80 protein-coding genes, 6 tRNA genes, 1 pseudogene and 1 riboswitch are annotated in these 92,657 nt (G+C 71.4%); of the genes and pseudogenes, 30 read left to right on the plus strand and 57 right to left on the minus strand.

The genetic code is table 11. The features are described from left to right. Window positions 1–370: 370 nt before the first annotated feature. Window positions 371–922 (minus strand): MarR family winged helix-turn-helix transcriptional regulator, encoded by a 552-nt coding sequence (locus tag ACZ5XS_RS36105; RefSeq protein ID WP_468658607.1) that lies wholly within the window; start codon window positions 920–922, stop codon window positions 371–373. Between the two features lie 153 nt (window positions 923–1,075). Here ACZ5XS_RS36105 and ACZ5XS_RS36110 point away from each other — a divergent pair, with 153 nt between their 5' ends. Then, on the plus strand, window positions 1,076–2,347 hold the full coding sequence (locus ACZ5XS_RS36110) for an MFS transporter (protein ID WP_468658748.1): 1,272 nt from the start codon (window positions 1,076–1,078) through the stop codon (window positions 2,345–2,347). Between the two features lie 16 nt (window positions 2,348–2,363). On the opposite strand, the gene ACZ5XS_RS36115 is transcribed toward ACZ5XS_RS36110, so the two are convergent. Both ACZ5XS_RS36115 and ACZ5XS_RS36120 read right to left on the minus strand, forming a co-directional pair. Beyond that, a complete protein-coding gene (locus tag ACZ5XS_RS36115) occupies window positions 2,364–4,019 on the minus strand; it encodes an ATP-binding SpoIIE family protein phosphatase (RefSeq protein WP_468658609.1) in 1,656 nt (551 codons plus the stop codon). A gap of 222 nt (window positions 4,020–4,241) precedes the next feature. Further along, window positions 4,242–5,621, minus strand: coding sequence for an NAD(P)/FAD-dependent oxidoreductase (locus ACZ5XS_RS36120; protein ID WP_468658611.1), 1,380 nt, complete (start codon window positions 5,619–5,621; stop codon window positions 4,242–4,244). Between the two features lie 376 nt (window positions 5,622–5,997). Here ACZ5XS_RS36120 and ACZ5XS_RS36125 point away from each other — a divergent pair, with 376 nt between their 5' ends. Beyond that, window positions 5,998–6,789: a TetR/AcrR family transcriptional regulator gene (locus ACZ5XS_RS36125; RefSeq protein WP_468658613.1), complete on the plus strand. Its 792-nt coding sequence runs from the start codon at window positions 5,998–6,000 to the stop codon at window positions 6,787–6,789. Between the two features lie 296 nt (window positions 6,790–7,085). Continuing rightward, complete coding sequence (locus ACZ5XS_RS36130; RefSeq protein ID WP_468658615.1) at window positions 7,086–9,026, plus strand: sigma-70 family RNA polymerase sigma factor; 1,941 nt, start codon at window positions 7,086–7,088, stop codon at window positions 9,024–9,026. An 83-nt stretch (window positions 9,027–9,109) separates the two neighbouring features. On the opposite strand, the gene ACZ5XS_RS36135 is transcribed toward ACZ5XS_RS36130, so the two are convergent. Then, a complete protein-coding gene (locus ACZ5XS_RS36135) occupies window positions 9,110–11,215 on the minus strand; it encodes an asparagine synthase-related protein (RefSeq protein ID WP_468658617.1) in 2,106 nt (701 codons plus the stop codon). Between the two features lie 727 nt (window positions 11,216–11,942). On the opposite strand from ACZ5XS_RS36135, the gene ACZ5XS_RS36140 reads away from it, so the two are divergent. The 4 genes from ACZ5XS_RS36140 to ACZ5XS_RS36155 all read left to right on the plus strand — a co-directional run bounded on the left by ACZ5XS_RS36140 (window position 11,943) and on the right by ACZ5XS_RS36155 (window position 17,069). Next, window positions 11,943–13,367 carry an MFS transporter gene (locus tag ACZ5XS_RS36140; RefSeq protein WP_468658619.1) on the plus strand — a complete coding sequence of 475 codons (1,425 nt, stop codon included), beginning with the start codon at window positions 11,943–11,945 and terminating at the stop codon, window positions 13,365–13,367. A gap of 76 nt (window positions 13,368–13,443) precedes the next feature. Next, entirely contained in the window at window positions 13,444–14,670 is a 1,227-nt protein-coding gene (gene lhgO, locus ACZ5XS_RS36145) for an L-2-hydroxyglutarate oxidase (protein WP_468658750.1), read from the plus strand. A 175-nt stretch (window positions 14,671–14,845) separates the two neighbouring features. Continuing rightward, window positions 14,846–15,697, plus strand: a complete 852-nt coding sequence (gene trmB, locus ACZ5XS_RS36150; protein WP_468658621.1) for a tRNA (guanosine(46)-N7)-methyltransferase TrmB — start codon at window positions 14,846–14,848, stop codon at window positions 15,695–15,697. A gap of 52 nt (window positions 15,698–15,749) precedes the next feature. Further along, window positions 15,750–17,069: a PrsW family intramembrane metalloprotease gene (locus tag ACZ5XS_RS36155; protein WP_468658623.1), complete on the plus strand. Its 1,320-nt coding sequence runs from the start codon at window positions 15,750–15,752 to the stop codon at window positions 17,067–17,069. Window positions 17,070–17,103: 34 nt separating this feature from the next. Here the strand turns inward: ACZ5XS_RS36155 and ACZ5XS_RS36160 are convergent, their stop codons facing one another. The 4 genes from ACZ5XS_RS36160 to ACZ5XS_RS36175 form a co-directional block, all read right to left on the minus strand. Continuing rightward, complete coding sequence (locus ACZ5XS_RS36160; protein ID WP_468658625.1) at window positions 17,104–18,063, minus strand: aldo/keto reductase; 960 nt, start codon at window positions 18,061–18,063, stop codon at window positions 17,104–17,106. A gap of 133 nt (window positions 18,064–18,196) precedes the next feature. After that, window positions 18,197–19,228 (minus strand): M23 family metallopeptidase, encoded by a 1,032-nt coding sequence (locus ACZ5XS_RS36165; protein WP_468658627.1) that lies wholly within the window; start codon window positions 19,226–19,228, stop codon window positions 18,197–18,199. An 11-nt stretch (window positions 19,229–19,239) separates the two neighbouring features. After that, a riboswitch (cyclic di-AMP (ydaO/yuaA leader) is annotated at window positions 19,240–19,396 on the minus strand. 303 nt (window positions 19,397–19,699) lie between these two features. Continuing rightward, window positions 19,700–19,773: transfer RNA gene (locus tag ACZ5XS_RS36170), tRNA-Met, on the minus strand. Between the two features lie 277 nt (window positions 19,774–20,050). After that, the gene (locus ACZ5XS_RS36175; protein ID WP_468658629.1) at window positions 20,051–21,178 is read right to left on the minus strand and encodes a dihydrofolate reductase family protein; all 1,128 of its coding nucleotides are present in this window, start codon (window positions 21,176–21,178) and stop codon (window positions 20,051–20,053) included. A 72-nt stretch (window positions 21,179–21,250) separates the two neighbouring features. On the opposite strand from ACZ5XS_RS36175, the gene ACZ5XS_RS36180 reads away from it, so the two are divergent. Then, a complete protein-coding gene (locus ACZ5XS_RS36180; protein ID WP_468658631.1) occupies window positions 21,251–21,766 on the plus strand; it encodes a MarR family winged helix-turn-helix transcriptional regulator in 516 nt (171 codons plus the stop codon). Between the two features lie 119 nt (window positions 21,767–21,885). Next, entirely contained in the window at window positions 21,886–22,578 is a 693-nt protein-coding gene (locus tag ACZ5XS_RS36185; protein ID WP_468658633.1) for a GTP cyclohydrolase II, read from the plus strand. A gap of 52 nt (window positions 22,579–22,630) precedes the next feature. Here ACZ5XS_RS36185 and ACZ5XS_RS36190 read toward each other — a convergent pair whose 3' ends face one another. Further along, on the minus strand, window positions 22,631–23,782 hold the full coding sequence (locus ACZ5XS_RS36190; protein ID WP_468658635.1) for a sensor histidine kinase: 1,152 nt from the start codon (window positions 23,780–23,782) through the stop codon (window positions 22,631–22,633). 128 nt (window positions 23,783–23,910) lie between these two features. On the opposite strand from ACZ5XS_RS36190, the gene ACZ5XS_RS36195 reads away from it, so the two are divergent. From ACZ5XS_RS36195 to ACZ5XS_RS36215, 5 genes are all read left to right on the plus strand, one after another. Beyond that, window positions 23,911–24,360 carry a hypothetical protein gene (locus tag ACZ5XS_RS36195; protein ID WP_468658637.1) on the plus strand — a complete coding sequence of 150 codons (450 nt, stop codon included), beginning with the start codon at window positions 23,911–23,913 and terminating at the stop codon, window positions 24,358–24,360. A gap of 75 nt (window positions 24,361–24,435) precedes the next feature. Then, on the plus strand, window positions 24,436–24,930 hold the full coding sequence (locus ACZ5XS_RS36200) for a MarR family winged helix-turn-helix transcriptional regulator (RefSeq protein ID WP_468658638.1): 495 nt from the start codon (window positions 24,436–24,438) through the stop codon (window positions 24,928–24,930). Between the two features lie 168 nt (window positions 24,931–25,098). Then, entirely contained in the window at window positions 25,099–25,722 is a 624-nt protein-coding gene (locus tag ACZ5XS_RS36205) for a DsbA family protein (protein WP_468658640.1), read from the plus strand. Between the two features lie 80 nt (window positions 25,723–25,802). Next, window positions 25,803–26,609, plus strand: a complete 807-nt coding sequence (locus tag ACZ5XS_RS36210) for an MBL fold metallo-hydrolase (RefSeq protein WP_468658642.1) — start codon at window positions 25,803–25,805, stop codon at window positions 26,607–26,609. Window positions 26,610–26,614: 5 nt separating this feature from the next. After that, on the plus strand, window positions 26,615–27,052 hold the full coding sequence (locus tag ACZ5XS_RS36215; RefSeq protein WP_468658644.1) for a nuclear transport factor 2 family protein: 438 nt from the start codon (window positions 26,615–26,617) through the stop codon (window positions 27,050–27,052). Window positions 27,053–27,145: 93 nt separating this feature from the next. Here the strand turns inward: ACZ5XS_RS36215 and ACZ5XS_RS36220 are convergent, their stop codons facing one another. From ACZ5XS_RS36220 to ACZ5XS_RS36230, 3 genes are all read right to left on the minus strand, one after another. Further along, window positions 27,146–27,394, minus strand: a complete 249-nt coding sequence (locus ACZ5XS_RS36220) for a hypothetical protein (RefSeq protein WP_468658646.1) — start codon at window positions 27,392–27,394, stop codon at window positions 27,146–27,148. Between the two features lie 464 nt (window positions 27,395–27,858). Next, on the minus strand, window positions 27,859–28,239 hold the full coding sequence (locus ACZ5XS_RS36225) for a hypothetical protein (RefSeq protein ID WP_468658648.1): 381 nt from the start codon (window positions 28,237–28,239) through the stop codon (window positions 27,859–27,861). Next, on the minus strand, window positions 28,239–28,583 hold the full coding sequence (locus tag ACZ5XS_RS36230) for a hypothetical protein (protein WP_468658650.1): 345 nt from the start codon (window positions 28,581–28,583) through the stop codon (window positions 28,239–28,241). Before ACZ5XS_RS36230 ends, ACZ5XS_RS36225 begins: the two co-directional genes overlap by 1 nt. 181 nt (window positions 28,584–28,764) lie before the next feature. Here ACZ5XS_RS36230 and ACZ5XS_RS36235 point away from each other — a divergent pair, with 181 nt between their 5' ends. Next, complete coding sequence (locus ACZ5XS_RS36235; RefSeq protein WP_468658652.1) at window positions 28,765–29,034, plus strand: GntR family transcriptional regulator; 270 nt, start codon at window positions 28,765–28,767, stop codon at window positions 29,032–29,034. A 66-nt stretch (window positions 29,035–29,100) separates the two neighbouring features. Beyond that, window positions 29,101–29,427: a divalent-cation tolerance protein CutA gene (gene cutA / locus ACZ5XS_RS36240; RefSeq protein ID WP_468658654.1), complete on the plus strand. Its 327-nt coding sequence runs from the start codon at window positions 29,101–29,103 to the stop codon at window positions 29,425–29,427. Between the two features lie 3 nt (window positions 29,428–29,430). Here cutA and ACZ5XS_RS36245 read toward each other — a convergent pair whose 3' ends face one another. Next, entirely contained in the window at window positions 29,431–30,195 is a 765-nt protein-coding gene (locus ACZ5XS_RS36245; RefSeq protein ID WP_468658656.1) for an XRE family transcriptional regulator, read from the minus strand. A gap of 805 nt (window positions 30,196–31,000) precedes the next feature. Between ACZ5XS_RS36245 and ACZ5XS_RS36250 the strand changes: the two genes are divergently transcribed. The 3 genes from ACZ5XS_RS36250 (at window position 31,001) to ACZ5XS_RS36260 (ending at window position 32,594) form a co-directional block, all read left to right on the plus strand. Next, window positions 31,001–31,465 (plus strand): glycine-rich domain-containing protein, encoded by a 465-nt coding sequence (locus ACZ5XS_RS36250; RefSeq protein ID WP_468658658.1) that lies wholly within the window; start codon window positions 31,001–31,003, stop codon window positions 31,463–31,465. 78 nt (window positions 31,466–31,543) lie between these two features. After that, window positions 31,544–32,209: a class I SAM-dependent methyltransferase gene (locus ACZ5XS_RS36255; RefSeq protein WP_468658660.1), complete on the plus strand. Its 666-nt coding sequence runs from the start codon at window positions 31,544–31,546 to the stop codon at window positions 32,207–32,209. Window positions 32,210–32,318: 109 nt separating this feature from the next. Continuing rightward, a complete protein-coding gene (locus ACZ5XS_RS36260) occupies window positions 32,319–32,594 on the plus strand; it encodes a hypothetical protein (RefSeq protein ID WP_468658662.1) in 276 nt (91 codons plus the stop codon). Window positions 32,595–32,818: 224 nt separating this feature from the next. Here the strand turns inward: ACZ5XS_RS36260 and ACZ5XS_RS36265 are convergent. From ACZ5XS_RS36265 to ACZ5XS_RS36290, 6 genes are all read right to left on the minus strand, one after another. Beyond that, window positions 32,819–32,891, minus strand: a tRNA-Lys gene (locus tag ACZ5XS_RS36265). A gap of 109 nt (window positions 32,892–33,000) precedes the next feature. Further along, window positions 33,001–34,545, minus strand: coding sequence for an amino acid permease (locus ACZ5XS_RS36270; RefSeq protein ID WP_468658664.1), 1,545 nt, complete (start codon window positions 34,543–34,545; stop codon window positions 33,001–33,003). 48 nt (window positions 34,546–34,593) lie between these two features. Beyond that, on the minus strand, window positions 34,594–37,626 hold the full coding sequence (locus tag ACZ5XS_RS36275) for an FG-GAP repeat domain-containing protein (protein WP_468658666.1): 3,033 nt from the start codon (window positions 37,624–37,626) through the stop codon (window positions 34,594–34,596). Window positions 37,627–37,928: 302 nt separating this feature from the next. Then, window positions 37,929–40,076, minus strand: a complete 2,148-nt coding sequence (locus tag ACZ5XS_RS36280; RefSeq protein ID WP_468658668.1) for a DEAD/DEAH box helicase — start codon at window positions 40,074–40,076, stop codon at window positions 37,929–37,931. 219 nt (window positions 40,077–40,295) lie between these two features. After that, window positions 40,296–40,844 carry a hypothetical protein gene (locus tag ACZ5XS_RS36285; RefSeq protein WP_468658670.1) on the minus strand — a complete coding sequence of 183 codons (549 nt, stop codon included), beginning with the start codon at window positions 40,842–40,844 and terminating at the stop codon, window positions 40,296–40,298. A gap of 88 nt (window positions 40,845–40,932) precedes the next feature. Next, window positions 40,933–41,283, minus strand: coding sequence for a metallopeptidase family protein (locus tag ACZ5XS_RS36290; protein WP_217235999.1), 351 nt, complete (start codon window positions 41,281–41,283; stop codon window positions 40,933–40,935). Between the two features lie 84 nt (window positions 41,284–41,367). On the opposite strand from ACZ5XS_RS36290, the gene ACZ5XS_RS36295 reads away from it, so the two are divergent. Together ACZ5XS_RS36295 and ACZ5XS_RS36300 are read left to right on the plus strand one after the other, a co-directional pair. Beyond that, window positions 41,368–42,966, plus strand: a complete 1,599-nt coding sequence (locus ACZ5XS_RS36295; RefSeq protein WP_468658672.1) for a metallophosphoesterase family protein — start codon at window positions 41,368–41,370, stop codon at window positions 42,964–42,966. Window positions 42,967–43,046: 80 nt separating this feature from the next. Beyond that, a tRNA-Glu gene (locus tag ACZ5XS_RS36300) sits at window positions 43,047–43,119 on the plus strand. Window positions 43,120–43,121: 2 nt separating this feature from the next. Here ACZ5XS_RS36300 and ACZ5XS_RS36305 read toward each other — a convergent pair. The 17 genes and pseudogenes from ACZ5XS_RS36305 to ACZ5XS_RS36385 form a co-directional block, all read right to left on the minus strand. Then, complete coding sequence (locus tag ACZ5XS_RS36305) at window positions 43,122–44,642, minus strand: peptide MFS transporter (RefSeq protein WP_468658674.1); 1,521 nt, start codon at window positions 44,640–44,642, stop codon at window positions 43,122–43,124. A gap of 6 nt (window positions 44,643–44,648) precedes the next feature. Continuing rightward, window positions 44,649–45,467, minus strand: coding sequence for an SAM-dependent methyltransferase (locus ACZ5XS_RS36310; RefSeq protein WP_468658676.1), 819 nt, complete (start codon window positions 45,465–45,467; stop codon window positions 44,649–44,651). A gap of 53 nt (window positions 45,468–45,520) precedes the next feature. After that, the gene (locus tag ACZ5XS_RS36315) at window positions 45,521–46,768 is read right to left on the minus strand and encodes a cytochrome P450 family protein (RefSeq protein ID WP_468658678.1); all 1,248 of its coding nucleotides are present in this window, start codon (window positions 46,766–46,768) and stop codon (window positions 45,521–45,523) included. A 2-nt stretch (window positions 46,769–46,770) separates the two neighbouring features. Next, window positions 46,771–47,136 carry an antibiotic biosynthesis monooxygenase family protein gene (locus tag ACZ5XS_RS36320; RefSeq protein ID WP_468658680.1) on the minus strand — a complete coding sequence of 122 codons (366 nt, stop codon included), beginning with the start codon at window positions 47,134–47,136 and terminating at the stop codon, window positions 46,771–46,773. After that, complete coding sequence (locus tag ACZ5XS_RS36325) at window positions 47,133–47,468, minus strand: antibiotic biosynthesis monooxygenase family protein (RefSeq protein WP_468658682.1); 336 nt, start codon at window positions 47,466–47,468, stop codon at window positions 47,133–47,135. The genes ACZ5XS_RS36320 and ACZ5XS_RS36325 overlap by 4 nt, the downstream gene beginning before the upstream one ends. Before the next feature lies 1 nt (window position 47,469). Further along, a complete protein-coding gene (locus ACZ5XS_RS36330) occupies window positions 47,470–48,219 on the minus strand; it encodes an SDR family NAD(P)-dependent oxidoreductase (protein WP_217235993.1) in 750 nt (249 codons plus the stop codon). Window positions 48,220–48,248: 29 nt separating this feature from the next. Then, window positions 48,249–49,016 carry an SDR family NAD(P)-dependent oxidoreductase gene (locus tag ACZ5XS_RS36335; protein WP_468658752.1) on the minus strand — a complete coding sequence of 256 codons (768 nt, stop codon included), beginning with the start codon at window positions 49,014–49,016 and terminating at the stop codon, window positions 48,249–48,251. Beyond that, window positions 48,996–49,445, minus strand: a pseudogene (locus ACZ5XS_RS36340) (SRPBCC family protein); the annotation flags it as partial. The gene ACZ5XS_RS36335 and the pseudogene ACZ5XS_RS36340, both read right to left, overlap by 21 nt. Then, window positions 49,445–49,708: an acyl carrier protein gene (locus tag ACZ5XS_RS36345; protein ID WP_217235992.1), complete on the minus strand. Its 264-nt coding sequence runs from the start codon at window positions 49,706–49,708 to the stop codon at window positions 49,445–49,447. The gene ACZ5XS_RS36345 and the pseudogene ACZ5XS_RS36340, both read right to left, overlap by 1 nt. 712 nt (window positions 49,709–50,420) lie before the next feature. Beyond that, a complete protein-coding gene (locus ACZ5XS_RS36350) occupies window positions 50,421–51,689 on the minus strand; it encodes a ketosynthase chain-length factor (RefSeq protein WP_468658685.1) in 1,269 nt (422 codons plus the stop codon). Then, the gene (locus ACZ5XS_RS36355) at window positions 51,686–52,996 is read right to left on the minus strand and encodes a beta-ketoacyl-[acyl-carrier-protein] synthase family protein (RefSeq protein ID WP_468658687.1); all 1,311 of its coding nucleotides are present in this window, start codon (window positions 52,994–52,996) and stop codon (window positions 51,686–51,688) included. Before ACZ5XS_RS36355 ends, ACZ5XS_RS36350 begins: the two co-directional genes overlap by 4 nt. Continuing rightward, window positions 52,993–53,424: a cupin domain-containing protein gene (locus tag ACZ5XS_RS36360; protein ID WP_468658689.1), complete on the minus strand. Its 432-nt coding sequence runs from the start codon at window positions 53,422–53,424 to the stop codon at window positions 52,993–52,995. The genes ACZ5XS_RS36355 and ACZ5XS_RS36360 overlap by 4 nt, the downstream gene beginning before the upstream one ends. Further along, the gene (locus ACZ5XS_RS36365; RefSeq protein WP_388349522.1) at window positions 53,421–53,792 is read right to left on the minus strand and encodes a TcmI family type II polyketide cyclase; all 372 of its coding nucleotides are present in this window, start codon (window positions 53,790–53,792) and stop codon (window positions 53,421–53,423) included. Before ACZ5XS_RS36365 ends, ACZ5XS_RS36360 begins: the two co-directional genes overlap by 4 nt. A 370-nt stretch (window positions 53,793–54,162) precedes the next feature. Continuing rightward, entirely contained in the window at window positions 54,163–56,082 is a 1,920-nt protein-coding gene (locus tag ACZ5XS_RS36370) for an AfsR/SARP family transcriptional regulator (protein WP_468658691.1), read from the minus strand. 365 nt (window positions 56,083–56,447) lie between these two features. Beyond that, the gene (gene asnB / locus ACZ5XS_RS36375; protein ID WP_468658693.1) at window positions 56,448–58,319 is read right to left on the minus strand and encodes an asparagine synthase (glutamine-hydrolyzing); all 1,872 of its coding nucleotides are present in this window, start codon (window positions 58,317–58,319) and stop codon (window positions 56,448–56,450) included. After that, entirely contained in the window at window positions 58,316–58,885 is a 570-nt protein-coding gene (locus ACZ5XS_RS36380; protein WP_468658695.1) for a PNPOx family protein, read from the minus strand. Before ACZ5XS_RS36380 ends, asnB begins: the two co-directional genes overlap by 4 nt. Further along, window positions 58,882–59,331 (minus strand): anthrone oxygenase family protein, encoded by a 450-nt coding sequence (locus ACZ5XS_RS36385; protein ID WP_468658696.1) that lies wholly within the window; start codon window positions 59,329–59,331, stop codon window positions 58,882–58,884. Before ACZ5XS_RS36385 ends, ACZ5XS_RS36380 begins: the two co-directional genes overlap by 4 nt. A gap of 211 nt (window positions 59,332–59,542) precedes the next feature. On the opposite strand from ACZ5XS_RS36385, the gene ACZ5XS_RS36390 reads away from it, so the two are divergent. Beyond that, window positions 59,543–61,126 (plus strand): FAD-dependent monooxygenase, encoded by a 1,584-nt coding sequence (locus ACZ5XS_RS36390; protein ID WP_468658697.1) that lies wholly within the window; start codon window positions 59,543–59,545, stop codon window positions 61,124–61,126. A 163-nt stretch (window positions 61,127–61,289) separates the two neighbouring features. Here ACZ5XS_RS36390 and ACZ5XS_RS36395 read toward each other — a convergent pair whose 3' ends face one another. The 7 genes from ACZ5XS_RS36395 to ACZ5XS_RS36425 form a co-directional block, all read right to left on the minus strand. Further along, entirely contained in the window at window positions 61,290–62,897 is a 1,608-nt protein-coding gene (locus ACZ5XS_RS36395) for an FAD-dependent monooxygenase (protein ID WP_468658699.1), read from the minus strand. Beyond that, window positions 62,894–63,937 (minus strand): methyltransferase, encoded by a 1,044-nt coding sequence (locus tag ACZ5XS_RS36400; protein WP_468658701.1) that lies wholly within the window; start codon window positions 63,935–63,937, stop codon window positions 62,894–62,896. Before ACZ5XS_RS36400 ends, ACZ5XS_RS36395 begins: the two co-directional genes overlap by 4 nt. A 203-nt stretch (window positions 63,938–64,140) precedes the next feature. Further along, on the minus strand, window positions 64,141–65,703 hold the full coding sequence (locus ACZ5XS_RS36405; RefSeq protein ID WP_468658703.1) for an MDR family MFS transporter: 1,563 nt from the start codon (window positions 65,701–65,703) through the stop codon (window positions 64,141–64,143). A 229-nt stretch (window positions 65,704–65,932) separates the two neighbouring features. Next, complete coding sequence (locus ACZ5XS_RS36410; RefSeq protein WP_468658705.1) at window positions 65,933–66,910, minus strand: quinone oxidoreductase family protein; 978 nt, start codon at window positions 66,908–66,910, stop codon at window positions 65,933–65,935. A gap of 206 nt (window positions 66,911–67,116) precedes the next feature. Further along, window positions 67,117–68,094, minus strand: a complete 978-nt coding sequence (locus ACZ5XS_RS36415) for a quinone oxidoreductase family protein (protein WP_468658707.1) — start codon at window positions 68,092–68,094, stop codon at window positions 67,117–67,119. Window positions 68,095–68,176: 82 nt separating this feature from the next. Continuing rightward, the gene (locus ACZ5XS_RS36420; protein ID WP_468658709.1) at window positions 68,177–69,214 is read right to left on the minus strand and encodes a methyltransferase; all 1,038 of its coding nucleotides are present in this window, start codon (window positions 69,212–69,214) and stop codon (window positions 68,177–68,179) included. A gap of 69 nt (window positions 69,215–69,283) precedes the next feature. After that, window positions 69,284–70,828 (minus strand): FAD-dependent monooxygenase, encoded by a 1,545-nt coding sequence (locus tag ACZ5XS_RS36425; protein ID WP_468658711.1) that lies wholly within the window; start codon window positions 70,826–70,828, stop codon window positions 69,284–69,286. Between the two features lie 116 nt (window positions 70,829–70,944). On the opposite strand from ACZ5XS_RS36425, the gene ACZ5XS_RS36430 reads away from it, so the two are divergent. Beyond that, complete coding sequence (locus tag ACZ5XS_RS36430; protein WP_468658713.1) at window positions 70,945–71,433, plus strand: MarR family winged helix-turn-helix transcriptional regulator; 489 nt, start codon at window positions 70,945–70,947, stop codon at window positions 71,431–71,433. A gap of 56 nt (window positions 71,434–71,489) precedes the next feature. Here the strand turns inward: ACZ5XS_RS36430 and ACZ5XS_RS36435 are convergent, their stop codons facing one another. From ACZ5XS_RS36435 to ACZ5XS_RS36470, 8 genes are all read right to left on the minus strand, one after another. After that, on the minus strand, window positions 71,490–73,133 hold the full coding sequence (locus ACZ5XS_RS36435; protein WP_468658715.1) for an FAD-dependent oxidoreductase: 1,644 nt from the start codon (window positions 73,131–73,133) through the stop codon (window positions 71,490–71,492). A gap of 88 nt (window positions 73,134–73,221) precedes the next feature. Continuing rightward, window positions 73,222–74,061, minus strand: coding sequence for an ester cyclase (locus ACZ5XS_RS36440; protein WP_468658717.1), 840 nt, complete (start codon window positions 74,059–74,061; stop codon window positions 73,222–73,224). Window positions 74,062–74,158: 97 nt separating this feature from the next. After that, window positions 74,159–75,121 carry a GNAT family N-acetyltransferase gene (locus ACZ5XS_RS36445; RefSeq protein ID WP_468658719.1) on the minus strand — a complete coding sequence of 321 codons (963 nt, stop codon included), beginning with the start codon at window positions 75,119–75,121 and terminating at the stop codon, window positions 74,159–74,161. A gap of 159 nt (window positions 75,122–75,280) precedes the next feature. Continuing rightward, window positions 75,281–76,054 carry an SDR family NAD(P)-dependent oxidoreductase gene (locus ACZ5XS_RS36450; RefSeq protein ID WP_468658721.1) on the minus strand — a complete coding sequence of 258 codons (774 nt, stop codon included), beginning with the start codon at window positions 76,052–76,054 and terminating at the stop codon, window positions 75,281–75,283. Then, window positions 76,051–77,502: an FAD-binding oxidoreductase gene (locus tag ACZ5XS_RS36455; protein WP_468658723.1), complete on the minus strand. Its 1,452-nt coding sequence runs from the start codon at window positions 77,500–77,502 to the stop codon at window positions 76,051–76,053. Before ACZ5XS_RS36455 ends, ACZ5XS_RS36450 begins: the two co-directional genes overlap by 4 nt. Then, window positions 77,502–77,870: a hypothetical protein gene (locus ACZ5XS_RS36460; protein ID WP_468658725.1), complete on the minus strand. Its 369-nt coding sequence runs from the start codon at window positions 77,868–77,870 to the stop codon at window positions 77,502–77,504. The genes ACZ5XS_RS36455 and ACZ5XS_RS36460 overlap by 1 nt, the downstream gene beginning before the upstream one ends. Then, window positions 77,870–78,166, minus strand: a complete 297-nt coding sequence (locus ACZ5XS_RS36465; RefSeq protein ID WP_468658727.1) for a hypothetical protein — start codon at window positions 78,164–78,166, stop codon at window positions 77,870–77,872. Before ACZ5XS_RS36465 ends, ACZ5XS_RS36460 begins: the two co-directional genes overlap by 1 nt. 52 nt (window positions 78,167–78,218) lie before the next feature. Next, window positions 78,219–78,746 carry an O-methyltransferase gene (locus ACZ5XS_RS36470; protein ID WP_468658729.1) on the minus strand — a complete coding sequence of 176 codons (528 nt, stop codon included), beginning with the start codon at window positions 78,744–78,746 and terminating at the stop codon, window positions 78,219–78,221. A 317-nt stretch (window positions 78,747–79,063) separates the two neighbouring features. Between ACZ5XS_RS36470 and ACZ5XS_RS36475 the strand changes: the two genes are divergently transcribed. The 5 genes from ACZ5XS_RS36475 (at window position 79,064) to ACZ5XS_RS36495 (ending at window position 83,840) form a co-directional block, all read left to right on the plus strand. Then, a tRNA-Asp gene (locus ACZ5XS_RS36475) sits at window positions 79,064–79,138 on the plus strand. A 24-nt stretch (window positions 79,139–79,162) separates the two neighbouring features. Continuing rightward, window positions 79,163–79,236, plus strand: a tRNA-Phe gene (locus ACZ5XS_RS36480). A gap of 104 nt (window positions 79,237–79,340) precedes the next feature. After that, on the plus strand, window positions 79,341–83,318 hold the full coding sequence (hrpA, locus tag ACZ5XS_RS36485; protein WP_468658730.1) for an ATP-dependent RNA helicase HrpA: 3,978 nt from the start codon (window positions 79,341–79,343) through the stop codon (window positions 83,316–83,318). A gap of 94 nt (window positions 83,319–83,412) precedes the next feature. Further along, window positions 83,413–83,487 (plus strand) — tRNA-Asp (locus tag ACZ5XS_RS36490). Between the two features lie 161 nt (window positions 83,488–83,648). Beyond that, the gene (locus ACZ5XS_RS36495) at window positions 83,649–83,840 is read left to right on the plus strand and encodes a DUF6274 family protein (RefSeq protein ID WP_468658732.1); all 192 of its coding nucleotides are present in this window, start codon (window positions 83,649–83,651) and stop codon (window positions 83,838–83,840) included. Window positions 83,841–84,309: 469 nt separating this feature from the next. On the opposite strand, the gene bldC is transcribed toward ACZ5XS_RS36495, so the two are convergent. After that, complete coding sequence (gene bldC, locus ACZ5XS_RS36500; RefSeq protein ID WP_003949541.1) at window positions 84,310–84,516, minus strand: developmental transcriptional regulator BldC; 207 nt, start codon at window positions 84,514–84,516, stop codon at window positions 84,310–84,312. A 556-nt stretch (window positions 84,517–85,072) separates the two neighbouring features. Next, window positions 85,073–85,915, minus strand: coding sequence for a DUF8083 family protein (locus ACZ5XS_RS36505; RefSeq protein WP_468658734.1), 843 nt, complete (start codon window positions 85,913–85,915; stop codon window positions 85,073–85,075). A gap of 223 nt (window positions 85,916–86,138) precedes the next feature. Between ACZ5XS_RS36505 and ACZ5XS_RS36510 the strand changes: the two genes are divergently transcribed. Both ACZ5XS_RS36510 and ACZ5XS_RS36515 read left to right on the plus strand, forming a co-directional pair. Next, window positions 86,139–87,245 (plus strand): Leu/Phe/Val dehydrogenase, encoded by a 1,107-nt coding sequence (locus ACZ5XS_RS36510; RefSeq protein WP_468658736.1) that lies wholly within the window; start codon window positions 86,139–86,141, stop codon window positions 87,243–87,245. Between the two features lie 305 nt (window positions 87,246–87,550). Then, window positions 87,551–87,805: a DUF3073 domain-containing protein gene (locus ACZ5XS_RS36515; protein ID WP_468658738.1), complete on the plus strand. Its 255-nt coding sequence runs from the start codon at window positions 87,551–87,553 to the stop codon at window positions 87,803–87,805. 97 nt (window positions 87,806–87,902) lie between these two features. On the opposite strand, the gene purM is transcribed toward ACZ5XS_RS36515, so the two are convergent. From purM to ACZ5XS_RS36535, 4 genes are all read right to left on the minus strand, one after another. Next, a complete protein-coding gene (gene purM / locus ACZ5XS_RS36520) occupies window positions 87,903–88,970 on the minus strand; it encodes a phosphoribosylformylglycinamidine cyclo-ligase (protein ID WP_468658740.1) in 1,068 nt (355 codons plus the stop codon). A gap of 88 nt (window positions 88,971–89,058) precedes the next feature. After that, a complete protein-coding gene (gene purF, locus ACZ5XS_RS36525) occupies window positions 89,059–90,588 on the minus strand; it encodes an amidophosphoribosyltransferase (protein WP_468658742.1) in 1,530 nt (509 codons plus the stop codon). Window positions 90,589–90,660: 72 nt separating this feature from the next. Next, complete coding sequence (locus ACZ5XS_RS36530) at window positions 90,661–91,494, minus strand: META domain-containing protein (protein WP_468658744.1); 834 nt, start codon at window positions 91,492–91,494, stop codon at window positions 90,661–90,663. A gap of 69 nt (window positions 91,495–91,563) precedes the next feature. Then, the gene (locus tag ACZ5XS_RS36535) at window positions 91,564–92,361 is read right to left on the minus strand and encodes a maleylpyruvate isomerase family mycothiol-dependent enzyme (RefSeq protein WP_468658746.1); all 798 of its coding nucleotides are present in this window, start codon (window positions 92,359–92,361) and stop codon (window positions 91,564–91,566) included. Window positions 92,362–92,657 lie beyond the last annotated feature (296 nt).

Here is a 92,657-nt window from a genome sequence, read left to right on the forward strand (position 1 = left end):
ATTTCCTCGGTGCTTTCCAGGTTCCCGCTCTCGCGTTTCCCTTTCCGGCGGTTCCGACTCTATCAGATCCTTTCGGGCCTGACTCCCAGTCAGAGAGGGTTGTCCTCGCGGCCACTCGGGCCGTTCCGACGTCTCAAACCTTAGCGGATCCTCCCGGTCAGCTCCTAATCGAGCTGCCGGACCCATATCGAAATTAATTCGGGCACGCCGAATTCAATCCCGCTGGGAGATCTTGCTAGTGGTTTGTGGTGCCGCTGATGCGGCGGAGGTGTCGTCGAAGAACCGTTACGGCTCCGCGGCAACCCGAAGAACTCTACGCAGCGGACAGAGGGCTGTCAAGCGTCGCCTGTCAAGATCTTTTGTGGCGGCATCAGTCCAGGTCGCTGAGGCGTCCGCCGGCGTCCGGCTGGGCGTCCTCCACCCTGCGCAGGAGGCGGGTGAGGACGTCGCCGAGGGCGGTGCGGTCCTTCTGTGACAGGTCCTGGAGCAGGTCCTCCTCGAAGACCGTGGCGAGACGCATCGCCTCCAGCCACTTCTCCCGGCCCTCCCCGGTGAGCTCGACGATCACGCGGACGCGGTTGGACTCGTCGCGCTCCCGGGTGACCAGTCCTTCGGTGACCATGCGGTCGATCCGGTGGGTCATCGCGGCCGGCGTCAGGCCGAGGCGCTTGGCGAGGTCGCTGGGGCCCAGGCGGTAGGGAGCACCGGAGAGGACGAGGGCCTTGAGGACCTCCCACTCGGCGTTGCTGATGCCGAGGGCGGCGGTCTGGCGGCCGTAGGCGACGTTCATACGGCGGTTCAGGCGGGACAGCGCCGAGACGATCTGCTCGACCTGGGGGTCGAGGTCCTGGAACTCGCGCTGGTAGGCGGCGATCTGCTCTTCGAGGGTCGGCTCGCCGGGGCTGCCTGGGGTGTCGCCCATAGGGCGAAGTATGGCATGGACCTGCTTGGCGTTGAAGTCCTTCGGTGTGTACTCTTTAGATTCTAACTTTAGCTTCGAAGTCTTCAGGCCTAACTACTGAGGGCATTCGACTACTTGAGAGAGGTGAACGTGACCAGGGCGAAGGGCGCTGCGATGCGCCGGATCCATGTGGGCAACGCACTCAGCGCGTTCGGGCTCGGCTTCACCGTCCCCTATCTGTACGTCTATGTGGCGCAGGTGCGGGGGCTGGGTGCCATGACGGCGGGGCTCGTCCTCGCCGTCTTCGCCGTGGCGGCGCTGATCGTGCTTCCGTTCTCCGGGCGGGCCATCGTCCGGCGAGGTCCGCTGCCGGTGCTGCTCGCCGCTCTGGTCACCGCCGCGCTGGGGGCGCTGAGCCTGGGGCTCGCGAGCAACGCGACGACCGTTTTGCTCTCGGCGGGCGCGCTCGGGGCCGGGCAGGCCGTGATGCAGCCGGCGCTGGCGACGATGATCGTGGACTGCTCGACCGCCGCCACGCGCTCGCGCGCCTTCGCCACGCAGTTCTTCCTGCAGAACCTGGGCCTCGGCGTCGGCGGGCTCATCGGTGGTCACCTCGTCGACACCACACACGTCTCGTCCTTCACGCTGCTGTTCGCGATCGAGGCGGCGATGTTCCTGCTGCTGGTCGTGGTGATGGCGAGCGTGCGGATGCCGCACTCGCCGCGGTTCGAGGACGCGCCTGGGCAGTCGCGCTCGGGCAGGGGCAGCTGGAAGCAGCTGCTGGGCAACCGGGCCATGGTGCAGCTGTGTGTGCTGGGTTTCGTGCTGTTCTTCGCCTGTTACGGGCAGTTCGAGTCGGGGCTGAGCGCGTACGGCGTGGAGGCCGCCGGGATCTCGACGTCCGCCCTCGGTACGGCGCTGGCCGCGAACACCGCGATGATCGTGGTCGCGCAGTTCGCGGTCCTGAGGTTCGTGGAGCGGCGGAGGCGGTCGCGGGTGATCGCGGCCGTGGGGCTGATCTGGGCCGTGGCGTGGGTCATGGCCGGGTACGCGGGGCTCGGGCACGGCAGCAAGGAGATGGCCACGGCCGCGTTCGTGTCGACGTATGCGCTGTTCGGGCTGGGTGAGGCGATGCTGTCGCCGACGGTCGCTCCGCTGGTCGCGGATCTTGCGCCGGAGGGGATGGCGGGGCAGTACAACTCCGCGTTCGCGCTGGTGAAGCAGCTCGCGTTGGCCGTGGGGCCGGCGGTGGGCGGGCCCATGGGGGCGTCGCTGCACGCGCCGTACGTCGTGACGTTCCTGCTGTTCTCGCTGGGGATCTCGGTGCTGGCGGTGCGGCTGGGGCGTCAGCTGACAGCCGCGCAGGATCAGCCGTGGTCGGCGAGGAGCCGGGTGGTGGCTCAGGGCGGCCCGACTCCGGCGGACCAGGCCCGCACGCGCGCCTGAGCCGGTCAGGCCCGGTTCACTTCGCGATCCTGGGCAGCGCGAACTCGCACCACACCGCCTTTCCGCCGCCCGGTGTCCGGCGGGATCCCCACGCCGAGGCGATCGTCGCCACGATGGCGATGCCCCGGCCGGACTCGTCGCCGGGTTCGGCGCGGCGGCGGCGAGGGAGGTGGTCGTCTCCGTCGGTGACCTCGACGATCAGGCGGCGGTCGGTGCGGCGCAGGCGCAGGCGCATCGGTGGCGTCCCGTGCTGCAGGGAGTTCGCGACCAGTTCGCTCACGGCCAGGACGCCCAGGTCGTGCAGTTCCACCGGGAACCGCCAGCTGGTCAGGACACCGGAGGCGAACGCACGCGCGCGTGGGGCCGCTTCCACGCCGCCGAGGAGTTCCAGGGCGGCGTTGCGGAAGAGCTCGCTGTCGGGGCCGGTGCGGGCGGGGTGCTGAAGGACCAGGACGGCCACGTCGTCGTCGTGGTCCGCCGTCACTCCGGCTGAGCGGACCAGGCGGTCGCACACCACCTGGGGGGTGCCCGTCGCGCCGGACAGGGCGCGCTCCAGGGCGGCGATGCCCTCGTCCAGGTCCTCGTTCCGGCGTTCCACCAGACCGTCCGTGTAGAGGACGGCCGTGGAGCCGGGGCTCAGGGCGATCGAGCCCGAGGTGTGCATCCAGCCGCCGGTACCGAGGGGCGGTCCGGTCGGTTCGTCGGCGCGCTGGACCACGCCGCTCTCGTCGCGGACCAGGATGGGCAGGTGGCCGGCCGAGGCGTACACGAGCCGGCCCTCGTTCGGGTCGTGGATGGCGTACACGCAGGTGGCGATCTGGTTGGCGTCGATCTCCATGGCGAGGCCGTCCAGGAGCTGGAGGACCTCGTGCGGGGGGAGGTCGAGGCGGGCGTAGGCCCGAACCGCCGTGCGGAGCTGGCCCATGATCGCCGCCGCGCGCACTCCTCGGCCCATCACGTCGCCGATCACGAGGGCGGTGCGGCCGCCGCCGAGGGTGATCACGTCGTACCAGTCGCCGCCGACCGCGGCTTCCGTGCCTCCTGGGTGGTAGGTGGCGGCGACGCGGAGGTCGTCCGGTTCTTCGAGTTCCTGCGGGAGCAGGGAGCGCTGGAGGGTGACGGCGGTCTCGCGCTGGCGGCGTTCGCTGGCTCTGAGGCGTTCGGCTGCCTCGGCGTGGTCGGTGACGTCCGTGGCGAACACGAGGACGGCTGCGCCGCCGTCTCCCGCGGTGACCGGGGTGCAGGCGAAGGTGTACGAGCGGCCGTCGGGGGCCTTGCGGGACTTGACCGTGCGGGGCTTGCCGCTGCGCAGGACCTGGTCCAGGAGCGGGAACAGGCCGAGTACGTCGAGTTCCGGCAGGGCCTCGCGGGCCGGGGCGCCGGTGGAGCGGGGGCCGAAGGCGGCGACGTAGGCGTCGTTGACGTAGGCGAGGCGGTGGTCGGGGCCGTGGACGAGGGCGACGAGGGCGGGGACGCGGTCGAGGACCTCGCGCACCGGGAGGTCGTCGACGGCGGGCACGGGCGGTGCGTCGTCGGTGAGTTGTTCGGCGCGGGCCGCGGGTACCGAGCCCGCGCCGTCCGGCCGCAGGTCCGCGGTGACCGGGTGGTCGGTCCGCGCTGCGGCGCGGCGCTGCGTTCCGGGGAGCCGGGCGCTCCAGCGCGTGAAGTTCACGAATCCTTGCCTCGTGTCGTCGTCTGCGGCGTTCTCGGCCGGCTCCGGACCCGGTCGGGGATCTGAGGGGTGGCACCCCGGGGTGGCAGCACTGTGGGGAAAGCCTCGCGGTGTCGGAGGGCGGGGTTGTGTCCGTCCAGGGTCGGGACCAGTCTGGCAGGGCGGCCGCCCGGGTCGGCATCCGTCAGACGCCTACCCCGCGGCTGGAGTTCCTCGGTCCGGTCAGGACGACCCCTTCGGGTCGTTCGTCGGGTCCTGAGGATGCTTTCCACCGGCCGCGAGTTCGAACTCCGCTCGGGGATGTTCGAGAGATCCGAGGGAGACGATCTCCCTCTTGAAGAGCCCGGACAGGGTCCATTCCGCGAGGACGCGGGCCTTTCGGTTGAAGGTGGGCACCCTGCTGAGGTGGTAGACGCGGTGCATGAACCAGGCAGGGTAGCCCTTCAGCTTGCGTCCGTAGACGTACGCGACACCCTTGTGCAGCCCCAGGGAGGCGACCGAGCCGACGTACTTGTGGGAGTACGTCTCCAGGGGCTCGCCCCGCAGACCGTGCGTGATGTTGTCGCCGAGGACCTTCGCCTGGCGGAGCGCGTGCTGGGCGTTGGGGGCGGTCTCCTTGCCGGGTTCCTCGGCCGTGACGTCGGGGACGGCGGCGGCGTCTCCGGCCGCCCACGCGTGCGTGGTGCCCTCGATCGTCAGCTCGGGGGTGCATGTCAGCCGACCGCGGTCGTTGCGGGGGAGGTCGGTGGCGGCGAGGAGCGGGTGGGGTTTGACGCCGGCCGTCCAGACGACCGTACGCGTGGGGAAGCGGGCGCCGTCGCTGAGGACGGCGACGCGGTCCGCGCAGGATTCGAGGCGGGTGTTCAGGCGTACGTCGATGTTGCGGCGGCGCAGTTCGGTGACCGTGTAGCGGCCCATCTCCTCGCCGACCTCGGGCAGGATGCGGCCCGAGGCCTCGACGAGGATCCACTTCATGTCGTCGGGCTGGACGTTGTGGTAGTAGCGGGCGGTGTAGCGGGCCATGTCCTCCAGCTCGCCGAGCGCCTCGACGCCGGCGTAGCCGCCGCCCACGAAGACGAAGGTCAGGGCAGCGTCGCGGACGGCCGGGTCGCGGGTGGAGGAGGCGATGTCCATCTGTTCGATGACGTGGTTGCGCAGGCCGATGGCCTCCTCGACGGTCTTGAAGCCGATGCCGTGTTCGGCGAGACCGGGGACGGGCAGGGTGCGCGAGATCGAGCCGGGGGCGAGGACCAGTTCGTCGTAGGTCAGCTGCTGTGCGCCGGTGCCCTCCTCCTCGGTGGCGAGTGTGGAGAGGGCGGCGGTGCGTTTGGCGTGGTCGATCGCGGTGATCTCGCCGACGACGACGTGGCAGCGGTCGAGGACGCGGCGCAGCGGTACGACGACGTGGCGGGGTGAGATGGAGCCTGCGGCCGCCTCGGGGAGGAACGGCTGGTAGGTCATGTACGGGTCGGGTGTGACCACGGTGATCTGCACGTCGCCCCGCGCGAGTTCTCGTTTCAGCTTTCGCTGGAGACGCAGGGCCGTGTACATCCCGACGTAGCCACCGCCGACAACGAGAATGCGCGCACGTTCCTTCACCATCCCATGACGCACCGGGCACCGGCGTTTGTCCACAGGCTCGACAATTTGTGTGACCGTGAGCCAGGGGTGCGCGGGGTTGGCCGAATCGCTGGAGCGCGGGGAAGGGCCGCAGGTCAGCTGGGGTGCACCGGGTGTCCGGAGGGGGCGCAATCGGGACGTATGCGACCCGTACTCCGATCGGGGGGCGCCCCGTGCGGAACGTGCCCCTTCTGAATTGACCCCCACTCAACTATGTTCGTGTGACGACGGGGTGTTGGGGGATGCGCCTTCGGGTCCGCTCCGAGCGGGTCCGTGAACCGGGTTTGTTCCGTTCGCTCCGGCTTTTCGATGACGGGGAGTGTCTCCGGGGGGAGACGTCATTACCGGGGGATCGCTTATGCATGTTCAGGACTCTCATTGGTCGTCCGCGTCCGCCGTCGCACCCGGTGGCGGGGCGATGGGCGGAGTGATGGGCTCAGCGATGGGCTCAGCGATGAGCGCGGCGGGCAACGGACGCGCGGGCAGTGCGCGGACCACGCCGCTGCGTGTGGATGCACAGCGCAATCTGGAGCACGTCCTGCGCGCGGCGCGCGAGGTGTTCGGCGAGCTGGGTTACGGCGCGCCGATGGAGGACGTGGCGCGGCGCGCGCGAGTCGGCGTCGGCACGGTGTACCGGCGCTTTCCGAGCAAGGACGTCCTGGTGCGGCGGATAGCCGAGGAGGAGACCTCCCGGCTGACCGACCAGGCGCGGACGGCGCTCGGTCAGGAGGACGAGCCGTGGTCGGCGCTGTCGCGCTTCCTGCGGACGTCGGTGGCCTCGGGTGCCGGGCGGCTGCTGCCGCCGCAGGTGCTGCGGGTCGGTGTGGCGGACGAGGGTTCACCGGACGGGGCGCGGGTGCCGCAGCAGCGGACGCAGCCGGGTGCCGGGGAGCTGCGGCTGGTTCCGGGGGACTCCCCGGTGCTCTCCACGGACGACGACCCGGGTGCCGCGGCGCTGCTCGAGGTGGTGGGTCAGCTCGTGGACCGGGCGCGTGCGGCGGGTGAGTTGCGGCCCGACGTGTCGGTGGCGGACGTACTGCTGGTGATCGCCACGGCGGCGCCTTCGCTGCCGGATGCCGCACAGCAGGCGGCGGCCTCGGCACGGTTGTTGGACATCCTGCTGGAGGGGTTGCGGTCGCGGCCGGTGTGAGGACGTCATCCTGCGCTGACCGGTGACTCGAAAAGGTGACGGTGAGGCGTGGGCGCTGCGTCGCCCCGCCTCGATCACCGCCCGGTACCGTGCCGGGCCTGTGGGTCGGGCTTCTCAACTCCCGCTCCGTGAGCGCTTGTTGAGCCTTGCCCGTGCGGGCGAGGGCTGGTGCTGCGGTGCGGTGGGCCCGCAGGGACGAGTGGACGGTCCGTACTCCGGGGTCCTGACCAAAACCCAATATGGCACTCTGACCCGGTGTTCGGGACTGGCAGGACCGGCGGCGGGGGCTTTCCGCGATGAGCTTTGACGGGCGGGACGAGTCACTCGGTGACGACGACGCGGAGTCCGGCGGCGCGGCCTCGCCGCATGTGCCCCTTCAGGGAGGACGGGCCGTCATCCCGGCGCAGGGCGGCGAGCCCGTCGAGGGCAGCGTGCCGGCGCAGCGCGACCGACGCGAGGACGGCGGCGTCCTGCCGCCGTCCAGGGAGCCCGCGCCGTCCGACGCCGGCCTGATCGAGCGGATGCGCTCGGGCGACGACACCGCCTACGAGGCGCTCTACCTGCGCCACGCGGGCGCGGTGCGCCGGTACGCGCGCACCTGCTGCCGCGACGGCCACACCGCCGACGACCTGACGGCCGAGGTCTTCGCCCGCATGCTCCAGGCGGTGCGCGGCGGCTCCGGCCCCGAGCACGCGGTGCGGGCGTACCTGCTCACCACCGTCCGACGGGTCGCCGCGAGCTGGACGAAGTCCGCGAAGCGGGAGCAACTGGTCGACGACTTCGCGGCGTTCGCGGCGCAGTCCGCTCGCGCGTCCGAGGTGTCCGACGACGACACCCTCGACCTGGGCGCCGATGTGCGGGCGATGCACGAGGCCGAGCAGTCGATGGCCATGCAGGCCTTCCGGTCGCTGCCCGAGCGGTGGCAGGCCGTGCTGTGGCACACCGAGGTGGAGGACGAGTCCCCGAGCGAGGTCGCCACCCTCTTCGGGCTCGACGCCAACGGCACCCGTGTGCTGGCCAGCCGGGCCCGCGAGGGCCTCAAGCAGGCCTACCTCCAGGCCCACGTCAGCGCCACGCTCGTCAGTGACGAGGAGTGCGCCCGCCATGCCGACCGGCTCGGCGCGTACGCCCGGGGCGGACTGCGCACCCGGGCCGAGCGGGGTCTGCGCAAGCACCTGGAGGAGTGCGCCAAGTGCCGGCTGGCGGCGGGCCAGATCAAGGAAGTCGCCGGCGGTATCCCCGCCGTCGTGCCGGTCGCGGTCATCGGCTGGTTCGGGGCCGCCGGGTATGCCAAGGCGGTCGGGTTCATCGCCGGCGGGGCCGGGGCGGGCGCGGCCGCCGCCGGGGCCGCGGCGGCGAGCGGCGGCTCGTCCGGCGGGGCGGGCGCCGGAGGCGGCGCGGCAGCCTCCGAAGGGCTGGGCGCGCCGGTGAAGGCCGCCATCGCGGCCGGTGCGGCGACCGTGGCGGCCGCCGCGATCGCGCTGGCGCTGATCGGCGACGACAGTCCGGCCAGGAAGCCGGATGCCAAGCCGCCCGCGTCCACGCCGGTGATCGAGCCCGCGAGGAACACGCCCGCGCCGCCGGAGAAGGAACCTCGGCCGGTGCCCCCGGTGCGCGCGGCGGCGCCCCTGGCTACTTCCTCTCCCACTCCGACGCCGGCGCCCACCGCCACGCCCGACCCCACGCCGACGCCCGCGCCGACGCCCGCCTCGACTCGGGCCCCGATCCCGACACGTGAGCCGACCCGTGCTCCGGAGCCGGCGCCCACCCCGACGCCCACGCCCCCACCGCCGCCGCCCACCCCGGTCGTCTACCGGTGGAGCGAGCTGTCGTACGACATCACCGGCGACGGCACCGGGCCCGAGATGCGGTTCGGCGAGAGCAGCTGGGTGTGGCAGCGGTACGGCGTCTCGATCGCCGGCAGGCAGTACGCGCACGACGTCACCGTGCACGGCCGCTCCTCCGTCACCGTCGACCTCAACCGCGAGTGCTCCGCCTACGACGCGCTGGTCGGCGTCGACGACATGACGGCCGGGCTGGGCAAGGTCTACTTCTCGGTCCACGCCGACGGTGTGCAGTTGTGGAAGTCCGGGATGGTCAGGGGCGGGGACGCGGCCGTGCCGGTCCATGTGAACCTCGCCGGACGCAGGACCGTACGGCTGGTGGTCGAGCCGTACAGCCACCTCGACAACGTGGCGCTCGCGGACTGGGCGGAATCGAAGTTCACCTGCGCGTAGAGGCTCGGCGGCCTTACCCGGCCCACTCGGCGAGGTGTCTGTGCAGCGCCTCGTGGAGGTGTGAGTCGGAAGTGCGGGTGTTCTCAGGCCAGCGCCGCGCCGCCCGAGGCGCCCGCTCCCAGTGCCCCCCTCTGGGGCGTGATTCCGGCCGGTACGGCACGCGTGCGTGCCGGGGTGCCTGTCCAGCAGGTGCCCCGGCGGGCGAGGAGGCGGCGGAGCCAGAGCTCCAGGGAGACCAGGTCGGCCAGGCCGTCCAGGGGCAGCGGCTCGCCGTCCGCCGCCGCGCGCAGCGCCTTGCGGACGACTCGGGCCTCCACCAGGCCCGCCTGGGCCAGCAGCGGGGTGCCGAACAGGGCCATCAGGGAGTCCGCGGAGACCCGCAGGCCGGTGCGGGCGGCTGCCGCCGAGGAGGCGTGGGACGGGGCGCCCCAGCCGGGCGGCAGGTCGGCCACGCCGGCGCCCTCCAGGACCGTACGGAGGATCGCGGCCCGCGCGCCCGGCTGGACCCGCAGGGACTCGGGGAGGGCGCGGCAGGCGCGGACGACCTGGTTGTCGAGGAAGGGGGCGTGCAGGCGCTGGAAGCGGATCTCGGCGGCCTGTTCCAGGATGCGGAGGTCCGCCGCGGTGCGGGCGAGGGCGCCGCGCGCGCGGAAGTCGCCGGGGCGCTGGCCGGGGCCGACCCCGGAGCGGTGGGTCGCGCCTTGCAGGCGAACCGATACTTCTGCCAGCGCCTCGCCGGTGAGCCAGCGCGCCGCCGGGCCCGGTCTGGCCCAGGCGAGTGCGGACAGGGACGCCCCGACGGCACCTCCGGGTTCGTCGAAGCGGCGCTGCATGAGGCGGTCGGCGAGGACCTCGAGGCCGGTGCGGTACGGCGTGCGGGCGAGGCGGCGTGCCGCACCGTACACGCGCGCGGGGACCAGTACCGAACCGTCGGCCCTGGCGAGCGCGGCGACGGGGCGTACGAGGTGGCGGCGTTTGCGGTCCATCAGGAGGTCCGCGAGGCGTGCCGGGTGGGCGTCCAGGACCTGGCGGGCGCCGTAGCCGGTGAAGTGGTCCGCGCTGCCGGCGGCGAGGCGGGCGCGGTGGCGGGCCGCCGTCACCAGGGACGGGCCGGGTTCGTCGGTGAGGGGGCCGTCCAGCTCCGCGTACGGCAACGTCTCCTCGCCGCCGGTCACCACCACGTGGTGCAGGCGCGGGTTGGCCGCGAGTGTGCCCGCCCGCTCCAGCTCGGACTCGCGGCCGCCGACGGCCAGGTCGTTGAAGGTGACGGCCAGCAGCCGCTCCCCCGCGCCCGTGCCGTGCCCCAGCACCGTGCCCGGCATGCCCGGCAGGCCGGCGGCGAGCAGGGCCAGGGTTCCCGAGGCGGGTCCCCCGGACAGGTCGGCCCCGATGCCCGGAACGGGCATCCCGCGCGCGGCACGCCGTTCCGCGGGGCCCATACCGGGGACCGGACCGGGGTCGATGTCGGCGCCGGGGACGTGGCGAGGAGCCGACAGACGCACGCGTACCGCCTCGACCAGCGCGTCGCGTACGGCGTCCACCGCCCTGTCCGGGTCGGCGATGGGGGCCGCCACCGCGAGGGAGGCGACCTGCTCGTAGCCGGCGATCTCGCGCGCCCCGGCGCGCAGGATCAGCGCATGCCCCGGCGGAATGCGCCGTACGCCGTCGTACGGGGTGGAGTCGTGCAGGGCGGCCGGCACGTCGGGGGCGGCGAGCAGCGCGGCGAGATGGCCGTAGTCGAGGTTGGCCTCGATGAGGTCGGCGAGCGGCAGCGCGGCCGTCGCGTAGGCCGTGCCGCCGGCCCAGGGGGTGTGGAACACGGGCCGGGCGCCCGCCAGGTCGCCGCAGACGGTGATCCGGCGGCCCACCTGGACGACGGCCGTGTAACTGCCCGGCCAGGCCGTCAGATGCCGAAGTGCGCCTCCGCGCGCGGCGAACAGTCCGACCCGCAGTTGCTCGTCCGTCGCTCCGCAGATGCCGAGGACCGCGATCCGGGTCTGATCGTCGGCCTTCACGACCCGCACCTCGTCCGGGCGCCAGTCGCCGACCGCCCACAGCGGATCGGGGTCGCCCCACAACAGGTGGGAGCCCACCGGATGCAAGGTCTCGCCGTCGTGTCCGACCGCCCCCGCGGAGCCTGCCTCGACGGCCCTCGCGGCGGTGCTGCTCCATCCCACCAACCACCGCATCGACGCCTCCACAGGCTGTGGACAACCAGTGCACCGTACGAACTCGGCACCATGCTGCCATGAAGGAGGCGCACCGGAGAGGCGGTGGGGCCGCTTGTGCTCCCCGCAATGCGCCCCGGCGGATACTCGCGCATCGCGTCGAACGCCCGGCCGAGGCAGGGGGATCGAGGGGCGGCGGCACGGTGATCGAGAACGTACGACAGACTGACTGCGACGCGAATGCGCCCCCGATACGCTCCCCCAGAACGCCCTGCGCGCCCTCAATTTCCGTGGTGGGAGGGCTGATGACCCGCACAGGCAAGGGTCGATTTTCGGCCAATTCGGTGTCAACGGAACGGCGTTGCCCACGCTCCGTACATGCTTCGCCCACCGTCCGGCGAACGCGCAGCCCGGGAGACGGAGTTCGCCCCCCGGGCCGTCCCGCCACCCGCGGGGATGTAGGCGGCGGTGTCCCCCAGCCCACTGGATCCAGTACAGCGGGCCGACCCACGCACGGCCCATGGAACCGCTCCCGCGATGGCCGGAGAAGAGCGCACGTACAGGCGCACGGCCACACAGCGGGAGCACACTGCAACCGTCCGTCGCGGACCCGCACTTCAGTACGGACCACAATCCCGCCAACCGGAACAATGCCCCTTAACGCTTGGGATGCGGCGAACTACGCTGGGTTTACGAATGCCGCGTGGTTATGCCAGCGCGGCAGCCGTCTGTGTCGAGGGGTGGCGCAATGTCCAGGGAGCAACGCGGGCCGAACGAAAAACTCGGCGCCGTTCTCGCCCTCGCGGGAATCAGCAACGCAGGACTCGCGCGTCGTGTCAACGACCTTGGCGCTCAACGCGGGTTGACTCTTCGCTACGACAAGACCTCGGTGGCGCGCTGGGTGTCGAAGGGCATGGTGCCGCAGGGCGCTGCGCCGCACCTCATCGCCGCCGCCATAGGGCAGAAGCTCGGCCGCCCGGTGCCGCTCCACGAGATCGGCCTGGCGGACGCGGATCCCGCACCCGAGGTGGGCCTCGCCTTCCCCAGGGACGTCGGACAGGCGGTGCGCTCGGCGACGGATCTGTACCGGCTCGACCTCGCAGGACGCCGGGCCGGCTCCGGCGGCATCTGGCAGTCGCTGGCCGGATCGTTCGCAGTAAGCGCGTACGCAACGCCTGCCTCACGATGGCTGATAACCCCGGCCGACAGCTCGGTGGCGCGCGAGGTGAACCCTGCCGAGGCCTCGGGCGCACCGCTCAAAGTCGGCCACAGCGATGTGCAGAAGCTGCGGGAGGCCGCGGAGGACGCCAGGCGCTGGGACTCCAAGTACGGAGGCGGCGACTGGCGTTCGTCGATGGTGCCCGAATGCCTGCGCGTGGAGGCGGCACCGCTGCTGCTCGGCTCGTACTCCGACGAGGTCGGACGGGCCCTCTTCGGCGCCTCCGCCGAGCTCACCCGCCTCGCCGGCTGGATGGCCTTCGACACGGGCCAGCAGGAGGCCGCGCAGCGCTACTACATCCAGGCGCTGCGCCTGGCTCGCGCCGCGGCCGACGTCCCCCTCGGGGGGTACGTGCTGGCCTCGATGTCGTTGCAGGCGACCTACCGAGGCTTCGGCGACGAGGGCGTCGACCTCGCCCAGGCCGCCCTGGAACGCAACCGGGGCCTGGCGACCGCCCGCACCATGAGCTTCTTCCGGCTCGTCGAGGCACGCGCCCACGCGCGCGCGGGTGACGCCCAGGCGGCCGGCGCCGCCCTGCGCGCCGCCGAGGGCTGGCTGGAGCGGGCCCGGGACGGCGACAGCGATCCGTCCTGGCTGGGCTTCTACTCGTACGACCGGTTCGCCGCGGACGCCGCCGAGTGCTACCGCGACCTGAAGGCACCGCGCCAGGTCCGCCGCTTCACCGAGCAGGCACTGTCGCAGCCGACGGAGGAGTTCGTACGCTCGCACGGCCTGCGTCTGGTGGTCTCGGCGGTCGCCGAGCTCGAGTCCGGCAATCTCGACGCGGCATGCGAGCAGGGCGTGCGGGCGGTGGAGGTCGCGGGGCGCATCTCATCCGCCCGCACCACCGAGTACGTGAAAGACCTCCTGCACCGGTTGGAGCCTTACGGTGACGAGCCGCGCGTGGTCGAGCTGCGGGAGCGGGCACGGCCGCTCCTCATGACGCCGGCCTGAGCCCTGACTGCTCCGTCCGCCTCCCGGGTTTGAGCGCATTGTCAGTGGCGCAGTGCACTATCGAAGCCGGGAGGTGGTGCAGGTGACGCGGCAGGTGCGGGAGCTCGCGTACGACTGTGACGTGCTGGTGATCGGCGGCGGGATCGTCGGCCTGTCGACGGCGTATGCGATCACGCATGCCGCACCGGGCACGCGGGTGACGGTGCTGGAGAAGGAGGCCGGCCCGGCCCGCCACCAGACGGGGCGCAACAGCGGGGTGATCCACAGCGGGATCTACTACCGGCCCGGCACGCTCAAGGCACGGTATGCCGTGCGGGGCGCCGCCGAGATGATCAAGTTCTGCGCGGAGTACGACATCCCGCACGCCGTCACCGGAAAGCTGATCGTCGCGACCGACCGGGCCGAGCTGCCGCGGCTGCACGCGCTCGTGCAGCGCGGCCGGGAGAACGGCATTCCGGTGCGGGAACTGGGCGCCGCCCAGATCGCGGAGTACGAACCGGAGGTGCGCGGACTCGCCGCGATACACGTCGGGACGACGGGCGTGTGCGACTTCGCCGGGGTCGCGCGGCAGCTGGGTGAGGCGTCCGGGGCGGAGATCCGGTACGGGGCGCGGGTCGTACGGGTGGACCGGCGGCCGGAGCTGGGGGTGGCCGTCCGGACCGCGGGCGGGGACGTCGTGCGGGGCCGGGTGCTGGTGAACTGTGCCGGGCTGTACTGCGACGACATCGCGCGGATGACCGGGGACGAGCCGGGGATGCGGATCGTGCCGTTCCGGGGGGAGTACTACTCGCTGGCGCGGCCCTCGCTGGTGCGGGGGCTGGTGTATCCGGTGCCGGATCCGGCGTTTCCGTTCCTCGGGGTGCATCTCACGCGCGGGATCGACGGGGGCGTGCACATCGGGCCCAACGCGGTGCCGGCGCTGGCTCGGGAGGGCTACGGCTGGGGTGTGGTGCGGCCGCGGGAGGTGGCCGGGACGCTCGGGTGGCCCGGCGTGTGGCGGATGGCTCGGCGGCACTGGCGGTACGGGGCGGGGGAACTGCGGCGGTCGGTGTCGAAGCGGGCGTTCGTCGAGGCGGTGCGGCGGTTGGTGCCGGGGGTCGAGGAGGAGGACCTGGTGCCCGCGGCTGCGGGGGTGCGGGCACAGGCGGTGCTTCGGGACGGTGTTCTGGCGGACGACTTCCTGATCCGGGAGGGGGCGCGGGCGGTGCACGTGCTGAACGCGCCTTCGCCTGCGGCGACGGCTTCCCTGCCGGTGGGCCGGGAGGTGGCTCGGCGGGCGTTGGCGGCGCTGGCGTCCGCGTGACGGGTGCCCGGCGATGGGCCGGCCGCCGGGCTGTTTTCTCGCCCCCGCCGCCCCTACCCGTCCCGTCCCTGGGGGCTGCGCCCCCAGACCCCCGCTTCGGCCCGAAGGGCCTCGTCCTCAAACGCCGGACGGGCTGAAAGATCCGGCTCGGACGGGACGTAAAATTGGTCGCACTGTGTCTGAGTCCCTCGATGTTTCCGAAGCCCGCCGGCCCGCCGACCACACGCCCGGTGTGGCCGTCCGGCATGTTCGCGCCAAGGGGGAGCCACGGTTTCCCGATGGGCCGAGCGCTGATCCGGCGGGGTCGCACTTCGAGCGGCGGATCCGGAGTTTCCAGCCTCGGCGGAGCCGGGTGACGGCGGGGCAGGCGGACGCGTTGCAGCGGCTGTGGCCCACGTGGGGCCTCGACATCGACGGACAGCGCGTCCTCGATCTCACCGAGATGTTCGGGAACGGCAATCCCGTCGTCCTGGAGATCGGGTTCGGAATGGGCGAGGCCACGGCACAGATGGCCGGCGCCGACCCGGACACCAACATCCTCGCCGTCGACGTACACACTCCGGGGCAGGGAAACCTGCTCAATCTCGCCGATCAGCAGGGTCTGTCCAACGTTCGCGTCGGCAACGGCGACGCGATCATCCTGCTGCGCGAGATGCTCGCCCCCGACTCCCTCGCCGGCCTGCGCGTGTACTTCCCCGACCCGTGGCCCAAAAAGCGGCACCACAAGCGGCGGCTGATCCAGCCCGAGTTCCTCGACCTGGCCGCGACCCGGCTCGGACCGGGGGCGATCGTGCACTGTGCGACGGACTGGGAGCCGTACGCCGAGCAGATGCTCGAGGTGCTCACGGCGCACCCCGCTTTCGAGAACACGCAGCCAGAGGGCGGTTTTGCGCCGCGTCCCGAGTTCCGGCCGCTGACTCGTTTCGAGGGCCAGGGACTGGAGAAGGGTCATGTCGTGAACGACCTGCTCTTCCGGCGCGTAGAGCACGTCATAGCGCACATGGACCAACCCCCCACCGGCGCCTGAACCCCCCTCGCCTTCCTGCGGGCGGCGCCTCTGCCTCGTTAGGGTCAATGCCGTGGCCACCGTTCCTCCGTACCCGACGCACCCCAGTGATCCGACCGGCGGAGCACTGCGGCACGCGCACTGGTGGCAGAAGAAGTGGGTGCGTTACGGCGCACTGAGCACACTGCTCGCGCTCTCCGGGCTCGTCATCCTCGCCCTGGTCCGCGAACAGACCGGCACGGAAGGGTTCCTGGTCGGCCTCGGGCTCGCCGTTCTGCCCGTCCCGCTCCTCATAGCCGCCTTCCGGTGGCTCGACCGGGTCGAGCCGGGCCCCTGGCGAAACCTGCTGTTCTGCTTCGCCTGGGGGGCCTGCGCGGCGGCGCTGATAGCGATCATCGCCAACAGTTTCGCGACCAGATGGATAGCGACGGCCACCGCGGATCCGTCCAGCGCGGACACTCTCGGCGCGACCGTCATAGCGCCCGTGGTGGAGGAATCGGCCAAAGCGGCGGCCGTCCTCCTCGTCTTCCTCTTCCGGCGACGCGACTTCACCGGGATCGTCGACGGGGTGGTGATCGCCGGAGTCACCGCCACCGGGTTCGCCTTCACCGAGAACATCCTCTACCTCGGCACGGCCTTCGGCACCGACCAGCTCACCGGTGACACCGGCATCGCCTCCGTCACCGCGGCGACCTTCTTCGTACGCGTCATCATGTCGCCGTTCGCCCACCCCCTCTTCACGGTCCTCACCGGCATCGGCTTCGGCATCTCCGCCCTCTCGGCGGAACGCCACCACCTGCGGCGCGTCCTGCTGCCACTGTCCGGGCTGCTGCTCGCGATGGGCATGCACGCGATCTGGAACGGCTCCTCGACGTTCGGCGAGTACGGCTTCTTCGCGGTCTACGCGGCGTTCATGGTGCCCGCGTTCGGGCTGCTGACCTGGCTCGTCATCTGGACCAGGCAACGTGAGCTGAAGACCGTAAGGGAAGAGCTGCCGGCGTACACCGTGGCGGGCTGGCTGACGCCGGCCGAGCCGTACGCGCTCGGCTCGATGCGGGCACGGCGGCTGGCCCGCGAGTACGCCCGCCGGCACTTCGGGCGGCCCGCGGCCCGAGCGGTGGCGGAGTACGAGGCGTACGCGACCTCGCTGGCGTTCCTCCGGCATCGGGGACGCCGCGGGCGGGCGGAGGCCGACTTCGCGGCCCGTGAGCGGGAGTTGCTGGCCGAGCTGTGGTGGCGCCGGGACGTGGCACGTCCCGCGCTGGACCACGCGGCGCGGACGACGGCACCGCCGGTGGCGGTGACAGCGCCGCCGTGGCCGGTGTACGGGGTGTACGGGTACCCGGCGGCTCCATATCCCGCCTACAACTCCTACAACCCGTACCGGACGTAGCCGAAGAGGAAGCAGCAGCCACCCGAAGAAGGCATCAGACCGCCGCCGCCTCCGTCAGCCGCGCGACCTCCTGCCCCGTCAGGTCGAGCTCCGCCACGCCCACCAGCGCCGGCAACTGCTCGACCGTACGCGCGGACGCGATCGGCGCCGCCACCGTCGGCTGGGCGGCCAGCCAGGCGAGGGCGACCGTGGCGACCGGGACGTCGTGGGACTGGGCGATCTCGTCGAGGGCGGTGAGGACCTTCTGACCGCGCTCGGTGTCGAGGTGCTGGGCGGCGCCGCCTGCTCGCGGGCTGTCGACCGTCGTGCCGGGCCGGTACTTGCCGGTGAGGAAGCCGGAGGCGAGGGCGGAGTACGGAACGGTGGCGAGGCCGAAGCGCTCGGCCAGCTCCTGGACTTCGCCCTCGTACGTGTCGCGCGAGACGAGGTTGTACTGGGGCTGGAGGGCCACATAGTGCGCCAGGCCCTCCCTCTCGGAGAAGTCGAGGGACGCCTCGAGCCGCTCCGCGGAGATGTTGGAGGCGGCGATGTGCCGCACCTTGCCCGCCTTCACCAGCTCGTCGAGCGCGCCGATGATCTCCTCCACCGGCACTTCCGGCTTGTCGAAGTGGGTGTAGTAGAGGTCGATGTAGTCGGTGCCGAGGCGACGCAGGGACGCGTCGGCGGCGGCCTTGATGTTGGCGGCGCCCAGACCCGGGTACTCGTGGTGCTGGCTCACCTTGGTGGCGATCACCATGTCGGCACGGTTGCCGCGCGCCTTGGCCCACCTGCCGATGATGGTCTCGGACTCGCCGCCCCGGTGGCCCTCGGCCCACTGCGAGTAGGAGTCGGCGGTGTCGACGAAGTTGCCGCCCGCGGCGGTGTACGCGTCGAGGACGGCGAAGGAGGCCGCCTCGTCGGCGGTCCAGCCGAAGACGTTGCCGCCGAGGCAGAGCGGGAAGACGTCGAGGTCGGAGGAGCCGAGCCGGCGAAGCGAAGGAGAGGAAGGGGTCATGCTCCGTGTCAACGAGCCTGCTGGAGCCCGCCATTCCAGAACACCGGCAAAGACCCCGCAAACACCGGACCGGCAGCCCTGACGCCGGGAAGGAGCGCCGTCAGGACCACCGGGATTCAGTGCAGGACGGACCTCAGGGGTTGAGGCCCTTGCTCCGCAGCCAGGCCATCGGGTCGATGCCGCTGCCGGCACCGCCGGAGTGGACCTCGAGGTGCAGGTGCGCCCCGGTCACGTTCCCCGTCGCGCCGACGCGCCCGATGACGTCACCGGTGTTGACCTTCTGGCCCACGCTGACGCTGATCGACGACTGGTGGGCGTACCAGACCTCGGTGCCGTCATCGAGGGTGAGCACGGTCTTGTAGCCGTACGACCCGTCCCAGCCGGCCTGCGTGATCGTGCCGGTGTGGACGGCCTTGATGAGGGTGCCCGTGGGCGCGGCGAAGTCGAGGCCGGTGTGGTAGCCGGACGACCAGAGCGAGCCGGCCTGACCGAAGGTGGAGGTGACGGTGTACGAGGAGGTCGGCAGCGCGTACTGCTTGGCCAGCTCGGCCAGTCGCTCGGCCTCGGCCTTCCTCTCGGCCTCTTCCTCCGCCTTCTGCTTGGCGGCGGCGGCCTTGGCCTTGGCCTCCTTCTCCGCCTCGGCGGCCGCGTCGGCGGCAGCCTTCTCGGCGGCGGCCACCGCGTCGGCGGCGGCCTTGCTCTCGATCTGGTCCTGCTGCTGCTCGGCCTGGGCCAGGATCCGGGCGCGCAGCGACTCGCCGGCGTCGGCGGTGCCCTGCTCGGTGTCGGCCGAGGCCACGGCGACGCTGCTGAGCGGGGTGGCGGAGCCCTCGGCGGCGTCCGAGTCGTCGGAGATGAGGGAGCCCACGTTGGGCAGGTCGGGCATGGAGATCGACACCGGCGGCTTGCCGGTCTGTGCGCTGGCCATGCCGCCCGCGCCGACAGCGGCTATGACGCCGACGCCGAGGACGGTGGAGCTGCGGGCGAGTCCGCCGCGCTGCTTGGCGACACGATGCCGGCCACGTACGGATCGGATGGACTCCTCGGTGGGATTCCACTCCGTCCAGGGACCCTCGTCGCTGCGGTACTCGCCGTAGCCGAAGGTCTCGCTGTCACGCTGGCTCGGCACGAACGGGGCCTCTGGAGCAGGCCGGTTTGACGCCACGTGGGCGTACTCCTTTCCTTCCTTCTCGCCTACCGGGTTAGCTGACGGGTTCGGAGCAGGAAGGTCTCCTACGCGCGTATACCGCCCGTGAGTTCACGGTGGCATCCGCGCGATTCACCCCAAGTGGTGGTTCCCCGGTTCCCTTGCGGAATTCGGCGCGTGCGCACGGAGCCGACTCTTGTGACGGCTGGGACGACCGCGCTGCGTTATCGAACGTTAATAGACCCGGGGCCTGGATTCCAAGCTGTTCCTCTTGATCATTAACCTTTCCGCCCAGGACTTACGTCCCATGACCGGCGAAAATCGGGCGAGTTGACCAGGACTCAGCAACCCCACAGCTATTGACGGTATGTCAGCTGTAATGCGGAGGGCGGTCGCCCGGTCACCGCTCGCAACAACGAAACTCCCACGCAACCCACGCAAACACCGAGGGCCGGAACCCATTTCTGGATTCCGGCCCTCGGCCTTCAGTAGCGGGGACAGGATTTGAACCTGCGACCTCTGGGTTATGAGCCCAGCGAGCTACCGAGCTGCTCCACCCCGCGTCGTTGTGTCTCCACTGTACGCCATCCGGAGGGCAGAAGTCGCATCGGGCTCCAGCCACCCCGCCCCGCCCACCTGCGGGAGGACGCTCCCGCAGCCGCGTACGGCGGCAAGGGGCCGTGTCTGGGGGTGTCCGCCCGCAGCGGTTGGCGCGTCAACACCGGCACCTCGATGGCCAACCGATTCCGCGCCGTTCCGAGGACGGACACCCCCCGACACGGCCCCGACCCCCCTGACCACAAGGCGCACAGCGCACCTGCAGCCCTCCTGGTCGCGGCATCAGCCGAGCAGATGCAGATTCGGCGCCTGGGCCCGCCCCTCGAACTCGGGAAGCACCACCACCTCCACACCCTCGGCCGCCAGCACCCCGCTCCCGTCGGCCTCCGCGACAAACGTGTCCGGCTCCCGCCAAGCGGTCACCACCCGCCGCACCCCCGCCTCGAGGATCAACCGCGCACACGGCGCCGGCCGCGACGCCCGCCGCGCACACGGCTCCAGGCTGCTGTACACCGTCGCGGCCGTCAGCCGGGGATCACCCGGCGCGATCTTCGCCAGCGCCGCCTCCTCCGCGTGGACGACAGGGTCGTCCCCCTCCCGGGAGTGGCCGCGCGCCAGCTCGGTCCCGTCGGCCGCCACCACCACCGCCCCCACGCTGAACGCCGTACGCGAGGGCGGACACGCGGCCGCCAGTTCGCAGGCGAGAGCCAGCCAGTGATGGTCGGCGGCGGAGGGGAACCGCCCACCCGGTGCCGTCGGCTCGTAGCGCATCAGCACCACGTCGCCCACCGGCCGGGTCTCGACCAGCCGGAGGCGTCCGCCCTGGTAGGGGCCGGGCCCGAACAGACGAGGCGCGTCCGGATCACCCACGAACAGGGGGGCCAGCACGAGCTGGAGTTCGTCGGCGAGCCCCTGCCGCAGCAGCTGGGTGTGGATCTGCCCGCCACCCTCGACCATGAGACGCCGCACGCCACGCACCTCGTAGAGGTGCTCGAGCAACCGCGGCCAGTCGAGTTCGGCACCGAGCGGCACGACATCCGCCGCCGGCCCCACCGCACGGGCCCGTGCGGCGCCCTTCTCCGTCGTGTAGACGATCTTCTCGCCGCCCGTGTGCCAGAAGTTCGCGGCCGGATCAAGGTCCCCCGACCCGCTGACCGTGACCTTCAGCGGATACTCCGGCTTGCCCGCGGCGACCCGCGCGGCCCGCCGCTCCGCCGAGTTGACCAGCAGCCGCGGATTGTCGGCTCGGATGGTCCCCGCCCCGACCAGGATCGCGTCGACGGACGCGCGCACCTCGTCGACCCGGTCGAAGTCGGCCGGGCCGGAGAGCAGCAGGCGGTCGGGGCCGGTGTCGTCCAGGTAGCCGTCGAGGGAGACGGCGGCGGAGAGGAGGACGTACGGGTGGGGCATCGGCGCGGTCCCTCTCGAAGGCGGCGGCACGGCACTCTTGGTTCAAGTTTGAAGCAAACCTACACTGGGGGCATGACGACTCGCTGGCTCACGCCGAAGGAGCAGCGCGCCTGGCGCGCGTACATCGCCGCGACGCAACTCCTGGAGGACGCGATCGACCGGCAGCTCCAGCAGGAGGCCGGCATGCCGCACCTCTACTACACCATCCTGGCGTACCTCTCCGAGGTGCCCGAGCGCCGGCTGCGCATGACCGATCTCGCCGAGCGGCTGAAGATCACCCGCAGCCGGCTGACGTACGCGGTGACCCGCCTGGAGAAGGACGGGCTGCTGCGGCGCGAGGACTGCCGCTGGGACAAGCGCGGAAGCGTGGCGGTCCTGACCGACGAGGGCATGGCGGTGCTGGAGCAGACCGCGCCGGGTCACGTCGAGACGGTCCGCGCCTCCCTCTTCGACCGGCTCACCGAGGAGCAGGTGGACCAGCTCGAGGAGATCTGCACCGGGATCGCGCAGGGTTTGCAGGACGACGGTTCCAGGTCCGCGCCGGACGACGTCCCGTGGCGCCGGCGCTCCTCGCCCTCCTGTTCGTGAGCCGCACCACAAACTGATTGCTTCAAATTTAAAGCATGCTGTAGGGTCCGTGATCGTGGATCTGATTCAAATCTGAAGCAGATGCTGCGCCTCTGATCCCCGGACCCGGGAGAACCCGCATGCCCGACTTCCCCGCCGCCACCCTCCGCTCCCGCGTCCGCGTACCGCTGCGCTTCCACGACGGCTACGGCGTCGACGCCGAACTGGTCACCTTCCACGGCCTGGTGGACGGCCAGGAGCACGTGGCGATCATCCTCGGCGACCCGGCAACGGCGACCACCCCCGGCACCACCTCTGCCCCCCTCACCACCGCCCCCCTCACCCCCGCCACCCCCCTCGTCCGCCTGCACTCCGAGTGCCTGACCGGCGACGTCTTCGGCTCGGCCCGCTGCGACTGCGGACCGCAACTGCGCGAGGCGGTCGAGCGCATCGCCGACCGCGGCGGCGTCCTGCTCTACCTCCGCCAGGAGGGCCGCGGCATCGGCCTCTACAACAAGCTCGACGCGTACGCCCTCCAGGACCAGGGCCTCGACACGTACGCCGCCAACACCGCGCTGGGTCTGCCCGAGGACGCCCGCGACTACACGGCGGCGGCCCAGATGCTCCAGGCCCTCGGGATCAGCGGCCTCGACCTGCTCTCCAACAACCCGGACAAGGCAGGGCAGTTGCGCGAGCTCGGTATCGACGTCCGCGACCGCGTTCCGACCGGCGTCTTCCAGACCGCGCACAACGTCCGGTACCTGCGCGCGAAGGTGCTCCAGACGCAGCACACGCTGCCGCTGGGAGAGCTGACGGGACTGCACGCGGGCTGACGGTGTGGCGGGCTGCACCGCTTCGGACGGAGCGCACGCTCGCCCTGGGCGGTCACCACACGCACGGCAGCTCCACCTCGATCGCAGTCGGTCCTCCGACGGGGCTGGTGACCTCGAACGTCCCGTCGAGCGCCGCGACCCGCCGGCGCATGCCGAGCAGCCCCGAGCCGGCGAACTCGTCGGCGCCGCCCGGGCCCTCGTCGCGTACGCGCACGGTCAGACCGCGCCGGGTACGGGCGAGACGGACCTCGGCCCGGGGCGAGCCGCTGTACTTGGCGGCGTTGGTCAGCGACTCGGCGACGACGAAGTAGGCGGCGGCCTCCACGGCCGCGGGCGCGCGCACGCCCTCCTCCAGGCCGCCGTCGTCCACGGACACGGCCAGAGGGCTGCTCGCGGCCAGCGCCCGCACGGCGCCGACCAGGCCGCGGTCGGTGAGGATCGGCGGGTGGATGCCGCGTACGACGTGCCGCAGCTCGGCGAGTGCCGCTTCGGCCTGGCCCTGGGCGTCGTCCAGCAGTTTGCGGGCGGCGTCGGGATCACGGTCGTAGGCCCGCTTGGCGAGCCCGATCCGCATCGACAGGGCGACGAGCCGCGCCTGCGTGCCGTCGTGCAGGTCCCGCTCGATGCGGCGCAGTTCGGCGCCGTGCGCGGCGATCGCGTCGGCCCGGGTCTCCTTCAGCTCCTCCACGCGCGCGGCGAGCTGCGCCTTCGGGGACGGCATGAGCACGACGGCCGACAGGCCGGCCTCGGTGTCCGCGAGCCGGACGATCAACGGCAGCACGACCGCAGGCCGCCGCAGCAGTCCGCACCACACGCCGTCGACGACGAGTCCGACGGGCCACAGCGGCAGCGCGAGGAAGACGAGGGCGCCGTAGAAGTAGTAGGCGGTCATCCAGCGCAGGTCGGTGTGCGTACCGGGGTCGCGTACGGCGATCCGCAGCCGCTCGCGCAGCGTCCCGGTCATGCTCTGGTACGCCTCGGGGATCCGCTGCCCCGTCCAGGCGGTGGTCAGTCCCCGCTTGGCGCCGGCGATCCGCCGGATCAGCAGCACCGTCTCGGGCAGCATCCAGGCGCCGACCACCGCGAGCGTGCCGACGGCGGTGATCAGCAGCACGGTGATGAAGATCCACACGCCGAACGCCATCGCCGCGGCCACGACCAGATGCAGGGTGGCCCACGCGGCCCGCTGGACCGTTTTCCCCATGCGGTCACGCTAGATGACCGGGCCGGGACGGGGCGGGCGAGCAGGCACCCGGACCGGGGTGGAGCGGGCCACACCACGGGCCCGCGGAAGGCATGATGACCCCCGGCACATCACGGCCCTGGGGGACCATGAACACCCGCATCACCGCCGCCGCACTCCGCGCGGTCGGCGCCACCGCGCTGCTCGCGCTCACCGCGTGCACGTCAGCCGACAACGACGACAAGGCGACGAACCCGGCACCGAACACACCGAACACACGTAACACGGCAACCAAAGCGACCACGCCGAAGCCGACGAGCCCCGCGACCACTGATGCGGCCGGCATCCCGCCCGAGCCGATCGGGGCGGCCCGTGTCCGGTTGCTCAGGGCGCTCGCCGCGGCCAACCCTCGGATCGTGAAGTACGAGGACAAGGCCGTGGACGCCGCCCGCGACCAGTGCGGCGCGGTCAACGCAGGCGCCCGGCGACTCGACCGGTCGGCCTCGCAGCGCTTCACGTACGAGGACGTCACGACCACCGAGACCCAGGGCAGGCAGATCAACGACGCCCTCAAGGGCCTCGGCTTCTGCGAGGTCTGACCGTGCCACCGCGTCCGCGGCCACGGCATGATCGGGGCATGGCCTGCCGGGGACGACGTGAGGGGTGCTGGGACCGTGAGTGAACACGCGGGGATTTCGACGGCGAAGGAGGCCGCGCAGCACGAGCTGGTCCTGGCTTTCGGACGGTTGCAGGGGGCGGCCAACCGGCTGGAGTACATCCTGGGGCGCGCCCTTGAGGTGGAGTGCGGGATCAGCCATCTGGTGTACGAGGTGCTGCTGATCCTGGGGCGGGCGGCCGAGCCGGGTCTGTCGATGCGGGCCATCGCCCAGGAGCAGGTGCTGACCACGGGCGGGGCCACGCGGCTGGTGGACCGTATGGAGGCGGCGGGGCTGGTGGAACGGGTCGAGGATCCCGGCGACCGGCGCGGGCGGCTGGTGCGGCTGACCGTCCTGGGGGAGGAGACCGTGGTGGGGGCCTCCCAGGTGCACGTGGAGAACATCAAGCGGTACTTCCTGGAGCCGCTGCCCGAGGCGGACCGGGAGCGGTTCGCGGAGGATCTGCGCATCCTGAGCCACTCGGCGCGGGACATGCTGCCCCGGCTGCCCTGAGCTGCGGCCGGGCGCGACGCCTGATCCAATGACACCGGCGCCACGGCTGTGGCACCCGTCACACACCATGGCCTCCGCCTTCGGAAATATCTGACACAGCAGATATTGTTTTGTCAGATGAATCGCTCGCGTTGGGCGGGCGCCACACCCTGTCTGTCGAGGTCTCCGATGCAGCTCGTCTACGTTTTCGACGCCTATTGCGGCTGGTCGCACGGTTTCTCGGACACCCTGCGCGAGACCGTCTCCCGTCACCCGGAGCTGCCGGTCGAGGTGGTCTCGGGCGGCCTCTTCACCGGGGAGCGCCGGGTCCCGATGAGCGCGTTCGGCTACGTGCGGGGCGCGAACGACCAGATCGCCGAGCTGACCGGGGCCGAGTTCGGTGCGGGCTACCAGCGCCTGCTGGCCGAAGGGTCCTTCGTGATGGACTCCGAGGCCGCCGCACGCGGCGTCGCCGCCCTGCGCGAAGCCGCCCCCGACCAGGCGGTGGAACTGGCCACGGCCCTGCAGCGTGCCTTCTACGTCGACGGGCGCAGCCTGTCGTACCCGGCCACCTACCGACAGCTGGCCGAGGCGTCCGGGCTCGACGCCGACGCCGTGGTCGCCGCGTTCGAGGCACCCGAGACGCGGGCCGCGGCCAGGGCGGACTTCCGCCGCGCCGCCGCGCTCGGCGTCACCGGCTTCCCCACCCTCCTCGCCGTCGACGGCGACCGCGTCACCGTCCTGGCCCGCGGCCACGCCACCGCGGACGAGATCGACCGGCGCCTGACGCCCCTGCGCACAGACGCCCCCTGACGCTCTCCCCCACCCCCCGTCCCCGTCCCCTGTCCTCCTCCACCCGTCCCCCACATCCCCCGCGAAACACGGAGCGCCCCATGAGCACGCTCGAATTCACCGTCCTCGACCTCGACTTCCCCGCCGGCAGCAAGAACAAGACCGCCACCCTCGTCACCGGCGAGCGCGAGGCACTGCTGGTCGACGCCGGCTTCACCCGGGCCGACGGCCATCGCCTGGCCGCCGCCGTCCTGGACTCCGGCAAGCAGCTGACCACCGTCTTCCTCAGCCACGGCGACCCGGACTACTACTTCGGCGCGGAAGTCCTCGCCGACGCCTTCCCCGACGCCGCCTTCGTCGCCACCCCGCAGGTCATCGAGCACATCCAGCACTCCTACGAGGGCAAGCTCAAGGCCTGGGAGGCCCTCGGGCCGAACCTGCCCACGCGTCTGGTCGACATCACCCCGCTGACCGGTGACCTCACCCTGGAGGGCCACCGCTTCGAGCTGAAGGGCGGCCCGGCCGCGCTGCCCGACCGCCACTACCTGTGGCAGGCCGAGCAGCGCGCGATCCTCGGCGGCGTGCTGCTGTTCCAGAAGGAGCACGTCTGGGTCGCCGACACGGCCGCCCCCGAGGACCGTTCCGCCTGGATCCAGCTGCTGGACGAGATGTCCGCCCTCGACCCGCGACTGGTCGTCCCCGGCCACCGCCTGCCCGGCACGGCCGCCGACGCCTCCGCCATCACCGCCACCCGCGACTACCTGCTCGCCTTCGAAGAGGAGTTCGCGACCGCGGAGGACGGCTCGGCGCTGACCGCCGCCCTCGTCAAGCGCTACCCCGACAACGGCATGCTGATCGCCGCCCAGATCGGCGCCAAGGTCGCCAAGGGCGAAATGAAGTGGGGCTGACGGCCATGACACCCACCGACAGGAACGCCACCGACTTCGCGACCTCCGCCGCCCCGGCCGACGTGGTCCGCCGCCAGTACCTCGCCTCGGCCGCCGGCGACCTCGAAGCCCTCCGCGCCACCCTCGCCCCCGACGTGGAGTGGACCGAGATGGCGGGCTTCCCCCTCGCCGGCACCTACCGCACCCCCGACGGCGTCACCGCCAACGTGATGGAACAGCTCGCCAAGGCGTGGGACAACTGGACCGCCCATGACGACACCTACGTCGTCGACGGCGAGAACGTCGTCGTCCTGGCCCGCTACACCGCCACCAACAAGTCCACCGGCAAGAACATCAACGTCCGCGTGGCCCACCACTTCGTCGTACGCGGCGGCCGCATCGTCCGCTTCGAACAGTTCGTCGACACGGCCCTGGTACGCGAGGCGATGACCGACGTCGGCTGATCGCCCCCCTCACAAACCCCGCGGCGCCCGACCCGACCGACGTCGGCTCGGGCGCCGCAGTGTTGGGTGCCAACTCAATGGCCGCCCGCAACATCACCCGTCGGTAGCACCGTGGTCGCGTACCCAGTTCTTGTGGGCATTGGACCCTTCGCGGCCAGGCGAGATCTTCAGGACAGCCTCGCCGTCGATCTGTTCAAGACTGGTGATCACGTAGGGAGAGCCGGTCTTCACCGCCAGTCGGATGCTGCCGTTGCTGAACTCCGTCACGCGAAGGGTTCGGCCACCGGAAAGAGGGACGTCCCTCTTGTCGATCTCCACGGGTTTTTCGTCTGCTGTCGCCACGACCGCCTCCTCATTGCCAGAAGACTTCTATCACCACGATCTGCGGATCCTCGGGGCGCCGCGGTCGGCGAGGGCACGAGTCGCCAGTCCATCTGCCAAGGCGGCCCCATGAGCTCATCGGTCACTGGCCGGGCGCCAACTCCCGCGCGCTGTGCCGAATCCTCGACACCTCGTCGAGAAGTGCCTTGGCCTCGGCGTAATCGGTGGCCTCTGCCGCGCGGTGTTGGAGATCGGTCACATGAGCATCGAGCTCAGGGTCGCGGGCGATCGCATACTCGCCCCACCAGCGGGCCAGGAACGCGGGCAGCGGGCTGATGTCGTAGGTGTCGGCGATGGCCCGTTTCCAGTGCTCGTCGAAGTCGGGCAGGAGTGGGGGGCGTACCGAGCGATCGCTTCACGCAGCGCCTTCGGTGTCCGCTCGGGCATGGGGGGAACGACCGGTGTCGGTTCGGCTGCGTGGACGGTCATGACCATAGCCCGGCCCTCCGACTCCGCACGGGCCGATCATGCACGGGTTCCTCGACGTCCGGTACTGGTAGGCGCAGCCCCCGGGACTCGGCGACGCGCAGGGCGTCGGTCAGGCACTCGGCGAGGCGAAGGCCGGTGTAGCGGACCTCGCTGTACGGCGACATGGGGTCGTCCAGAACGTGGCGGGCGAGGCCGAGACCATCGGCGCCCATGGCCAGTTGCGTGTCCTCCAGGTCGTCCGCGAGGCGGGACAGGTATCCGCCGCCGCTGTCCGTCACCAGATAGCAGGGCTTGCCGTCAGGGGACGGCCAGGGCAGCAGACGGGGGGACGGCGAGGTCGTCGGGTGGTCGGTGGAGTGCTCGGTGAGGTCTTCCATCAGGCGGCCACCTCCTGCGCACCGATCAGGTGCTGATCGAGGTCGATCCCGAAGTCGGCGGCGAGGACGAGGGCGAGGCGGCGGTGTTGCTGGAGGACGGCTTCCCGTTCGTGGGCGGTGAGGTAGGGGCGTACGAGGGCGGAGTCGGACCCGTCGAGGGGCGTGACGAGGCCGTACGGGGAGCGGTGGCGGGGCAACTGCGTGGGATGGGGGGAGGAGGGGCGCCGTACGACGGTGAGATGGAGGCGGGGGTAGGAGTGGCGGTGAGGGCGCCGCCGTTTCCCTGTCCCCGGGGCGAAGAGGAGGCGCAGCCATTCAAGAGTGCGGCGGATAAGGTCGTGCATGTCGACGCTCCTGGTAAGCGTTGGCCGTGCCCCGGGAGGTCTAGCCACCTCGCCGGGGTCTGTCATTTCGACCATACCGGCAACTGCGTCCCCCTGCACCCCTTTGCGTCTCTCCGCGTCCCAACGCGGTGGAACGCGTTCTGCCCCTGCGATGTGCGCTGGGCTGCGGCACCGTGGAAGGATGAGTAAGCTTCCGCGCTACGAGTACGTGAAACTCGCCGACGCCATCGCGGCGGAGATCGGGTCCGGCAAGTTGCCACAGGGGGCCGCGCTGCCGGGCGAGCGAGCCATGACAGAGCTGCACCGCGTGAGCATCGGCACCGTGCGTCGGGCCATCGTCGAGCTCCGGAAGCGAGGGCTCGTCGCCACGCTGCCCGCGAAGGGGACGTACGTCATCGGAATGCCGCAGCCGACCGGCGACGCACCCGGCGACAGCGAGCCGAACACCTGAAGCCCGGCGAGCCGCCCCGGCCAGAGGGCGTTTCGTCATGCCCATGGTCCGGATACGCTCGCCCGCATGACTACCTTCGTGCAGGTTTCTACGGCGACTGAGACGCGAGAACAGGCACTGGAACTAGCGCGATCGGTAGTGAGCGGGCGGCTCGCGGCTGGGGCCCAAATCGTGGGTCCGGTGATTTCCGCCTTCTGGCACAACGGCGAGTTCGGTACCGGCGAGGAGTGGCAGGTGCTGCTGAAGACCAGCCGGGCACGGTACGCCGCGTTGGAAGCACACCTGCTCAGGCATCATCCGTGGCAGAGTCCGGAGATCGCCGCGGTACCGATCCTGGAGGGGTCGGAGGCGTGCCTGCGGTGGATCGCCGCGAACACGGAACCCTCCGAGTAGAGGTCAGTCCATGGCCTTCTCCAGGGCCTCCGCGACCTGCGGCAGCGAGCGGTGCTCGGCGAGCATCCGCAGGACAGGGGCGAAACGCTCGCGTGGCCGCACCGAGGCGACACCGGCGGACAGGTCGAGCGCACGCCCCGTGGTTGCGGAGGCCTGCTCGACTTCGCCAGCGTGGAGGTATGAGGTGGCCAGCCAGGACAGGTACAGGCTCTTGTCGCGCGCGTGAGCGTCGTCGTACTGGGCAAGCGCCGCCTCCAGGACGGGCACCGCGCGCAGCGGGCGACGCAGCTCCGTCCAGCACCGCCCCGTCATGATCTGTAGCTCGTTGCGGTCTACCCAGGCCACCCAATCAGGCTGCGGAGAGCCGTTGACCTCAGCAAGGGCGGCCTCGGCGGCCGCCAGGGCCCGCTCCGTCTCGGCGGCCATCCCGGCAACGGCACACGCCCACGCCAGCCGCTCGTTCAGCAGCGCACGCACACCCGGCGGCGCGTCCGGACCCGCTTCGGAGACAGAGCGTGCGGCGATCTCCAACCCGGCGTGCCGGTCGCCGCTGACAGTCTGGTAGGCGAGGAAGGCGAGTGCGTTGCCCGCAAGCGCTGGATCCCCCGCGTCCACAGCCGCCCGGTGACTGTCCTCATACAGGGCGGCGGCGTCTGCATGCCTCCCCGCGTCGAACGCTGCCCAACCGGCTTGCTGTGCCTGTTCGGCGAGCACGGACAACAGGCCGCGGCCGGTCTCCTCGGTGTACCTGGCGTCGCGGATAAGCACCTTGGTGGCCTGGTACTCACTGACGTAGACGCGGTACGTGTCGCCGCCGCCAAGGATGTCGTCCAGGTGGCGCAGCCGCGCAGTGCGTTCCCGCAGACACTTGGGGAAGTCTCTTCCGATTCGGCTGCTCGGGTGAGGTCGGGCAGGCTCGCGGCCAGCCCTGCCCCGGCGGACGCCTTGAAGAACTCCCTGCGCTGCAACTCGTCTCCCTCCTCATCCGGCGCCTCCCAGGTACGCGGGGCGAGGCCCAGCATGTGCCCGGGGATGCGCAGAGCGTCGGCGATCCGCGTGATCTTTTCGAAGGTCGTGATATTGCCCTGTCCGCGTGCCAGGGCACCCACCCGCTCCGGTTTGATGTCGCACTCGGCTGCAATCTTGGAGTAGCTGATGCCCGCCTCACTGCGGGCCAGCGCGAAGACGGTGCCGAAGTCGTGGGCGGCGATAGCCGCTGTCATGTCCGTGCGCTTGAGAAGGGCGCGCGGAAGTGCCGTCAGAGGTTCGTATCCGGTCATCAGGTTCCCCACCTGCGGATGGCAACCGTGTCGCACGGGCTCACCAACGAGCCTACCCATCATGGGGATACCCACGGGCGGGAAGCGGTCTGTCCTGCGGCGCCGCACCGTTGACGCGTTGAAGACCCCGGAGAGGTGGTGGCCTCCCGGGGCGTAGCCGACAACCACCACGAGAACTCGGCGGCGAGCCGCCGGCCATGACCCCCGCCGCCCCCCTGCACCCCGTGAGCCAGTGGGGGCGGCGGGTTCCAACGCCCCGACTTGGGGGCGTCCGTCCACAACAGGAGGTAGACGTGACCATCGCATTGGAACGTCCCGTGGGCACCACCGACCCGGCCACCCTGGTCCACCCCGAGCTGATGAGCCGGCTCGTCCATCGTGTCACCGGAGACCACCCGGAGATCAACGAGGAGACCGCCCGCCGCATCGTCGGCCAGGCCGCCGCGTTCATCGCCGCGTCCGGCCGGCAGCCCGGCCACTCCCTCGTCCCCAGCGAGCTGGTCGACTACGGCTGGCACGCGTTCATCCTGCACACCGTCGACTACGCCGCCTTCTGCCAGAAGGTCCTCGGCCGGTTCGTCCACCACGTCCCCGCCGACGAGGACGAGCAGATGCCGGGCGGCGCGGCGGCGGCCCGTGAGCGGACCATGAGCGCGATCCAGGACGCCGGGTACACGGTCGACGCCGAACTCTGGTACTCGGCCGCCGACTGCAACCAGTGCCACGCTGGATGCCACGACAGTCCCAAGAGCGGCTGACACACCGGCACCCCATGTAAGACACTCCAGCCGTCCGGTGTCACAGCCGGGCGGTTGGCCCTACGAGCGGAGCAGGCAGTGACAGACACGGCGATCGCCTGGGACACCTACGCGCGTCAGCGGCCCGAGCGGAAGCCGACGAACGCCCGCGGTGAGACGACCTGGTTCAACTGGACTCAGTACCCCGACCACGGCCCCGGGGCGGAACTCCTCGGCCTGCCGGCCGGTGGCCGCGTGCTGGATCTCGGCTGCGGCAAGGGCGGAAACGCCGCGCACCTGGCGCGGCTCGGCATGGAGGCGGTCGGCATCGACGTGTCGGCGGCGCAACTGCGTGCGGCCGAGGAGCGGTGGGGCGGTATGCCAGGGCTCGACCTGGTGCGCGGGGACGCCGTCTCCTACTTGCACGGCGCCGCTCACTTCGACGCGGTGTGCTCGGTGTACGGGGCGGTGTGGTTCACGGATCCGGCCGTCTTGCTGCCGGCCGTGCGTGAGCGCCTGCGACCGGGCGGCACGCTGGTGTTCTCGCAAGGGCCGCCCGTAGAGGGCTGCTACGGCTGCCAGGCCTCATACATTCCGCGCGGCACCGACGAGGACCCGCTCGTCGTGAAGCGCTGGGACTACGAGCCGAAGGTGTGGGAGCAGCTGCTAAGCCAATACGGCTACACGGATGTACGCACGCAGGTCCTGGCCGCGCCGCCCGGCCCGCGCACAGTCGGCACGCTGATCGTCCAGGCCCGCGCCTGACGGCCCTCCAACCGCCCTGGTGGGTGCCCCCCCTCGCCGGCCGGGGCCGCTCCATGTCGTGGCGCGTAAACGCCGCCGTGCACGGGAAGAGCTGTCCCTGGGGGTATCAATGGCTCGTTATGAGTTCGGCTGGTTCAAGAAGAAGATCTACTTCACCAAGCAAGAGACCGAAGACGCGGCAGACGTCGCGTCAGCTGCTGCCATCATTGCGGCCGCGATTCCGGAACCGACGGTCAGTAAAGCCCTCGCAGCGTATGCAGGGCTGGTCGCGCTCTTGGCCAAGCGGGCCCTGAAGAAGGATCAGGCCCTGGGGTTGATGTGGGTCGGGCCTGGCGGGGCTCCTATCCCGTTCCTTCATGACGATGTCAAGCAACCTCACCACTGATGTAACGCTCTGTGACCGTTGGCAGTGGCGTCACAGGCGCATGTTGGGGTTGCCGGACACAGGTCGGTCCCATCCACGCCGGCTTCCCAGGACGGGGCGGGCACCGGGGCTACTCGCCATGATCGTCTGCACTTCGGGCGAGCATCGGGCGAGCCAACGATGTCCAAGCCCCCGAAACACACCGAAGCCCCAGATCAGATGCGCTCTGAACTGGGGCTTCCTCGTAGGCCCTGTGGGACTCGAACCCACAACCAATGGATTAAAAGTCCACTGCTCTGCCAATTGAGCTAAGGGCCCAGGCGATGTTGCCACCCCGAGCATAGCCGGAGGTGGCCGTGTCGCCGATCAGGTATCGGGGACACGGCCGTGCCGGATGGGAACGACGGGCCGGGGCGGGTCCGGAGTGTCAGGGATCGACCGGTTCGGGGGCGTTCGCGCGAGCCGCCTCACGGGCGCGGGTCCGCTCGTGTGCGGGGTTGAGGAACCAGTGCCGGGCCGAGGCCAGCCACCACGTCGAGGCGAAGCCGAGGACGGCCAGGACGGCGAGGGGGGCGTAGTTGAAGGTCTCCCAGGTGACGGGGGAGACCTGGGGCAGCATGAACAGGACCGTGATCACGCCGACCCACACCACCGACACCACGCCCACGATCCGCGACCAGCGGCCCAGATGCCACGGCCCGCGTTCGAAGGCCTCCCCCTTCCGCAGCCGCAGCAGGGTCGGGATGACGTACGCGATGTACAGGCCGATCACGGCGATCGACGTCACCGCCGCGTACGCGGTCACGTTGATCAGGTACGGAAGGCCCAGGACCAGCGCGCTGCCCGCCGCCAGCCAGACCGCCGCCACGGGCGTGCGCGTGCGCGGGTTGACCGTGTGCCACACGCGCGAGTACGGCAGGGCGCCGTCGCGCGAAAAGGCGTAGATCATGCGGCTGTTGGCCGTCACCGACGCCATCCCGCAGAACAACTGCGCCCCGATCACGACCAGCAGGAGCATCTTGCCGGCCGTCGCGCCCAGCGCGTCCAGCAGGATCTGGGCCGGCGGCGCGCCCGTCGCCGACCCGAGGGCACCGTCGTACGACTGGATCGCGAAGGTGAAGCCGAGCAGCAGGACGAAACCCGCTATCCACGACGTCCAGATCGAGCGGACGATCCCCTTGGGGCCCGCCGTCGACGCGTCCCGGGTCTCCTCCGTCATGTGGGCCGAGGCGTCGTAGCCGGTGAAGGTGTACTGGGCCATCAGCAGGCCCAGGAGGACGACGTACACCCCGCTGCCCCAGCCCGTGTTGTTGACGAACTCGCCGAACACGAAGGACGCGGACTGGTGCTGGTCGGGCACGAAGGTCAGCGCGCCGACGATCACCGCCACGCCCAGCACGTGCCACCAGACGCTGACGCTGTTCAGCAGACCGACGATCCGGACGCCGAAGGTGTTCAGCAGGCCGTGCAGCACCAGGATGCCCGCGAAGAGCAGGACCGTGCGGCCCGCTGTCACCTCGAAGTCGAACTGGAGGTTCAGGTAGGCGCCGAGGAAGGACGCCGCCCCGAAGTCGATGCCCGCGGTGACCGCGACCTGGCCGAGCACGTTGAACCAGCCCGTGAACCAGGCCCAGGCGGCCGCGGTGCGGGACGGGGCCAGGCGGTGCGCCCAGAAGTAGAGGCCTGCCGACGTGGGGTACGCCGAACAGATCTCGGCCATCGACAGGCCGACGAAGAGGGTCATCAGGCCTACGGCCACCCAGCCCCACATGATCACGGCCGGGCCGCCCGTGTTCATGCCGAACAGATACAGCGTCAGGCAGCCCGAGAGGACCGAGATGATGGTGAAGGAGACCGCGTAGTTGGAGAACGCCGACATGCGGCGGGCGAGAACCTGCGTGTAACCGAGCTGGGCCAGCCGTTCCTCGTCCGTGAGATCCGTATGCCCGCTCGCTCTGGCGTCATCTGTCATGCCCCCAGCAATTCCCCTGCCGGGGGCGTGACACACGTCACAACTTGGCTAGAAAAGGCCCTTGTAGCCCTGCCAGCCGCTCGTGATCTTCACCCGGGCCCCGAACGACCCCTTGCCGTCACCCGCGTTGCGGTACAGATTGCCCGCCGAGTCCCGCACCACCAGGTCGCTCCTGCCGTCCCCGGTGATGTCCCCGACGCCGACGACCGCGTTGTAGGTACCACCCCAGTTGGAGAACACCTTCACGCGGGCGCCGAACGTGCCGTTGACCTTCCCGAGGTACCGGTACAGGTTGTTCGCCTTGTCCTGGGCGAGCAGGTCACCCACCCCGTCACCGTTCAGGTCACCGGCCCCGACGACCTTCTTGTACGTCTTCCAGTTGTCGTAGAGCTTCACCCGCGCCGACAGCTTGCCCGCGCTCGTGCCCTTGTACAGGTACACCGTGCCGGTCGACGCGTTGCGCGCGACCAGGTCCGGACGGCCGTCGCCGCTCACGTCACCGGGCGCGGTGAGCAGGTCGTACTGGTTCCAGCCGCCGGCCGAGAGGGTCGTGTACGACGTCGTCGGCTTCAGCGCGGCACCGCAGCCCGGCTTGTACAGCCGCAGGGCGCCACTGCTCAGCCGTACGAGCACGTCGTTGCAGCGGTCCCCGCTCAGGTCCCCGAAGGGCACCGGCCTCACCGAGGTCGCCCAGCCGCCGCCGCTCACCTTCCCGGAGAACGTGCCCTTGCCCGTGCCCTGCTGGAAGGTCAGCGCGCCGGAGGAGTTGAGGGTGAGGAGCTCGCCGAAGCCGTCGTCGCCCACGTGGTCGCGACGGACCGCCTCGCCCTTCACCAGCCGGACCGTACCGGTCACCGTCAGCGGGGCGCCGACGCCGTCCGCCGGGGTGACGGTGACGGTCCAGTCGTAGGAGCCGTTCGGCAGGTACGCGTCCCCGGTCCCCTGGGGGTCGAGACCGCTCCAGCCGACGTTCAGCTCACCCCGCGCGGCCGTGCCGTCCACGCGGTCGCCGTAGACCTTGCCGGTCGCACGGTTGCGCACCCTGACGTCCCAGCCGGAGGACGGCTTCGACAGCAGCAGGGTGGTCAGGGTGTCCGGCGTGGTGTCGAACGCGCGCGCCTTGACGGACGACGCGTTCACGGCCGGCGCGAGCAGCCGCAGCGGCTGCTGCTGCACCCCGGACGGTACGAGATGCACGCGCCCTTGGCCGTCGACGTAGGCCGCGTTCGCGCCCGCCTCGTCGACCGTCCAGCGCACGTCACGCTGCGAGACGCCCGTGTCCGGCAGATCGCCGATCACGCGGTTCGCGGGCGTGCCGTCCGCGACCGTCGTCAGCGTCAGCTTCCCGTCCTGCTTGTCGTGCGTGACGACGTACCCGTCGCCGAGCTTGGCCTCACCGGTCGGCACGGGCACGGACTTCTTCGCCGTACGGTCGAAGACGCCGGCCTTGCCGTCGCAGGCCCAGTACAGATAGCGGCCCAGCGCCTGGAGTTCGGCGGGCGTGCACCCCGCGTCGGTGGTGAGGGTCTCGGTGGTCCTCTTGGCGGTGAGGCTGTACGCGGTGACGCTGCCGGCGGTCGTGCCCGTCGTCCACAAGACGTCGCCGGACAGGGCGGCGGCGCCCGGGGTGCGGGTGACGGACGGGGTGCCGTAGTCGCCGACCTTGTAGACGTACTGCTTGTCGGTGTCCGTGTAGAGGACGTACCGCCCGGACACGTCGGTGATACGACCGCCGGCCGGCACGGCCCGTTCCCAGAGCCGCGCCTCGGTCGGCCCGTTGACCCGGATCAGGTCCTCTGTGTCGGAGTTGGTGTGCTCCAGCCAGGCGATACGGCCGTCCGCGGTGCCGAAGACCTGGGAGCAGGCGACGTCGTTCGCCGGGCAGGTGCCGACCACCACGTCGGAGACGAGCCGGGGCGTGAACTCGGAGCGCTCGCCGAACTCGGGCGTGCCGGTGGCGGCGACGGTCCGCACGTAGTCGTTGCGCTGGGTGCTGCCGCTGGTGTCGGTGACGACCAGACGGCCCTGCTCCAGGGAGAGGCCCTGGATCGGGGCCGGCGGCTTCGGCAGGGCCTTGACCTGCGTGACGACCGGCTTGCCGGCCGGATCGGCGTGGATGCGCTGGATGCCCCAGTCGTCGGCGGCGGTACGGCCGACGGCGAGGGCGGTGCCGTTCGACACGGTGGACAGGCCGAGGCGTGTCGAGGTGAGCAGGGTCACCGCGGGGCCGCCCGCGAGGGGCTGCGCCGTCACCTGGTCGTTGCTGAGGCGCTGGACCAGCCAGTCGCCCACCAGCGCCAGGTAGTTGGCGGTGCTGCTTCCCGTCGGGGTCACCTCGACGGGGGCGGCCGACAGGTCGGAGCGGGGCACCACCAGCACCTTGGTGCCGCGCGTCCGGCTGTAGACGGCGACGTGGTCGGGCGAGAGCTCGACGTAGGCGTAGGTGTTGGCGGGCAGCGGCCGGGTCCAGCTCACGACCTGGGCGGTCGTACGGTCCAGGGCCACCATGCGCGGCGTGCCGTCCAGCATCGCGTTGAAGAACAGGCCCGAGGCGTCCGCGCCGCGTGGATGCGAGAGCGTCATACCCGCGGGCAGCCCGCCGACCTCCTTGTCGACGACGGACCCGTCCGCGCCGACGGTCAGCAGGTGGACGACCCGCTTGGTCGTCCCGTCCGCGCCGGTGACGGCCTGGTGGGTGACGACCGTCGTGCCGTACACGGCCAGCAGACCCTGGCCGGCGGGCAGTTGGACGGTACGGGTCGTACCGTCCACGGCGTTCCACAGGTCGATACGGCCGCCGGAGTGGCGGTACGCGAGGACGTCGCTGCCCGTGCCGGAGACGGCCACCGAGCTCGTCGCCACCGGCGCTTCGAAGGCCTTGCCGTCGGCGTACCGCGTCCACAGGTAGCGGGAGCTGTCCTCCTGCCGGTAGAAGACGCCCTCGGTGCCCGCCCCGTCCGTACCTGCGAGGTTGTCCGCGGCGTGGAGCGAGGCCACCAGATTCGTGCTCCGCAGCGCGGCCGGCACCACCGTCTCCTGCGGCACCTCCGCCGCCGACGCCGACGGCAGCAGCGGACTCAAACCGGCCGCGAGTGCGGCAGACGCGGCTGCGGCGACGGCCGCGCGTCTCGCTTTCGACCGGCGCACTAAGACATGACGAGCCAAGGTGGTCCTCCCCGGAAAGCAAAACGAGAGGGAGCGCGTTGCATCAGATGCCCCCCGGCCCCCGGCCGTCGCATCCCTCTCAGAAGTCGGCTGATCTTACAGTCTCTTCACAGCTGGGCGGAGAGCGTTTTCTGCCGACCGCCCTCGACGCACGAAAACGCCGTGGCGCCCGGAATTCCGGGCGCCACGGCGCTACTGCTCACTGCTCAGGGGCGGACTCAGCCGTTGCGCTTCCAGCGCGGCTTGTCGTCACGGCGACCGAAGGTGCCGGTGCCCGTGCCGGTGCCGGTGGTGCCGGGTCCGCTGCCGCGGTGGTCGTCACGACGGCCGGAGGGGCGGTCGTGGCCGGAGGAGCGAAAGCCGGGGCGGTCACCCTGGCGGTCACGGTTGAACGGACGGTCGCTGCCCCGGTGCCCACCGCGCTCGTCACGACGCTCGAAGGGACGGGCCGGACGGTCGTCGCGGCGGAAGCCGCCACGGTCGTTGTCACGGCGCTCGAAGGAACCGCCGCCGCCACGGTTGTCGTCACGACGCTCGAAGGAACGACCGCCACCACGGTTGTCATCGCGACGCTCGAAGGAACGGCCACCGCCACGGTTGTCGTCACGACGCTCGAAGGAACGACCACCGCCACGGTTGTCGTCACGACGCTCGAAGGAACGACCACCGCCACGGTTGTCGTCACGACGCTCGAAGGAACGACCGCCACCACGGTTGTCATCGCGACGCTCGAAGGAACGACCGCCACCACGGTTGTCGTCACGACGCTCGAAGGAACGACCGCCACCACGGTTGTCGTCACGACGGAAGCCGCCACGGTCGTTGTCGCGACGCTCGTACGAGCGGCCGCCACGGTCGTCCCGGTCCGCCTTGTCGACGTCCTGCGCCGCGGGCTGCTCGGGAACGGAGACCTCGGCCGCCGCGGCCTGCGCCTGGGCAACCGCCGCCTCGGGGTCCTCGCCCTGCTCGCGGGCGACCCGGGCCACCAGACGGTCGGCCTCCTCGCGCAGCTCCGTCGCGCGGCGCTGCGCCCGCTCCAGCTCCTTGGTGAGCTGGGCGACCTCACGCTCGGCCTGCTGCGCGGCGTTGCCCGCCGACTCGGCCTGGACCTCGGTCATCGAACGGGCGCCGGTGATCTCGGCGACCTCGGGCTCGAAGGCCGTACCGGAGTTGATGATGTGACGGCCGGCGTCGACGCCCGCGTCCTCCATCAGCCGGAAGATCTGGCGGCGCTGGTGCGGCAGGGACAGCGAGACCACGGTGCCGGTGCGGCCGGCGCGGGCCGTGCGGCCGGCGCGGTGCAGGTAGTCCTTGTGGTCGCCGGCCGGGTCCACGTTCAGGACCAGGTCGATGCCGTCGACGTGGATGCCGCGGGCGGCGACGTCGGTGGCGACGAGGGCGTTGACGTAGCCCTTCTTGAAGTCCTCGAGCACCCGGGTACGGGCGCCCTGCGTCATACCGCCGTGCAGCGCGTCGGCCTTCACGCCGGAGTCGCAGAGCTGCTCGGCGATGCGGTCGGCGCCCAGCTGGGTGCGGACGAAGATGATCGTGCGGCCCTTGCGGGAGGCGATCGCGGCGGTGACCGGCGCCTTGTCCTTGGGCTTCACGATGAGGATGTGGTGCGACATGGTCGTGACGTTGCCCTGGGCGCTGTCGACCTCGTGCGTCACCGGGTTGGTCAGGTAGCGCTTGACCAGCGTGGAGATCTCGTTCTCCATCGTGGCCGAGAACAGCATGCGCTGGCCGCCGCCCGGGATCTGGTCGAGCAGCTCGGTGACCTCGGGCAGGAAGCCCAGGTCGGACATCTGGTCGGCCTCGTCGAGGACGGCGACCTGGACGTTCTCCAGCGAGCAGGCGCCGCGGCTGATGATGTCGCGCAGACGGCCCGGGGTGGCGACGAGGACGTCGACGCCGCGCTCCAGGGCGTAGATCTGGTTGCTCATCGACGTACCGCCGCAGACGACCTTCATCTTCAGGCCGAGGACGTCGCCGTACGGCTGGAGCGCGTCCGCGACCTGCATCGCGAGCTCGCGGGTCGGCGTGAGGATGATGCCGCGGGGCTTCTTCTTCTCGGTGTGACCGCCGGACAGCGTCGCGAGCATCGGCAGACCGAAGGAGAGGGTCTTGCCGGAGCCGGTGCGGCCACGGCCGAGGATGTCCTTGCCGGCCAGGGCGTCCGGGATGGTCGCGGCCTGGATCGGGAAGGGGGAGGTCACGCCGTTCTGGGCGAGCTTGCGCACGACGCCCTCGGGGAGACCGAGGCTCGCGAAGGTGACCTCGGGTGCGTCCTCGGTGCCCACGGTCTCGGGCACGACAGTGCCCTCGTTCTCGGGCACGACGACGTGATCAGTACTGGAAATGGACATGCGTATGCGAAACCTTCCGGAGTCTCGTCGGCACGCGCCCGTCAACTCCGTGTTTCGCTATACGACCGCCTCTATGCGGTCCGCCACGGCAAGGGAGAGAGTACGCGCCACACGGCGCGCTCTGTGTCGGCGCCGGGCAATGGGGTCAAACGATCTATTACCATACGCACCGACCCCCCTTGAAGGCAAACCGAGCCCATCACCGCAGGTCAGACGGGTCTAAGCCGGAGTCCCCGCTTCCGGTGCCGGCTCCCGCTCGCCCAGTTGCGGCCCCGGGGGCTCGTGCGCCGAGGACGACGGCTCGGCGGCCGTCGGCGAGGGCGGCGGAGACGGGGGCGGCGGGGACGGCGACGGCTGCGGCTGCGGCTCGACCGTGCGCGTGGGTGTCGGCTCGGCCACGGTCGGCTCCGGCACGCCCGGCTTGTCCGGCTTGCCCTTCCCCGGCTTGCCCTTCCCCGGTTTGGCGCCCGCCGAGGCATTCGCGCTCGCCTCCGCCGACGCCGACGCGGACGGCGAAGCCGACTTCCCCTTGCCCTTCTTCCCCTTGCCGCGTCCGTGCTTGCCGTCCTCGGCCGCCGCGCCGATCCCGGCGGCGCCGCCCGACACCGCCGCCCCGCCGTCGGGTTCCTCACCACCCCGCTGGCCGGCGGAGTGCGAGGGCTTGGCGCTCCCCCCGCCGCCGTCGTCGCCGACGCTCAGGCAGCCGGCGGCAGCGGCGACGGCCATGACCGTGGCGGCCAGACGGACGGGTACGTACAAGGGGCGCACGGGCAGCCACCTCCGGGGGAGGGTGAAGGAGTCAACCTGCCCAACTCCCGCCGCCCACAAGAGGACACGCGACCCGCGCCGGCGGCCCTCACCCGTACCCGAGCGCGTGCAGCCGGGCGTCGTCGATCCCGAAGTGGTGAGCGATCTCATGCACCACCGTCACCTCGGTCTCCTCGACGACCTCCTCCCGCGACCCGCACATCCGCAGCGTCGGCCCCCGGTAGATGGTGATCCGGTCGGGCAGCACTCCCGCGTACCACTCGCCCCGGTCGGTCAGCGGAGTCCCCTCGTACAGTCCGAGCAGCTCGGGATCGTCCTTCGGCGGCTCGTCCTCGACGAACACCGCGACGTTGTCCATCAGCCGCGTCAACTCCGGCGGAATCCGGTCCAGCGCCTCGGCGACCAGTTCCTCGAACTCCTCGCGCGTCATCTCCAGCACAGGCCCATTGTCCGGTACGCGGCAGCCGTATGAGAGTCGTGGGCACATCGCATATCCACGTGATCAGGTGGGCATACGGGACCAATGGCCCGCGTCCCCGTCGCCGTCCGGAACATCGTGAACCCCCTACGCAGGACCCCGCGTGCCCTCGCCCGCCACTACCGCACCCGCCGGCCCCACCCGTCCTTCGAACTCGTCCGCCAGCCGCACCCCTGGGTCCGCGCCCTCGGCCTCGTCGCCGTGGTGGTCCTCGGCGCCTGGCTCGGGCTGCTGATCGTCGGCAACGTACGGACCCCGGTCGGGCCCATGAACACGACGATGACCCTGCGCCCGTCGCTCACCGGCGGCACGAAGATCAACGTCTCGCCGCTCGGCGCCCTGGAACTCGACAGCCATCACGCGCCCGTCCGGCTGGACGTCAACGTCGACCAGCTGGACCCGGTCCGCTCCCAGGCCCTGGTCGACCACCCCGAACGCCTCTCCGGCCTCCAGGACGAGGTCACCAAGGACGTCGAACACGGCACCCGCGACCTGGCTCTGCGCTCCTGCGTGGCCGTCGTGTCGGGCGCCACCGCCCTCGGCCTCGCGGTCTACCGCCGCCCCCGCCGGGCCCTCGCGTCAGGCGGCCTCGCCCTCACCCTCCTGGCCGCGTCCGGAGGAACCGCCTACGCCACCTGGAACCCGGAATCCGTCCTGGAACCGAAGTTCTCCGGACTGCTCTCCTCGGCCCCGTCCCTGGTCGGCAACGCGCGCAACATCGTCACCGAGTTCGACGTCTACCAGAAGGAGTTGGCGCGCCTGGTGACGAACGTGACCAAGCTGTACGACGCCACCTCCACGCTCCCCGCCTACGCGCCCGACCCGACCACCCTCCGGGTCCTGCACGTCTCGGACATCCACCTGAACCCGGCGAGCTGGCCGATCATCTCCTCGCTGGTGGAGCAGTACAAGGTCGACGTGATCGTCGACTCCGGCGACACGATGGACCACGGCTCGGCCGCCGAGAACGGCTTCCTGGACCCGATCGAGGACCTCGGCGCCCCGTACGTCTGGGTGCGTGGCAACCACGACTCCCGGACCACCCAGCGCTACCTGGAAGGCCTGAAGAACGTGCACGTCCTGGACGACGGCCGGGCCGTGACGATCGACGGCCTGCGCTTCGCGGGCATCGGCGACCCCCAGTTCACCCCCGACCGCTCGGAGAAGCCCGGCGCCGAGGAGTCCCAGGAGCAGGCGGGCGCCCGCCTGGCCGCCGCCCTGCGCGCCCAGACCGCCAAGGGCACGCCCGTCGACGTCGCCGTCGCCCATGAGCCGTCGGCGGCCCGCGGGGTGGACGGCACGGTCCCGCTGGTGCTGGCCGGTCACCTCCACCACAACGAGATGGAGGTCCTGAAGAACGGCACCCGCCTGCGGATCGAAGGCTCGACGGGCGGCAGCGGCCTGCGCGCGATCGAGGGCAAGTACCCCGACCCCATCGAGGCGTCGATCCTCTACATGGACCGTGACACCCGCCGCCTCCAGGCCTGGGACGAGATCAAACTGGGCGGCCTGGGTCTGACGACGGCCGAGGTCAGCCGCCATCTGGTGGAGGAGAACCAGCCGGGGGCGACCCACTCCCCCTCGCCGTCCCCCTCGCCGTCCCCCTCACCCGTCTCCTCCGCCCCGACGCCCACCGCCCCGTAATCCGTTTTGGCGATCCCTCCCGCCATCCCATATGCTTCTCACGTCCCCGACGCGCCGCGAGGCGCACAGGCGGCCCGATAGCCCTCATCGTCTAGCGGCCTAGGACGCCGCCCTTTCAAGGCGGTAGCACGGGTTCGAATCCCGTTGGGGGTACTTCACCGCATTGCGCCGAGCAGTCGGCGCAACCGCACGGTACCGAGCGCGACCGCCGTACCGACTGCGAGCACGAAGCACCCGAGCAGCAGGAAGTACGCCGCGAGGGGCAGCACCGCCGTCAGTCGGAACAACTGGCCTCCCACCACCACCCCCACGGCGCCGAACAGCCCGTTCACCGCGAGCAGTCGGCTGGTACTGCCGGGCGGGGCGACCGCGGCGGCCAGCGCCAGGCCGGCCGGTGCGAGCGCGATCTCGCCGCAGGAGTAGAGCAGGTAGACCAGCAGCAGCCAGTACGGGCCGACCGGGCCGTGCTCGGCGAGCCGGGCCGCGACCGCCATCAGCACGAAGCTCAGCCCGGCCGCGATCAGCGCCCCCGCGAACTTGACGGGCACGTCGACCCGCGGCCCCGCGCGCAGCCACAGCCGTGCGACGAACGGGGCGGCCAGCAGGACGAAGAGCGGGTGCACGGACTGGAACCAGCTGGCGGGAATCTCGAAGCCGAACAGGTCCCGGTCGGTGTGGCGCTCGGCGAAGAGACTGAGCACCGAACCGCTCTGCGCGAAGATCATCCAGAACGCGGCCGAGGCCGCCATCAGAGCGGTGAACCCGGCCAGCCGACGGCGCTGCCCCAGTCCCGCACCCGGCCCCGGCTCCGGCCCCGGCGCGCTGGTCCGGCGCAGTGAACGCAGGTACCAGAACGGCAGGGTGACCGTGGTCAGGCCGAGGACGGCGAGCACCGCGGGCAGCGGCAGCAGGCCGAGGGACGCCGGTGCCACCAGCAGCGCGCCCACCGCCGCCGTGGCCACCGCGGCACGTCTGAGCATCGCGGCGGCCTCGGCGGACGGCACCGGGCGGGACGGACGCGCGCCCACGTCCCCGTACCGGCGCCGGCCGAGGGCGAACTGGACCAGCCCCGCCGTCATGCCCACGGCGGCCGCGGCGAAGCCCAGGTGCCAGGCGACGCGCTCCGCCAGCAGCCCGGTGACCACGGGAGCGACGAGCGCGCTGACCTGGATGCACATGTAGAAGAGCGAGAAGGCCGCCTCGCGGCGGCCCTCCCCGTCTCCGCTGACCCCCGCGACCATCGCCGCCATGGCCGGCTTGACGAGGCCGGTGCCCGCCACGACCAGCAGCAGCCCCGCGTAGAGCGTGCCCGGCACCGGCACCGCGAGGACCACGTGGCCGCAGGTGATGAGCACCCCGCCGAGCAGGACGGCCCGGCGCGCGCCCAGCACCCGGTCGGCGAGCCAGCCGCCGGGCAGCCCGGCCATGAAGCTGAGCGACATGTACGCCGCGAAGACCGCGGTGGCCGTCTGCGGGGCCATGCCCAGGCCGCCGCGGGCCTCGGAGGCGGTCAGGTAGAGCACCAGGATCGCCGCCATGCCGAAGAAGCTGAACCGCTCCCACAGGTCGACCGCGAGCAGAGTGCCGAACCCGGGCCTACGGCCGCCCGCTGCCCCTGCCGGTGCGGCCGGGGAGGCGGCCGGTGAGGACTCCGGCGTGGTGAGGGAGGCGTCCACCTCCCCTCACCGGGCCGGTTTGAGTGCCACTCCGGACAGCATCGCGAGGTCCGGGTCGGGGGTGTCCGTCGGTTCAGGGCGCCACAGGGGGGCGCGGACCACTCCGGGGTCCAGCAGCTCGAAGTCCTCGAACAGGGCGGCGAGTTCCCGGTTGTCGCGCCAGATGACCTCGCTCACCGCGCCCCGGTACTGCTCGGCGGCCTCCGGCGCGGCCCGCGGGACCTCCTCCGCGCCGGCGTGCGAGATCACCAGGGCGCTGCCGGGCACGAGTCCTTCGGTGTACTGCCTCACCAGCGCGAGCGGGTCGTCGCCGTCCGGCACGAAGTGCAGTACGGCAGCGAGGATCAGCGCGACCGGCTGCCCGAAGTCGATCAGCCGGCGGGTGTCGTCCGCGTCCAGGATCTCCCGGGACTTGTACAGGTCGCCCTGGAAGACGGCCGCCCTGGGCTGGCCGGCCAGCAGGGCCCGGCCGTGCGCGACGGCCACCGGGTCGATGTCGACGTAGACGACCTTGCTGTCCGGGTGGGCGGCGAGGGCCACGTCGTGCACGTTGCCCTCCGCCGGGATGCCGGAGCCGATGTCCAGGAACTGGCGTATGCCGAGGTCCGACAGCTGCCGTACCGCTCGGCGCAGGAAGGCGCGGTTGGCCTTCAGGGTGGCGGGCAGGTCCGGGTTGCCGGCCGCGACCTTGCGCGCGAGTTCCCGGTCCGCCGGGAAGTTGTGGGTGCCGCCGATCCAGTAGTCGTACACCCGGGCGATGCTCGGGGTGTCGATGTCGACTTCCGGCGGTGCCCAGGCGGGGCGCTCGGTGCCGTGACGTTCCACGTTGTGTCTCCTCCAGTCGATGCGGGGCGGGCGGAGCGGGGCGGGACCGGGTGTCAGGCCGTGAACACCGGAAGTTCCTCGAGGCCGCGCATCATCAGGCTGCTGCGCCAGCGCAGTTCGCCCGCGTCCACGGCGAGCCGCAGTCCGGGGAAGCGCGCGAAGAGGCGGCTGATGACGACGTGTCCCTCGAGCCGGGCGAGCGGGGCGCCCAGGCAGTGGTGGATACCGTGGCCGAAGGCGACCGAGGCGCTGTGGGCCCGGGTGATGTCCAGCCGGTCCGGGTCGGCGTAGCGGACCGGGTCCCGGCCCGCGGCGCCGATCGAGATGGTCACGAACTCGCCCTCGGGGATGACCACGGAACCGACCTCGACGGGTTCGGTGGTGAACCGCCAGGTGGCGTTGGTGACCGGACCGTCGTACCGGAGGAACTCCTCGACGGCCGCGGGCCACAGCGAGGCGTCCGCCGCGAGCTGCTCGCGCACCTCGGGGTGGGTGAGCAGGGCGAGGGCACCGTTGCCGATGAGGTTCACCGTGGTCTCGTGGCCGGCCACCAGCAGCAGGAACGCCATGGAGATCAGTTCGTCGGAGGACAGCTCGTCGCCGGCGTCCTGGGCGTGGACCAGGTCGGTGAGCATGTCGTCGGCCGGTTTCGCCCGCTTGGAGTCGATCAGCGCCGTCAGGTAGGCGATCATCGACGCGCCGGCCTCGCGGACCTCGTCGGTGCCCGCGCCGGAGACGAGCAGGTTGGACCAGCGGCGGAACACGGCCCGGTCGTCCGCGGGGACGCCGAGCAGCCAGCAGATGACCGTGAACGGCACCGGGAAGGCCAGGGCCTCCATCAGGTCCACCTTGCCCTGCCGGGCCACGGTGTCCAGGAGTTCGTCGGTGAGGTCGGTGATGCGCGGCCTCAGGGACTCGACCCGGCGGGCGGTGAAGGCCCGGCCGACGAGCCGGCGCAGCCGGGTGTGGTCCGGCGGGTCACTGTCGAGCATGTGCACGCTGAGGACGTGCGGGAACTGGCTGCGCTCCCCCGACTCCGCGAGGAACTCCCTTTGTTTGTCGGGGTCGGCGAAGTTGCGTGGGATGAGGTCCCTGCCGACCCGCATGTCCTTGCTCAGCCGGGGGTCGGCGAGCAGCGCCCTGGCGTGCTCGTACCCGGTGACCAGCCAGGTGCGCAGTCCGTTCGGCGTCATCACGGGCACCGCGGGCGCGGTGTGCCGCAGTGCGGCCAGTGCCTCGTGCGGGTTCTGGTGGAAGGCGGGCGTGAACAGGTCGGTCGGCGGGGCGTTGGTGCCGGACATTCTCAGGCTCCTTCCATGACGTCGGCCGCACCGGTCACGGCGCGGTCACTCCCGTAGTGGGCGAGCTCCCGGTAGATCTCGAAGGGGCGGTCCCGGCCGGTGTCGCGGAACGGCCTGAGCGGGGCGGTCTGTTCCTTGTGGGCGGGGCCGCCCTCCCAGGCGGTGAACGCCTCCCAGTCCGACCACCGGCTCACCACGACGTAGGCGCGCGGGTCACCGAGGGCGTGCAGCAGCTTGTTGCCGAGCAGCCCGGCGGTGCCCGCCATCCGGCGGCTGGCCTCGTGGTACGCGTCCAGCACCCGGTCCGGGTCGTCGCTCAGGTGGTGGAGCACCACCTCGACCGCGCCGGAGACCGCTTCGGAGGTCACGGGGTGCCACCCGCGGCGCCGGGGAGGGCGGCGACGACGTGCATGGTCGTCATGGAGCCGCCGCTGCGGTACGGGTGCAGTTTCTGACGGTGCTCCAGATGCCGGTCGCTGGTCTCGAACTCGCGGAACAGCGGCTCGTTCACCCAGTCGCTGACGATGTAGTAGATGCCGTTCTCCTCGGCACTGCGCGACAGCCACTGGCCCAGGTTGGCGGGGTGCGTGGTGACCGAGTCGCCCACCTCCAGCCACATCTTCTCGAACTCCTGTCCCATCTCCGGCTTGATCTGCATCCGCAGCATGACCCGGAACACCTGGTCGGACGGCTCGGCCATGTCAGATGCCTCCGTCGACGTTGATGGTCTCGCCGGTGATGTAGGCGGAGGCGTCGCTGAGCAGGAACAGCACCGGTCCGGCCAGTTCCTCGACGGTGCCGAGGCGGGCGAGGGCCGTCTTGCGGGAGTAGGTGGCCCGCAGTGCGTCGGCGCGCTCGGCGGGCATGGTGGCGAAGGCCTCGGTCTCGATCACGCCGGGGGCGACGACGTTGACCCGGATGCCCTGCGGGCCGAGTTCCTTGGCGAGCGAGCGGGTCAGTCCGATCATGGCGGCCTTGGCCGCGGTGTAGTGGGCGCGCAGCGGGATGCCCGCCGCGGCGCCGCGCGAGCCGATGTTGACGACCGAGGAGCCGGCGCCGAGCAGGGGCAGCGCCTGCTGGATGATCCGGTAGGCGGCCGTCAGGTTGGTGTCGAGGATCCGCGACCACTCCTCGGCGGGCAGCTCGGCGAACGGGATGTGGCTGATCAGACCCGCGTTGTTGACGATGCCGTCGAGCCGCCCGAAGCGGTCCTTGGTCTCGCCGACGAGCCGGTCGACCTCGGCGGTGTCGCCGACGTCCGCACGCAGGACGTGGTGGTCGCCGGCGGTCTCCTTCAGCGCGGCGGTCAGGGTGTCGACGGCCTCGCTCTCCTGCCGGTAGCAGGTGACGACGTCGGCGCCGGACCGGGCCGCGGCGAGGACGAGGCCCCGCCCTATGCCCCGGGTGCCGCCGGTGATGAGCAGTTTCCTGCCGTGCAGTGCGAGTTCCACTGGGATTCCCTCCATGGCTGGGCCGCGGCTCACACGCAGCCGTCGACGTGGATGTTCTGGCCGGTGACGTAGGTGGCGTGGTCGCTGACGAGGAACAGCACGGCTTGGGCGATGTCGTCGACGGTGCCGAGCCGGCCGAGCGCGGTGAAGGAGGCGAAGGTGGCGCGCTGCTGTTCGGCTTCCCCGGCGGGCAGTTCGTCGAGTGCCTCGGTGGCGATACGGCCCGGTGAGACCGTGTTGACGCGGATGCCTCGCGGTCCGAGTTCCCGGGCCAGGGAGCGGGTCATGCCGACCAGAGCGGCCTTCACGGCGGTGTAGTGGACGCCGCCTGCCATGCCGATGAAGGCGACCGTGGAGCCGAGGTTGACGATCGAGGAGCCGGCGCCGAGCAGAGGCAGCGTGCGCCGGGTGACCAGGTGGGTGGCGGTCAGGTTGCCCTGGAGGGTGGCGGCCCACTCGGCGGAGCCGAGGTCGGCGTACGGCTGGGGGCGGAACGTACCGGCGTTGTTGACGACGGCGTCCAGCCCGCCGAGGCTCGCCTCGCACTCGGCGGCCAGCCGGTCCACGTCGGCCTCGTCGGCCGCGTCGGCCCGCAGCACCTGGTGCTTGCCCGGGGTGCCGGCGAGTTCCTCCTCGAGGGTGGCGACGGCCTCGCCGGGGGTGCGGTAGCAGGTGACGACGTCGGCGCCGGCGCGGGCCGCGGCGAGCACGATGCCCCGGCCGATGCCGCGGCTGCCGCCGGTCACCAGGATGCGGGTGCCGTCCAGTTGCCGGCCGGCCCGGGCCGCGGTCTCCACCTTGGCCTTGATCAGCCGCATCTGGACGGCGGTGTTGCGGTTGAGCCGGGCGGTCATCCCGGCGTCGTCGACCGGGGCCTCGGGCTTCATCGCGAAGTCCTGGATCCAGCGCATCCGTACGCCGCCGGGCACCTCCTCGTACTCCCAGCGGATGTTCATGTACGCGAAGGGGCCCGTCTCCACCCGGCGGGCGACGACGGTGCGGGTGACCGGGTCGGGGGTGCGCTCGGAGACCCAGCTCCAGACCGTGCCGGTCTCGTCGGGGTGCAGGGCGAGCCGGAAGGTGACGGTGTCGCCGTCCTGGCCGAGGATCTCGGCCGAGGAGTACTCGCTGAACAGCCGCGGCCAGGAGGCCACGTCGTTGGTCATCGTCCACACCAGGTCCATCGGTGCCTCGACGACGATCGCGTTGTCGGTGTGTCCTGCCATCAGACGCGGGCCTCCGTGAGCCGGGCGTGCACGTAGGCGAGGGCCTCTCGCGGGGTCTGGGTGTGCGCCAGGTCGCCGTCGGGGATCTGGATGCCGTACTCGCGCTCGATGCGGTTGACGAGCTCCAGCAGCGCGAGGGAGTCGTAGCCGAGGTCGGAGAACGTGGTGCCGGCGAAGTGCTCGCCGTCCAGGTCGGTCTGCTCGTCGACTCCGGCACTCGCACGCAGGATCCGCCGGAGGTCGTCGAGGGTGAACTCCGCCATGGGAGCCGCCTTTCGTGGGTCGGGGGTCGGTCGTGGGTCGGGGGTCGGTCGTGGGTCGGGCGTCGGTCGTGGGTCGGGTGCGGGTGGGTGGGGGCTGGTCGCGCAGTTCCCCGCGCCCCTGAGCGGGCTGCGCCCGCGAGTGGTCGGCTGCGGGTGGGGCGGGCGTGGGCCATGGGCCCGGTTGTCGGTCGAGTGCGGGTCGGTGAGGGCTGGTCGCGCAGTTCCCCGCGCCCCTGAGCGGGCTGCGCCCGCGAGTGGTCGGCTGCGGGTGGGGCGGGCGTGGGCCATGGGCCCGGTTGTCGGTCGAGTGCGGGTCGGTGGGGGCTGGTCGCGCAGTTCCCCGCGCCCCTGAGCGGGCTGCGCCCGCGAGTGGTCGGCTGCGGGTGGGGCGGGCGTGGGCATGGGGCCGGTTGTCGGTCGGGTGCGGGTGGGGCGGGCGTGGGCCATGGGGCCGGTTGTCGGTCGGCTGCGGGTGGGTGGGGGCTGGTCGCGCAGTTCCCCGCGCCCCTGAGCGGGCTGCGCCCGCGAGTGGTCGGCTGCGGGTGGGGCGGGCGTGGGCCATGGGCCCGGTCGTGGGTCGGGTGCGGGTCGGTGGGGGCTGGTCGCGCAGTTCCCCGCGCCCCTGAGCGGGCTGCGCCCGCAAGGGTCGGGCGGGCGTGGGCCGTGGGGCCGGTGCGGGCTGCGTCCGCAAGGGTCGGCGGTTGTCTGTCCGTCACCTCTTGGGGGTGTCTCGGTCGCCCGCGCCGACCACCAGCGCGGAGGTGAACCCGCCGTGCCCGCGGGCCAGCACCAGGGCCGTGCGCGGGTCGGTCTGCCGCGGGCGGTCGAGGACGAGGTCGATCTCGCAGCCGGGGGCGGGCCGGCCGAGCCCCGCGGTGTGCGGGACGACACCGGCGTTCAGGGCGAGCAGCGCGGTCGCCACGTCCAGCGCGGCACCGCCCGCGTACAGGCGCCCGGTGAGCGTCTTGGGCGCGGTCACCGGCACCCCGCCGGGCCCGAAGACCTCGGTGATCGCACGGGCCTCGGCCAGGTCCTCGGCGGGGATGCCGGAGGCGTCGGCGAAGACCATGCCGATGTCCTGCGGGGTGAGCCCGGCGTCGGTGAGCGCGCGCCGGACGACGGACACCAGTACGGAGTGCCGTCCGGCGACGCGGTCCGCGGTGGGGTCGAACCCGGCCGCGTAGCCGAGGAGTTCGCCGTACGACGGGACGTCGCGGGCCTGGGCCGCTTCGGCGTTCTCGACGACGAGGATGGCGCCGCCCTCGCCCGGGACGAAGCCGGAGGCGGCCGCGTCGAAGGGCAGGTAGGCGCGGGCGGGGTCGTCCTCGGTGGACAGGTTGCCGGTGGACAGCTGGGCCACCAGCCCGTACGGGCACAGGGAGGCGTCGGTGCCGCCGCTGAGGACGAGCCGGGAGCCGGTGTCCAGCAGCCGGCGGGACTGGCCGAGGGCGTCCAGGCCGCCGGCCTGCTCGCCGCAGATGACCCCGCAGGGGCCGCGCATGCCGTGCCGGATGGAGACCTGGCCGGTGGTGGCCGCGTAGAACCAGGCGATCGACTGGTAGGCGCCGACCCAGGAGGAGCCCTTCTGGTAGAGGTTCTCCATCTCGTGCTGGCCGAACTCGGTGCCGCCCGAGGAGGCGGCCGTGACCACCGCCATCTCGTACTCCGGCAGGGTCGCCGGATCGGCGGCCGCGTCCGCGAGGGCGTCCTCGGCGGCGGCCAGGGCGAAGTGCGTGAAGCGGTCGGTCTGCGGGACGAGCCGTCCCGGGACCTGTCCGCCGGCCTGGAAGCCGGGGACCTCACCGGCGACCCGGACGGGGTAGCCGGTCGGGTCGAACCGGGTGATCCGGCCGAGGCCGCTCTTGCCCGCGAGCACCGACTCCCAGTGCCGGGCGGCGCCGAGCCCGGTCGGCGCGACCACGCCGAGGCCGGTGACCACGGACCGGCCGCGGCGGCCGGGACGTATGCCGGAGGCGCTCATGCCGCCTCCCCTCGCCGCGCCGGAGGCCGAGTGCCGCGCGCGGCCGTGGGCCGGCCCAGCACCATCGCCGTCTGGAAGCCGCCGAAGCCGCTGCCCACGCTGAGCACCCGGTCCATCCGGTGCTCACGGGCCGTCACCGGTACGTAGTCGAGATCGCACTCGGGGTCCGGGGTGGACAGGTTGGCGGTCGGCGGGACGACCTGGTGGCGCAGGGCGAGGGCGCAGGCGGCGATCTCCAGGGAGCCGATGGCGCCGAGCGAGTGCCCGATCATCGACTTGATGGAGCTGACGGGCACCTCGTGGGCCCGCCGGCCGAGGCTGCGTTTGAACGCGGCGGTCTCGTGCCGGTCGTTCTGCTTGGTGCCCGAGCCGTGCGCGTTGATGTAGTCGATGTCGCCGGGGTCGAGCCGGGCCCGGTCCATGGCGACCCTGATGGCCTCGGCCATCTCCCGGCCGTCCGGCTTGAGTCCGGTCATGTGGAAGGCGTTGCTGCGGCCGGCGAAGCCGAGGATCTCGGCGTACACGGTGGCGCCGCGACGCCTGGCGGACTCCAGCTCCTCGATCACCATGACGGCGGAGCCCTCGCCCAGGACGAAGCCGTCACGCCGTCCGTCGAAGGGCCGGGAGGCGTGTCGGGGGTCGTCGTTGTTGGCGGTGGTGGCCTTGATGGCGTCGAAGCAGGCCGAGGTGATCGGTGACAGCGGGGCGTCGGTCGCGCCGGCGAGCACGATGTCGGCGGTGCCCTCCTCGATGAGCTGGACGCCGTGTCCGATGGCGTCCAGGCCCGAGGTGCAGCCGGTGGAGATCAGCGCCACCGGCCCCTCGGCTCCGGCCTGCCGGGCCACCTCGACGGCGAGGGTGCTGGGCACCATGTAGCCGTAGAGGTGGGGGACGCCGTAGCTGTGGTCGACCAGCCAGTTCCGGCCGCCGTCGGAGAGGACCGCGTACTCCTCCTCCAGGCCCGTGGTGCAGCCGACGGCGCTGCCGATGGTGACGGCGACCCGCTCCGGGTCGGCGCCGGGCAGTTCGATGCCGCTGTCGGCGATGGCCTCGCGGGCGGCGACGACCGCGAACTGGCCGGCCCGGTCCATACGGCGGGCCTCCTGCGGGGTGAGGCCGGCGGCGAGCGGGTCGAAGTCGCACTCGGCGGCCACCTGGGAGCGGAACCCGGCCGGGTCGAACAGGCTGATGCGGCGGGTGGCGGTGCGGCCGGCGGTGAGCAGGTCCCAGTAGGCGTCCCGCCCTGGTCCGCCGGGAGCGACGGCGCCCACTCCGGTGATCACCGCGCGCCGGTCGGGTGGTGTCATCGGGCCGCTCCGACGTCGGGGTTGCCCGCCCTCTCGTCGAGCGGCTGCTCGGTGTCGACGTGGCCCAGCTCGGGGCGCGGGGCGAGCGGGGAGAGGTGGAAGACCGCCTCGGCCGGCACGGACCCGGTGTTGACGAGGCGGTGGCGTACCCCGATGGGCACCAGCAGCGAGTCTCCGGGGCCCAGTTCGACCGGGGCGCCGCCGTCCAGCGTCATCTCCAGCCGCCCCTGGACGACGTGCAGGAACTCCTCGGAGTACGGGTGGAGGTGCTCGGTGACGTGGTGGCCGGGGGCCAGTCGCAACACCCCGCCGAAGCCCGAGGTGCAGCCCACGGTCTTGGGGCTGAGGGTGACGCGGATGTCGCCGCCGCGCTTGGTGTTGGCGGCGACCTCGGCCGCGGAGACCCTGGTGGTGGCGGGGGCGCTCATCGGGCACCGCCGAGGTTCGCGGACCGCGGGGTGCTGACCTGGGGGCCCTGCTGGGGCGTCCAGGAGTAGAACGGGACGGCCATCGCGTCCTTGGGCTCGCGCCAGTCGGGGTCGAAGGGTGAGATGAACTGGCCCAGCCGGGTGTTGATCTCTTCGTAGAGCGGGTGACTGCGCGCCTTGTACAGGTTGGGCGCGATGTCCTGGTCGGCCTCCACCAGGTGGAAGTACAGGTTGTGGAACGCGAACAGCGTCCGCCTCGACACTCCCACCAGGTGTGGCAGCTCGGTGCTGTCCGAATCGGCGAAGACCTGCGCGACGCCCTCGGCGTCGGCGAGGTCCATCCTCGCCACGATCAGCGTTCGGTGCACGATGTCCTCCCGGCTTGTCGGTCGTGTGTTCACCCTGGTCGGCGGGGGTCGAGGCGCTCTCGAAGGCTCCTGGAAATCCGCTGACGGCCCCGGTGCGGCGGCCCCCCGGCCGACGGGCCGGGCTGCGTGAGAGGGGGCGTCGCCCGGCGCGTCGCACGCCCGCACACAGGGCGCGGACACGGCGGGAGAGCGCCACGGCCGCCGCCCTGGCGCGGTGACCACGCCCGGCAGGTGGGGTCACCGCGCCCGGCGCAACGGGGGTGGCGCACACGTCGTACCGCGGCTCGGATCCCGCCGTCCGTCGCGGCGGACGGGCACAGCACGACGGCCCGCCGCACCGGTGGGTGCGACGGGCCGTCGAAAGGGACTTCTACCGGTGGGTCCCGGCCTTCATCAGGGTGATGCGGGAACCGGCGCGGCCGACGACGCCGGCCTTGGCCGTCCGGCCGTTCGGTACGTCGCCCAGGGACGTGCCGCGCAGCAGGAGGATCAGGGCCTGGCGGGTGAGCCGGGGCACGGAGTACAGGGGCTCGGCGCCGGGTGCCAGGTGTTCCCGTACGAGGTGGACGTCGACGAGGTACTCCAGGAGCGTCTCGGCGTCGCCGGTGCCCGGGGGCAGCCGTGTGCTCACCTCGTCGAGGCTCCAGCGGGGGCGTTCGCGCTGGAGCAGCAGGCGCAGCAGCTCCTGGGAGGGGGCGGGAAGGTGCCGCTGGCTGGCGGCCACCGTGGTCATCAGCGACTGGGTCCCGGCGGGGAGTTCGAGCAGCATCCGGTGGTTGCCGCGCAGCCGGACCGCCAGCCGGGCCGCCGACCAGCCGGGCCGGGCGGCGAGCCGGCCGGCCACCGCCCTGACCGCCAGGGGCAGCCCTTCGCACAGGCCCATCAGCTCGTGCACGGCGGCGGGGTCCTCCTGCCGGGACCGATCGCCGGCGACCCGGTCGTACAGCTGGAGCGACTCCTGGGCCGACAGGGCGGGCAGCACGATCTTGCGCCCGGTGGAGAGGCTGTGCGCCCGGTAGCGGTTGGTGGTGATCACCGCGCAGCCGGAGCCGCCCGGCAGGACGGCACGGATCTGGGAGGCGGTGAGCACGTCGTCGACCACGACCAGCACCTTGCGGTCGGCGGTCCAGGTGCGGAAGAGCCGGCTGAGCTCGTCGAGCCCGGTGGGCTGCTTCTCGCGCTGGATGCCGCAGGCTCCGAGGCAGGCCGACAGTACCTCGGCGAGCTGCTGGGAGCCCTCGCCGACGGCGGACAGGTCGATGAAGAGCTGTCCGTCGGGGAAGCGCGGGCGCAGCCGGTGCGCGGCGCGCACGGCGAAGGCGCTCTTGCCGACGCCGGGCGGGCCGTGCACCTCCACCACCCGCATGCCGGTGCTGGACCGTTCCGAGCCGAGAAAGGTCTCGAGCTGGTCCAGTTCCCGGTCCCGTCCGATGAAGTCCCCTGTGTCGGCGGGAAGTTGGGCCGGGCCGGGCACGGGCCGGCGTCCGGTGAGCGCGGTCTCGGCCTTGGCCGTGGCCACTCCCCTGAGGTGGCCGCGGTCCGCGAGCACCTCCTGGTGGACGCGCTGGAGCTGGGCCGAGGGTTCCAGGCCGAGTTCCTCGACGAGATGGCTGCGCAGGGTGCGGAAGGTGTTGAGGGCGTCCGGGCGGCGGCCACAGCGCTGCAGGGCCCGCATGAGCTGTCCGGCGAACGCCTCGTGGGTGGGATGGGCGCGGAAGGCCTCCGCCAGCTCGTCCAGCACGGCGTGGTGACGGCCGAGTTCGAGCTCCAAGGAGAAACGTTGCTCCTGAACGCTCTTGCGGCGCTCCTCGAGCTGTGTCGACCAGGCCGACAACCGTCGTCCGGTGATGACGTCGACCAGGGCTCCGCCGCGCCACAGGGAAAGGGCTTCCTTCAGCGTCCGGGCGGCTTCCTCGCCGGCTCCGGCGCGGTGCTGTGCCATTCCCTGCTCGGTGAGCTGCTCGAACCTGTAGGCATCCACCGCCTGCTTGTCGTCCAGTCGCAGTTCGTACCCACCCACCCGGGTCAGGAGTGCGGGGCAGCCGCGCGGCGGACGTGACCCAAAGGGCGCGCCTTGCAGTCCGGTGGCCAACAGAAGTCTGCGGCGCAGTTGATAAATGTAGGTTTGCAAGGTGGTCAGCGCGCTGAGCGGAAGACGATCCTCCCACAGCTCCTCGCACAACTGGTCCACGCTGACCAGTGAGTTGGCATTGAGCACCAGCAGTGCAAGCACCTGACGCAGCTTGGGTGCGGACGGTGTGACGTCCTCCCCGTTCCTGCGTACTCGCATGGAGCCCAGCAGACCGATCTCTATCACTGCATTCCCCCTGAGTGCGCCGCCCATTGTGGGGTGGCGGCCATCGATGGGCCTGGTATTCAACAAGCCTGTCGGTATTCACCTTCCTGCGTCACTCGCTTTTTGGCGAAACATCCCTCGGGCGGTCGGCCGGGAAAAATTGCCCTCCCTTTACCTGGGAAAACGGTTTCGCCGAAAAAAGGGCGGAATTCAACAAAACCCTGCGCGCATCCGGGCCAGGAGAGGGAACTCCGCACCGAATAGCGCATTTACATGGCCCGCCCTGACGCATCATATTTCTTCACGCACATGGATGACAAGATGCACATTTCTGGCCGGGCTGTGGCATGCGCTACTTCTCACAGCCTCAGCTCGACCCGGTAGTCCGCCAGCCAGGTGTTCAGCTGGAGCACCATCTCCATGCTCGCCCGCTCCACCCACGCGAAGGCGCCCCTGGGAGCCGCCGCCGCGCCCAGCGCCGCCCGGGTCGCCTCGGCGTCCAGCAGCGGCGCGACCGGAGCCGTCCGGTCCGCGGCCACGTCCCCGAAGCGGTGCCGCACGAACTCCCCGTACGCGGCCTCCTGCACGGTCGGGTAGGCGCTCTTGGGCCGGTTGAGCACACGCTCCGGCAGCAGATCGGCGACGGCGGCCCGCAGCAGGCTCTTCTCCTGGCCGTTCACCCGCTTCAGCTCGGCCGGCACGTTGTACACGTACTCCACCAGCGCCCGGTCGCAGAACGGCGGCCGCAGCTGCACCCCGTGCGCCATGCTCATCCGGTCGGCCCGGTCCAGGTGGGTCGGTGCCCAGCGGGTCAGCGCCAGATAGGTGACCTCGCGCGCCCTGCGCTCGGCGGCCCCCTCCCCCGCCAGGTGCGGTACCTCGGTGAGGGCGTCGCGGTAGTGCTGGTCGGCGTACTCCATGAAGTCCAGCTCCTTGCGGAGGGTACGGTCCACCAGCGAGCAGCCGAGACCGCCCGCGGCGGCGTCGTGCCCTCGCTCGAAGGAGACCCAGGGGAACGTCGTGGAGTTGCTGTGGCCCGCGTCGTACGCCCAGAAGTAGCCGTTGAACACCTCGTCGGCGGTCTCCCCGGAGAGCACGGCCGTGATGCCGGCGCCGCGCAGGGCCTCGAAGAACAGCAGCAGCGAGGTGTCCATGTCGCCGAGCGGGGAGGGCGCGTCCTGGCTGCGCAGCGCGGCGGCGTGGGTCCGCGGGTCGGCGAGCGCCGCCGTGTCCAGCAGGATCTCGGTGTGCTCGGTGCCGATGTGCTCGGCAGCGAGGGCCGCGTAGGGGGCGTCGGGGGTGGCGCGCATGGTCGGGTGCGGCTCGAAGTTCTCCGCGTAACCGGAGAAGTTCACCGAGAACGACCGCAGCCCGCCGCCCGCCGCCCGTGCCTCGCCGGCCGCGAGCGCGGTCAGCGCGCTGGAGTCGATCCCCCCGGAGAGCATCGCGCCGACCGGAACGTCCGCGCGCAGATGCGAGGCCACCGCCTCGGACAGCAGCCCGCGCACGGTGGCGACGGTGGTCTCCAGGCTGTCGGTGTGCGGCCGGGCGGGCAGCGACCAGTACCGGCGGTGCCCGGTGCCCGGAGCCCGCACGGTCATCGTGTGGCCCGGCAGCACCTCGCGCGTCCCGCGGAACACCGCGGTGCCCGGCTTGCGGCTGTGCGCGAACAGCTCCCGCAGCCCGTCGGCGTCGACCACCGGCGCCACCGCCGGATGGGCCAGCAGCGCCTTGGGCTCGGAGCCGAAGACGACCCCGGACGGGGTCAGGAAGTAGCACAGCGGCTTCACCCCCAACCGGTCGCGGACCAGCAGCAGTTCCTGCCGCCGTACGTCCCACACGGCCAGGGCGAACAGGCCCTCCAGCCGCTCCGGGAACGCGCCGCCCCACTCCAGATAGGCGTGCAGCGCCACCTCCGCGTCGCCGTGTCCGGTGAACCGGTGCCCCTTGGCGGCCAGTTCACGGCGCAGCTCCCGGTGGTTGGTGACGGCCCCGTCCAGGGTCAGCACGGCCACCGGAGACCCGGACTCGGACTCCACGAGGGCCGGCTGCGCGCCGTGCTCCGGGTCGAGCAGCGCGAGCCGCCGGTGGGCCAGCGCCGCATGCCCCTCGATCCACTCGCCCGAACCGTCGGGGCCGCGGTGCGCCAGCGCCGACGCCATCGCCCGTACGGTGGGGGCCTCGGGCGTCAGATCCCGCTCGAAGTCCACCCAGCCGGCGATTCCGCTCATCGTGGTGTCCTCTCGTTGGCTGTGTCTGATGTGACTGCGTCCGATGTGGCCGGGGCCGACGTGGCCGGGGCCGATGTGCGGGCGCCGTCCGCTTCCTTCAGGTGGACGACCTCCACCAGACAGAGCCCGTGGCGGGCGACGGCCTCCCGGAACTCGGCGAGTCCCGGCGGCCCTTCGCCGCGCACCGCGATGCCCAGCCGGCGCGGGGCCGCCTCCCCGTATCTGCGGTAGAGCTCCAGATAGCCGCGCGCGGTGCGGTCCGCGTCGTCGACCAGTGCGAACCGCACCGGCCGCCGCTGCCCGCGCCAGGTCAGTGCGCCCTCCGTGCCGCCCGCGAAGTTGTGCCGCCAGCCGCTGCCGGTCGCGACCACCAGCGCGTCGCCGAGGGTGTGCGCCCCGGCGGGCACGGTGTACGGCCGTCCGCTGCGCCGCCCCGTGAAGTGCAGCAGCGCGAGCCGCTCGGCCACCGGGCCGGGCTCCGGGCGGGCCAGCAGCTCCCGCATCCGGGCGTCGGCCGCCGCGCGGTCCTCCCCCTCCGGCAGATCGCGTACGACCTGGGGGCTCATGACAGCACCACCCCGGCGGCCGTCAGCGCACAGCCCGCGATCGCGAAGCAGGTGCGCACCAGATGCCAGCCGCGCCAGGCCGGACGGGGATCCCGCCAGCCGGGGCCCAGGTCCTCGGGCCGGGTCCGCTTGACCGTCCGGTTGATCGGCACGTTCCTGGTCTGCGAGACCACCGCCACCCCCGCCATGCAGACGGCGGCGGCCGCGAACAGCACCCGGGGACCGCCCGAGGCCTGGACCGCGAGCCCCACGTCGACGGCCGTGGAGCCGGTGACGATGAACGGCATGATCCGGTCGTAGCGCCTGCCGAGCAGGATGTGCGTGGACACGTACCGTTCCGGCGTCATCGCGATCAGCGCGGGCATCACGCTCACCGCGACCGCGAAGAGCACCCCCGCCACCAGGCCGGTGCCCGTCAGCACCAGCACACTCAAAGCCTCCACCACCGCTTCCGCCCTCCTTCGAACCTCGCGCCGCACTCGGGGCCTGGAACAGCTCGAACCTGTCAGCCGCCCCTCGGACGGCACTCGAATCCCTCTGGGAGCGCGCGGCTCCGCGCGGCCTCGGCTCGCCCGCGCCACGAGCCCGGTTCGAGCACCCGGGTGTTGCATCGGCCCGCCGAAATCCGAACGCATTCCCACACCTTCAGGAGCCGGTATGGCGGACGAGACGACCGAAGTACTCATCGTGGGCGGCAGCATGGTGGGCCTGGCCCAGGCCCTGTTCCTCGCCCGGCAGGGCATCCGGTCGCTGCTGGTGGAACGGCACGCGGAGATCTCGGCGCACCCCCGGGCGCAGGCCGCGAGTCCGCGCACCATGGAGCTGCTGCGCGCGCTCGGCCTGGAGGACGCGGTACGGGCCCGGGAGAACCCGCACGCCCAGTACGGCGACATCCTCCAGGCGGAGTCCCTCACCGGGGCCGAACTCGGGCGCTTCGACGGCCCGTTCCGCCACGACCCGAACGACGTGGGCGCCACCGGCTGGACGCTGATCGGGCAGGACCGGCTGGAGCCGGTGCTGCGGGAGCGGGCCGAGGAGCTCGGCGCGGACATCCGGTTCGCCACCGAGATGACGGAGTTCAGCCAGGACGCGGAGGGCGTCACGGCCGTACTGCGCGATCAGGGCGACGGCTCCGAGCGGACCGTGCGGGCCCGGTACCTGGTCGCGGCCGACGGATCCCGGGCGCCGGTCCGCACCTCGCTGGGCATCGGCCAGCACGGTCAGGGCGTGTTCGGCGGGCAGATGAACATCATCTTCCACGCCGATCTCGACCCGTACGTGGCCGGGCGCACCTTCTTCCTCTGCTTCGTCAGCAATCCCCAGGTCAAGGGCGTGCTCGGCAAGCTGGGCGGCGCGGACTCAGACCGCTGGGTCCTCGCGCCGAGCCTGCCGCCGGGGGCCGACCACCGGGCGTACGGGAGGGAGGACTGCGTGGAGCTGGTGCGGGCCGCCGTGGGCGTGCCCGACCTGCCGGTCGAGGTGGAGTCCTCGACCAGCTGGGAGATCGCCGCGTGGGTGGCGGACCGGTTCCGGTCCGGGCGGGTGCTGCTGGCCGGCGACTGCGCGCACGTCATGCCGCCCACCGGGGGGTTCGGCGGGAACATGGGCATCCAGGACGCGCACAACCTGGCGTGGAAACTGGCGCTGGTGCTGCGCGGGGCGGCCGGCCCCGAACTCCTGGACAGCTACGAGCAGGAGCGGGCACCGGTCGCCGAGTTCACCGTCGACCAGGGCGTCATCCGCTACCTCCAGCGCAGCGGCCTCGACGAGGCGGCCGCGGCGCGGCACCGGCCCGAGACCACGGTGCTCTTCGGGCACGTGTACCGCTCCGACGCGGTCCTGCGCGAGGCCGGCGACGAGGACGACACGGTGGTCGAGGACCCGACGGCCCCCACCGGCCGCCCCGGCACCCGCGCCCCGCACGTCCCCCTGGTCCGCCAGGGCAAGGAAGTCCCCCTGCACGACCTCCTGGACCGCGACTTCTGGCTCCTGACCGGCCCCGACGGCCACGCCTGGCAGGCGGCCGCGGAGTCCCAGGGCGTCTCCTTCCACCGCGTCGGCACGGAGGAGTCCCCGGAGACCGTCGCTCGCTTCCTCACCCGCTACGGCATCGAAGCCGCCGGCGCGGTACTGCTCCGCCCCGACGGCTTCATCGCCTGGCGCACCCCGAACCCGGTGCCCGATCCCACCAAGTCACTGACAGCGGTACTCGACACACTGCTCCGACGCCCTGCCGCATAACCCCGCCCCACACACCACGGCCGCGGCGCTCCGAAGAGGAGCACCGCGGCCATTCACGTCCTGCGGGCGCAGCCCGCACTCAGGGGCGCGGGGAACTGCGCGACCAGCCCCCACCGGCCCGCAGTCGACCAACAGCCCTCGCACGCCCCCTCCAGCGGAACGCCTACCGCCGGTCCAGGATCCTCCGCAGCGCATCGACCGCCGCGCGGTCCACCGGACCGCTACGGCCCGCGGTCGTCCGCCAGGCGACGAATCCGTCGGGCCGTACCAGGACCGCGCCGCCGGCCAGGAGGCCGTAGCGGCGGCGGAAGGAGCCGTCGGCGTCCCACAGCCTGGTTCCGCGGCCGATGCGGACCACCTTCAGGCCGATGCCCAGCCGCGTGGCCTCCTGTTCCACCGCCCCGGTCCAGCGGCCCGCCACCTCGTCGACGAGCAGGGTGAACCCGTCGCCGTACAGGTCGATGACGGACACCGGGCCCTCGGGACCGTCGAGTTCGAGATGCGGGGCCCGTGCTCCGGGCCGGGCACCGGGGTGCTCGGGATCCTCGACGATCGTGTCGGGGGCCCCCTCCTCCGCGGCGAACGCTCCCGAGCGGTAGCAGTAGCCGAAGGTCATGGTCGTCTCGTCCAGCAGTTCGGCGGCGACCTCCTGGTACTGCTTGCCCTCCCGTACCGCGAACCGCAGCATCGCCTGGCGGACGGTCTCCTCGGCCACCGGGCGCCGCTCGGCGTCGTAGCTCTCCAGCAGCCCGGGACCGGCCGTGCCGGACAGCACCAGGGCCAGCTTCCAGGCCAGGTTGTACGCGTCCTGGATGCCGGTGCTGGCGCCGAACGCCCCGGTGGGCGGCATCACATGGGCGGCGTCCCCGGCGACGAACACCCGACGGGTCGCGAAGGTGTCCGCCACGCGCGCGGAGATGTCCCACGCCGGCATGTCCACCGACTCGATCTTCAGGGGCAGTTCGGGCACCCCGACCGCGGCCCGTACCAGCGCGGTGCAGCGCTCCTCCGTGAAGTCCTGGGCGCGCTCGCCCTGATCGGGGGAGAAGGAGACGTTGATGACCCAGCGGCGGTCGTTGTCGAGGGGGATGATCGTGCCGCGCACCTCGGGGTTGTTGACGTACGCCGCGATGATCCGGCGGCCGCGCAGCGCCTCGGTCAGGTCGGCCTCGAAGAAGAAGCTGACGAGGTTGGTGATGGTGCCCCGGCCGTGTGCCCCGATGCCGAGCATCTCGCGCAGCGGGCTGCGGCTGCCGTCCGCCGCGATCACGTACTGGGCGCGGATCTGCGAACTCCCGCCGGTGGACAGGTCGGTGGTGCTGACCAGTACCCCGTCCGCCGTCTCCTCCAGGGCGTCGACCCGGGTCGAGAAACGGACGTCGGCGCCGGCCTCCACCGCCCGCTGCCGCAGGATCGGCTCCAGCTGGTTCTGGTCGATCAGCGTCCACTGCGTGGGGCTGATCCGGCCGATGTCCTCGGGGGACGCGCTGGGCATCCGCACGCGTTCCTTGCCCGCGAGGCTCTCCACGTGCACCAGGTCGGTGTTGCCGGAGATGGGGGACCGCCCGGCCCGCACCCGCTCCTCCATGCCGACCGCGCGGTACAGCTCCATCGTCCGGGGGTTGATGGCACGGGCCTTGGGATGGGTGGAGGTGTCGGGGTGGCGTTCCACCAGGGTGGCGCGGACGCCGTGGTGGGCGAGGAAGACGACCGCGGACAGTCCGGTGAGCCCGCCGCCGACGACGAGGACGGGGGTCTGGTCCGGCTTCATGCTGCCTCCTTGTGGGCGGTGACCAGGGTGTGGGTGCCGAGCAGGGGCTGCGCGGCCCCGTCGGTGAAGCCCGCCTCGCGTAGCCAGGCCCGGCAGTCCGCCACCCGGTACTCGGAGCCGTCGGGGCTGACCAGCCGCATGTGCAGGCTGCTCAGCAGCCGTTCCGGGTCGCTGCGGTCGTCGTCGATCATCCGGTCGTAGACGAGGACCGTGCCACCGGGCCGTACGGCCTCGAAGACCCGGCCGAGCAGCTCGCGCCGCCGCCCGGTGTGGAAGCCGTGCAGGATGTGGCCGAGGACGACGACATCGGCCGGCGGGATCGGGTCGCCGAAGAAGTCGCCGCCGGCGAAGGCGACCCGGTCGGCCAGGCCCAGGCCGCCGATGTGCTCGGTGAACAGCGGCCGCGTCCGCTCCAGGTCGAAGCAGGTCGCCTCCAGGTGCGGATGCGCCTGCACCAGCACGGCCGCGAGGTTGCCGCGCGCACCGCCGAGGTCGAGGAACGAGGAGTGGCGGCCCCAGTCGACGCGCCGGGCCAGTTCCGCGCCCATCCGGTCGCTGTAGGCGTCGAGTCCGGCGAGGAACCGCTTCATCTTCGCGGGGTCCTTGTGCCGGTCCCCGACGAATCCGCCCTTGTCCGGGTCGAGATGCTGGGGCTCACCGGAGCGCAGCGCCTCGGTGAGCCGGCCCCAGGTGCCGTAGAGCGTCTCGTTGGTGAGTTCGACGAAGCCACCGAGGTACGAGGAGGAGTCCGGCACCAGATACGTCTGCGCCAGCAGGGAGTTGCGGTAGCGGTCCTCGGTGCGCTCCAGCATCCCGAGACCGACCAGCGCGTCCAGGAAGTCCGGAAGCATCCGGTGGTGCGTCCCGGTACGCCGGGCCAGCTCGGCCGAGTCGGCGGGGCGGCCGTCGGCGAGCGCACCGAACACGCCGAGGGTCACGGCGCTGTGCAGCACCTTGGCGCCGCAGTCGGCAATGGTCAGCCGGATCAGCGGTCCGGGATCGACCGCCGGAGCCGTCTGCGGGTCTTCGGTCGTTGTCACACGAGCCTCCTGGTCTGCCTCTGCCTGTTGTCCGGCCTGCGTCCTGCGTCGTACGGCTGTGCAGTGCCGACGATGTCCGCGAGGCGTCGATTCGGGCTCGAAGGGCGCTGAAGCGGGGCGGGGTGCACGCGGGCGGACGTACGCAAGCCGCCCTCCCTGTACGGGGAGGGCGGCTTGGGGGCGAGAGACGAGAAGGGGCGTGGTCAGCTCTCCTCGGCGGCTTCGTGGCCCTGGTGGTCCTCGCTGCGCAGCGGCAGGTTCTTCATCGCCAGCGCGGCCAGCAGGCCGAGGACGAGGACCGGTACGGCGGTGAGGAACACGGGGGTGAGCGCGGCGGCGTACGACTGCTCGACGGCGTCGCGCACGGGCTCGGTGAGCCGGTCCAGGGTTTCGGTCGAGGACAGCGCGTCGGGGTCGATGCCGCGCAGCGCGTCCGCGGACGTCCGGTCGGCGATCTCCTCGGTGAGCCGGTTGTAGAAGATGGAGGCGAACAGGGAGATGCCCACGGTGGTGCCGAGCTGCCGGGCGAAGGCCACGGTGGCGTGCACGGCGCCGATGTCGTCGCGGGGTGCGGTGTTCTGCGCGGCCATCGTGAGGACCTGCATGTTCAGGCCCGCCGCGATGCCGAAGAGCAGCATGTAGGCGATGATCACGGGCCGGGACGTCCCGGTGTCCATGGTGGCCAGCAGCAGCGCACCGGCGATGCCGATGGCCATGCTGAGCACCGGGTACCACTTGTAGCGGCCGGTCCGGCCGATCGCCGCGCCGCTGACGACGGAGGCGGCGACCAGGCCGAACATCATGGGCAGCAGCACGACACCGGACATGGTCGGGCTGGCGCCGGTCACCACCTGGATGTAGATCGCCAGGAAGTTGACGGAGCCGAGGAAGACGATGCCCGCCGCGACGCTCACCAGCACGCTGACGCTGAAGGTGGAGTCGCGGAAGAGGTGCAGCGGGATGACGGGTTCGGCGGCCCGGCGCTCGGCGGCGACGAACAGCACGGCGAGCAGCACCGCTCCCGCGCCGAGGCCGAGGATCCGCCAGTCCAGCCACTCGTACTTCACCCCGCCCCAGCCGGCGGCCAGGGTGAGCGCGACGATCGCCGCGCTGAGCAGGACGAAGCCGGTGTAGTCGATGTGCGCGGGCCGGTCGGTCCGGGGCAGGTGCAGACAGGTGGAGACCAGTACCAGGATCACGACGCCCACGGGCAGGTTGATCAGGAAGACCCAGTGCCAGCTCAGCAGGTCGGTGAGCGCACCGCCGACGGCGGGACCGGAGAGCGCGGCGAGGGCGAAGACGATGCCGAAGAGGTTGAAGTACTTGGCGGCTTCGCGCGGGTTGAACAGCTCCCCGATGATGGCGAGTACGGAGACGAAGAGGCCGCCGGCGCCGATGCCCTGCAGGGTGCGGAACAGGATGAGCTGGTCCATGGACTGGGCCGCGCCGCTCAGCGCGGAGCCGGCGAGGAACACCGCGACGGCGATCAGGAAGATCTTCTTACGGCCGAACAGGTCGCCGAGTTTGCCGTAGACCGGCGTGGTGACACTGGCGGCGATGATGTAGGAGGTCGTCACCCACGCGAACACGTCGAGACCGCCGAGGTCCCCGACGATGCGGGGCAGCGCGGTGGCCACGACCTGTGAGTCCAGCATGGCCAGGAAGACGGCCAGCAGGCAGGCGGTGATGACGGGTCGGATCCGGGTCTGGGCTGCGGGAGCGGCGACGGTGAGCGGGCCGCCTGCCCCTGTGGTCCGGGAGGGCACGGGAATTCGCCTTTCGGGCTGGAGTGGGTGCCATCCCCGTCCCGCCGGCCAGGGTGTGGCCGGCGTCGTCTGCGGTGTGGGATCCGTCAGGGGATTGCTTCAGGGACTGGTGTGGAGTGGGCCGTACGGCACGAGTGCCCCGTGCCGTACGGCGGGTGGCCGGTCACGAGCGGGGGATGATCGTGACCGGCCACGTTCGGTCAGGAGGCGGCCGCTCGCGGTTCCCCGGTCAGGGGACGAGCACGACCTTGCCGAGCTGGGCCCGTGCCTCCATCAGTTCGTGTGCCTTGACGGCGTCCTCGAGCCGGAGCCGCTCGTGCACGACCGGACGCACCTTGCCGGTGGCGATCATGTCGAGCAGGTCTCGCTGACCGGCCGCGATGGCCTCGGGCCGGTTGTAGAGCATGGCGTACAGGGCGAATCCGGCCACGGTCTTCATCCGGCTGAGCATCAGCGGGTGGATGGGCTGGATGTCGCCGCTGGCCGAGCCGTAGAAGACCAGCCGGCCGAACTGGGCGGTGAGGGCGACGCTCTTGGTGAGGATGTCCCCGCCGACGGTCTCCAGGACGACGTCCGCGCCCCGGCCGTCGGTCGCGGCCTTGACCTGCTCGTCCCAGTCGTCGTCGGTGTAGTTGACGGTGACGTCGGCGCCGAGTTCGCGGACGAAGTCCAGCTTGGCCTGCGTACTGGCGGTGGCGATCACCTTGCCGGCGCCCATCGCCTTGGCGATCTGCACGGCGAGGTGGCCGACGCCCCCGGAGGCGGCGTCGATCAGGATCGACTCGCCGGGCTTGAGCTGGCCGGCCTCCTTGATGGCGTGGTACGCGGTCTGCGCCGGGCTGGGCAGCAGGGTCGCCTCGGCGGCGTCCATGGTGTCCGGGATGGCGATGGCCCAGGCGGCGTCGGCGGTCACGTAGTCGGCGTAGGCGCTGTGGTCGACGTCGACGACGACGCGGTCGCCGACGCGGAGGTTGGTGACGCCTTCGCCGAGTGCCTCGACGATGCCGGCGACGTCACCGCCGGGGGCGCCGGGCAGGGTGGCGTGGCCGCCGATCGGGATGCCCTGGCGGCGTTGGACCTCGGCGAACGTGACGCCGACGGCCTCGGAGCGGATCAGCACTTCGCCCGGTCCGGGCTGCGGCTTCTCCGCCTCTTCGACACGCAGCACCGAGGGGGCCCCGTGCTCGTAGTGGCGGACGATTCGCATGGTGTTCTCCCAACTAGGAAGTGTTTTCGAGCCGCGATGGTCGCTGCGGCTCCGCCCAGGGATCCGGGTTACGGGTTGATCGTGTTGCCGAGGACAATTACATGCTTCAATGCATGTGTTTGTCAATGTGCATATCAATGCTGGGTGCAGATTCCGGCCGGATCAGAGCCGGGTCAGGATCTGACGAGGGCCGGATCAAGGCCGGATCAGGGAACGAGCACCACACGGCCGAGCTGGGAGCGCGCCTCCATCAGCTCGTGCGCGGCCGCGGCGTCCTTGAGCGGCAGCTCGGCGTGCACGACGGGACGGACCCTGCCGGACGAGATCATGTCCAGCAGCTCCCGCGCGCCCTCGGCCATGACGTCCGGCCGGCTGCCCATCACGCCCCACATGCTGAAGCCCATGACGATGCGGTTGTCGAAGATGTCGCCGACCTCGATGGCCGGCAGTTCGCCGCCCGCCGCGCCGTACACGACCGTCCGCCCGAACTGGGCGGTGAGGTTCACGCACTTGGTGAGGACATCGCCGCCCACGGTCTCCAGGGCGACGTTCACGCCCTTGCCGTCGGTCGCGGCCCGGACCTTCTCCTCCCAGCCGTCCACGCTGTAGTCGACGGTGACGTCCGCGCCGAGCGAGGCGGCGAAGGCCAGCTTCTCCTCGCCGCGGGCGGCCGCGATGATCTGACCCGCCCCGAGCGCCTTGGCCATCTGGACCAGCAGATGGCCGATGCCGCCCGCCGCGGCGGTGATCAGCACGGACTCACCGGGCTGGAGCTTCGCCGCCGTGACGATCACGTGGTAGGCGGTCTGGCCGGGGATGGGCAGCGAGGTGGCCTGACCGGCGTCGATCCCCTCGGGGACGGCGAACAGCCAGTCGGCTTGGGTGACCACGTACTCGGCGTACCCGTCGGCGGCCACGCCGGTGACCACCCGGTCGCCGACGCTCACCCCGTCGACGCCTTCGCCGAGCTGCTCCACGATGCCGGCGACGTCGCCGCCCGGCGAGCCGGGAAGGGTGGCGGGGCCGCCGACCGGGATGCCCTGCCGGCGTTGGCACTCGGCGAAGTTGACACCGACGGCCTCGGTGCGGATCAGCACCTGGCCGGGGCCCGGGACGGGCTTGTCGGCCTCTTCGACGTGCAGCACCGAAGGGGCGCCGAACTCGTGGTGACGGACGATGCGCATGGAAGTACTCCTCTTTGTCCTACGTATCGGGGGGTGGTGATGTGCGGGGGAAGCCGGCTGTCGTCGCCGAGGGGCGCCGAGGTCACGCCGCTTCGAACTCGACGAGGGAGCGCACCGGGCTCAGGGCGGTCACCCGGCGCAGGGAGAGCCCTGTCCTGGCCGCCAGTTCACGCAGCTGCTCGGTGGTGCGCATGCGCCCGCCCAGGTAGACGAGCATCCGCAGGTCCAGATCGGTCTGGTCGGTCTGCACGTCGAGCAGCCCTTCGAGGACCATGACCCGGCCGCCCTCGCGGACGGCCTCGGCACAGCGCCGAAGGATCTCGGCCGCCCGCTCGTCGGGCCAGTTCAGCAGGACGTTGGCCAGCAGATACACATCGCCGTCGGCGGGCAGCGGATCGAAGAAGCTGCCCGCCACCGCGCGGCAGCGCTCCTGGAGCCCGGCGGCCGCGAAGTCCCGCTCGGCCGCCGCCGCGGGCCCCTCCAGGTCGAGGAGGGTTCCCCGCGCGCCCGCGGTGCCGCCGACCACGGCCGCGAGCAGCTCGCCGCTGCCGCCGCCCACGTCGACGACATGCCGTACGTCCTGCCAGTCGCCCTGCGCCAGCAGCTCGGGGATCACCCACCGCATGCTCGCCGCCATCCGCCGGGCGAAGGACTCCGCGAGGGCGGCGTCCGACTCGACGTCCGTCCAGAACTCCCGGCCGTACAGCGCCGAGTAGACGGGGGTGCCGGAGCGCACGGCGTCGAGCAGCCGGAACACCGCGACCTCGCCCCGTCCGGTCGGACCGTCCAGCCGGAGCCAGTCACGGCCCGAGGCCGGGACGTCGTCGCGCAGCAGGGCACCGAGCTCGGTCGGTTCGTAGCCCTCGTCGGGGAGCGGGCGGTAGATCCCGGCGTTCACCAGGTGACCGAGGAGACGGCCCAGCGCGACGGGGTCCACGTCCGCCTGGTGGGCCAGCGTCTCGGCCGTGACCGCTCCGGCCGCCATGTGGTCCGAGAGTCCGAGCGTGGCGGCCACCCGGATCGCCATGGGGGTGATCAGATCGCTCTTCCTCAGTAACTCCTGCGACCACGGGGGACTGGTGGGGGTACTGCCGGCCGTGGTGGTGGGGGAACTGCTCACTGCGTCCTCTCACTACGGGAACGGGACGTGTGGGGGGAGGTGGGGGCGCGACGAACCGGGGGCCCGTCGTCAGACGGTGCCGAACCAGGTGGTGACGGCGGTGTTCAGCGACTCGCGCAGTTCCGCCTCCGGCATGTCCCGGTCGGCGGCCCAGGCGACATAGCCGTCGGGGCGGACCAGCAGACCGGCCAGCCGCGGTTCCTGGGCGCACGTGGCCCGGACGTGCTGGAGCCGTCCGGCCCAGGAGACGCCCGCGGCCCACTTCTCGTACACCTGGCCGATCTCCGGGCCGCCGCCCAGGTCGAGCAGCAGACCGGTGCTGCGCTTCAGGAACCTGGGCAGGGCCTTCGTACCCTCGTCGGTGTCCAGCTCCAGGTCACGGGCGAAGTCGCCGAGCAGCGGGTGCTCGGGGCCGTCGATCGGGTAGCGGACGGTGACGCCGCTGAGCATCTCGGCGAGGTACCGGTTCACCTGCTCCGTGCGCATGAGGTCGGTGAAGAGCTCACGCAGCGGCGTGACGTACGGGTCCGGGTTCATCAGCGCGATCTGCGCGCGGGTGTTGGCCAGTACCTTGCGGGCCGGTGCCTGGCGCTCGCGGTCGTAGCTGTCGAGCAGGCCCTCGGGAGCCCAGCCGTGCACGGTCGCGGCGAGCTTCCAGCCGAGGTTGAAGACGTCCTGGAGACCGAGGTTGACGCCCTGGCCGCCCACCGGGAAGTGGGTGTGGGCGGCGTCGCCCGCGATCAGCAGCCGGCCCTCGCGGTAGCGGTCGGCCTGGCAGGCGGAGTCGGTGAAGACGGAGAGCCAGCGCGGCGAGTGCGCTCCGAGGTCGCTGCCCCAGATCTCGCGCAGGCTGGCGGTCAGCTCGTCCAGGGTGAGTTCCGCGCCCGGCTCCCGCTCGGCCTGGAAGTCGAACGTGGACACCCGGTGGTACGTGTCGTCCAGCGGCACGCAGAACAGCAGGCCGCGGTCGGTGCGCTCCATGCCCATGGGGGCGTTCTCGCGGTCGGCGAGGATCACGTCGCCGAGCCGGGCGGTCACCCTGCCGCCGGTGCCCGGGAAGTCGATGCCGGCTTCCCGGCGGACCAGGCTGCGTCCGCCGTCGCAGCCCACGGCGTAGCCGGCGCGCAGGGTGTAGGCGCCGTCAGGGCCGGTCACCTCGGCCTCGACGCCGTCGGCGTCCTGGCGTATCGCGGTGACCTCGTGGCCCCGGCGGATCTCGGCACCGAACTCGGTGGCGCGCTCCTCGAGGAGCCGTTCGGTCCTGGTCTGCTCGGAGAGCAGGGCGTAGCCGTGCGCGCTGTCGAGGGTGGAGAAGTCGACCCACTCGTCGAGGCCGGCGAAGTGGCCGTTGTTCCAGGAGCGGGCCCCCTCGCGGAACCGTTTGAGCAGGCCGCGCCGGTCGAGCGACTCGAGGGAGCGGGCGTGCAGGCCGAAGGCCTTGGAGTGCGGGGTGCGCTCGGGCAGTCGCTCGAGCACCACGGCCCGGACGCGGGAGATGCGCAGTTCGGCGGCGAGCAGCATGCCGACGGGGCCGCCGCCGACGATGAGCACGTCGAAGTCGACGTCGGGGTCGTAGGCGATCTCGACGTCGCGATCGGATGTGTCGGTGGACATGGTGGGATTCCTCTCCGAGGTATATGTGGGTCAGCAGGTATATGCTTTACGTCATGCAGTCGATTGAGAGCATACAGATGCTCGTCTGCCGTAATCAACTCGCTTAGAATGCGGACATGGACACTTCGACCCAGCCCCCGCCGCGGGCAGCGGAACTGCTCGACGCCGTCGGCCCCGCCTTCTCTCGACTGCGGCGTGCGCAGGCGCTGAACGTCGAGAAGCAGGTGTCCCGCAAGGACTTCACCAGGACCCTGGTCCTCAACATCGTTCAGGACGGCCCGGACGAGGAGGGCCAGGAGATCACCGTCGGCGTGGTGGGCGAACGGCTGGCGGTCGACCCCTCCGTGGCCAGCCGGATGGTCTCCGACTGCATCTCCGCCGGCTACCTGATCCGCGCGGCCTCCCAGCGCGACGGCCGCCGTACGATCCTCCAGCTCACCCCGGAGGGCCACGAGACGCTCGCCCGTTTCCGCCGCCACCAGCGAGCGGCCTTCGAGCGCATCACCCAGGACTGGCCGGAGCAGGAACGCCTCGAGTTCGCCCGCCTGCTCATCAAGTACGTCGAGTCCGTGGGCGAGTTGCAGAACGACCCGGGCACCGCCTGAACCCCCCGGACGACTGAGCAGGGCCCCGGCACGCGGCCGGGGCCCTGCTCCCCTCCTCACCCTCGCGCGAGGACCCTCCGCAGTACCGCCGTCAGCGTCGCGGTCTCCGCACCGCCGGGGTCGGCGCCCGTCGAGCGCCAGGCGACGAACCCGTCCGGGCGGACCAGTACGGCGCCCTCGGGGCGCACCCCGCCGTAGCGCTCGGCCCAGCGGCCGTCCGGGTCGGACAGGGTGCCCGCGCCGCCGCCCGTGCCGGGCACCACGCGGCGCGCGGCGAGCTTCACCCCCAGCTCCGCCGAGGCGGCCACGGCGGCCGACATCCACTCCCGGCCGCGCTCCCCGGCCAGCAGCACGAACTCCCGCCCGAACAGATCGAGCGTGGAGACGGGTTCGCCGCCGCGCGACAGCTCCGCGTACGGCGCCCGGGTCCCCGGCGCACCGCGCAGCGCCCGCGGGTCGGAGGCGACCGGAAGGTCCGCGCTCCCCGGTTCCCCGACGACCGCGGCGGACCGGTACGCCTGCCCCGTCGTCACGGTCACCGCGTCCGCCGCGGCGGCCTGCTGCTCCGGGGTGGCGGTGCCGGACCGCACGGCGAGCTGCAGGGAACCCTGCCCGGCCGTGTAGACCGCCACGGGCCGCCGCTCGGCGTCGTACGTCTCGACGAGACCGGCCCCGGCGACGCCGTCGACCACCAGAGCGAGCTTCCAGGCGAGGTTGTGGGCGTCGGCGATACCGGTGTTGGCTCCGTAACCGCCGGTCGGCGGCACGACATGGGCCGCGTCCCCGGCGAGCAGCACCCTCCCGTGCACGAACCCCTCGGCGACCTGCTCCGCCATGTCCCAGGGGAAGCGCGAACGGATCGTCACCTCGACCCCGGGCGCTCCGATCGCGGCACCCACCAGCTCGGCGCAGCGGGCGTCGGTGAAGTCCTCCAGGCTCTCTCCGTCCTCGGGCCGGTACCCGACGATCAGCGTGCCCCCGGTCAGCGTGTCGTCATGGACGAGGATCCCGGTGACCTGGGGATTCTTCACGTGGACCACGCTGTAACGGCGCTCCCCCAGCACGGGCCGAAGATCCGCGCCGAACGCGATGCTCACATGGCGGGACAGCACCCCGCGCCCCTGCCGGGGCACCTTCAGCGCCTCCCGCACGGTGCTGCGCGGCCCGTCGCAGGCGACCAGGTAGGAACTGCGGAACGTGCTGGTGCCGGCTCCGTCGCCGAGGACGGCGGTGACCCCGTCCGGGTCCTCCGCGAAGGACAGCAGTTCGGTGCCGAACCGGAGGTCGGCGCCGAGTTCGACGGCACGGTCCCGCAGCAGCGGCTCCAGCCGGTCCTGCGGCAGCAGGAGCAACCGGGACGGGGTGAGATCCACGAGCTCGTCGTCGCCTTCCAGCTCCTCCTTGCTGAACAGCACCTCGCCCGCCAGGGAGGTCACCCCGGCCCGGGTGCGGTGCGTCGCGAAGCCCGCGGCCTCCCGTACGGCGGCCTCCTCGACCCCGGCCTGACGCAGCAGCTCCCCGGTCCGGGGGTAGTAGCCGACGGCCCGGGGGTGGATGGAGGTGCCCGGATGCCGCTCCACCAGGGTGCAGCGGATCCCGTGACGGGCGAGGAACACGGCGGCGGACAGCCCGACCAGGCTGCCGCCGACGATCAGGACGGGCGCGTTCGACACGGGTGCGCTGTCGTCGTGGGAAGTCATCGCGGAGTCCCTCTCTCGGCTCTGGACTGGTTCTCGGCCGGGCGCTTCGCCCGGGTCTTCCGGCTGTCGGTACGGATGCCGGGCCCGCTCACGGAGTCGGCAGTCCGGCCTTGCCGAGCGCGAGGTAGTCGACGACCTCCCAGTGCTCGGCCACCTTCCCGTTCTCGATCCGGAACTGGTCGCAGGTGCGCATCTCGAGGGGCAGACCGGAGGGTCCGCCACCGCTCCAGGCGCCGGTGAGCGTGCCGGTCCAGGTCACGAAGACCATCACCCGGTCGTCGGCGGCGACGAGGTGGTCCACGGTGGTGACCAGGTCGGGGAAGGCCGCGAGGTTGTCGGCGAAGAACGCCTTGAAGGCGTCGAGCCCGTCCGGCACCGCGTCCGTGCGCATGTTGTGGTGCCGGTAGTCCTGGTGGTAGTAGCGCTCGGCGAGGTCCAGCCGGTGTTCGCTGAAGACGTCGCGGTACGCGCCGAGCACCAGCTCCGCGTTGGCCCGCTCGGTGTCGCTGTGCTGTCCGTGCAGCCCGGGAGCGGCCGGCTGACCGCTCTGCGGCGGCCCGTAGGCCACGCCGTGCGCGGCGAGCACGTCCCGGTCGACCACGTTCCAGTGCTCGGCGACCCGGCCGTCCCGCAGGCGGTACAGCTCGGCGGTGTGCAGCCTGAGCTCGGCTCCCGCCCGGGTGCGTCCGGTCCACGTGGCGAACAGCATCACCCGGTCGTTGTCGGCCACCAGGTGGTCGATGTCGGCGCGCAGGCCCCGGAACTCACGGTCCGGCGTCTTCCAGTCCGTGGGATCGTGCTCGGTGAAGTCGGCGTGGAAGAAACGGCCGGCCTCCTCGAAACGGTGCTCGCGGTAGAGCGTGCCGTACAGATCGCGGACCAGCTCGGCGTTGCGTGTGCGCCGGCCGGCGGGGCTCACAGTGGTCATGGGTTCCTCTCGGATCGGATCGGCTCGGATCGGCTCGGATCGGCTCGGATCAGCTCGGATCAGCGGGGGACGGCCTGGGACGACGGCCCTCTGGCGCTCAGGCCTTGAGCGCGTACGTCGACCAGTAGGAGTCGGTCTCGAAGCCGAGCTTCTTGTTCAGCGCGACCACGGCCGTGTTGGCGGTGTCGTTGAAGACCTGGACCAGGGCGAGGCGGCCGTTGACCCGGGCCGCCCCCAGCAGCACTTCGGCCTTCAGCCAGGTGGCCAGGCCCCGCCGCCGGTGCTGCGGCAGCACCAGCGTCTCGCCGGCGTCCGCCATCGGGCTGTCCCGCACGAACAAGGTGCTGTACGCGACGATCACGGTGCCGTGCTCGGGCAGCGCCGCCACCACGTGCGGCAGGTGCCCGGCCCGCTCCGCCTCGGCCTCGCGCGCCCGTACGTCGCCGGCGGACGGGCGCCGCACCCGGGGCCGGCCGTTGACCCGCTCCTCCAGGGCGCTCCAGGCCCGCGCGTAGGACTCCACGAGGTCGTCGGGGCAGGGCCCGTGCCACGACACCAGCCGGTACCCGGGCACCGGCCGGGCCGCCGCGGCCTCCAGCACCGCACGGGCGGGGCCGGCCAACCGCAGCCGGTTGCGCACGCTCTCGCCGACGAGGTCCGCCCCGAGCTCCGCGGCGAAACGCTCACCGGCCGCCGCCCTGGGAGCGTCGGCCAGCAACAACGGCCGTCCCCGCTCCCGCAGAGCCGCCAGCCCCGCCGCCGCCAGGGCCCGCCCGGCCCCGCGCCGCCGGAAGCCGGGGAACACCCACAGCGAACCGTGCCCCGGCCCGTCCGGATCCCCCAGATCGAGGCCGAGCTTCAGCACACCGGCCGGAACGTCCCCGTCGAACGCCCCGAGCACGATCCGCTCCGTCCCGTGCCGCCGCTGGAACAGCCGCGCGAGCAGCGCCTCGGTCACCGGCGGATCGCCGGGCAGTTCCCGGCTCATGGTCTCCCGGAACCCGGGAAGCAGGGCGGCGATGGTCGACGGCGCGTCGCCGTCGAGGCTACGAATCTCCATGCGCCACACGGTGTCCCGTTGCTCTCGAAGCACCGTCGAGGACAACTCGACACCTGGCACGGGCGACGGGGCGGGCAGCGGTGAGCCCCGCCGCCCTCCGGGAAACCGACGTCCCAGGAGAGCCACGGGGCCCGGTGCAGCGGCGCGGAGACGGACCCGTCAGGCTCCGCCCGTCACCCGCAGGGTCTCGCCGTTGGTGTTGCCGTTGGCGGCGGAGCCGAGGAAGACAACGGCGCTCGCCACGTCCTCGGGTGCCGACATCCGCCCCGACGGCAGGCTCTTGCCCTTCTCCTCCAGAAAGCCGGGCGGCACGTGCGCGCGGACGGTCTCGGTGCTGGTCTGGCCCGGCACCACCATGTTGACCAGGATCCCCTCGGGCCCCAGCTCCCAGGCCAGACTCCGCATCAGCCCGAACAGCGCGGACTTGCCCGCGCCGTACGCCCCCGCGCCCGCCTTGCCGGTGTCCGCGAGGCCCGCGCCGACCAGCACGACCCGGCCCCACGGGCGCCCGCGCATCCACGGCAGCACCGCCTGCAGGGTGTGGAACACCGCCTCGACGGAGTTGCGCAGCACCTCCTGCCACTGCTTCGCCGGCACGTCCTCGAAGCGCGGCACCGGCCTGCCGGGACGCGGAATCGCCTCGCTCCACACCACCGCGTTGGCCACCAGCACGTCGATGCCGCCCCACTCCTCGGCGACCCGCTCCACCGCCTCCCGCATGCACCGCTCGTCCGCGAGGTCGTAGCGCACCACCAGCGGCGTGCCACCCGCCTCGGTCACCAGCCGGGCCGTCTCCCGGGCGCCGTCCTCGTTCGAGTGGTACGTGATCGCGACCCGGGCCCCCTCCTCCCCGTACGCCACGGCCGTCGCCCGGCCGATGCCCGAGGACGCCCCGGTGACCAGTACCACCTTGTTCCGCAGATCCGTCCTCATGACTCCACCTCGGTCGTCGGGGCACTGTGGCCGATGCTCTGGGCGTGCCGGAAGAAGTCCTCCGGGTCGTAGGCCCGCTTCACCTCGCGCAGCCGGGCCCGGTTCTCACCGAAGTACTCCGTCTCCCAGTCCTCGCCCACCCGGGAACTGGGGAAATTGATGTACGAGCCGCAGGCGAGCGGCGCCAGGGCCGCCGCCGCTCGGTCGGCCAGGGCGGTCAGCCGCGCCGGGGCCGCCGGGTCCGTCGCCGCGTCACGGCAGGCGAACTGATAGCCGATCAGGAACCGCGCGTCCCGGTGGGCGTAGGCGGTCGCGGTCCTCGGCACCCGGTTCGCCGCGCCGCCGAGCGCGATGCACAGCAGGTAGCGTTCCTGGCCGGCCGCGTCCAGCGTGGGATCCCACGCGTCGAGCAGCGCCGCCGACTCCGCACGGGTCGCGGCCCGACCGGTCAGCCGGTAGCTCTGCCGGGTGTACGGATGCCGGTGCCCCTCGGCCTCGGGCCCGGTACCGGTGCGATGGCACTGGGGCACGGTCTTCGAGCCGCACAGCGCCTCGTGCATCACCTCGGCGTAGTCGCCCGGCGGGCCGACCGTCCTGCTCAGCGGCTTGCTCCCGGCCCGTTCCACCAGTTCGTCCAGGCCGGCCCGCACCTCCTCGGCCGTCCCCAGGTGCACGCCCCAGACGCGGACCACGGGACGCCCGCCGGGCCCGAACATGCCGGGCAGCACCACCAGTGAGGTGCCGAGCTCGTCCGGCCCGTCGGCGGCCCACTCCTGCCAGGCCGTCAGCACGTCCACGGCGTCCTCGTACGCCCAGAGCGTCTCGAACCCGGTCAGCACGGCCGCGTCGACCGGGGAGACCTCGAACTCGGTGACGACCCCGAAGGTGCCCCCTCCGCCGCCGCGCAGCGCCCAGTGGAGATCGGGCTCCTCGACGGCCGAGCAGCGCACGGTCCTGCCGTCCGCGAGCACCACACGCGCCGCGGTGACCCGGTCACTGCCCAGCCCGAAGCTCCTGGTCTGCCAGCCGATCCCGCCGCCGGTCAGGAACCCGGCCGCACCGACCGTCGGAAACGTCCCGGTGACGATCTGCCGGCCCTGGGTCCGCAGGGCGTCCAGCGCGTCCAGCGACTGGACGCCCGCCCCGAGCCGCACCACGGGCCCCTCGGCCACGGCGTGGTTCATCCGGGACAGGTCGACGACCAGTCCCTCGCCCGTCGACCAGCCGTTGAAGCTGTGGCCGCCGCCCCGGACGTGCAACCGCAGCCCCTGGTCCCGGGCATGGCGCACACACAGCGCGATGTCCCGCTCGGAGGCGCAGTACGCGACGGCGTGCGGCTCGATCGTGTCGTACTCGGTGTTCTGGATCTGTCTGGCCAGGGCGAAGCCCGCATCGTCCGGCAGGACCAGCTCGCCGCCGATACGGTCCCGCAGCGCCGCCGCCCGCATCAGTCGTCGATGCCGAACTTGCCGGCGGTCACCTTGGAGCCCGCGTGGCCGCGCAGCTTGGTGCCCTGCGGGTCGAAGAACTCCGCGCCGCCGGCGCCCTGCCACTCGGTGTCCGAGACGAACTCCCCCGACACCCGGACATGGGCCTCCCCGACGTGCTTGCCCTCGGGGTCGGCGGCCAGGATGTGGAAGCCGTACTCGAAGGTGTCAGGGCCCGTGGAGCGCCAGGTGCCGAGGCCGATGTTCTTGGTGTTGAGCTGGGTGGAGACGACCGAGCCGTCCGACGAGAAGGAGACGAGTCCGGGAACGGCCTTTCCGTCGTCGTCCAGCCGCGTGGTCCAGGTACCGATCAGACGTACGTCGCTCATCACAGTTCTCCTCGGGAAGGGGGATGGTGCGGCCAGGCTTCCGGCCCGCTCTGGAGGGGCGCTCGAGATGCCCTGTAGGTGGGCGGCCCGTCCTCGACAGGACGGCACACGGGGCCGAACTCCGGATGCCACAGGCCGGCCACATGCGTGGAGCCGAGCGCGACCAGAGCCCGGTACGCCGGCCGCAGGCAGTAGCGCACCAGCCCCCGCCACACGGCCCCCGGCACGGTGCCGCGGTCCTTCTTGTCGGGATGCCCCTCGGGCAGGAACGCGGGATTGAACGGACGAAGGGACACGACGCTCCTCGGTGTGAGTTCTGAGTCCTGGGTCCTGAGCCCTGGGGACGGGTCAGGCCGCGCAGACGGCCATCTCCACGCCGCCGCCGAAGGGCAGCGGCAGCGAGACGTAACCGCTGCCGGGCACCCGGATGTGGGTCAGGAACTCCGCGCCCCGCGCCGGAACGTCACGGACGCCGTACGCCACCACCACCGCTCCCGGCAGCATCCGGGGCTCCACCAGCTTCAGCAGCGTCAGGAAGGACTCCGGCAAACCGCCGAGCACCAGCAGGTCGACCGGCCCGGGAACAGCCGGCAGCAACCGCTCCGGACTGCCCGTGCGCACCTGCGCGTACCGTCCGAGCCCGGCCTTCTCGACCGCCGCCGCGGCCACCTCGGCCCGTACGGTGTCCGGCTCGCAGCACACGACCCGGCCCCTCCCGTTCTCCCGCAGCGCCGCCGCGATCCACGCGGTGGACGACTCGTCCGGACAGCCGGCCTGGAGCACGTTGAGCGGCCCGGCCGCCAGCACCAGTTGCCGGAGAAGGGTCGCGGTGCCGGCTTCGCGGAAGGGCCCGGCATGGGATTCGGCGGAAGACACGGTGGAACATTCGGCATCGGGCATGCGGAACTCCCCGTCACGAGTGTCGAGACATTCGAGATCTCCTGGCCGAGCGTTCCAGACCCCGCCCCCACGGGCGACGACCCTGGACCACGTCCCGAGCGAGCCTCCAGCCGCCCTCCAGCCCCCCGCACCCAGCTCGTTTTCAGAGCCCAGCTCATCCTCTGATACGCTGCTGCAGCGACGTCACCCCAGCTGACGAGCCCCTCCGCACTCACCAGTGAGAGCGGCGGAAACTCGGTGGGGACACGCAAAACCTTGTGGGACACTGGGTTCACCGGTTCGCACAACAGCAAGGTCCTGTGGAGCAGTTTGGAGTGCTCGCCACCCTGTCAAGGTGGAGGCCGCGGGTTCAAATCCCGTCAGGACCGCTGAGGTTTCCTCGGAAACCTCGTGGCTGGGTAGCTCAGTTGGTACGAGCGATCGCCTGAAAAGCGATAGGTCGCCGGTTCGATCCCGGCCCCAGCCACAGGCAAGGCCCCGATCTTCGGATCGGGGCTTTCTTGTATGTCGTACTCCCCTCCGCAAAAGCGTTCGCCACGATTTTCCCCGGGATGAGATCCTGGACCGCGTATGTCTACGCACCCCGCCCCCGGCGCCTCCGCTCCGGGCACCCCCGACCTCGGCGCCCTCGCCCCCCGCCTGACCGAGCTGGCCCTGCGCGACGCGCACCGGCTCGGGCGCAGGCTCGAAGGCGCGCGCCGGATCCGTAAGCCGGAGGCTCGTGCCGCCGTTCTCGCCGAGATCGAGGCGGAGGTGGCGAAGGCCGAGGAGCGGATGAGCGCCCGGCGCGGACGGGTGCCCGCCGTCAGCTACCCCGAGCAGCTGCCCGTCAGCCAGAAGAAGGACGACATCGCGGCGGCCATCCGTGATCACCAGGTCGTGATCGTCGCCGGAGAGACCGGCTCCGGGAAGACGACCCAGATCCCCAAGATCTGCCTGGAGCTGGGGCGGGGCGTCAAGGGCATGATCGGGCACACCCAGCCCCGCCGGATCGCCGCCCGTACCGTCGCCGAGCGGGTCGCGGAAGAGCTCGACACGCCGCTCGGCGAAGCCGTCGGCTGGAAGGTGCGGTTCACCGACCAGGTGAACCCGCAGGCCACCTTCGTCAAGCTGATGACGGACGGCATCCTGCTCGCCGAGATCCAGACCGACCGCGAGCTGCGCGCCTACGACACGATCATCATCGACGAGGCCCACGAGCGGTCCCTCAACATCGACTTCCTGCTGGGATACCTGGCCCAGCTGCTGCCCAAGCGGCCGGATCTGAAAGTCGTCATCACCTCGGCGACCATCGATCCCGAGCGCTTCTCCCGGCACTTCGGCGACGCCCCGATCGTCGAGGTCAGCGGGCGGACGTATCCCGTGGAGGTGCGGTACCGGCCCCTGCTCGAGGACGACGCCGAGGACTCCGACCGCGACCAGATCACCGCGATCTGTGACGCCGTCGAGGAGCTGCAGGCCGAGGGCAAGGGCGACATCCTCGTCTTCCTCTCGGGGGAGCGGGAGATCCGCGACACCGCGGACGCGCTGGAGAAGAAGAAGTACCGGTTCACCGAGGTGCTTCCCCTCTACGCCCGGCTCTCGCACGCCGAGCAGCATCGCGTCTTCCAGCAGCACACCGGGCGCAGGATCGTTCTGGCCACCAACGTCGCCGAGACCTCCCTCACCGTCCCGGGCATCAAGTACGTCATCGACCCCGGCTTCGCCCGCATCTCCCGCTACAGCCACCGCACCAAGGTCCAGCGGCTCCCCATCGAGGCGATCTCGCAGGCCAGCGCCAACCAGCGCAAGGGCCGCTGCGGGCGCACCAGCGACGGCATCTGCGTCCGCCTCTACAGCGAGGAGGACTTCGAGGCCCGCCCGGAGTTCACGGACGCCGAGATCCTCCGTACGAACCTGGCCTCCGTCATCCTGCAGATGACCGCCGCCGGCCTCGGCGACATCGAGAAGTTCCCCTTCATCGACCCGCCGGACCACCGCAACATCCGCGACGGCGTCCAGCTCCTGCAGGAACTGGGGGCGTTGGACCCGGCGCAGAAAGACGTACGCAAGCGGCTCACGGACACCGGCCGCAAGCTCGCGCAGCTGCCCGTCGACCCGCGCCTGGCGCGCATGGTCCTGGAGGCGGAAAAGAACGGCTGTGTCCGCGAGGTCATGGTCATAGCGGCCGCGCTGTCCATCCAGGACCCGCGCGAGCGCCCCGCCGACAAGCAGACCCAGGCCGACCAGCAGCACGCCCGGTTCCGGGACGAGACCAGCGACTTCCTCGCCTATCTCAACCTGTGGCGGTACGTCCGTGAGCAGCAGAAGGAGCGAGGCTCCTCCTCCTTCCGGCGCATGTGCAAGCAGGAGTACCTGAACTTCCTGCGCATCCGCGAGTGGCAGGACATCTACTCGCAGCTGCGGACCGTCGCCAAGCAGATGGGCATCCATCCGAACGACGAGGACGCGGCCGAGCAGAGCGTCCACGTCTCCCTCCTCGCCGGTCTGCTCTCGCACGTCGGCATGAAGGACGTGAAGGACGGCAACAAGAACGAGTACCTGGGCGCGCGGAGCGCCAAGTTCGCGATCTTCCCGGGCTCAGCCCTCTTCAAGAAGCAGCCGCGCTTCGTGATGTCCGCCGAACTCGTGGAGACCTCCCGCCTCTGGGCCCGCGTCAACGCCAAGATCGAGCCCGAGTGGGTCGAACCCCTGGCCGAGCACCTGCTCAAGCGGACGTACAGCGAACCACACTGGGAGAAGGACCAGGCCGCGGTGATGGCGTACGAGAAGGTCACGCTCTACGGCGTCCCGATCGTCGCCCAGCGCAAGGTCAACTACGGCCGGATCGACCCGGAGACCTCCCGCGAGCTTTTCATCCGCAACGCCCTGGTCGAGGGCGACTGGCGCACGCATCACAAGTTCTTCGCCGACAACCGCAGACTCCTCAGCGAGGTCGAGGAGTTGGAGCACCGCGCCCGGCGCCGGGACATCGTGGTGGACGACGACACGCTCTTCGACTTCTACGACGAGCGGGTACCCGAACACGTCGTGTCCGGCGCCCACTTCGACTCCTGGTGGAAGCACAAGCGGCACGAGCAGGGCGACTTCCTCGACTTCGAGCGCGAGATGCTCATCCGGGAGTCGGCGGAGGCGGTCACGAAGGACGACTATCCGGACTCGTGGCGGCAGGGGCCGCTCAAGTTCCGGGTGACGTACCAGTTCGAGCCCGGCGCGGACGCCGACGGTGTGACCGTCCACATCCCGCTCCAGGTCCTCAACCAGGTCACCGACGAGGGCTTCGACTGGCAGATCCCGGGCCTGCGGGAAGAGCTGGTCACGGAGCTGATCCGGTCCCTCCCGAAGCCGATCCGCCGCAACTACGTGCCGGCACCGAACTTCGCGAAGCGCTTCCTGGACACGGCGGCCCCTCTCCAGGAACCGCTCACCACCACCATGGCGCGTGAACTCAAGCGCATGGTCGGGGTCCCCTTCACCGCGGACGACTTCGACTGGTCCAGGGTCCCCGAGCACCTGCGCATCACCTTCCGGATCGTCGACGAGCGCCGCCGCAACCTGGCCGAGGACAAGGACCTGGAGGCGCTGAAGCTCCAGCTGAAGCCGAAGGCGCGGCAGGCCCTCTCGCAGGCCGCGGCCGCCACCGCCGAGCGGCAGGGCGGCGAGTCCCTGGAGCGCAGGGGCCTCACCGACTGGACGATCGGCTCCCTCACCCGCGTCTTCGAGACCCGCCGCGCCGGCCAGCCGGTCAAGGCGTACCCGGCGCTGGTCGACGACGGGCCGACGGCGAACACCGTCTCGGTACGGCTCTTCGACACGGAGGCCGAGCAGGCGGAGGCGATGTGGAAGGGCATGCGGCGGCTCATCCTGCGCAACATCCCGGTCAACCCTGCGAAGTTCGCGAGTGATCGTCTGACGAACGCCCAGAAGCTCGCCCTGTCCGCGAATCCGCACGGCTCGGTCCAGGCGCTGTTCGACGACTGCGCGATGGCGGCCGCGGACAAGCTGATCGGCGACTTCGGTGGGCCGGTGTGGGACGAGGAGTCGTACCGCAAGCTGTACGACAAGGTGCGCGCGGAGATCGTCGACACGACGGTCCACGCGGTCGGCCGGGTGGAGCAGGTCCTCGCCGCCTGGCAGGCCTGTGAGCGCCGCCTGAAGACCGTACGGAGCCCTGTGCTGCTGGCGAACCTCCAGGACGTACGCAGGCAGCTGGACGCCCTGGTGAAGCCCGGCTTCGTGACGGAGGCGGGCATACGGCGTCTCCCCGACCTCATGCGCTACCTCGTCGCCGCGGACCGCCGCCTCCAGCAGATGCCGACCGGCGTCCAGCGGGACACCACCCGCATGGAGAAGGTCCACGAGATGCAGGACGAGTACGCCTGGCTGCTCGAGCAGATGCCCCAGGGCCGCCCGGTCCCGTCCTCTGTCCTGGACATCCGCTGGATGATCGAGGAGCTCCGTGTCAGCTACTTCGCCCACGCGCTCGGCACGGCGTACCCGGTCTCCGACAAGCGGATCGTGAAGGCGATCGACGCCGCCGTGCCGTAACGGCACCTGCACACCGGGTGAGTTCGACCAGCGGGCTCACCCTCCTGTAGAGTCTCTTCTCGCAGCGCAACGCAGGAATCGCACTGCGAAACCTGGTCCTGTGGAGCAGCTTGGAGTGCTCGCCACCCTGTCAAGGTGGAGGCCGCGGGTTCAAATCCCGTCAGGACCGCAGTAGAAGAAGAGAGAGCCCGGGTCTTCGGACCCGGGCTCTCTCGCGTCCCCGCCGCTCTCTGCGGGCTCCTCGCGCCCCCCTGCGGTCTTGACGCCGTCACTTTCGCTCGGTACCCAGAAACCAGGGCCCGCTTCCTTGCGGCCCCCTGGAGGTGGGGTATGACGGCATCGGTCAGGCACGAGACTCGGGCATTGCTCCGTGCGCACCTGTCGGCCGCTTCCTCCTACCGCCATCTGACGCGCCACTGCCCGATCTGCCATCGCCTGCTGCGGCTGGCGATGGACGGCGCTCCACGGACCGCACAGACGTCCGAGGAGAGCGTCGAGGGCGAGCGGCCCGCGAACGCGTGAGTGTCGCCCGGCCCAACACCCGCTCCGCCGTGGGACGGTGACAGGGCCGGAAGGTGTGCCTCCTCTAGCGCACACGAGGCACGGGCGACAAGGACTCTGGCATGTGACGGGTGTCACCGCATGAGTTTTTGAAAGTGCGGTACTTACCCCTCACCTACAACTGGTCAATTTAATATGTGCAATTGCACCAGTGGCAGCGGACGCCCACAGGAGATCCGACACCCCTCCCCAGACTCCGACAAGCCCGCTCACAGACCCGCCCCGCCGACCACGCCATGAGCACAAAAAAGATCGCGCTGGACCCGGCGGAGTCCAGCGCGATCGACGACGCACCCTGTCACTGCTTGCGAAGCCTGGAGGGGCTTGGGCGTGGGCTCTGTTGGGGCAGAGCCCGCGTCGCTTGGAGCTAGGGGCCCGGGCGCCGCGGCAAGTTGGGGTACCTGCCGGTTTTGCCCGGATATTCAGTTGTTCAGGCCTCGCTACGCTGCTGCGGGATACCCGCGAGCAGCGCACGGACCTCGGCCTCGCGGTAACGGCGATGCCCGCCGAGCGTGCGGATCGAAGTGAGCTTGCCGGCCTTCGCCCACCGCGTGACCGTCTTGGGGTCGACGCGGAACATCGTGGCGACCTCAGCCGGGGTCAGCAGCGGCTCGGCATCAGGGGTGCGAGCGGTCATGAGCGGCCTCCTCGGGAGAACCGAACCTTCTCGGTTCTTTCCTCTAAATTCTGCACCTTGACCCGCGTTGCCCGAAATGGCGGACGCGAGTCGAGTCGGTTATAGGACGAACGGCTTGTCCTCGGCACTACAACTACACCATCTGTCCAGCCGCGTCGGCCAAACCGATGGAATTGCCCCTCCAGGTGTTCATCAGCGACGGAAGCCGATGGACCATGCCATAGCGGACAGTCACGACACTGTGACGATCAGTCACAGGACGATCAGGAGTCATCAGACCCCCCAAAGCGTGCAATGCTGAGATTCCGCCCCGTACTGAGACAGAACGGGGCGTACGGAGTTCCCCCGGACTCCTTGTCCTATTTTGGCATGAGGAGGGGCAAGGGGCGCAAGGGCCGCGTACGTGCGGTCCGTCACGCTTGGCAGTAAAGGCCCCGGATCGGGACCAACGTCCCTTGTTGACGAAACCTCAGGACACCGAGGACAAACCTCGGTCCGAGGACGAAACCCCAAAACGGGCGTCAGGTCAAACGTCAGTTCGTGACCTACGGCACGTTCAGTTCGCCGACCGGCGGTTCCGCACCGACCGCCACCGCTCCACGAGCCGCGCGTACGCCTCGCCCGCCGCGACCCCGTCACCGCTGCGCAGCGCCGCGATGCCCTCGGCCACGTCGGCCGCCGAGTGGTCGTCCTCCAGCTCGCCGGCCGGCAACGTGTGCACCAGGCCGCCGTAGTCCAGCTCCACCAGCGAGCGCGGGTGGAACTCCTCCAGCCAGCGCCCGACGTCCACCAGGCCGTCGATCAGCGGCCCCTCGTCCATGGCCTCCTTGAGCGCCCGCAGGGCCCGGGCCACGCGCCGCCGGGCCTCCACCATCGGCGTCCGGTACCGCAGCGCCGGGGGGACCTCGCCGGAGCCCTTGTCGAAGCGGCGCTCCTCGTCGGAGACCAGCACGAACCAGCTCAGCGGCACCTGCCAGGTCGCCGTACGGATCCACGGCCGCGCGTCCGGGTTGCGGGCCAGCCAGCGTTCGTAGTCCAGGGCCGCCTGGCGCCGTACGACCTCGGGCAGCACCGCTTCCAGGACCGTGCCGGGAAGCTCCTCGCCGAGCTCGCCCAGGGCCTGCCAGCCGCGCAGCCGGGTGCGCCAGGGGCACACGCACACCACCCCGTCGACCTCCAGCACGAACGCGTCGCCGCTCTCGTGCACCGGCACCGCGATGGGCGGGGTGGGCAGCAGATCGGCCAGGGAGCGGCGGAGTTCGTCCTGGTACGAGGGACGGTCGGGGCGGCCGGCGTAGCGCGCCCAGTGGTCGCGTTCCGGCTCCGGGAAGGCGGCCAGCGGCTCGTACACGCGCAGATAGGTCGTGTACGGGACGATCACCGAGGACACCTTGGGCACGCCTGCTCCCTCCCCCTCCGACTGCCGGGAAAACCTGCGAGACCCGCACAGCAGCGAGCGGGAAAATCATGCAAATCGTCGCACGGACGTACTCCGGGAGGAGGTCTTCCCGAGCACTGCGCGGCGCCCGGGGACACCCAGGCCCTAATCTCATGCTCACAGCCCCCGCCACCCGTACGGGAGCTGCCTCCGACCGCCGCTCTTTACTTCAGGAGTCACCACAGTGACCGACGTAACCGGCGCACCTGCTGATGTACTGCACACCCTGTTCCACTCGGACCAGGGTGGCCATGAGCAAGTCGTGCTCTGCCAGGACCGTGCCAGCGGTCTCAAGGCCGTCATCGCGATCCACTCCACCGCCCTGGGCCCCGCGCTCGGCGGTACGCGCTTCTACCCGTACGCGAGCGAGGCGGAGGCCGTCGCCGACGCGCTGAACCTCGCCCGCGGCATGTCGTACAAGAACGCCATGGCCGGTCTCGACCACGGCGGCGGCAAGGCCGTGATCATCGGCGATCCGGACCGGCACAAGAGCGACGAGCTGCTGCTCGCGTACGGCCGGTTCGTCGCCTCGCTCGGCGGCCGGTACGTCACCGCGTGCGACGTCGGTACGTATGTCGCCGACATGGACGTCGTCGCCCGGGAGTGCCGCTGGACGACCGGCCGCTCGCCCGAGCAGGGCGGCGCCGGCGACTCCTCCGTCCTCACCGCCTTCGGCGTCTACCAGGGCATGCGCGCCTCCGCGCAGCACCTCTGGGGCGACCCCTCGCTGCGCGACCGCCGGATCGGCGTCGCGGGCGTCGGCAAGGTCGGGCACCACCTGGTGGAGCACCTGCTCGCCGAGGGTGCCGAGGTCGTGATCACCGATGTGCGCGAGGAGGCCGTACGGCGGATCCTCGACCGGCACGCGTCGTCAGTGACGGCCGTCGCCGACACCGAGACGCTGATCCGCCTCGAAGGGCTCGACGTCTACGCCCCGTGCGCGCTGGGCGGGGCGCTGAACGACGACTCCGTGCCGGTGCTCACCGCGAGGATCGTGTGCGGCGCGGCCAACAACCAGCTCGCCCACCCGGGCGTCGAGAAGGACCTCGCCGACCGCGGGATCCTCTACGCGCCGGACTACGTGGTGAACGCCGGCGGGGTCATCCAGGTCGCCGACGAGCTGCACGGGTTCGACTTCGAGCGGTGCCGGGCGAAGGCCGCGCGGATCTTCGACACCACGCTGGCCATATTCGCACGTGCGAAGGCTGACGGGATCCCGCCGGCCGCCGCGGCCGACCGGATCGCCGAGCAGCGGATGCACGAGGCCGCCGCGGCCCGCCGGGCGCGATGAGATGACGCGCGCGGCCATCTCGCGGGTTTGACCGGTACCCGTCGGCGCACTCTTAGAGAGAACTCTCACGTTCGTCGGCGGGTCGGCCGCGAAAAGGTGGTTAAAATCGCGGTTGACCAGCGAGGAAGGGGCACCTCGCGGGTTCTGGGTCCGGGCACGTCCTGTGGGCGACGTACCGTATGGGCGTGGGCTCAGGTACCGTGGATGCCCTACGGACCGGTCTCTCCACGGAGAGTCCGTTCCAGATCATGAACGCGTGTCAAGACTCTGGGGCCGTCGAGCCCCGTCACCGAGGGGGTCGAGCCATGGGGCGCGGCCGGGCCAAGGCCAAGCAGACGAAGGTCGCCCGCCAGCTGAAGTACAACAGCGGCGGGACTGACCTGTCGCGTCTGGCCAGCGAGCTGGGCGCTTCGACTTCGCATCAACCTCCGAACGGCGAGCCGTTCGAGGATGACGAAGACGAAGACGACCCGTACGCCCAGTACGCGGATCTGTACAACGACGACGATGAGGACGAGGACGACGAGTCCGGTCCCGCGTCGCAACGCCGCGGCGCTTGACGATTAGCTCTGCGTGACCCGGTCCAGCGGCTTCCACCGCCGGACCGGGTTTTGCTCTGCCCTCGTCAGGATCGGACGTCGTGGGGATCCGTAGGAATCAGACGGCGTAGTCGCCGACCATCTCCGCGCCCGTGGCGTGCTCGCCGCGGTCCGTGATCTCACCCGCGACCCATGCCTCGACCCCGCGGTCGGCGAGGGTGGCCAGGGCCACGTCCGCCGAATCCTCCGGCACGATCGCGATCATGCCGACGCCCATGTTCAGGGTCTTCTCCAGCTCCAGCCGCTCGACGGAGCCGGTCCGGCCGACGAGGTCGAACACCGGTGCCGGGGTCCAGGTGGAGCGGTCGACGATCGCGTGCAGGCCGTCGGGGATGACGCGGGCGAGGTTGGCGGCGAGTCCGCCGCCGGTGACGTGCGAGAAGGCGTGCACGTCGGTGGTGCGGGTCAGTGCCAGGCAGTCCAGCGAGTAGATCTTGGTGGGCTCCAGGAGCTCCTCGCCCAGCGTGCGGCCGAACTCCTCGATCCGCGCCTCCAGCGACAGGCCGGCCTGGTTCAGCAGGACGTGCCGGACGAGCGAGTACCCGTTCGAGTGAAGACCGGAGGCCGCCATGGCGATGACCGCGTCACCCGTACGGATGCGATCCGGGCCGAGCAGGCGGTCGGCCTCCACCACGCCGGTACCGGCGCCGGCGACGTCGAAGTCGTCGGGGCCCAGGAGACCGGGGTGCTCGGCCGTCTCGCCGCCCACCAGGGCGCAGCCGGCGAGGACACAGCCCTCGGCGATGCCCTTGACGATGGCGGCGACCCGCTCGGGGTGGACCTTGCCGACGCAGATGTAGTCGGTCATGAACAGCGGCTCGGCGCCGCACACCACGATGTCGTCCATGACCATCGCGACCAGGTCGTGGCCGATGGTGTCGTAGACGCCCAGCTGGCGCGCGATGTCGACCTTCGTGCCGACGCCGTCCGTGGCGGAGGCGAGGAGGGGGCGCTCGTAGCGCTTGAGGGCGGAGGCGTCGAAGAGGCCGGCGAAACCGCCGAGGCCGCCGAGGACCTCGGGGCGCTGCGTCTTCTTCACCCACTCCTTCATCAGTTCGACGGCGCGGTCGCCCGCTTCGATGTCGACGCCCGCCGCTGCGTAGCTGGCACCAGTTGTCTCAGACATGACGGTGAGAACTTTCGTGTCGTACTGCAGGTGAGCAGGTGTAACGGCTTGACGGGCCGGGGTTCGCGGACTGGGCTTGACGGGCTGTCTACGGGCGGCGGATCGCGTCGGCCGCGGCCGTGGCGGCGGGCCCGGCGGCCAGCTCCGTCTCCAGGAGCTGCTTGCCGAGGAGCTCGGGGTCCGGGAGGTCCATCGGGTACTCGCCGTCGAAGCAGGCGCGGCAGAGGTTCGGCTTGGCGATGGTGGTCGCCTCGATCATGCCGTCGATGGAGATGTACGAGAGGGAGTCGGCGCCCAGCGAGGTGCCGATCTCGTCGATCGTCATGCCGTTGGCGATGAGCTCGGCGCGGGTGGCGAAATCTATGCCGAAGAAGCAGGGCCACTTCACGGGCGGCGACGAGATCCGGATGTGGACCTCCGCCGCGCCCGCCTCGCGGAGCATGCGGACCAGGGCGCGCTGGGTGTTGCCGCGCACGATCGAGTCGTCCACGACGATCAGGCGCTTGCCCCTGATGACTTCCTTCAGCGGGTTCAGCTTCAGGCGGATGCCGAGCTGACGGATCGTCTGGGAGGGCTGGATGAACGTACGGCCGACGTACGCGTTCTTCACCAGACCCGCGCCGAAGGGGATGCCGGAGGCCTCCGCGTAGCCGATGGCGGCGGGGGTGCCGGACTCCGGAGTCGCTATCACCAGGTCGGCGTCGACCGGGGCTTCCTTGGCGAGCTTGCGGCCCATCTCCACGCGGGAGAGGTACACGTTCCGGCCCGCGATGTCGGTGTCGGGGCGGGCCAGGTACACGTACTCGAAGACGCAGCCCTTGGGCTTCGCCTCCGCGAATCGGGACGTGCGCAGACCGTTCTCGTCGATCGCGATGAACTCGCCCGGCTCGATCTCCCGGACGTAGGCCGCGCCGCAGATGTCGAGGGCGGCGGACTCGGAGGCGACGACCCAGCCGCGCTCCAGGCGGCCGAGGACCAGCGGGCGGATGCCCTGCGGGTCACGGGCGGCGTAGAGGGTGTGCTCGTCCATGTAGACGAGCGAGAAGGCGCCCTGGACCTGCGGGAGGATCCGGATGGAGGCCTCTTCGATGGTCAGCGGCTTGCCGTCGTCGTCGACCTGGGCCGCGAGGAGCGCGGTGAGCAGGTCGGTGTCGTTGGTGGCGGCCACCCGGGTGGACCGGCCGTTGGTGTCCTTGGGGAGGTCGGCGACCATCTCGGCGAGCTGCGCCGTGTTGACCAGGTTGCCGTTGTGGCCGAGCGCGATGGAGCCGTGCGCGGTGGCACGGAACGTCGGCTGGGCGTTCTCCCACACGGAGGCACCGGTGGTCGAGTAGCGGGCGTGACCGACCGCGATATGACCCTGGAGCGATCCGAGCGAGGTCTCGTCGAAGACCTGGGAAACGAGGCCCATGTCCTTGAAGACGAGGATCTGGGAGCCGTTGCTGACCGCGATTCCCGCGGATTCCTGGCCCCGATGCTGGAGGGCGTAGAGCCCGAAGTAGGAGAGCTTGGCGACCTCTTCGCCCGGAGCCCAGACACCGAAGACGCCGCAAGCGTCCTGGGGGCCCTTCTCACCGGGGAGCAGGTCGTGGTTGAGTCGTCCGTCACCACGTGGCACGTTCCCGAGTGTAGGCGAGGTCGTCCACTGGTCCGAATTGGGGAACGTCCGGCGCTGAGCTGCGGTAAAGGATCACCTGCCGACGACTGCGGTGACGATCTCGTCGTTTGCGCTGGTCAGCGTGAGAGTCCGGTGATCCACTTCGTAGCTCACGGTGCTGTCGAAGAGGCGCAGCAGCTCCTTCTCGACGTTCATGAGTGAGGCGTCGCACATCATTCGGGTGGTGGACGGAGCGCCGAGGGTGATATGTCCGTCGCTGACGGTCGCCGGCGCGTTCACCTTGTTGCAGCCGAGGCTGCCGGAGACCTTGCCGGCCTTCTTGTCGAAGGTGAGGTGGGCCCTGCTCTTGGCAGCGGGGGAGGTGACCTGCCACTTCGTGCCGTAGAGGGAGGCGTCGGTCGTCCTGGTGAGGTTGACGCGGTCGCCTGCCTCGGTGGTGAGGGTCAGGTGTCCGTCCTCGACCTCGGTCTTGAGGGCGCCGTCCACGAGCGTGCGCGACAGGGTCCGCTCGAACTCCATGGGCTTGCCCTCGCAGGCCATCTCGGTGGTCATGGCGTCGCTGAGCCTCAGGCTGTCGCCGTCCATGGCGGCCTTGGCGTTGAAGTGGTTGCAGCCGTAGTTGCCGGCCGCCTTGCCGTCGGCGATCTCGACGTGCGCATCCGAGGGGGCGGTGTGGGTGGTGCCGTCGACGGTGACGCTGTCGATGCTCCAGTGGACGCCGGTGACGGCCGGTGCTGCGCTCACGGAGCCACCGTCGGCCTTCTCGCTGCCGCAGGCCGCGGCGAGCGGGACGAGGGCCACGGCCGCGGTCGCGGTGAGGGCCAGTCGCTGCTTCGGCCGGTGCTGCCGTGTGTCCCTCGGCGTGACTCGCGGCCTGTCCTTCTGCGTGTCCTTCTGCTTGTACATGCCGATTCGACGGGGCGGGTGGGGTGGTTGGTTCCCCTCTGCCGCCGTTCGGCCGCCGGTCAGCCGCCGTCAGCTCAGCAGCGGCAGCAGTCCGCCGAGGTCCGCCCGCTCCCCGCTCGCCCTGACCTTCGCCTCGTCGAGCGCGTCCTTCCAGGTCAGGCGCCCGGTGGCGAGGCGGATCCAGGTCAGCGGGTCGGTCTCGACGACGTTCGGCGGGGTGCCGCGGGTGTGCCGGGGCCCCTCGACGCACTGGACGACGGCGTACGGCGGGATCCGTACCTCGGTGGAGCCGCCGGGGGCCTTGGCGGCGAGCGCGTCGGCGAGGAGGCGGGTGGCTGCGGCGAGGGCCTGGCGGTCGTGGGGGATGTCGAGGCCGGGGACGGCGGCGTTCAGGTCGTCGGTGTGGACGACGAGTTCGACGGTACGGGTGACCAGGTAGTCCGCGAGGCTGATGGCGCCGGTCCGGGTGGCGAGGAGGCGGGCCGCGGGTGCGCTCGCGAGGGCTTCCCTGAGCCGCTGTTCCGTACCGGCGTAGAGGACGTCGAGGTCGGGGTTGGCCCTTGCCAGCTCCTTCGTGTCCTCGGCGAGGCCGGCGGCGCGCACGGCGGTCGCGAAGGGCCAGTCCAGCAGAGCGAGTTCCGCCTTGGGGGGCTCCGGGCGCCGAAGGTTCCGGCTGACCGTCTCGACGGCCATCGTGAGGTGCGCGGCCAGGTCCTGCACGGTCCAGTCGCCGAGCCGGGTGGGGGCGGCGAGCTGGTCGGGGCTGAGAGCGAGTACGGCGTCTCGTACGTTCCCGAACTGGGCGAGCACGGCCGTGCGGATCCTGGCGGGGTCATAGGCGCGGGGGCGCTTCTTGGCCGGTGGCATGCAGGTCAGCCTAGGCGGGCTGCGATGTCGTCGCGGGTGCCTCGAACGTCTCGCGGTTGCGGGGGACGCCGATTGCGCGAGCGGCGGTCCGGCCGCACCCCGTCATCCGTGCCCGGCAACTTCAGGTCCGGGCAGCCGCAGCACACACGTTGACGTACTTCCGCCCACTCCGCGCGCAAAGGCCCCGTCCTCCCCCTGGAACCTTAGGTTCTAGCGATCGTCGCAACACCCCCAGTTCAAGGGGTTGCGATGTTCGAGATCCGCAAGACCCGGACGGTGGCTCAGGGCCGCAGGAA

Source organism: Streptomyces sp. NPDC033131 (assembly GCF_055578365.1).

Excerpts from the sequence above, each read along its gene's own strand:
- ACZ5XS_RS36435 (WP_468658715.1), bottom strand. The coding sequence starts at position 73,133 with ATGACTTCCCACGACGACAGCGCACCCGTGTCGAACGCGCCCGTCCTG.
- ACZ5XS_RS36460 (WP_468658725.1), bottom strand. The coding sequence starts at position 77,870 with ATGAGCGACGTACGTCTGATCGGTACCTGGACCACGCGGCTGGACGAC.
- hrpA (WP_468658730.1), top strand. The coding sequence starts at position 79,341 with ATGTCTACGCACCCCGCCCCCGGCGCCTCCGCTCCGGGCACCCCCGAC.
- ACZ5XS_RS36390 (WP_468658697.1), top strand. The coding sequence starts at position 59,543 with ATGGCGGACGAGACGACCGAAGTACTCATCGTGGGCGGCAGCATGGTG.
- ACZ5XS_RS36345 (WP_217235992.1), bottom strand. The coding sequence starts at position 49,708 with ATGGCGGAGTTCACCCTCGACGACCTCCGGCGGATCCTGCGTGCGAGT.
- cutA (WP_468658654.1), top strand. The coding sequence starts at position 29,101 with ATGACTACCTTCGTGCAGGTTTCTACGGCGACTGAGACGCGAGAACAG.
- ACZ5XS_RS36280 (WP_468658668.1), bottom strand. The coding sequence starts at position 40,076 with ATGTCCATTTCCAGTACTGATCACGTCGTCGTGCCCGAGAACGAGGGC.
- ACZ5XS_RS36190 (WP_468658635.1), bottom strand. The coding sequence starts at position 23,782 with ATGGGGAAAACGGTCCAGCGGGCCGCGTGGGCCACCCTGCATCTGGTC.
- ACZ5XS_RS36415 (WP_468658707.1), bottom strand. The coding sequence starts at position 68,094 with ATGCGCATCGTCCGTCACCACGAGTTCGGCGCCCCTTCGGTGCTGCAC.
- purM (WP_468658740.1), bottom strand. The coding sequence starts at position 88,970 with ATGTCTGAGACAACTGGTGCCAGCTACGCAGCGGCGGGCGTCGACATC.
- ACZ5XS_RS36210 (WP_468658642.1), top strand. The coding sequence starts at position 25,803 with ATGAGCACGCTCGAATTCACCGTCCTCGACCTCGACTTCCCCGCCGGC.
- ACZ5XS_RS36175 (WP_468658629.1), bottom strand. The coding sequence starts at position 21,178 with ATGCCCCACCCGTACGTCCTCCTCTCCGCCGCCGTCTCCCTCGACGGC.
- ACZ5XS_RS36370 (WP_468658691.1), bottom strand. The coding sequence starts at position 56,082 with ATGCGAGTACGCAGGAACGGGGAGGACGTCACACCGTCCGCACCCAAG.
- ACZ5XS_RS36135 (WP_468658617.1), bottom strand. The coding sequence starts at position 11,215 with ATGCGGTGGTTGGTGGGATGGAGCAGCACCGCCGCGAGGGCCGTCGAG.
- ACZ5XS_RS36355 (WP_468658687.1), bottom strand. The coding sequence starts at position 52,996 with ATGACACCACCCGACCGGCGCGCGGTGATCACCGGAGTGGGCGCCGTC.
- ACZ5XS_RS36495 (WP_468658732.1), top strand. The coding sequence starts at position 83,649 with ATGACGGCATCGGTCAGGCACGAGACTCGGGCATTGCTCCGTGCGCAC.
- ACZ5XS_RS36120 (WP_468658611.1), bottom strand. The coding sequence starts at position 5,621 with ATGGTGAAGGAACGTGCGCGCATTCTCGTTGTCGGCGGTGGCTACGTC.
- ACZ5XS_RS36160 (WP_468658625.1), bottom strand. The coding sequence starts at position 18,063 with ATGACCCCTTCCTCTCCTTCGCTTCGCCGGCTCGGCTCCTCCGACCTC.
- ACZ5XS_RS36455 (WP_468658723.1), bottom strand. The coding sequence starts at position 77,502 with ATGCGGGCGGCGGCGCTGCGGGACCGTATCGGCGGCGAGCTGGTCCTG.
- ACZ5XS_RS36185 (WP_468658633.1), top strand. The coding sequence starts at position 21,886 with ATGCCCGACTTCCCCGCCGCCACCCTCCGCTCCCGCGTCCGCGTACCG.
- ACZ5XS_RS36110 (WP_468658748.1), top strand. The coding sequence starts at position 1,076 with ATGCGCCGGATCCATGTGGGCAACGCACTCAGCGCGTTCGGGCTCGGC.
- asnB (WP_468658693.1), bottom strand. The coding sequence starts at position 58,319 with ATGAGCGGAATCGCCGGCTGGGTGGACTTCGAGCGGGATCTGACGCCC.
- ACZ5XS_RS36325 (WP_468658682.1), bottom strand. The coding sequence starts at position 47,468 with ATGGCCGAGCCGTCCGACCAGGTGTTCCGGGTCATGCTGCGGATGCAG.
- ACZ5XS_RS36195 (WP_468658637.1), top strand. The coding sequence starts at position 23,911 with ATGAACACCCGCATCACCGCCGCCGCACTCCGCGCGGTCGGCGCCACC.
- ACZ5XS_RS36235 (WP_468658652.1), top strand. The coding sequence starts at position 28,765 with ATGAGTAAGCTTCCGCGCTACGAGTACGTGAAACTCGCCGACGCCATC.
- ACZ5XS_RS36445 (WP_468658719.1), bottom strand. The coding sequence starts at position 75,121 with ATGGAGATTCGTAGCCTCGACGGCGACGCGCCGTCGACCATCGCCGCC.
- ACZ5XS_RS36425 (WP_468658711.1), bottom strand. The coding sequence starts at position 70,828 with ATGTCCACCGACACATCCGATCGCGACGTCGAGATCGCCTACGACCCC.
- ACZ5XS_RS36270 (WP_468658664.1), bottom strand. The coding sequence starts at position 34,545 with ATGACAGATGACGCCAGAGCGAGCGGGCATACGGATCTCACGGACGAG.
- ACZ5XS_RS36380 (WP_468658695.1), bottom strand. The coding sequence starts at position 58,885 with ATGAGCCCCCAGGTCGTACGCGATCTGCCGGAGGGGGAGGACCGCGCG.
- ACZ5XS_RS36225 (WP_468658648.1), bottom strand. The coding sequence starts at position 28,239 with ATGGAAGACCTCACCGAGCACTCCACCGACCACCCGACGACCTCGCCG.
- ACZ5XS_RS36295 (WP_468658672.1), top strand. The coding sequence starts at position 41,368 with ATGGCCCGCGTCCCCGTCGCCGTCCGGAACATCGTGAACCCCCTACGC.
- bldC (WP_003949541.1), bottom strand. The coding sequence starts at position 84,516 with ATGACCGCTCGCACCCCTGATGCCGAGCCGCTGCTGACCCCGGCTGAG.
- ACZ5XS_RS36515 (WP_468658738.1), top strand. The coding sequence starts at position 87,551 with ATGGGGCGCGGCCGGGCCAAGGCCAAGCAGACGAAGGTCGCCCGCCAG.
- ACZ5XS_RS36430 (WP_468658713.1), top strand. The coding sequence starts at position 70,945 with ATGGACACTTCGACCCAGCCCCCGCCGCGGGCAGCGGAACTGCTCGAC.
- ACZ5XS_RS36180 (WP_468658631.1), top strand. The coding sequence starts at position 21,251 with ATGACGACTCGCTGGCTCACGCCGAAGGAGCAGCGCGCCTGGCGCGCG.
- ACZ5XS_RS36360 (WP_468658689.1), bottom strand. The coding sequence starts at position 53,424 with ATGAGCGCCCCCGCCACCACCAGGGTCTCCGCGGCCGAGGTCGCCGCC.
- ACZ5XS_RS36315 (WP_468658678.1), bottom strand. The coding sequence starts at position 46,768 with ATGTCCGGCACCAACGCCCCGCCGACCGACCTGTTCACGCCCGCCTTC.
- ACZ5XS_RS36395 (WP_468658699.1), bottom strand. The coding sequence starts at position 62,897 with ATGAAGCCGGACCAGACCCCCGTCCTCGTCGTCGGCGGCGGGCTCACC.
- ACZ5XS_RS36350 (WP_468658685.1), bottom strand. The coding sequence starts at position 51,689 with ATGAGCGCCTCCGGCATACGTCCCGGCCGCCGCGGCCGGTCCGTGGTC.
- ACZ5XS_RS36230 (WP_468658650.1), bottom strand. The coding sequence starts at position 28,583 with ATGCACGACCTTATCCGCCGCACTCTTGAATGGCTGCGCCTCCTCTTC.
- ACZ5XS_RS36410 (WP_468658705.1), bottom strand. The coding sequence starts at position 66,910 with ATGCGAATCGTCCGCCACTACGAGCACGGGGCCCCCTCGGTGCTGCGT.
- ACZ5XS_RS36530 (WP_468658744.1), bottom strand. The coding sequence starts at position 91,494 with ATGTACAAGCAGAAGGACACGCAGAAGGACAGGCCGCGAGTCACGCCG.
- ACZ5XS_RS36140 (WP_468658619.1), top strand. The coding sequence starts at position 11,943 with ATGTCCAGGGAGCAACGCGGGCCGAACGAAAAACTCGGCGCCGTTCTC.
- ACZ5XS_RS36450 (WP_468658721.1), bottom strand. The coding sequence starts at position 76,054 with ATGAGGACGGATCTGCGGAACAAGGTGGTACTGGTCACCGGGGCGTCC.
- ACZ5XS_RS36215 (WP_468658644.1), top strand. The coding sequence starts at position 26,615 with ATGACACCCACCGACAGGAACGCCACCGACTTCGCGACCTCCGCCGCC.
- ACZ5XS_RS36205 (WP_468658640.1), top strand. The coding sequence starts at position 25,099 with ATGCAGCTCGTCTACGTTTTCGACGCCTATTGCGGCTGGTCGCACGGT.
- ACZ5XS_RS36105 (WP_468658607.1), bottom strand. The coding sequence starts at position 922 with ATGGGCGACACCCCAGGCAGCCCCGGCGAGCCGACCCTCGAAGAGCAG.
- ACZ5XS_RS36440 (WP_468658717.1), bottom strand. The coding sequence starts at position 74,061 with ATGACCACTGTGAGCCCCGCCGGCCGGCGCACACGCAACGCCGAGCTG.
- ACZ5XS_RS36130 (WP_468658615.1), top strand. The coding sequence starts at position 7,086 with ATGAGCTTTGACGGGCGGGACGAGTCACTCGGTGACGACGACGCGGAG.
- ACZ5XS_RS36260 (WP_468658662.1), top strand. The coding sequence starts at position 32,319 with ATGGCTCGTTATGAGTTCGGCTGGTTCAAGAAGAAGATCTACTTCACC.
- ACZ5XS_RS36125 (WP_468658613.1), top strand. The coding sequence starts at position 5,998 with ATGCATGTTCAGGACTCTCATTGGTCGTCCGCGTCCGCCGTCGCACCC.
- ACZ5XS_RS36535 (WP_468658746.1), bottom strand. The coding sequence starts at position 92,361 with ATGCCACCGGCCAAGAAGCGCCCCCGCGCCTATGACCCCGCCAGGATC.